Genomic DNA, 102,614 nt, shown 5'->3' on the forward strand with positions numbered 1-102,614 from the left:
TATATTCCTTTCCGTTTTCCGACTGATAGAAAGGTTCGAAGATATGCTGCAGGGCGTTAGCCTCTATTCCGCTGCCCGTGTCGCAGACGTCGAGATAGAACATGTTGTCGGCACACCATGTGATGACGCTCACCTTGCCCGACTTGGGAGTGAACTTCATGGCGTTTGACAGCAGGTTGTTCATCACCTTGCTTATGTAGTCGGGTATGAAGTCCATTGCCATCTGGTTTTTCTCCACATACTGCAATGCGATTCCTTTGTTTGTGGCATACGGCTTGTATCCCTCCACTATCATTTCCACGTAGGCACACACGTTTCCGTTTGTCCATTCCGGATTGCCGATGTTCGACTTTATCTTCGAAATGTCGAGAATCTGGTTGATGAGCATGAGCAGGTTGCGTCCCTGCTTCTCTATCGTCATCATCTTCTTCCGGCTGTCGTCGTCCAGGTTCTTCTTGTCCTTCGCCATGTCGTGGCTCAGACCGAGGATCAGCGTCAGCGGTGTGCGGAATTCGTGGGTGATGTTGGTGAAGAAGTTCTCCTTCATCTTCATGTATCGTTGCTGCATGGCAAACGATTTTCGTCTTGCCTTCAGTGTGTATGCCATCATCAGCGTGATGCCGAGCAGCAGTATGGCGGCGGCGGCAAGCATCCTTTTCTGCATCCTCTGCTCGTTCAGGTGCTGCTCGTTCAGCATCCTGTCCTTCTCCTTCTGCCTCTGGTTCAGGTCGCTGTGCAGCTTTTCGATTTCAAAGAGGTTTCTGGCGTTCATCGTGCTGTCCTCTATGCTCTTTGCCCTGGCGTAGCAGTCGAGTGCCTTCTGGTAGTTGCCGTTGCTCTTGTATAGTTCCGACAGTATCTTCAGTATTCTCGGGTCATATTCCCTTGTGCCGATTTCGTTGGATTGCATTCTGACAGTCTCCAGATATTTCCATGCGCTGTCCGGCTTGTTTGCAGCCACATACGCCTCGGCGAGCGCCGAACAAGGTTGCAGCCAAAGCCATGCGTCGCGGTCGCGGTTTATCGTTCCCATTGATTTTCTGAACAGTTCTATGGCGTTCTCATACCTGTTTTTTTTCATCTCCAGACTTCCAAGATGCATGTAGCAGTATGCCACTCCGGTCCGCGAGTTGCATTTCTTGCTGTGATACATGGCACGGTTGTAGTATATCCGTGCGGAGTCTATCATTCCCCTTTTCTCAAACACCATTCCCAGGTTAGAGCAGTCCACGTTCATTCCCAGGTCGCTGCCCAGCCTCGTCTCTATGGCGAGCGCTCTTCTCAGCATCTCGTCAGCCTTCTGGTAGTGGCCCACGGCCATATACGAGTTTCCGCATCCGTTGTATCCGATAGCCATACACTTCAGATATTTGTATCTCGCCTCCTGTATTGACAGAGAGCTCACCTCCACGGCAGCGAGATGGTTTGACAGGGCATCGTAGTATAGTCCCATTCTGCGGTAGTTCACTCCCAGGTCGTTCAGAGCACTAGCCCTCATCAGCGTGTCGTCGAGTTCTGTGGCGATTTCGAGCTGCTGCTGGTGTGCCGCTATCGCACTGGTGTAGCGGTTGGCGTTCAGGAAGCAGTGACCCAGTTCGGCGTATGCCGCCATCTCCTTGTCGCGCTCTTCCGATTTCTTGTATCTGTTCACGAGTGCAGTCAGCGAGTCGATGTTCTTGCTGCGTATCGCTGAAGTGTCGAGCTGCAGCCGCTGGCTTTCGGTGTATGATTCAGACGCATTGTTTCGCCGTTGGCATGCCGTAAGGTTTAGCATAGCCAACAGTATAGCGAAGAGGTATCGTAGTTGGTCTTTTTTCATAGCTTGACTTACCCTAAAAAAACTTGACACTTTTGGATGCCTAAAACAAAAGTGTATGAGAACAAAAGTAAAACGTGAAAGAGATCGTGTCCTAAATGAAGCGACAGGTCAGTATGAATGGGTATGGGTAGAATCCACTCGCTACATTCATGATGAAGAAGATCGAGTACTTGCTGCACTTGATTTCCTTAAAGGCGAGAATACGCCTGAGGAATTAGTTGAGAAACATCATATTTCCAACATTCAGGTGCTGTTTTCTTGGGTAGGTCGTTATCTTTCTGAAAATCGTTTAGTATCTTTGCAGGAGAACAACGATGACACTATGGCAAACAAAAGTAAAGACGAGCAGATCAGAGAATTGAAAGCAGAGCTCAAGAAAGCAAGAAAAGAGGCAGAACTAGAGAAACTACGTGCCCATGCCTACGACACAATGATTAACCTTGCAGAAGAACGATTCAATATTCCAATAAGAAAAAAATCTGGCACCAAACAGTAAGTCTGCTCCGCGAAGAGTCTTCACCAGCATCGATGAATACCCTTTGCAGGCTGTTTGGTTATAGCAGACAGTCGTTCTACAACCGTGAAGATCCAGACAATGACTTTGTCGATAATGCCTTAGAAACCATGATAGTGGAGAAGGCCAGAGAATACCGTAAGGATAACCCTGGACTTGGTTGTGCCAAACTATACCTCATCGTCAAACGCTTGTTTGAATCCACTGATCGTATGCCTGGACGAGATGCGTTCATAGAATTGCTCCGTGCCAATGGATTGATGGTGCAGTTGAAAAGACGTCGTCACTACAAGACAACTGACTCCAGTCATCATTACCACAAGTATGACAACTTGATAAAGGATGTGGTTCCCATGCGACCTAACGAAATATGGGTCAGTGACATAACGTACATAGAAACAACTGAGGGTGTGTGTTACTTGTCGCTTATCACGGATGCCTATTCTCATAAGATTGTGGGATGGGCAGTAGGACCGACCTTGGAAACCATATACCCATTGGAGGCACTGCGTATGGCACTGGCAACAATTGACGATGAAACAGCATCCCGTCTCATCCATCATTCTGATAGAGGAAGCCAGTACTGTAGTGCTGCATACGTTAAGGAGCTAAAGGCACATAATATAATGATAAGCATGACCCAAAGCGGTGATCCTCTCGAAAATGCCATTGCAGAACGCGCCAATGGCATCATCAAAACAGAATGGCTCTACAAGATGAGCATACCGTCAATAGAGAATTGTAAGGAAGAACTGACTCGTATCATACGTTTCTATAATACAGAACGTCCGCATATGAGCATTGGATACAAGACTCCCGAAACGGTACATACAGAAGTTGGAGAACAAAAAAGGTGTTGGTGCAATCCATGGAACAGACCTGCTGCCACAGGCAGCTGATAGGTTTTTCTTAGCCATACAGCATCTCCTAAAATAATGGGCGCTGCCCCGAAAGACAACGCCCATACCACTATTTCAGTGTGATGCAGAAACCTATTGCTGGCGAGTTGCTCCTCAGCAGAGCTCGCTTCCTCTTCGGCTTCTGACAGCAAAATTACGAAATATTTTTATTTCTTGCACTAATCAAAGGAATAATCATTAACTTTGCAATTGGAATGCGAGAAGGTAGTAAAGCAAATCAGTTTACTGATGAAATCTTGTAAAACAAATCAGTTCAACTAACAGAACTTGTAAAGTAAAACAGAGAACTGAATAAAAGTTGTAAACCTAATTAGTTAATCGCATCCAATTCTGTCAACTAATTTTAGGAATAGTCATTATGTGTCGAAAAGTGTAGCTTTGTATTGATATTATGTGTCAGAAATTGTAAGTTTTCGCCATCGTCATGTATCGAAAAGTGTATTGATCTGGCTGTTTTATGTGTCTGAAAGTGTAATAGTCAGGATTGTTATTGTGCTTTTCCAATGAATTTCTTATATTTGCAGAAGAGTAGGGTAGTCTGCCGCACTCATTGATGAAAAACGAGATTGATGGTCTGCCGGCCATTTGTGACATTAGATATTAACCGATAACAAAAACGAAAGAATTATGAAAAGATGCGCATTGTTACTGATGATTTTTGCATTCCTGCAAACCTGTGTGGCTCTTTCAGCCGAACCGTTCACCAAGAAGCAATATGAAGAGATGGTGAGACTGTTCAACGACCACCAGCAATCCAACGTCAAGCAACCATTTGACAAGTGGACCACGCTGCCGCTGATAAACAAGCCGGAGGGGCTCAAAGTGGTTTTCCTTGCTTCGGAGAATGAGGCAACGGGAGGCTTTTTCTTCGTGGACAGTACCGACGGCAAGGTGAAGACAATCACGACATACACCTCACCAATGAAGTTCGCTTTCTATTCCATGTCGATAGAGGGCGGCAAGATAGGACTGACGGCGTTGGCTGGAGGACCGTGTGTCTCTTATTGGACATATTCCGTGTTCCCCGACAAGGCAGATTATTATGTCTTCGTGAATGAATGCTACGGAGAAGTGACGGAGGCCACAAGTACTACTACCGACAAGCTCGATTCGGAGATTGCCAGGATTACAGTGAAGCAATTCATGATGGAGCATGACCCGGTGGGGGAGTGGCATAAGCTGCGCCGCTGATGATACAGTAGATATCCAATCCCCAAACGGCATAATGACCAATTCGGGATATAAGACAAAATCCAAGCAAACCCTAATGACCGATATCCAAGCAAACCCTAATGACCGGTGTCGGATAAAAAACCGCCCCATCGTCGTTGGTCTCCCAACGAGTGACGGGGCGGTTGACAATTCATTAGCGAGTTGTTCAGGATAATCCTGTATGCGCTATATATATAATGTGCGACAAGATTTCAGAACCTCACTTTCTAAGAACATGATTTATGTTTGAAAATATGTTGCTTCTTGTGAGTTGGATTACAGGTTGTTTGAGACTTCAAGTATGTTCTTGATGCACGTTGTGTTGCGGTTGTCTTCCAACCATACCCTACCGTTCTTCTTGTCAAACTTCTTCACTGTAAACTTATCCTCATAAGAATCTACGTATACACCGAACACCTTGTCTCCAGGTTTGAACGAAGGTTTCAGACTGATGAGCTTACAGTCGCTGCGCTTGGCAACGTAGATGTGGCCTGCAAAACCAGAGATGAGCACCTTGTCGTCTGTAAGCGAGATGATGTATCCCGCCTTCTTCTGTCCTTCCTCTTCGTATGCCACCTGCATGCCAGGAGCCCATTCGCCTTCTTTCAGCACTCTGAATGTGCCGGGCTTAATCTTCTCGTCCTCTTTGAATTTCTTCACCTCTCCGTTCTTTATAGACCAAGACAAGTCGAGGTAAGACACCGTAGGAGCCTTAGGGTCAGAGGCATCGGTCACGATGGCACGCTTCAGGCCAGATCCTGACTGCCACCATGTGAGCAGGATGTCGCCCACCTTTGCCGTGGCGTCTGATGGCAGAGGTATAATCAGGGCATTAGGCACATCATATTCTTTGCCGATGTGATCCACCTTTGTGCTGCCCACTCCAGGTTCCGTCACTTCAGCACTATAGAATACGTAGGTCCTTTTAGACAGATCCTTGTCTTCTTGCAGATACTCTTGATAGTAAGACGGCGTAAGAACGGTCTGTCCCTTCTCCACGTCCACCTTCACGTCTCTCGGGAAGTCCCATGGCCATGGGTCCACGTTGCCAGCCTTTGCCTTGTCACCTTCATTCACTTCTGTAGAGTCAGCGTCAGGATTCGGTCCGTCCACTTTTTTGTTTCCACAGCTCATTGTCGTCAGAAACGCTCCCGCAAAAAGCGAAGCAATAATGATATTCTTCTTCATAGTCTTATTGTTTTAAGTTGTTGTTATAGTTTTCTTGGTCACTTCCAGGGGTCTTTGTCTGCCGGAGTGCGTATGTCGGTGAGGGCAATCATCACGTTGGTTACAAACCATCTGCCCGTAGACTCCTTGTATCTCATCGTGATAGGAGCCGGCGAGTCAGCGCCTCCGCTGTGCAGATACACCTTTGCCCATTTGTAGCCGCCGTCCTCGCTGAACGAGTTCTTGTCAGAAGTCACCTTGATGGTGTACGGCATTGTCGGCGTGTAGCTGTTGGCAGGTGTCGCACCGTCGAAGAAGGCGTAAGTGATATAACTCTTGTTGTCCTTCGATTTCAGCAGCCTCCTGTTCACGAGCTCCTTCTGCGACTGCGACCACTGTGTCGGACCGTTCAGGTATTCCAGCATCTCCCATGTGGCGTTGAGGTCGTTGTTGATGTTACACAGGGCAGCCACACACAGGGCAGCCGTCTTGTGAGGAGTGTTGAGCGACGCCTCGGGCAGAGCTTTCATTTCCGCCAGGTTCTTTGGCAGGGCGTTGAAAGTGAAGGTCTCTGTGCGCGGTGTGGTGTCCACTTCTCCCGGTGTGCCGTCGAGGTTCGCTCCCGGGTCATTTGCCGATGAACCGCCATTGTTCGTTCCGCCCGTGTTTGTTCCGCCCGTGTTTGTTCCGCTGTTAGGCTTGTCAGTGCCGTCATCATCCTTTGAGCATGATGTGAGGCTGAGCGATAGTAAGGCTAATGCCATCAAAAAGAACTTTCTCATAATTGTCAATTCGTTTTTAGTTATCATGTTGAGCATGTAGTGGGAGCAAGGATCCGTGGGAGTCTTAATGTCAAACTTATATACTATATTTATTCCTAAACCTTTTATCCTTTACTCTTTTCTTCTTTGATCCCATGGATCCCTGCTCCTTTATGCATGCGTTATTATTAATTTTTAGTATTGGTTCCTTTTTATCCCATCCTATATCAGCCAGCCGATGGGCTTCGCTGCATTAGTTGCGTTTTGTATTCAATTTCTCTGCAATCAGCTTTTTGCCCTTCGCAGAGAAGGCGAAGATCACGGCTCCCACTACAGCCAGGAGCAGGATTCCTGTGAGCGGACGATAGAACAGCCATGCCAGTGCGATGATTGTTACAGACCATGCAAAGCCCAATACGCCGCAGATGAGCGATACTCCTAATGCGAAGATGTTTGCCACGAAAGGTATCACCTTCAGCAGAGTCTCTGCGATGCCCAGTATGCCGCGCAGACCGGAGATTACGAGCAGCACGCCGATTACGCGGAGCACCCAAGTCAGCATGCTGTTGCCCTCGTGCTGCTCGGTGAACATCTGGTCGGCAGTCTGCACACCCTGTCTGATTACCGACAGCTGCTTGCCGTTCTTTGCCGTATAGTTAGAGAATGTGTTGCCGTTCACCACTGCGATGACCGACACGTCGCCCGGATCACACTGCTTGTAAGTCACTCTCACGTCGCCGATTTCAGGAGTAGCCGAGTTCATGCCCATATATATCGTGTTGCCCTGAACATGAATGCATTCAGCATTATAGGCGTTAGCAGACTTCTGTTCCACGGAGTCGTTAGCGTTCTGGGTCTCCTTGTTTTCAGCCGTCTCGTTGCTCTTGCTGCCGTGTTTCGACTTGTAGATCTTCACTATCTGCTTGTCCAGTTCGCGCAGCTTGTCGTCGGTTAGAGTCACCTTTGTCTCCGTATTTGTAGAGAGCGACGTCACTTGACTTTCGTTCAGCTTGTAGGCACCGAAGGTCACTTCCTTAGCGTCCCATCTCTCCCTCTTCAGGTCGGCAAGCACGAAGTTGCTGTTCTTATACTGAGGGTCGTGGAATTCGCTGGAGTTCACCGGTTCGCTCTTCCACCCCTTTTCATAAGTATATGTGGTTACAGTCTCTTCGCTGCCGCCGAGCTTGTCTTTCTTCGTCTTCTTGGCAACCTCCACCCACTGATAGTATTCCACACTGCGCTGCAGGGCAATTGCGCCAACTTTGATTCCGAACACATCGTCGGTCAGTGTGTCTTTTGTCGTGGCGAGTCCTGTGGCATGTACGAGTTTGCCGTTTAGTGACGGGCTGATGTTTGTGATGTCTTTCATCTCCACATAGTTGCCCTGTGCCTCTTCAAGCATTCTGGTGGTTTTCACCGCTCTGCCTTCGTTCCACCATAATAGACAGGTTCCGATGATGAACATGAGGATTCCGGAGAATACACCGCCTACTGAATTTTTCAGTCTGCTACCGTAGCTGGTAGTTGTTGTTTCTGTGTATGCCATAATAGTTATGTTTATTGGTTAATATTTCTTGTTTGGTTTCATCAGGTGAGGAGTTCCTTTCCCCTTTGCTCCCCTTGGCCTGTTGTTCTGTCAATTTATCAGGATTTATCCTTTGTCAGTTTCTGTGAGGAAATTTCCCGACACGCTTTGTTTTTTGTCTGGGGCAAAGTTACGGATGAAACCGGATATCCCACATTGCAAATCTTCTCAAAAAACTTGCAATTCCTACTTATTTCATTTTTCCTCCCGTCTTCGGCGGCGTTTCCCTGATGACAAAACCGGCAGTTTTGCCAACTCCAGTAAATAAAACCTTTTACTTTGAACGAACTCGACATTTTCAAAACTTACACTGCTAAAGTGTTGATACATAATGTGTTAAATAACGATTCTGACAGGATTTGCCAATTTTGATGTTGCCTATAAGAGCCTTGAGGCAATAATTCTTGATTTTTCCTTCAAAAACATCATTTTCCAGTCTTCAGATTCAATTTTCCTTCAATCTTTCAGTGCTTTCCTAAGTTATCGCCAATGATGCTAATAATCATCTCTGTGTATACAGTAATATCCTGTTAGCATTCATTATATCGGCTATCCCCCTTCTTGTATGCCTCAAATCTTTGTATATTCCTGCGTCTGTTCCGATTTCATTAAGTTATTTTACCAAAATGTCAATTTGAGAAGATTTGCAATTTTTTTGGAAGAAAATGCAAGCTGATTTCCTTTGTTTCATCCTTACCTTTGCACCAGCAAGAGCGATGAACAGCCAGGCTGCATCGCTACCATCACAAAAATACGATATATATGATATTGCGCTCCGTGTGAAAGTGGGCGTCGGGAGGTTGCCGAAAGGCAGACATCATGGTTGATGGGGATCAACGGAGGCATACCGTTTGCCTCGGGAGCCGGATAAACAATACCGGCTCCAATCCCCGCCAGCATGGATAGGATGAGAAAGACCATTGATGCAATGGTATACATATTATATATGCATTGACTCAAGACGGAAAATAGATGACGGAAAACAGACGTAAGGCGAAAAGACGAAACCATAATTAAAAACTGATAATATAAAGAGTGAGGCAATAACATTCATCAACCATAAACTATAAGATTATGAAAATGACAAAGACTATCGTTGCCCTCGCACTCCTGTTTGGATGCAGCGCAACAACAAACGCACAGATTGGCGGACTCCTGAATAAAGCAAAGAAAGCCGCCAAGGAAAAAGTGGAAAATAAAGTGAAAAAGGCAAAGAACGACGCTCGGAACAAGGCAGAAGACGCAGCCATGGAGAAGACTGGTATGAAGAAGGCCGACTACGACCCCAACCGCAAGTATAAGCCAAGCAAGGAAGCTCTCGCTGCCGACCCGCAGGCTAACGACCAGACAATAGAGAAGGGCTTCACCAAGAGCATCGGCGACATCCATGCCTGCTATGAGCAGATTCAAGACGTTACACTCTACTCACCTTATTACACCGACGACGCCAAGCGCTTCTACGGCATAGGAGCTGAAGAGGGCACGTTCTACAACATCTTCTTCGGAATGTTTTCAGAAACATTGAAGTATGACGGTATTCACAAGGCATACCATTATCCTAACTTCACTCCTGTGAATCTGGCTAACGACCAGATACAGGTGCCTTGCGACGAGTTCGTTCTCAACTTCTGGACTTGCCGTTTTATGGCTGACCCTAAGTCGGAGAAAGCTCTAAAGGAGTTTGTCTATGCCTACACTTGGCTCAATTCTATGAATGTGAAAGCTATCCGCCACTATGCCATGAAGGACGAGACGGCAGGCGTGATCGGCGACAACGCAATACTGCCTTCTAATTTCCGGCAAATGCGCTACGACCGCGACAACATGGCTTATGGTCTGGCAGTCACCGTCACTCCATACGAGAATCTGCTGAAGCTTGCCAACGAATGTGCTGCAGGCATCACGGCAAAGGACGGCAGCGGTTTCTCAAGACTGCTCTATCACCTCGTGCTCAAAGTGCTCGTTGACGACTTCCTGCCAAGACACAAGGATGCGAAGAACGATGATTCGTTGAGGCTCTTGAGTCTGAAGCTCGATACTCCGCGCATCGGAGAGCTCCTCGACGCTTATCAGAATGACTTCGTTGATGCTGTTTCAGAGCCTAAGGGCGTCACCGTGGATGCCAAGACCCGCAATGCCGGTATCGCTGCAGCGAAGAAATTCGCAGGTGCAAACTTCGAGAAGGCTGTGTTCACAAAGAGCTCATGGCAGACGTTCAAGGAGTCTAAGTATCCTTACCGCATAACAGCCTACGCTCTTCCTATCGCTATCATCACCAAGGAAGGCGGCAAGCGCTTCGTGCAGTATTGCACTCTCACCAAGTCTGCCAACGGTTCGAACTACTTCGTGCAGGCTGGTAGCGACACACGCAAGCATCCGATCAAGTAGACAAGATAACGGGTAGGCAAGGAGATTTGCATCACTTGTTTATAAACTTAAACAATGATTGTCAAGGAAAGCAAATCCCCTTGTCTACTTGTCAACTCGTCAACTCGTTTACTAACCAATAAAAAAACTACAATTATGAAGAAGATTTTACTTACCATCGCCTCCTTCGCACTGGCAATTGCAGTCAATGCACAGGTGAGCGTAACGCAGCAGAATATCAGCGTGATAGAGAATAATCCGAACATGACTCAACGTCAGCACAGTCAGGTAGTGGCAAAAGCACCGAAGAAGATAGCAAGCAACCAGCGCTGGGTGGGCTATTACTCTTCGGATGCTCTCGCAGACCCTGACGATGGCATGGGAGTTCCGTCATATCCAGGCGAGAACAAGGTTGGCATATACCTTACGGAGTCGATTCTTGAACCTTATATCGGTATGAAGATTGTAGGCATCCGCTTCGGACTCTGTGAGGATATCGGTCAGTCTGGCGTATACCTTCACCGAATTGTTGATGGTATTCCAGGTCAGGTAGTTACCTCTAACTACGTTCAGTATGGCAAAACCGGCTGGAATCAGGAGGATTTTCCTAAGCCTTACGTCATAAAGGAAGGCGAAGAACTTGCAGCAGTTTTCGAATACACACAGTATGGTGATCAAGAAGACCACTCGTTTCCGCTCTCGTTTGTAAAAGAAGGAGATGGCAGCATTCCTATATGGTACTGGTGTTTGTATAACGGTACGAACTATTCATGGAACCAGTTCGACGCAGGCGGAAAAAACCTTAGTATCCAAGTGCTTGTAGAGGGCGACTTTCCCGTAGGTTCATCGGTTGAGAGCGTCACTGCAAGTGGCAATGCCGTTGAGGTGGCACGCTACAACGCTGCCGGACAACTCATCAACGGCAAGCAGAAGGGGCTGAACATCGTGAAACTCAGCGACGGAACGACACGCAAGGTGATGGTGAGATGATTCCCGGTTTTACGTGGAGTCAAACAGCCAAATCACAATCATTGGAAAGGATAGCAATTCTCCAGGAAATGGGCACCACCGTTGCCACAAGTGGGCACGGTGGTGCCCAAAACTGTGTCCAAAATATTCACAAATCGTTTTTTTTGTTTTCTCTTTTCTTGGTCATAAAAAAGGACTGCACGGTTTCACAACCAGGCAGCCCCAAACTTAAACAACCAATAAAAGAAATAGATTGTACATATAAATATGTGTAGTCATATCAGAGGGACCAATCTAAAATCCCCATGACGTCTTTTCAAAATCTTTTTCTGTTAGCCGTCGTTATCTGATGAACAGCAGTTCGCGATACTTAGGCAGAGTCCACAGCTCGTCGCTCACCGTGAGCTCCAGCTTGTCGATGTGGTAGCGAATCTGCTCCATCTTAGGAGCCACCGTGTCGTGGTATGCCACAGCCTTGGCACGCTCGTCGGTAAGCTTGTTTGCCACCTTGCGCGCGTTGACCAGTTCCTCCACACCCTTCTCGATAATCTGTGTGCGCTCGGCGATGTCCTCGATAATCTTGATGTTTCTCGAGCTCAGCTTTTCAGCCTTTTCCTCCGGGAACACCATACGCATGTTCTGCACGTTTTTCAGCAGCATGCTCTGATAGTGGGTGGCAACAGGAATGATGTGGTTCATCGTGAGGTCGCCCATCACGCGTGCCTCTATCTGAATCTTCTTGGTGTAGGTCTCCCATTTCACCTCGTTGCGCGCCTCAAGCTCCTTCTTCGTCATAACGCCCAGCTTTGTGAACATCTCTACGGAAGAGTCGCTCAGATAGTTGTCGAAGATCACCGGACAGCTTGTCTCGCAGTCCAGTCCGCGCTTCTTTGCCTCCTCTACCCATTCGTCAGAATAGCCGTTGCCGTCGAAGCGTATAGGCTTGCAGGTCTTGATATCCTGGCGCAGAACGTCGATGATAGCTTTTACCTTGTCCTCGCCCTTCTCGATGAGAGCGTCAACACGAGTCTTGAAGTCAACCAGAGCCTCTGCCACGGCAGAGTTCAGAGCGATCATCGCTGCTGCACAGTTAGCCTCAGAACCCACGGCACGGAACTCGAAGCGGTTTCCGGTGAATGCGAAAGGCGATGTGCGGTTGCGGTCGGTGTTGTCGATGAGCAGTTCTGGAATTTCCGGAATGTCCATCTTCATTCCCTGTTTGCCCGCCATGTTGAACACATCCTCGCTGTCACTGTTTTCTATCTTGTCGAGCAGAGTTGAGAGCTGAGTGCCGAGGAATGACGATATGATTGCTGGAGGAGCCTCGTTGGCACCCAGACGGTGAGCGTTTGTGGCGCTCATGATAGACGCCTTGAGCAGTCCGTTGTGGCGGTATACACCCATCAGTGTTTCCACGATGAATGTCACGAAGCGCAGGTTTGCCTCCGGAGTCTTGCCGGGAGCATGGAGCAGCACGCCGGTGTCGGTAGACAAGCTCCAGTTGTTGTGCTTTCCGCTGCCGTTGATGCCGGCGAACGGTTTCTCGTGAAGCAATACTATGAATCCATGTTTGCGAGCCACCTTCTTCATGAGCGACATGAGCAGCATGTTGTGGTCTACGGCGAGGTTTGTCTCCTCAAAGATAGGAGCTATCTCAAACTGGTTTGGCGCCACCTCGTTGTGGCGTGTCTTGCATGGGATAGATAGTTCGAGAGCCTGTATCTCAAGATCCTTCATGAACGCCTGCACACGGTCAGGAATCGTTCCGAAGTAGTGGTCGTCCATTTGTTGGTTCTTTGCAGAGTCGTGTCCCATGAGTGTGCGGCCGGTGAGCATGAGGTCAGGGCGGGCACTGTATAGGTCGGCATCCACGAGGAAGTATTCCTGCTCCCATCCCAGGTTGGAAGTCACCTTTGACACCTTAGGGTCGAAATAATGGCATACGTTCGTTGCAGCCACGTTTACGGCGTGCAGCGCGCGGAGCAGCGGAGCCTTGTAGTCGAGCGCCTCTCCGGTGTATGATATGAATACGGTAGGGATACAGAGAGTGTCGTCGATGATGAAGACAGGCGATGTAGGGTCCCATGCCGAATATCCGCGCGCCTCGAAGGTGTTGCGGATTCCGCCGCTTGGGAACGAGCTGGCATCAGGCTCTTGCTGCACGAGCAACTTGCCGGAGAATTCCTCAATCATTCCTCCCTTGCCGTCGTGCTCGATGAAGGCATCGTGCTTCTCTGCTGTTCCGCCGGTGAGCGGCTGGAACCAGTGTGTGTAGTGTGTCACGCCATTCTCCTCAGCCCATTGCTTCATGCCGTTAGCCACGGCGTTGGCGATGCTGCGGTCGAGTGTGGCGCCATTGTCAATTACGTCTATGAGTTTGTCGTAGACGTCGGCTGGCAGGTATTTGTACATTTTGGCACGGTTGAAAACGTATTTTCCGAAATACTCTGACGGACGTTCCACCGGTGCTATAACTTCTTCAGGGCGTTTCTTGAACGCCTCTTCTACAACCTGGAATCTTAAATTAGCCATTGTTTTTTAAGTCGATTTTATTGATGTTCTGTTTTCAGTTTGCAAAGGTAATGCTTTTTCTTGTTTCCGTATACCTTTTTGTAATAATATTTGTGACGTTTAATATCTTTTTGTAGTCTATTGTTGATAAATGTTATGAATATTGTTCTTTGCGCCTGCTGTATTTTATGCTTTCATCCATTTGGCAAGGCGCTGCATCGCCTCCTCGCAGTCTTCGCGCTCGCCGAAGGAAGTGAATCTGACGAAGCCCTCTCCGCTCGGTCCGAAGCCGACACCGGGAGTGCATACTATCTGTGCTCCGTAGAGCAGCTGCTCAAAGAATTTCCAGCTGTCCACACCGTCGGGAGTCTTCACCCACAGGTATGGAGCGTTCACTCCGCCATATACTCTGAAGCCGAGCTTCTTCAGTGCGTCGTACATCAGTCTGGCGTTGCCCATATAATAGTCAATCACCGCCTTGGTCTGCTCCTTTCCCTCAGGAGAGTATATCGCCTCGGCAGCCCGTTGGCTGATATAGCTTGTGCCGTTGAACTTGGTGCATTGTCTGCGGAACCAGAGCGTGTTCAGGGCGATGCGCTCCTTGCCGTCGATGGTCACGGCGGTGAGTTCCTTCGGTATCACGGTGTATCCGCAGCGCACTCCGGTGAAGCCGGCCGTCTTTGAATAGCTGTGGAATTCTATCGCCACCTTGCGCGCTCCCTTTATCTCATAGATGGAGTGGGGGATGTGAGGTTCCGTGATGTATGCCTCGTATGCGGCATCGTAGAGAATCAGTGTGTCGTTCTTCAGAGCGTAGTTCACCCATTTCTTGAGTTCCTCCTTTGTTATCACCGTGCCCGTAGGGTTGTTGGGATAGCAGAGGTATATCATGTCTACGCGATGGTCGGGAATCTGCGGCACGAAGTCGTTGGTCTCCAGGCATGGCATATAGGTGACGTTGCTCCACTTGCCGTTTTCGAGCACTCCCGCCCTGCCGCACATCACGTTGGAGTCGATGTATACCGGATATATAGGGTCGGTCACTCCCAGACTGTTGTCCCATCTCACCAGTTCGCCGATGTTTCCAGTGTCGCTCTTCGCTCCGTCGTTTACGAACACCTCGCTCGGGTCGAGACGGATGCCTCGCGGCAGGAAGTCGTTTTTCACTATCGCCTCGCGGAGCCACAGATAGCCCTGCTCCGGTCCGTATCCATGGAATGTCTCCTTGTGGGCCATGTCGTCAACTGCCTTGTGCATGGCGTCGATGACGGCAGGCACAAGCGGACGCGTCACGTCGCCGATGCCGAGGCTGATGACTCTGGCCTTGGGATTAGCCACCTTGTAGGCATTCACCTTCTTGGCGATGTCGGCAAAAAGGTAGTTCTTCTGAAGTTTCAGGTAATGTTCGTTTACTAATGCCATATTGAAATTCTTTTTATTTGTTGTAAGTGTCGTTGTTGTTTGTTATGTGAGCGTTGTCGCTTGTTGTAAGTGTCGTTGTCGTTTCCTCTTTCATCTGTGTCTCTGTCTGCCGGCAGGTCATTCTCCGATTTCCCCGTCGAAGACGATTTCCGCCGGTCCGGTCATATATACATGGTTGTCAGTTGTTCGCCATTCAATCTGCAGCGTGCCGCCGTCCATGCGGATTTCGCTCCGGCGCGATGCCCGTCCGGTGAGTGCCGCCGCCACCGCCGTGGCACAAGCCCCTGTGCCGCAAGCCATCGTTATGCCGCTGCCGCGTTCCCACACACGGGTGCGGATGGCTCCGTCGGACAATATCTGTGCGAACTCGATGTTGCAGCGCTCAGGGAAATTGCTGTCGCGCTCCATCACGGCACCGTATCTTGCGATGTCTATCGTGTCGATGTCGTTGAGGAAAGTCACGAAGTGTGGATTTCCCATACATACGAAAGTTCCCTCAAACCGTCTGCCCTCAGCCAAGAGTATGCCCCCGCTGAGATCGGCATACTGCCGGTGGTTCTCCGTCAGCGGTTCGAGCATGTCAACGGTGACGCTCTCCACAGTCTTTCCCTCGCTGTCGAGATGCAGCATCAGCGTCTTTATGCCGGAGAGGTTTTCCAGTTTTATCTCCGTCTTGTCGGTGAGTCCACGCTCATAGAGATATTTCCCGATGCAGCGCGATGCGTTTCCGCACATCATCGCCTCAGACCCGTCGGCATTGAAAATCCTCATTCTGTAGTCGGCAGCGTCGGTGGTGGGTCGGCAGATGAGCACCAGTCCGTCGCCTCCGATACCCTTGTGGCGGTCGCTCCATCTTACGGAAGCCGAATTGGGGTCGTTTACATCATATAATAATGTGTTGACGTATATGTAGTCATTGCCAGCACCGTGCATCTTGGTGAAATGAATCTTCTTGTCTGACATCTTGCGTTTTGTTTGTTGTTAGGTTTAATCCCCCAATCGGTCATTATACCGTTTTGGTATCTCTAATGACCGATTTAGGCTTAATTTGTTTGCTTCGGCTGCAAATGTACAACAAATTGATTTATGTTGCTGCAAATACCGATACATTTTTGCGTATTTTTTTAATCTAAATAACGAATTGTAAGAGTTTGAGGACAGAAAAATGCTTTCCGTTATTGTAATGATGTTTTTCACTTATAGGTTTTCCGGATGTCGCCACGTAGATAATAGCCTGTTGGCGGAATTTATTTAATTTGGTCGATATGAGTAAAAGTTGCCCATATCGCTGATTTTCAGTAAAACCAAGAATTGTCGAAAAACTGTCAGATTGTCTGGTTTTTGGTTGTAACATTCTGACAAACAGATAGTTGACTGCCTGGCGATTATCAGCCGATTGTCTGGATGGTTTGCTGATGAAAGGAATTGTCAGGTGTGAGGAATTATCAGGTGTGAGGAATTGTCAGATGAAAGGAATGTCAGCTGTGAGTAATTCAGACTGCAGGAATGGCATGCGCTGGCAGAATCCTGAAATCAGGAATATGAGTATTACAACATCAGCTTATTGGGCAGACGCCTGACATCAAATCTGCCCAACAGGGGCAAGCACGTTGCCCATGATGGGCAAGCACGTTACCCCAGTTGGGCAAGCAGCGTGCCCAATTTTAGCCCGAATCCGTCATTAGAATTAAGAAATTAGTTCCGCCAACGGGTAGATAATACGATAGTCGCAATGCCGACCGGTAAGGTGCAACATTGCGACTATATCTTCTCCAATTATGAGATGACGTTTCTCAGGTTTCCTTGTCAATACGGCTGCTTCTTGAAATTCATATCAGAGGAGTCATAAAAGCAGGCAACATTAATACATTGCCATCCTTATGCAGGTCTTTTGTGTATAACAGGTATGGTTGGCTGATTCTGTCGGAGTATTTCTTGCAGAAGGCATCCAGGGAAGCGTGAGTCTTATAGCCCGATGACTTCACTTCTATAGGACAGAGTTTGTTGCCTCTCGACAAGAGGAAATCCACTTCGTATGAATGAGTCTCGTCTTTAGGGAATGTATAGTAGAACAATTTGTTGCCTGACGCCCTGAGCATCTGGGCTATCAGGTTCTCATATACATATCCAAGATTGGCGGTGAGTTTGTCGTTGAGCAATTTCTGGTATATTATGTTCTCCGTAAAATCCTTGTCCCAGAATGCCAGTGTTATGAACAGTCCTGTGTCACCGATATATAGTTTGTATTTGCCGAAATCAGCAGTTAGCGGCATACCGACATTAGGGTCGTCGGCATGATATGCCACGTTTACAGTCTTGCTGTCTTCCAGACAAAGAATCATTTCGTCGATCTTGCTGCTTCCCACATTGCCTACCACCGTAGTGGGTTGGTAACGCAGCAGATTGCGGCTTAGTTGGGAAGGAATCGCCATGAATAACTTGGATATTCTACCTGTGGCGTCGATTTTGCGGAAATCATCCGCATATAGCTGGATGATTTGGCGTTTTACCATGTCAACCTGCTGCAGGTTGTTGGACTCTATGTATGCGTTGATGGCCTGTGGCATACCTCCCACCAGCATATACAGTCTCAAGTCGCGCATCATCTGGCGGTTCAGACTGTCGCCTAATACCATCTTCTTTTCCAGAAATTTCTGTGTCATAGGCATCGTGGTGTCATCGCCCATCGCCCATCTGAATTCTTCATAATCCATGGGGAACATTTCGAGTCTGTGTTCCTCGCTGGGGATGCTGATGTCTTTTGTGTTCTTTCTGATGCTGATGAGCGACCCGGTTTCTATATAGTCATACCTGCCGTCTTTGACAAGGTATTTTATTGCTTGGCGAGCTTTGGGGCATTGCTGGACTTCATCGAAGATGATAACAGACTCCCTCTCATACAGTGTGGTTTTGTAGACATTCTGGAGATACAGAAAGATATAGTCCATATCCATCAAGTCGTCAAACAGGTCTTTGACTCCTTTTGAGGCTTCGTTGAAATCAATAAGAATATAAGAACGGTATTCCTTCTGTCCGAACTCTTCAACGACGGTTGATTTGCCGATACGTCTTGCTCCCTCTAACAGCAATGCGCTCTTGCCATTTGAGTTCTCCTTCCATTCTTTAAGTTTGCTGTAGATCTTGCGCTTGAATATTCTTTCCGACATATACTTGTTTTTGATGCAAATATACAGGAAAATCGCCTGATACCAAAATTTATTTCTCGATTTTATAGCCTGACACCGAAATCTTTTTCGTATTTTTATAGCCTGATACCGAAATCTTTTCTTTGATTTTATAGCCTAATACCAAAATCTTTTTCGTGTTTTTATAGCTTGACACCGAAATCTTTTTCTTTGATTTTATGGTCTGACACTATATAGGTATGTTACATTCTTCACTCAAATTGCACCAAGTTGTTATCTTACCGCCACTAAATTCATGAAATGCTTGAAGAATACAAAAATAATGACTACATTAGCGGTCTGTTATTTAAATAAAATCAGAAATGCAAGACTTCAAGTATTATGCACCAACCGAAGTGGTGTTCGGAAAGGATGCCGAAGAGCATCTCGTGGAAATGATAAACAAGTATGGCGGCAAGAAAGTGCTCGTACACTACGGCGGCCATAGCGCTGAGCGGTCAGGACTGCTCGCCTCAGTGCGCGAAAAGCTCAATGCCGCAGGAATAGCGTTCGTGGAACTGGGCGGCGTGAAGCCCAACCCGCGCCTCACACTCGTTCACGAAGGAATAGAACTCTGCCGCAAGGAGAATGTTGACTTCATACTCGCCGTAGGCGGCGGTAGCGTGATAGACTCGTCGAAGGCTATCGGATACGGAGTGAAATACGACGGTGACGTGTGGGACATCTACGCAAGGAAATATGTACCCACGGAGATGCTCCCCGTGGGAGTGATTCTGACCATACCGGCAGCAGGAAGCGAGATGAGTGACTCGAGCGTGATAACGAAAGAAGACGGCGACCTGAAGATTGGATACTCCAATAATATCTGCCGACCGAAATTCGCAATCATGAACCCGGTGCGCACATTCACACTGCCTCCATATCAGACAGCATGCGGAGCCACCGACATCATGATGCACACCATGGAGAGATACTTCGGAAAGGTGGATGACATGACACTGATAGACAATATCGCCGAGGCGCTCATGAGAACGGTGAAAGACAGCGTGTTCCATGTGCTCAAGAATCCGGAAGACTACCGTAACCGCGCTTGCATAATGTGGGCGTCGAGTCTGGGACACAACGACCTGACAGGCGACCGCTCTTATGCTGACTTCGCGACACACCAGATAGAGCACGAGCTGAGCGCCATGTTCGACGTGGCACACGGAGCCGGACTTGCCGCAGTATGGCCGTCGTGGGCGAGATACGTGATGGACGAGAATGTGTCGAGATTCGCACGCTTCGCAGTGAACGTGATGGGAGTGCCCAACGATTTCACCGACACCAAGGCTACGGCAATGGCTGGAGTTGAGGCTGTGGAGAAATTCTACAGGGCCATCGGTATGCCTACAAACATCCATGAACTGATAGGAAGAGAAATCACCGACGACGAGATAAAGGAGCTGGCGCGTAAATGCAGCCACGACGACGGACGCACCATCGGAGGATTCAAGAAACTCGACCGTCACGACATGGAGGAAATCTACAAGATGGCGAGATAAGCGCCAATCCTGTGGAGATGACGGATGATAGAAAGACGAAAACTATGCTTCCCTTCCCCCACGCCGCCACAACCGGCGTGGGGAAGGAGTCACATACTATATATTATAATAATAAGGTGTCTGTTGCTATAGACAGATATGATGCTGCAGGCAGATATGATATTACAGACAAATAAATACTATAGACAAATATATTATTGCAGGTAAATGTAAAACTATAGACTGATATAATGAAAAACAACAATTCCATTTTTGGCAAAGACGGCGTGAGCTATGTCTTGCCATTCGTGCTGATAACGTCGTGTTTCGCCCTATGGGGATTCGCTAACGACATCACGAACCCGATGGTGAAGGCTTTCTCGAAGATATTCCGCATGTCGGCAACAGACGGCGCGCTGGTGCAGGTGGCTTTCTATGGAGGATACTTCGCGATGGCATTCCCGGCAGCGATGTTCATACGGCGCTTTTCGTATAAGGCAGGAGTGATGCTCGGTCTCGCGCTCTATGCCCTGGGAGCCTTTCTCTTCTTCCCGGCAAAGATGACCGGGGAGTATGCCATGTTCCTGATGGCGTATTTCATACTCACTTGCGGACTGTCGTTTCTTGAGACATCATGCAGTCCGTATATCCTGACGATGGGACCGCAGGGGTCGGCTACGCGACGCCTGAACCTGGCGCAGTCGTTTAACCCTATGGGATCGCTGCTCGGCATGTATGTGGCGATGAACTTCATCCAGGCTAAGCTCAACCCGATGAGCACGGCAGAGAGGGCACGGCTCTCCGACCAGCAGTTTGAGGTGCTGAAGGATCACGACCTCTCAGTGCTCATAATGCCATATCTCGCCATCGGAGCGGTGATATTGGCGATGCTTCTCATAATAAGCATGGTGAAGATGCCGAAGAACGGAGACAACGACAAGTCGCTCAACGTCATCCCCACGCTGAAGCGCATCCTCCACATCCCGCACTACAGAGAGGGAGTGGTGGCACAGTTCTTCTACGTGGGAGTGCAGATAATGTGCTGGACCTTCATCATACAATACGGCACGCGGGTGTTTATGAACGAGGGGATGACGGAGATAGATGCAGAGGTGCTGTCGCAGCAGTATAATATCGTGGCGATGGTCATTTTCTGCTGTTCGCGGTTCGTGTGTACCTTCCTGCTGCGCTATCTCAATGCCGGACAGCTGCTTATGATACTTGCCATCGTGGGCGGATGCCTCGTGGCGGGAGTGATAATGCTGCAGAATGTGTGGGGAGTATACTGTCTCGTTGCAGTCAGCGCATGTATGTCGCTGATGTTCCCTACTATCTATGGCATAGCCCTCGAAGGACTCGGTGACGACGCCAAGTTCGGAGCGGCCGGTCTGATAATGGCAATCCTCGGAGGCAGCGTGATGCCGGCAATGCAGGCAAGCATCATCGACATGCACGAGGTGATGGGAATGCCGGCGGTGAATGTGTCGTTCGTGTTGCCTCTCGTTTGCTTTGTCGTGATATCCGTATACGGCTATCGCACGATGAGGAGGTCGAAATGAATTTCTTAACCCCAAAGCGGTCATCAAGACTTTGATTTGAATTAAACCCAAATCGGTCGTTAGGGCTTGCTTGGATTTTGTTTTTTAGAAGGATGGATTTTGTTTGGCTTTTAATGAGTAATAGCGGGCTATTGCGAATTAAAAACGGACAAAAGACGCCTTATAAAAAGCAAAGAACTGCAAGCAGTATTAAAATACTACATTGAACGGCCTAATGACCGTATTGGGTTAAAATAGTTTGATAACTGCTGAATTATTTGGCAGTTACGGGAATAATGACTACCTTTGCACCGCTTTTCGGCGTAATCGCTGGCAGGAAGAAGAGTGGCCTGTTATGTTGCGTTGGAACGATAAACAATTTTAAACAGTTAAATTACAATGGATTTAATTAAAGTTGCTGAGGAAGCATTTGCAATCGAGAAGCAGTATCCTGAGTTCAAGGCTGGTGACACCGTTACTGTAGCCTACAAAATTATCGAGGGTTCTAAGGAGCGTATCCAGCTCTACCGTGGTGTTGTTATCAAGATCAACGGTGAGGGTACAAAGAAGCGTTTCACTGTACGCAAGATGTCTGGAACTGTTGGTGTAGAGCGTATCTTCCCAATGGAGTCTCCAAACATCGCAAGCATCGAGCTTAACAAGGTTGGTAAGGTGCGTCGCGCTAAGCTGTACTACCTGCGCAAGCTCACTGGTAAGAAGGCTCGTATCGCTGAGAAGAGAGTTATCCTCAAGAAGTAATGACTCTTTGCTTGGTTCTAAAGAACAACGAAAAGTTATAAATGTGGCAGTCCGTTCAGATTGAATTGGCTGCCCATTTTTGTTTTGTTACCCCAATCTACCATTAAGACTTGCTTGGATTTCTGTATTTTACCGTCACTTGGAAGAGAGGGTTGGGATTAAACGGCATAATTGCCGTTTCGCATTTAATAATATGTCAATTGAAAAGGAAAGCATAACTACAGATATGAGAAACAAGAAAGAACTGTTGGAATATTATACGGACAGAATGACAGGACTGGATGAAGTCCTTCAGAGCCGCAAGGCAAAGGTGAAATATATCATAACGGCAGAGATTCTGTTGTTTGTCGTGGCTGTTGCCGTGGCGGTGGTATATCTGTGTGGATATGTATCAGTGGCAGTGTTCATTCCGGCTTTCTGTATCGCACTGGCTTCGTTTGTGGGCGTGAAGGTATTCGACAGACAGAATTCTGTAGCCATTGACAGGATGGAGGCGAGGATTGATGTCTACAGACAGAACATCCGCTATATGGAAGGCGACTTCTCACAATTTGACGATGGCAAGAGATATGAGAATCCATCCCATCAATATTCCTTCGATATGGACATATTCGGCAAGGGATCTTTGTATAACCGCCTTTGTCGTATTGTCACTACGGGTGGGGCAGACAGGCTTGCCGGGATTCTGGATAGTGCTGCATGCCGTACTGCTGCCGCAGACCGTTCTGTTGCTTCTCAAGACAAACCGTCGTCGCGTTGCGGAACATTTGTTCCTGCTCTTCCTTCAGAAATAGACAGAAGGCAGAAAGCTATATCGGAATTAGCAGAGATGGAGGAGTGGCGAACAGATTTCCTTTCAGCCGCCTATAAAGGAAATATCGACACCGGGGCTATACTAAAGGCGCTGCATGAGGCGAAAGAGGCAGGAATCCCTGAAGCGGCGTTGTCTCGGAAAGGGCTGACAATGGTGGCTTCTTCGATAGCGATATTCGTCGTGTTACTTATCCTCACGGTGTTCACGCCGCTCCCGGCCGACTTCGTTTGTCTGTGGACTGTTGCTCAGCTTGCCGTCAGCATCGGAGCATCGGCGAAGGCGATAAAGATGATTAGCAAAAGTGTGGAGAAAATAAGTGTCAGCACAAAACGGTTTGTCTCGTTGCTGCATATAATCACCGAGGCGCAATTCCGGGAGGAAGACAACAAGCTGGTGGCATCTGTCCTTAAAGGCAACAATGGGGCAGAGGCTCTCAATTCATTGAAGGAACTGAAGGCTATCCTCGATGCTCTCGACAGACGGGCAAATGTGCTTGGCCTTGTCATCTTCAATGCTTTGGGATATAGTGACTTCTTTCTCGTAAGGCGTTATCTGCGTTGGCAGCGGGATAATGTGGCTTCGTTTGAGAGGTGGGTTGATGCCGTGAGCCTGATGGATGCCATGGTGTCGATGGCGACAATGCGCTGTAACGAACCGCAGGCTGTCATGCCGGTGGTTACAGATTCTGAGGAGGTCGTTTTTGAGGCTAAAGGACTGTATCATCCTTTCCTCGGAGAGAAAGCGGTGAAAAATGATTTTACTATACAGGATAGTAATTATTATATCGTGACGGGTGCCAATATGGCGGGCAAAAGTACGTTCTTGAGGTCTATAGGAGTGAACTATATCCTCGCGATGTGTGGTATGCCGGTATTTGCAGAGAGCTTGCGTGTTTCGGTCTTCAATCTTTTCAGCAGTATGCGCACCAGTGATGACCTGACGCATGGCATCAGCTATTTCAATGCAGAACTGCTTCGTCTTCGTCAGCTTCTTGACAATGTGCGGCAGGCATCGCATACTCTCATCATTCTCGACGAGATACTGAAGGGCACAAACTCTCTTGACAAGCTCAACGGGTCACGTATGTTTCTTGAGGCGATTGCCAAACTGCCTGTCAGCGGCATCATTGCCACCCACGACCTGGAACTGTCGAAGATGGCAGATGAATATCCTGCCCGCTTCCATAACTTCTGTTTCGAGATAAAACTCTCCGATGCCATCACTTATACTTACAAGATTTCTCCCGGCGTGGCAAGAAACCAGAATGCCACATATCTCTTGAAGGGAATATTGAAAGAGAAATGATGAGTGGGGCTTCTGGTTCTTTTCTATTTATATAGGTTTTTCTAGACTATCTAGTTTTTCTAGACTTTCTAGACTATCTAGACCTTCTAGACTATCTAGATTTTCTAGTATTTCTAGCTGAAATAGACTGTTATTCCTTTTTCATCTCTTCGATTAGTGCTTTCAGCCTGCTGATTTCTTCTTGTTGTTTATAGTAGGATTTGAGGGCACGTTGACGGAGGTCTTCATACGATGATTTCCATTTCATCATTTCGGCGTTAGCCTTGGAAAGTTCGCTTTCAAGTTCAGGAAGGCGGGTTTCAAGCTCTTTAAGTCGTGTGTCTTGTTGTTGGCGGTAGCCGGTACGTGCTTTGTGCATTCGCTCCTTGATGCCGCCTTCGGTGATGAACTCTTGTTCGAGGCGCTTCATAAAAGACATCATCATCTTGTCTATCATGTGGCATAGAGTGAGTCCATAGTTGCACATCTGTTCATCATTCCATTTGTCAAAGAATGGTTCGTAGTCAGGAAGTCTGTTGTGATGGCGACAGTAGTCGAGCATCACGTTATACCGTTCTTCGCCGGCGATGTAATACTGTAGATGCCGTGATTTGAGATAGTCTTCGAAATCTTCACGTAATTCTTTTAGGGAGGCGCGTGCCACGTTGAGCAGTTTCATCTGCATCTCAGATGACGTTACACCGTCGGCAAGACCTTCTACAATGTTTTGCTTGCATGACCGTGCAGCCTGTATTATCTGGTCGCGAGTGCGGTCTTTATAAGGATGTATGAATCTGTTGCAAAAGGCAAATGACATCTGGTATACGATGTCTGCCTTCTGATAGAAGTACAGATCTTCCCAGTTCGTTTGTTTGCCAAGCACGTTGATTTTGTCATTTCCGGTGTCTGTCATAATATTCTGTTTTTTTACATTCAGTGAACAAAAACATTCCATTTTGCATTCAGTGAACAAAATTACCTAATATTTTTAATAATTCATAGCAAAAAGTTTGTTTATATTGAAATAGTGAATATCTTTGTTGCGAAATATTTATAAAAAGGAACGCTTTTTCAATTATTATTAACACATAAAAACAAAAAACTATGGGATTTACAGAATCAGTTAAGACAGTGTTTAGTAAGTTTGCCACATTCAGTGGCCGTGCATCACGATCAGAATTTTGGTGGTTCTATTTGTTTAATAGTCTGGCATGGCTTGTGTTCGGGATTATAGGTTCAGTACTCGGTAGCATTTTCGGCGGCGGTGATGCAGGAAGTGTATTGGCAGGATCGGGAATTGGACTTGTGTTGTCTTTAATTTACAGCTTGGTTGCCATTGTTCCGACTATTTCGGTTCTGGTGCGCCGTCTTCATGATACCGGCCGTTCAGGTTGGCACTATTGGTGGTGTCTGATTCCTATTGCCGGTCCCATCATCCTTCTGGTTTTCTTGGCATCACCAAGTGTGCCGATGGACAACCTTTACGGACCATGCCCTACAGATTGATTTAATTGCATATAAGACTATTGGTGATTTCAGTAAAGTGAAACAGAAAAGCATAATGACTGATACAGCTTTGATGGCAAATATGATATAAAAAATACCCGGAGCATCATATAGAATGTTCCGGGTATTTATTTAGATTTTTTCCTTTATTCAATTTTCCAGTCTCTATTCGGATTTCCTGTCTTTGTTTAGGTTTCCTGTATAGATTTCCTGTCTTTCTCAGGATTTCTTATTTTTTCTTCAGATTCTCAGTCTTTGTATATCAGCACCGTGGCATACGCACTTATGCCCTCTTCTCTGCCAGTGAAACCGAGTTTCTCTGTTGTTGTAGCTTTGATGGAGATGTCGTCAACATCGGCATTCATCACTGTGGCGAGACATTCCTTCATCTTTTCAACATGCGGATTTATCTTAGGGCGCTCGGCACAAACCGTGGCGTCAATGTTTCCGAGTCTGTATCCCTTTGTGGCAATCAGGTCGATGGTCTTCTTCAACAGTATCTTACTGTCTATGTCGAGAGTGTCAGCCGATGTGTCGGGAAAGTGATAACCGATGTCTCTCATGTTTGCCGCTCCGAGCAATGCGTCACAGATAGCATGTATCAGCACATCAGCATCGCTATGGCCAAGCAGACCGAGAGAGTGTGGAATCTTTATTCCGCCCAACCACAAATCACGTCCTTCAACGAGCTTGTGAACGTCAAAACCGAAGCCTACGCGTACCTTCATAACTTTTTACCATTTTAATTATCTTCTCTTGAACAAATCCTTCAGTCCGTCCATATCGAAGCCCAGAGTGAAGCGGAGAGTCTGGTCGAGAGGGTTGCTCTTTGCCGTAGCGATGACATAACCGCAGTCGAGAGTAAAGGCGCTCATGCGGAAGCCCGCACCGACAGTGAAGTATTTTCTGTTACCCTTGTTCTCTGACTCATGGTGGTAACCGGCGCGAACGCTGAACTTGTCGTTGTATACATATTCAGCACCGACACTCCAGTTTATCTCCTCAAGTTCCTCCTTGAAACCTCCAGGAGCGTCGCCGAAACTCTTGAACATACCGGAGATACTGCTCGTGTTGTAGTATTCATCCTCCACACGCTGCTGGTAGTCCTCTGTCGTTTCCCCCTCTTCCTGCTGAGGATAAGAAGGCACGAGCAGCTTGTTTGCGTCGGCAGATATCGTGAAGCGGTTAAATTCGTCGATCGGTACCATCAGGGCAGCACCCAATCTCATGTTTGTTGGAATAAACTCACTGTAGTCACTGCCGCCGAATGTTATCTTACTACCGATGTTGCTGATGTTCAGACCGATGCCGAGCTGACATTCGCGAGAACCGATGTTGATATAGTCGTTATAGTAGCAGGCGAGGTCGGCAGCGAAGGCGTTAGAAGCAGAGCGCTCCTCTGTAGAACTGTACTGCATGTCGGACATGAGAAAACGCACGCCGGCAGCGAGAGAGAATTTCTCGCTCAGCATCAGAGAATAAGCCACATCAAACGACATCTCGTATGGGTTGATGGTCTGTGCGTTTGATATGTCGCCCGTACCGTCGTAGTTCGTGTAAACCTCACCGAGAGAGAAATATCTCAATGATGCCGAAACGGCGCTATAGTCACCGATGCGGTAGTATCCGGCGAGATATGCGATGTCCATGTCGCTTACCAGTGAGCGCAGCCAAGGCGTGTAGTTCAGGGCAAGACCTGCACGGCTGATACAGAAAGGATATTTTGCCGGGTTCCAGTATTGGGAGTTCACGTCAGGGTCGGTGGCGGCACCCACGTCACCCATACCGGCAGCGCGTGCATCCGGTGCGATGGTCTGTGAAACGAGAGCCGTATGAATAGGGTTGAACATCTCGCGCTTGTCTTGAGCCTTGACGTTAGTTGCTATTACGGTGAGCAATACTGCCGCAATGATTCTTATTCTGTTCTTCATTTATATCTTGTCTTTTGTTTTTATTCTCGTTATGATGTATTGCGTGATGGTCCTCCATTCTTCAATGCCAGTCTGTCATTTCTGCCTGCATTACATGAAAACTTCGTTCACGCCTCTATATAACTCTTTTTGTGTTATATTATTGTGTGACGACAGTCAAAGAGTTACATTCTCAGTTGAGTACTATCAGTTTCTTGGCTTTAGTTGCCTCGTTCTTTCCCTCGCTTGTCAGGCGCACACGATACAGATATACTCCAGACTGCAACCTGCCGCCGCTGTCGGTGGTGAGATCCCAGTCGTATGTGAATGTTGCCGACTCAGCCAGAGTGTTCTCCGTATGATTCCACAGCAGTCTGCCGCTGATGTCAAACACTTCGATGGTCATCTCCACGTTGCTGCCGCTTCTGTCGTGGCTGACGATGAACGTAGTGTTCGTCTTTGCCGGATTGTTGGAGCAATAGACGTTGGTGATGTTCGGAGTCAGACCTTTCACCACGTTGAATTTCAGCGTCGTTGTCGAAGGGTTGTTGAGGATATCCCATGCGGTGAATTTCAGCTTGTGCGGTCCGTTCTCCAGTTCCGGGATGTTATACCATGTCGTTCCCTCGGTATACGAACCGAAGTTGAACGAGAAGTTGTCGTTCAGAGTGAATGTCATCATCGGGTCGTCGTCGACTACCAGTGTCAGGTCATGGCCGATGCCGCTGCCCGAAGTGTTCAGTCCGTCCTTGTCAGATATCTCCGCCACGAAGTAAGGCGTAGAGTTCACGTTGCCTCCGTTGCTGAAGCTTGGAGAGTTAAGATAGCAGTATATCGACGGACCGTTGGAGTCGTTGGATACGATTTCCGTTCCACCCACGATGAAGTTCTCCGTATATCCGTTCATCGTCCTGTTGTCGGTACTGCTCACTGCAAAGGCATTTATCCTTCCGTTCTCGTCAGTATAGTTGATGTCTTTCGTCACGGCAAAGGTGATGTCGAACTTTCCTGAGCGTATGCTGTCGTTGCCGTTGAATATCGTCTTGGTGTAGTCGAAGAAGGTGTATGCATATCCCGTATCCTTGCTGTTCAACTTGCCCACACGTTTCTCCTTGGAGTCCTTAACGTCGATGTTCACCGTTCCTGTGAAAGATTCGTCGGTGGTGCCGTCGGCATTCTTGATATGTCCCTTCACGTTCACCTTCGCTCCTGCCTTTATCTGTGGCAGTTCTGTGGCTTCAGCCAGACAGATGCCGTTGATGCTGTCTATCACTACGTTGCTCTCCGCTATCTTCAGACTTATCGCCGGATCGCCGAGCAGGGCATAGTGCAGCTTGTTCACCGTTCTGTCGGTGCCATCGCTGATGATTCTGTTCTTTGCCACTCTCTGAGCCTCGCCAACGGAATTGAACTTGCCGTTTGTCTTGGTGAACAGCGCCTTCACGTATTCGGCATTGAGATATTGGTTCTGTGTGATATACACAGTGCGTGCCGTGCCGTAGAAGGCGAAGGTGCCCCCGTTAGGATTAAGCACGGAGTTCACTCCGATGTTGCTCACCGTTCCGTCGTAAGGCATGATGTCGCATGATGCCGTAATCCACAGAGGCAGCACCTTGTTCTTGAATGCGGCAAAGTCGGCAGACGACAATACAAGCTCGTGAGACAGCATGTCTGGGCGTCCGTGTCCGGCATAGTCGAAGAGCAGCGCACCTTCAGCTTGCTGCTTTTTCAACAGACTCGTCACCTCAGGGTATGTGTTTCCCGTTGCCGACGATACCCTTGTATACATGTCCCAGAACACACGCTTTGCCTGTATTGCCGGAACGAGTTGCTCCACAGCCTTGGCGGTGTTGTCCACCGACGTCACGTGAGCGTTGTTGTTACCGTCGTCACCGAGGAAGAGAGCCACGTTCTGCCATGCCCCCGCCATCTTGTTCTCCATATAGCTGATGCTCTTGTCCACCATTATCTTCGCTTCGTCAGCAGTCTTCACCGGAAATCTTCCCACAGCGATGTCGTATTTGTCCGATTTGGTGGAATAAGCCGATGCGTTTGCACCCTCACCGTCGTCGAGAGCGGTGAAGTAGCAGTCGTCGATGAAACTGTTCACGTAACTGAAAGAGTTGTCGCTCTCGAAACAGAGCAGGAAGTCGTCAGGGCTATAGTTCCTCAGAGCGCTGACCTTCATTCTGTTGTCCCATTTGCAGTCGCCGAAGAGCAGCAGATATTTCGGCATCGACGCCTCGTCTTCCGCCCTGTCATACATCATCTTCATATACAGACGATAGGCATCAGCCTCCGGCGTACCGCTCGAGAACTCGTTATACAGTTCATCGGCAGGCACGATACGAACGCTCATCTTGTCGTGTTCCTCATGATAAGCCTTCAGACGCTCAGCCTGTTTCAGCAGTTTCTGACTTGCCGGGATTATCATCACCATATCGTAATTCTTATCCCCGTGCAGGTTCTGGTTTGTTATGTTGTACACATATTCCGGTGTGGCGAACGTTGCCTTTGAGAGTTGTGGCTCCGGTCGCGGATCATTGAAGGTAAGGGTGATGTAGTCGAGTCTCACCGTGTTGCTCGACTTGTTTGTTATTTTCACCTTGTTTGTCTTTGCCGAACTGCTTGCGAGCATGTCCTTCAGATAGAACGAACCTTCAGCCAATACGCCAGTGTCGTATTCGCCGCCATTCTTCGTCGTTATCGTTCCCACCACCGAGTCGTTGATGGCAATCTCGCTCGTAGATGCAGCCGATGAGGTGAGCCTTACGAACAGAGTCCCTTCGCCGGTCTTCTGTGCCGGAGTGGTCAATTCGTATGTCAGACTTGCCCCTGGGTTTATCGGAGTGGTGTCAAACAAGTTCCTTCCTCCCTGGAACCAGGCGTAGTCATCCACCTCGTATAGCGTGTGGTAGTCGTCGTTGGCAGGATAGAAAGATGACACGAAGGCAGCCGAGTCAACGCTCAGCGGTTCGCCCTCGCTTTGTGTGATGAAATAATATCCGTAGTCAGAATAAGGGTTGCGTATGCGTGAAGTCTTTGTAGCGCTGTCCCACGACACCGGACCTATGGCACGGAAAAGCTTCTTGCCATTCACGGTGACTGTCGGAACCTCTTTCAGGTCGTCATATTCTGCGATTTTCTTGTCGAGCAGCTGTTCCGAATGTAGCGCTCCGCCATATCCATATACCTTCACCTTGCTCAGGTCGTTGAATCCCGCCTGACGTATCAGGGCGTCAGTAATCTGGTAAACACCCGTTGACGGCACACGTATCTTGGCCCAGTTGCCCGTTGCCAGCACCGAGTTCTTAGCCCAGCGCTCGCTCTTCGTCTTGTCAGCCCTGGCATTTGCCTTTCTTGTTGATTTCGATTTAGGCTTGGCCGTGATGCGCAGCATGAAGCTTACGAGCTTCTGGTATTTTCCGTCGCGCATCACGATAGGTGAGAAATATACTTCCAGTCTGCCTTTCTTCCTTTCCACCACTGTCTTTGTCGTTATCTCCGGCAGGGCAGGGTAGGTGACGTTGCTGATTTTCTTCAGTTTCTCCACGTCGCCCTTCTGCATGTCGATGAATTCAGGATATTCAATTGTCACGGTGTATATGGAGTCAGCATAGGCAGGTCCCAGGTCTTTGGAATATCCGAACGTAGGTATGACGGAGTCTATTCTGACTTCGTCGGCAGTCAGATTGAAGAACTTCTGTGCCTTGGCGGTCATGCCGGCAAGAAGTACTGCTATGGTGAGGAGTATATTTCTTATCATTTATTTTATATTAAATTCAAGCACTTTCCTGTCTTCTATATATCCAGTGAGGTGGTCGTTGATGTTCACCGGTCCCACGCCCACAGGAGTACCAGTATAGATGATGTCGCCGGTTTTCAGCGTGAAGTACTTGCTGATGTATTCAATAATCTCGTCAATCTTGAAGAGCATGTCGCTTGTGCGGCCCTCCTGCACGGTCTTGCCATTGATGTCGAGATGGAACTGCAGAGCCTGCACGTCTCTGAATTTCTCCACGCTCACCCATTCACCAATTGCAGCAGCACCGTCGAATCCCTTACACATCTCCCACGGCAGACCTTTTTTTCTCAGTTCCGCCTGCAGTTCGCGAGCTGTGAAGTCGATACCTACAGTCACGGCATCATAATACCTATGTGCGAAGCGTGCAGGTATAGCCTTTCCCAGTCGGCAGATGCGCACTACGATTTCCGTTTCATAGTCAATGCGTCCCATGTCGTCAGGAACGAAGAACGGTTTTCCGTCCTTCAGCAGCGACGAGTCCGCCTTGGTGAAAATCACGGGGACTTCTCCCTTGTATAACGTTTCGTTAAGCTCTTTATTGTGTTGAGGATAGTTCAATCCTACTGCGAAAATCTTCATTGTATAATTGTTTTGTTTAATGTTCTGTTATTTTATCCTTTGCATGCCCTTTATAGTAGTTGTGAGCCAGTCGTCTGCCGCCACTATGCCTTCAGGTCTTTCAAAAGGTGAAAGTTTGAGTTTCTTGTCCGCTTTCATTTCTTCCTTAGAGGCATAGTCGATGCCAAGGATATACATTTCCGTAACCATGTCCACGTAACCCATTGTCTTTGTCTGGTAGACGCGGTATCTGTCTGTCATGTTTATCAGATTGTATAATCGCGGAGTACCCAATTCCGTGCTGTATGTCTCGCTGTTGTATATGTTACTGAATGCGAATCCGAAGAGTGGAACCTTGAAGGGCTTGTCAGAAAACAAACTGTCTCTTACTATTTCGCAGCGTTTGTTTATGGAGTCTTCGTTCATATAATATATTCCTCCAGCCCTTTTCCAACTGGTTCCCATTCTCCTCGAGCCTTTCAATGTGTTATAGTGTTTGTATCCGTCGAAGAATGCTAAAGCTGTAGGATTGCTGAAGTCTGCTAGTGATTTCAGCATCTTGCTTTCACCCTCATAAGCCTTTTCGTCCTTGAACTTGTCTTCCGACAGTATTTTGTATGAATTCGGTTTGCCGTCGTCATTGTTTTCTTTGAAATACAGATAGGCTATGCTCTCGCTTACTGCTGCAGGCTTGCTGTTCAGAACTGTCATGTGTCTGATATATACTTTCATCCTGAGCATTGCATCCTTCTGCTTCGAGATTTTCACTTCAGGAAGCTTGTGTGTGCGGGGCGTCAGGAGAATCGTAGAGTCTTTCAGCGACTGCAGGTTTATGTTTGCCGGCATGTAGTTTATGTGTTGGATGTGTATGCTTTGTAGCTGTTCTGCAGTTTTGGGTAGTTTCCCGTCGTAGTCGGTAATGCCTATAACGTCTGTTCCGTTGCCGTTATATATGCTTGCCGAGATGACAGGCAGCTTGTCGTTTGCGTCAACCACAGTGATTTGGCTGTATGCACATTGGCATATCACTGAAACAATTGCCGGCAGCAGTGATTTTATGATATTATTCAGATTTTTCATACGAAGTATAATGTTATTGGTTACAGGCAGATAAAAAACAGTAAAAGCCAAGCAAACGATTTCTTGAATCCCTTGCCTGGCTGATATATTTAAGTTTGTGATTAATCCTCAGGATTAGTCAGCGCTCAGAGAGAAGCGCTTGTAGTCAACTACTGTGAGGTCCTTGTCGGCAGCCTTCAGGTAGTCAGCAACAGAGAGCTTGCTGTCCTGGATGAACTCCTGGTTGAGCAGACAGTTCTCCTTGTAGATGCGGTTGATACGACCCTTCACGATGTTCTCGATCATCTGAGCAGGGAGGTTTGCAGCCTTCTCTGCAGATACAGTAGCGATGATCTCCTTAGCCTTGGCAACATCCTCAGCTGTGATCCATCCCTTGCCCATATTAGACTCCATGTGCTCCTCAGAGTCAACGTGTGCAGGGTTGATGCCAGCCTTCTTCAGGGCAGCGTCAACAGCCTTCTGTACCAGCTCCTGCTTTGTCTTCTCTGCAGCAACCTTCTTCTCCTCCTCGATGAACTCCTGAGAAACAGAAGCCTCGTCAAGGAACATAGGCTTCATGGCAGCCACCTGCATTGCTATAGCGTGAGCCTGCTCCTCAGCTGCCTTGTTGGTCTGAACCATTGTGCAGAGAGTGTGCTTGCCCATGTGGTCGTATGTAGAAATGTTCTCACCCTCGATGAAGTTGTAGCCGTCGAGCTCCATCTTCTCGCCGGTGATACCAGAGCGAGCGACAACAGCGTCGAGAACCTTTGTTCCGTCAGCCAATGTCAGTTCCTTAACCTCGTCGAGGCTCTTAGCCTTTGCAGCTACAGCAGCGTCGAGGATATCCTGTGTCAGTTTGATATAGTCAGCTCCGTTAGCCACGAAGTCAGTCTCACACTTCAATGCTACGATAGCGCCGAAGTTGTCAGCGTATTTAACGAGAACACAACCGTTAGAAGTCTCGCGGTCAGAACGCTTAGCAGCGATAGCCTGTCCCTTCTCACGGATAATCTCTACTGCCTTGTCGAAATTGCCCTCTGTTTCAGTGAGAGCCTTCTTGCAATCAGAAAGACCGGCGCCAGTCATCTTGCGCAGCTTCTGAATATCAGCTATTGATACAGCCATAGTCTTAAATATTGAATTAGGTTTTGGATTAATATTGAAAAAGGAACATTGAATTAAGTATTCTGTAAGTCATTAATTCAACGTTCCTAATCTCTTTATACTGTCATTGATTAAGCCTCTGCTGGTGCCTCCTCTGCGGCAGCCTCTGCAGGTGCGTCCTTGCGTGCAGCCTTACGTGCGCGCTTTGGCTTGTCCTCAGCTGTCTCAGCCTGCTCCTTTGCAGCCTTCTCGTCAGCCTTCTCTACCTTGCGCTCCTCAAGACCCTCGTTGATAGCCTCGCAGCAAGCAGACAGGATAACGTCGATGCTGTCCTTTGCGTCGTCATTGGCTGGGATCATGAAGTCTACGTCCTTAGGGTTAGAGTTAGTATCCACGATAGCGAATACAGGAATACCAAGACGCTTAGCTTCCTTAACGGCGATGGCCTCTTTCATAACATCAACAACGAAGAGTGCAGATGGCAGACGGGTCAGGTCGGCGATAGAACCGAGGTTCTTCTCCAGCTTGGCGCGCTGACGTGTGATCTGCAGGATCTCACGCTTAGAGAGGTTAGAGTATGTTCCGTCGTTCATCAGCTTATCGATGTTAGCCATCTTCTTCACAGCCTTGCGGATTGTTGGGAAGTTGGTGAGCATACCACCTGGCCAGCGCTCGATAACGTATGGCATGTTTACAGAAGCTGCCTTGTCAGCAACAACGTCCTTAGCCTGTTTTTTAGTAGCAACGAACAGAATCTTCTTGCCTGACTTTGCGATCTGCTTAAGAGCCTCTGCAGCCTCGTCGATCTTGGCTGCGGTCTTATACAGGTCGATGATATGAATACCGTTACGCTCCATGAAGATATAAGGAGCCATTGCAGGATTCCACTTGCGTGTGAGGTGACCGAAATGACATCCGGCCTTCAGAAGCATATCAAAATTTGTTCTTGACATTTCTTTTTCTTTTTAAAATTGTTTGTTTACTTTCTTTTTTATTCTTTTGTTAGAATCAGCCGGCGAGTAATCGCAATTCGAGTCTTGCCGGTTTAGATGCTAAACATTGTCCAGCTATCCAGAGGATTAACGCTTGCTGAACTGGAAACGACGACGAGCCTTTGGCTGACCTGGCTTCTTACGCTCAACGGCACGAGAGTCGCGAGTCATGAATCCGTGATCCTTCAAAGTCTTCTTGTCCTCAGCGTTCACCTTAACGAGTGCGCGTGCGATAGCGAGGCGGAGAGCCTGGCTCTGGCCTGTGAAGCCACCACCGTCGAGGTTAGCCTTGATGTCATACTTCTCAACAGCGTCGAGAGCCAACAGAGGCTGCTTTACAACATACTGTACGATTGCTGATGGGAAATACTCAGTAATATCTTTCTTGTTAATGGTTATCTTGCCGGTACCCTCGCTCATGTAAACACGTGCAACAGCACTCTTGCGGCGACCAATTGCGTTAATTACTTCCATTATCGTGTGAATTATTTATACTGGTTAATATCGATTGCTTTAGGTTTCTGAGCCTCGTGGTTGTGCTCTGTTCCCTCATATACATAAAGGTTGTCCATGATGTGGCGTCCGAGAGGACCCTTTGGAAGCATACCCTTCACAGCATGACGGATAATCTTGTCAACACCGCCCTTGCGAGTGCGAAGCTCGGCTGGAGTGTTGAAGCGCTGTCCGCCTGGATAGCCAGTATAACGTGTGTAGACCTTGTCGGTCTCCTTCTTGCCAGTGAAATATGCCTTGCTGGCGTTGATGATGATTACGTTGTCTCCGCAATCTACGTGAGGAGTGAAGTTTGGCTTGTACTTACCGCGCAACAATTTTGCTACCTTAGAGCAAAGACGACCTACTACCTGGTCTGTGGCGTCGATAACAACCCACTCTTTGTTGACTGTTTCCTTGTTTGCGGAAATAGTCTTGTAACTTAAAGTGTTCATTCTGATGTTTTAATTTTACTACTAAAAAACGTTTTTTTTTATTACTTTCTTCACGCTTTTCATATTCCGCCTGTCCTATTTATAATATAAGGTGTAGAGGTTTATGAAAACCGTTTGAACGTCGATTCACTAACCGTCGCACTCGGCCAAAAGTACAACTATTAACACTACGTTCGTGGGGTTCTAAGTCTTTCCCCGTTTAATAATCGGATTGCAAAGGTATGAATTTTTCCTTTATATTTATAATACAAGACTCGTTAGAATTTTATTTTTATGAATATTTAACTGTAATTTGCAGGAATGCCATATTGCAGGATTGTCTGTATGGCAGTATGACATTTGAGGTGAATTGGGTTGAGATTTCTACTGGCTGTTGGCGGTTAGAGTTTAACCCCGCCGTTTGGGGATGATCCTTGCCGGGTTTCCCACTGCCGTGCAGTTGTCCGGCACATCGGTGAACACCACCGCTCCGGCACCTATCGTCACGTTGTTGCCAATCCTCACGCCGCCGAACACCGTGGCGCCGGTATATATTTCCACATCGTCGCCAATCGTGGGGCGACCGCCTTTGCCATTACCCAGCGTCACCATCTGCAGGCAATAGAACCGTTCGCCTATCCCCTCGGCATTCAGATACGTGGCATAGGCATGCTCCAGATGCGCTCCCTTGCCGATGCTCGGACACCAGATGTTCAGAGTCCTCTCTCCAGGCAGCATCCAGCGGATGGGAGCCGAAAGGTATTCCCCGATGCGATAGTAGAATAGATTCCTGAACGTGCGCTCCCTGGTACACGCCTTGATGAAGTTCAATACCCCAGCCCGGCGGTCCTGCACCTGGGTCAGGTCGGCATCGATATCCTTCCGGTGGAGCAGATAAATGGCTATGTGCGGCAGCATCCTCAATGTGGATGCCGACAATATTATGGTTTGAGTGACGGGATTCATATTCCTACATTAATTTATGTATTACCTGTATTATTTAGATGATGCGCCTATTGTTACATCAAGATGCTTAATTTTCGTTTTCTTTCTGCAAATCTAATGAAGAGTTATGAAAGAAGGATAAATATATCCAACTTTTTTTGATTTATCCTTACAACATTAAATTTTTTTATGTAGATTTGCAACATCTATTGGAAAACATCCGCAAGGAAAGTAATTTGACTAACAAAATAACGATACTATAAAAAACATAGCAATGGCAAAGAAAAAGCAGATTGTTGAGTGCGTGCCCAATTTCAGCGAGGGGCGCGACATGAGCGTTATCAAGCAGATAACCAGTGAGATTGAGAAGACATCGGGAGTAAAGCTCCTCGACGTGGATCCGGGCGAAGCCACCAACCGTACGGTTGTAACCTTCGTAGGAGAGCCGGAGGCCGTTGTAGACGCAGCTTTCCGTGCTGTGGCAAAGGCAGGCGAACTCATCGATATGCGCAAGCATCACGGAGCACACCCACGTATCGGTGCTACCGATGTGTTGCCAATCGTACCTGTAAGCGGCATCACACTCGAAGAATGCGCCGAACTGGCACAGAAACTCGCTGAGCGCATCGCCAGCGAACTGCAGATTCCTACATATTGCTATGAGGCAGCAGCCCGCACACCAAAGCGCCGCAACCTTGCCGTTGTGCGCAGAGGTGAGTATGAGGGTATCGCTGAGCGCATTATGGATGAGAACGAGAAGCCTGACTTCGGTGCAAGGCCATACGACGAGAAGGTGGCACGCACCGGTTGCACGGTAGTGGGAGCCCGCGACTTCCTCATCGCCGTGAACTTCAACCTCAACTCCACTTCTACACGCCGCGCCAACGCCATCGCGTTCGACGTGAGAGAGAAGGGCCGCCCGGTTCGTGAGGGCAATCCTATCACCGGAAAGAAAAAGCTCGACGAGAACGGAAAGGTCGTGATGCAGCCGGGTACGCTCAAGGGAACAAAGGCAATCGGATGGTTCATCGACGAATACGGCATCGCCCAGGTGTCAATGAACATCACCAATATCAACGAGACACCGCTGCATAAAGCCTTCGACGAGGTGTGTCGCTGTGCCCAGAACCGCGGACTGCGCGTTACCGGAACGGAGATCGTAGGACTCATCCCAGAGTGTGCGCTCCTCGACGCCGGCAAGTATTTCCTCGCCAAGCAGCAGCGCTCGGCAGGTATTCCTAAGGAAGACATACTGAAGATTGCCATCAAGTCGATGGGACTCGAAGACCTGCGTCCGTTCAACCCCGAGGAGAAGGTTATAGAATACCTGCTCGCAGCAGGCGAGAGGGGCGGCAACAAGCTCGTAGACCTCACGGTGAAGGGATTTGCCGAGGAGACAAGCCGCGAGAGCCCGGCTCCTGGAGGCGGTTCCGTGTCTGCATATATGGGAGCACTGGGAGCTTCGCTCGCCACTATGGTGGCAAACCTCTCAAGCCACAAACCGGGATGGGACGAGCGTTGGAGCGAGTTCGCCCAATGGGCGGAGCGTGGCATGGAGCTGCAGGAAGAGCTTCTGCATCTCGTTGACGAAGACACCGAGGCGTTCAACCGCATCATGGCTGCCTTCGGAATGCCTAAGAACACCGATGAGGAGAAACAGCTGCGCACTGATGCCATACAGGCAGCAACGCTCTTCGCCACGGAGGTGCCGCTGGAGACCATGAAGACATCATACAAGGTGTTTGAGGTATGCCGCCAGATGGTGACCACAGGAAATCCTAACAGCGTGTCGGATGCAGGAGTGGGTGCGCTCGCAGCAAGAGCTGCCGTAATCGGAGCAGGCATGAACGTGAAGATCAACGCAGCATCGCTGAAAGACCGTGAGAAGGCAGAAGCGCTCATCACCGAGGCCGACGCTCTCGTGGAGAAGGCAAATGCTGAGGAGAAGGAAATCACGCAGACTGTCGAAGAGATGATAAGAAAATAAAATGACGAAAGGTGAGGGTGAAGAATTTACGTTTTTCTCCCTCACCTTTTTCGGTCATATATCATATAAAAATGTCTAAATCGAAACAACTATGACAAAAGAACAATTCCAAGAGGAGATACGCATCGGAATCCCCGACACTCTGCCGGAACCGAAGGCATACGATAAAGAGATAAACCATGCGCCCAAGCGCAAGGAGATTCTCACCGACGAAGAGAAGAAACTCGCCCTGCGCAATGCGTTGCGCTATTTCCCGAAACATCTTCACGCGAAACTCGCACCTGAGTTCCTCGAAGAACTTCACGAATACGGTAGAATATACATGTATCGCTACCGTCCTGACTACGAGATGTATGCCCGTTCGATAAGCGACTATCCACACCGCTCTGAGCAGGCAGCCGCCATCATGCTGATGATTCAGAACAACCTTGACCCGGCAGTGGCACAGCATCCTCACGAACTGATAACATACGGAGGCAATGGTGCCGTGTTCCAGAACTGGGCACAGTATCGACTTGTGATGAAATACCTCAGCGAGATGACAGACGAGCAGACGCTCGTGATGTATTCCGGTCATCCGCTCGGTCTCTTCCCGTCTCACAAGAATGCGCCACGTGTAGTGGTGACAAACGGTATGGTGATTCCAAACTACTCCAAGCCAGACGACTGGGAGCGCATGAACGCACTCGGAGTGAGCCAGTATGGACAGATGACCGCCGGATCATATATGTATATCGGTCCGCAGGGAATCGTACACGGCACTACCATCACCGTGCTCAACGCTGCCCGCAAGCAGATGAAGAAACCTGGCGGTCCTACTGACATCCACGGAATGCTCTTCGTATCCTCTGGTCTCGGAGGCATGTCGGGAGCTCAGCCAAAGGCAGGCAACATTGCCGGAGTGGTGAGCATCGTTGCTGAAATCAATCCGCTGGCTGCCGAGAAACGTCATGCACAGGGATGGGTAGACGAGCTGCACTACAGTCTCGACGAACTGATTCCTGCCGTTCGCAAGGCGATGGAAGAGAAACGCACGGTGAGTATGGCTTATGTGGGCAACGTCGTTGACCTGTGGGAACGCCTCGCTGACGAGAATATGCATGTGGATCTGGGTTCCGACCAGACATCGCTCCACAACCCATGGGCAGGCGGCTACTATCCGGTAGGCGTATCGCTTGAGGAGTCGAAACGGCTGATGGCAGAGGAACCGGAAAAATTCCGCGACCTCGTGCAGGAGTCGCTGCGCCGTCAGGTGGCAGCCATCAACAAGCTCACCGCAAAGGGCATGTACTTCTTCGACTACGGCAATGCCTTCCTGCTGCAGGCCAAGCGTGCCGGAGCCGATATCGTGATGCCCGACGGAAAGTTCCGCTATCCGTCTTACGTGCAGGACATAATGGGACCGATGTTCTTCGATTATGGTTTCGGACCTTTCCGCTGGGTTTGTACATCCGGCGATCCGAAAGACCTCGCCACAACAGACCGCATCGCTGCCGAAGTGATGGAGCAGATCAAGGCAGAGGCGCCAGAGGAGATACAGGGACAGATGGACGACAATATCCACTGGATCAAGGAGGCCGGCAAGAACCACCTCGTTGTGGGTTCCCAGGCACGTATTCTCTATGCCGACTGCGAGGGACGCACCAAGATAGCCCTCGCCTTCAACGAGGCGATAAAGAAGGGCGAGATTTCAAAGCCTGTAGTGTTGGGCAGAGACCATCACGACGTGTCGGGTACCGACTCTCCATTCCGTGAGACAAGCAATATCTATGACGGTTCGCAGTTCTGTGCCGACATGGCGGTACAGAATGTCATCGGCGACTCATTCCGCGGTGCTACATGGGTGTCTATCCACAACGGCGGCGGAGTAGGCTGGGGAGAGGTCATCAACGGTGGCTTCGGTATGGTGATCAACGGTGATGCCGACTCAGACCGTCATATTCGCGAGATGCTCCTGTGGGATGTGAACAACGGTATCGCCCGCCGAAGCTGGGCACGCAACTCTGGTTCGATGACGAGCATCGAGCGCGAGATGCTGCGCACTCCAGGTCTACAGGTTACGATGCCGAGCATCGTTGACGACGAGATAATCAATAACATTTTATAATACACAATATAGTCGGAAAGTCCTGAGTGAACTCTGTTAGCCTCAACGGAGGCGTATTATATTCATAGGTCTTTTGGGTCCTCAGGGCTTTTCCGATTTTTAAAATTAATTATACACTACTATGATACACAAAATTTCAGCAGAACATCTTACGATTGAGCGTATCGGCGAAATCATTGAGAAAGGTTACAAACTCGAACTTAGCGACGACGCACGTCGGCGCATAATCAAATGTAGAGAATACCTCGACAGGAAGATTGCCGAGACCACAGCTCCCGTTTATGGAGTGACCACAGGATTCGGTTCTCTTTGTAACGTATCCGTTGGCGCCGACCAACTGGCACAGCTGCAGATCAACCTCATGATGTCGCATGCCTGCGGTGTCGGCGACCGTGTGCCAAACGAAATCGTGAAGATTATGCTGCTGCTCAAGATACAGTCGCTGAGCTACGGATATTCAGGTTCGAAGCTCGACACCGTGGAGCGCCTCGTCGACTTCTTCAACAACGACATCTATCCTATAGTATATATGCAGGGCTCGCTCGGAGCTTCCGGCGACCTCGTGCCGCTGGCACACCTCACATTGCCTCTCGTCGGACTCGGCGAAGTGGAATATAAAGGCAAGGTGATGACAGGTGCTGAAGTACTGAAGGAGATGAACTGGCAGCCTATACAGTTGGGTTCTAAAGAGGGTCTCGCTCTGCTCAACGGTACTCAGAACATGAGTGCTTTCGCCGTTTGGTCTCTGCTTCAGAGCGAGCGGTTGAGCGACTGGGCAGACAGGATTGCCGCAATGTCTCTCGACGCTTACTACGGACTGCTCTCTCCATTCACCAAGGCCGTTCATGTGGTGCGTCCTCACAAGGGACAGCTCGACACCGCAGCAAGAATGCTCGAACTGCTTCAGGGCAGCGAGATAGCAGCCAGACCGAAACCTTATGTCCAGGACCCATACTCTTTCAGATGCATCCCACAGGTGCATGGAGCTGCCAAGGACACACTCGCATACGTGAAGTCTGTTATCGACACCGAGATAAACTCAGCAACCGACAATCCTACTGTTTGTCCAGATGAAGACCTCATCATCTCTGCCGGCAACTTCCATGGCGAGCCTATAGCATTGCCAATGGACTTCCTCGCTATCGGAATGAGCGAGCTCGCCAATATCTCCGAGCGCAGAACATACAAGCTCGTGTCAGGCACAAGAGACCTGCCAAGCTTCCTCGTTGCCACACCTGGCGTTAACAGCGGATTCATGATCACCCAGTATACCGCCGCTTCAGTAGTAAGCTTGAACAAGAGCCTCTGCACACCGGCGTCTGTAGACAGCATACCTTCAAGCCAGGGACAGGAAGACCATGTGAGCATGGGAGCCAACGCTGCCATCAAGCTCTATAAGGTGGTGCTCAATGTGGAGCGCGTGCTCGCCATCGAGCTTTTCAATGCGGCACAGGCATTGGAGTTCCGTCGTCCGTTGAAGTCTTCTCCTGCAGTGGAGAAACTGTTCGAGGACTATCGCAAGGTGGTTCCGTTCATCGTGAACGACGAGGTGATGTATCCCCACATACAGCACTCTATAGAGTTTCTTAGAAAATAATCCATACCACATATCCGACTGACAGATGAGAGTATTGATAGAAAACATCGGGATTCTCGCTGGCATCGATTCTCATGGCAAGCAGAGGCTCTGTGGCAAAGAGATGCAGAGCCTCGGCATATTGAATGACGCATGGCTCCTCGTTGAGGACGGGCGCTTTGCGGCATGGGGCACGAGAGCTGAGATGCCGGCAGAGGGAATAGCAGCCGACGAGCATGTGGATGCTGAGGGAGGTGCGGTGTTGCCATCTTGGTGCGACTCGCATACCCATATCGTTTTTGCCGGAAGCCGTGAGGCGGAATTCGTTGACAAAATCCGCGGTCTCAGCTATGCCGAGATTGCCAAGCGCGGAGGCGGTATCCTCAATTCCGCCGACTTGCTGCATACGCTTTCTGAAGACGAGCTTTACCGGCAGGCCATGGTGCGCATGGAAGAAGTGATGCGCAAGGGAACCGGCTGTGTGGAGATAAAGAGCGGCTACGGACTCAACACCGCCGACGAGCTGAAGATGCTCCACGTGATAAAGAGAATAAAGGAGAATTCACCGCTGCGCGTGAAGTCCACCTTCCTCGGCGCCCATGCTGTGGGCAGGGGAATGACGCAGCCTGACTATGTTGACCTGGTGGTCAACGAGATGATACCGGAGGTGGGCAAGGAGAAACTTGCCGATTTCGTTGACGTGTTCTGCGATGAAGGATTCTTCACTCCTGCAGAGACGGCACGCATCCTGGAGGCTGCCGACAAATGGGGTATGAAACCGAAGATTCATGCCGATGAACTGGCATCGTCGGGTGGAGTAGAAGTGGGTGTGGCCCATGGCGCACTCTCTGTAGACCATCTCGAAAGCATGACGGTGGAGGAGATAGAGATTCTCAGAGACACCGTTACCATGCCTACCGTGCTGCCAGGCACATCGTTCTTCCTCAACCTGCCTTATGGCAAGGCGCGCCAGATGGTAGACGCCGGACTCCCGGTTGCCGTGGCGAGTGATTATAACCCCGGTTCCACACCGTCGGGCGACATGAAGTTCGTGGTGTCGTTGGCATGCATCAAGTTGAGGCTCCTGCCTGAGGAAGCTATCAATGCCGCAACGCTCAACGGTGCTTGCGCCATGGGCGAAAGCCAGCAGTATGGTTCCATTGCCAAGGGCAAGGTGGCGAACTTCTTCATCACCCGTCCTATACCGTCGGTCAGCTTCGTGCCATACGCCTACACCACACCTATCGTAGAGCGTGTGTTCCTGGGCGGAAAAGAGTGTTGATGACTTCTCAATAGTAATACCTTTTCATGAAGCGCTGCCTTTGCATATTGTTGCGGGGCAGCGCTTTAGTTTTTTTCTTTAGTGACGGTGAAAAAATAACTTACCAATATTTTCACATGCCTTCATTGATTAGTGGGAAAAATGCCGTATTTTTGCAATATGTTATAGTATGGCGTATGTAATCAGGCATGCCCTGGCATATATGCATAACTAAAGAAAAAGGGAAATATCATGAAAAGAGTATTCCATATAATATCCAAATTTGACCTTGGCGGTGCGGAACGCGTTGCCGCCAACATCGCCAAGTCAGGAAACGACGACTTTGAATATCATGTGGTGGAGGTGTTGCGTGGCGATTCCTCATTCACCCATGGGTTCCTCGATGAACTGCAGTCTGTCGGCGTTACCTGTCACCGGTCTGTCATGCCCGCTTTCCATTTTCATTTCATCGCCGAACGTATCGCCGCCATGCTCTTTCCTTTTCGCTTTCTGGTGCTCTGGCTCAGATACAGACCCGATGTGGTGCATGCCCATACCGAAGTGCCGGATATGTGCGTGTGGGCAATCTCGCGCGTCTTTCCATGGATGCTGCGTCGCGTAAAGCTCGTGCGCACCATCCATAACACCTGTCTCTGGACCGGACTGAAAAGGTTTGGCAGAAAGGTGGAGCGCTTCTATCAGCGCCATGATGCCAATGTCGCCATTTCGCAGTCGGTGCTCGATTGCTATACGAGGGAATACGGCAGTCAGCCGCCGATAATATACAATGGTGTGCCGGAGGTGGAACAAAAAGCGTATGACGGGTTGAAAGCCGGAAAGACGAACATCCTCTTTGCCGGACGGTTTGATGACCAGAAGGGCATCGTGCATCTCGTTGCCGTGATAAAAGGTCTGCAGGATATGCCGCAGTATCATTTCCATGTCATCGGCGGCGGCAGACTACAGGAAATGGTGGACAGAGAGCTCGGCGGACTGCCAAACGTCACCGTCCGTCCGCCCCTGTATGGCATCTCCGGCTATCTCGCCTCCTTTGATTATATGTTTATGCCTTCCGAATTCGAAGGCCTTCCGCTGATGTCGGTAGAAGCGGCGTTTGCCGGTCTGCCTGTGGTATGCAGCGACTGCAAGGGACTCAATGAGACCGTCCCCAAAGACTGGCCTCTTGTTGCTCACGACAACAGCCACGAACAATATTTCCATATCTTCCGCAGCGTTATCCCCAATGCCGACCGCACGATGTTGTCGCAGCAAGCCCGCCAGTTCGTTGCAGTCCGCTTCGGCGTGGAACAGATGCAGCGGAAATATGAGAAGCTTTATCTTGGGTAGTCGTTGAGGCATTTAATTTGCCTTCTCCATTTCCTCCCGTATCGTGGTCTGCAGCTTCTGCTGCCAGTCGCCGGCAAGGGGTTTCCATCCCAAAGCCTCCAGCTTGTCGGTGGCAAACACGGCATAGGAAATCTTCGTGAAAACCTTCTTCTCGGCATCTTCAGGGATGGCGAACACCACCTTCCTGCCAGCCTGGTGAGCCAGCGTCTCTGCCATCTCCCTGATGGAGAACACCGATGATGTGTCGGCGATGTTGTAGGCATTTCCCCGTTCGCCATTCAGTAGCACGTATAGCATCGCCAGGGCACAGTCAGCCACATAACACCACGACCGCATCTGACTGCCGTCGCTCTTCATCACTATGTCCTCACCGCGCAGCACGTTGCGGATGAACTGACAGAATACACGGTTGTCGCTGCCTGTGAAATGCGGACCGTAGGTGTGCGACGGTCTCACTATCACCGCATCCACACCATACTCCTCGGCATACGCCACACAGAGAGTCTCTGCCGCACGCTTCGACGACGGGTAACAAGCCCTCGGCGTGGCACAGTCCACATATCCGCTGTCTGTCTCGGTAAACGCCTTTTCGCCGGTGCCCTGACCGTAGATTTCGCCCGACGAGACATAAAGGAATCTCTCCATGCCGTGGTTCCTGCCGTAGTCTATCAGATTGGCGGTGCCATAAACATTAGACTTTATTATCTCCACCGGACTCTTGGCGAAGAACACCGGACTGGCGTTGCTCGCGGCGTGGATGATATAGTGGAACACAGCGTCACCGGCAAGCGGTTCGCTGACATCGAATTTTATGAAGTGGAACCGCTCGTCGTGCCAGTAGCGGGCAAAGCGTGCATGCGCCCTCTTCTCGTCGCGTCCGGCGGCAAATACATGGTATGAGCGCTCCCGGTGAGCCATCAGTATTTCAACAAGACACCCCCCGATGAGGCCCGTGGCCCCCGTCACGAGGATGTTCCTGTCTTCCAGTTTCTCCCAGGGCAGCGCAGCGGCAGCGGCGTTGATAATGTCCTTTCTGTATTCTGTCATGATAGATGTCGTTATTTCAGCCAAGACTCCTTGTGCACATGCATGAGAGCCTTCAGAATTTCCAGATCCTCCACAGTCGTCACCTTGATGTTCTTCTCCGATCCCGGCACGATATGCATCTCCCTGCCGCCCAGTTCCGCCATCAGCGTACAAGAAGCCACGGAGTTGGTGATGCCCTTCTCCTTAGCCTCCTCATGGGCAGCCACGAGGTTCTTCAGTCTGAAAGTCTGTGGCGTCTGCGTGCGTATCAGCTTGTCGCGCGGAATGCTGGTGCGTGTACTGAATCCGTCCTCGCTCTCAAGTATCGCCTCGCGGCATTTTATTCCCGTTATGGCATATCCGTATTTCTTGCATGTGGCGATGTTGGATGATATGATGTCCTGCGACAGCAGAGGTCTCACGGCATCGTGGACCAACACGAGGTCATCATCATTCACACCGTTCTCCTTCAGTCCATACACACCGTTGCGTATCGAATGCTGTCCGTTGTCTCCGCCCATGAAGATCCATTTCAGCTTAGTCACCGAGAACTGGTTGGCATACGACTGCAATACCGTCTGCCATCCGTCGAGACACACCACGGCGATGCCGTCGATGTCGGGATGACGCTGGAAGGCGAGCAGCGTGTGGATGATTATCGGACAGTTGTCCACGTGCATGAATTGCTTTGGGATGTCTTGTCCCATTCTGTTGCCGGAACCACCGGCTATTATGAGTGCATAGTTCATAGTATCTGTATTTATTCTTGTCTTTATTGTTATGGAATTTTTGTCTCGAAGAGGATTGTTGTCTCGATGAGATCGTTTATCCCAGCTTTTTCTTCACTTCCTCTATCGGTTCTCTGGCGTTCATGTTCAGATAAGCCCTGTTGTGCTTCTCTATCCGCTGCTCCACTGGCGGCAGCTGCATGTAGTCGCCGAAGAAATGCCGCAGATATTCGTCGTATCTCTCGGGCAGCAACACTGTGGTGTCTTCAAAGGGGAACGTCTTTCCCTTGCCGAGCCATTCCTTGGGGAACACCTCGCGGTAGCCGTAAGACCCGGTATACACCTGCACGTTCTTCGCCTTCTCATAGTCGTAGAGATGGCTCATCCCGTCCATCTGTCGTATCAGTCTGCGGCGGATCGCCGACCGGCAGAAGAATGCCAGAGTCTTTATGGCGAAGCGTCCCCACGTTTTAGTGCTTGTCAGCAGCTGCATGTATTCGCCGAAGGTGTTGCGTGTGGATATGGCATTGAGACGGTTGATGATCTTCGTGTATCTGTCTTTCAGCCTGTGCGCCTTGTCTATGTCATCGTCGGTGGCGTCGAGGGGGAAGATGTCCACGAACAGACCGATTACACACGGGCGCTCGCGCTCCTCCACGAGAGTCGTCGTCTTGTCAGACAACTTTGAGAAATACAGAGGGTACGCCTCATTGTCGTAGGGCGTCACAAGTTCATACTTCCCGAAATCCTCCTTCTTGGCTATCTCCAGCAGACGGTCGTAGTCGGGGCGCGGCATTATCACGTCGATGTCGTCGTCCCAAGGGATGATGCCATGATGTCTCACCGCACCGATTGCCGTTCCTGCACAGCAGTAGAAGGTAAGTCCGTGATCCTCGCAGATGCGTGTCAACGCCTTCAGAATATCCAGAATCTTGGCGTTCCACTCTTTTTTTATATCTTTTATGTCCATACCATCTACAAAGGTAGTTAAAAAAAAGCGAAAGAGACAAGGAAAGAAAACATTTAGTTGTATTTTTGCATAATCTTAAGACCGCCACATGCGAAACCCCGTGCAGACTTTAGTGGCGGTCGCATTATGAAACAACGAAAAGAAACAGCGAAACGATGACGGAATCATTGAAGGAGAAGACAGCCAAGGGGCTCTTTTGGGGAGCGGTAAACAGTGGTACGATACAGATGCTTAACCTCGTGTTCGGCATCGTGCTTGCCAAGCAGCTCTCGCCTGGCGACTACGGCGTGGTGGGCGTGCTCACCATCTTCACTCTCATTGCCGGCAATCTGCAGAGCAGCGGTTTCACCCAGGGGCTCACGAATATCAAAAATCCAACGGCAAACGACTACAATGCCGTGTTCTGGTTCAATATCATCGCCAGTTCCATCCTCTACGTCATCCTCTTCTTCTCGGCACCGCTCATAGCCTGGTATTTCCATTCGCCGGTGCTCACCAAGCTGTCGCGCTTCGTGTTTCTCGCCTTCTTCCTGTCGTCGTTCGGCATCGCCCACCACGCCTATATGTTCAAGAACATCATGGCAAAGGAGCGCACCATGACAGGACTCATCGCCCTCTCCCTCTCAGGCATCTGCGGAGTGGTGATGGCATGCAATGGCATGGCATACTGGAGCCTTGCATGGCAGTCGGTGCTCTTCGTCTTCATACAGAACATCTGCCGCTACTACTACACCTTCCGCAAATGGCACCCCACATTCCATATCGACTTCAGTCCGATAAGGCGGATGTTCTCGTTCAGCGTCAAGATTCTCATCACCTCTATCGTAAACACCATCAACGGCAATGTCCTCACCTTCATCATCGGACATAAGTTCCCGATGGCGGCAGTGGGAAACTTCACCCAGGCAAATAAATGGAATACCATGGCATACAGCACGATATCCGGAACCATAGACCAGGTGGCACAGCCCGTGCTGGCGCAGATTGCCGACGACAGCGAGAGGGAGAAACGGGTGTTCCGCAAGCTGATGCGCTTCACGGCGTTCCTGTCTTTCCCTGCCATGTTCGGACTGTCGCTCGTCTCCAATGAGTTCATATTGCTCACGATAGGGGAGAAATGGACCGACTGCATTCCGTTGCTCCAGGTGCTGTGTGTGGGTGGTGCCTTCTTCTCGTTCAACACCATGTACCAGCAGCTCGCCATCAGTGGCGGACGGTCAGACATATACATGTGGTGCAACATCGCACAGATTGTGATGCAGATATTGTTGATACTGCTCACTTGCAGCTATGGCATATATGTCATGGTGGTGGCATACACCATCTTCACCGTGTTGTGGCTTGCCGTGTGGCAGTGGCAGGCGCATCGCCTTATCGGCATCCGCATCGCTGAAGTACTTGCCGACACCATGCCGTTCATGCTTTCGGCAGCGGCGGTGATGGTGGTGACCCATTTCGCCACACGCTGTATTCCTAACCTTGCCCTCCTCCTTCTCTCCCGCATCGTCATCGCCTCGCTTCTCTATCTCGCCATAATGAAGATTGCAAAGGTGGAGATTCTCAACGAGTGTCTGCGGTTTGTAAGGAAGAAGAAATAAGCTCCCCGACGAAGTCCGCACAAGTTCTGATGACCGATGAAAAAAAACGAGAGGCTGACATCCTCACGGATGCCAACCTCCAGAAAAAAACCAACACTTATTCTATATAAAATCGCTTGTTCTTATTGCTTTATTTTACCCCGAAGACGGTCATTAGGCCGTTCACCCCCAAACGGTCATTAGGCCGTTGTAAACTTGCTGTCATCTCCTTTTGCCGTGGTTTGCCCTGCGGCGCTCGCTCAGTCTCTTCATCATCTTGCGCTCCTTCTCATACATCTGCTCTATCTGCTTCTGAGTGAGGAATTTGCTGAACTCCTGATAGTATTTGTTCCTGATGTCGAGCACCTTCTGGCTTCTCTCGAAGCGCTTGCGCATTTTCTCGGCAGCCTGCTCTTCAGTCTCGCTGTTGCGGCAGTTCTTCTTGCGGCACTTGGGTACGGTCTGCCATAACTCCTTCTTGTAGTTCTCGTATGTCTCCACAAAGCGGTCGTAGGTCTTGCCCGTGAGGTTCAGGTCGGCAGCGATGTGCTTGGCCTGCGTTTCCGCCATCTGCTCTCTCGACATACGCTGCTTTGCATTCTGTGCCTGTGTGCCGAAGGCTGTGAACACCAGCATCAGCGTCAGGATTATCGTTCTTGTTGTCTTCATATTTTTTTCCTTTCTTTTAGATTTTGAAGTTCCTTCTTGTCATTTGTCGATTCGTCTGCCGGCAACATTCGTAGACATCCGGAACTTCGGTTTGTTATTTTTTATGTTATAGCGCTATCTATAGGTTTGAATTATATGTGTCCGACAGGAATACGTCGTTGTCGTAGGCGTCGATCATGAGCTGCTGGTCATCGTAGCTCAGATTGTCGAACGCCTGGTCCAGATCAGAATATACATTCATGTTTCTGGGCTGTAGTGCGCTGTGGCATACTATGAAGAGTGTTGCCACTGCTGCCGCTGCCACCATGCTGCGGAACAGATTGTAGATGCGGCACTTGCCTCTTGAGGCGGTCTTCGCCTCCAAGCTCTCCATCACCCTGTTTTCCATATCCGCAAGGAATCCTTCCGGCATGACGTAGGGCATTCTCTTTCCTACGGTCTTGAAATCAAAGTTCTTTTCCATATCTCAAATTCCTTTTAGAGTTCTTGTTGCATATATCTTATTATCTTTTCCTTAGCCAGATGGTAGTTCACTCTCGCCGTCGTGGCAGTCGTCTCCGCCACTTGGGCTATCTGGTCGTAGTCCATCTCGTCGTAGTATCTCAGGTTGAATGCCAGCTGCTGCTTGCGTGGCAGCGAGAGTATCGCCTTTTGCAGCCTTACGGCCTCGAGGTCGGAGAAGTCAACGTAGCTGTCGGCAGTCATATCTGCCATGGCATCCTGTTCGCCGAGCGCTTCGCTCATCAGTGTTGTCTTCTTGTTCCGTTCCAGCAATGTCAGTGCCTGACGCGTGGCGATGCGGTATATCCATGCCGTCAGGGCATCCTTGTTGTCGAGTCTGTCGATGGAACGGTATGCTTTGATAAACGTCTCCTGTTCGACGTCCTGTGCATCATCATGACTCACCACCAGACGGCGGATGTGCCAGTATAGCGGCTCACTGAATTTCGCCATCAGCAGTCGGAACCCCTTTTCCTTGTCTTGGGCTATGGTCCTCGTTATTTCGTTGTTGTCGATATTCATCTTGCCTTGTTGCCTGTAGTGATGTTTTGTTGTTATAAACTATATGATGCTTGTCTGCCGTATTGTTTGTCGGCTTTCTGTTTATAGGACGCACAGACTTGTGGAATGTTTAATCCCGAATGGTAATTAAATTATTACTGTTTGCGTTTTTTTACCCGTTGGCGGAAGGTGATCGATATGAGTAAAAGCTGCTAATGTCGCTGATTCTTAGTAAAAACGAGAATTGCTCAAAAACTGTCAGATTGTCTGGTTTTTTGTTGTAGTCTTCTGATAAACAGACGGTTGACTGTCTTGCAATTGTCAGCCAATTGTCTGGATGGTTTGCTCGGATGAAAGGAATTGTCAGGCGTGAGGAATCGTCAGGTCAAAGTAATTGTCAGATGTGAGGAATTCAGACTACAGGAATTGCATGCGTTGGCAGGATCCAGAAAACAGGAATATGGGTATTACAACATTCACTTTTGGGGCATCATTCTGACAGCAAATCTGCCCAACAGGGGCAAGCACGTTGCCCATGATGGGTAAGCACGTTGCCCCAGTTGGGCAAGCAGCGTGCCCAATTCCTGAACTTTTGTTGTCCTTGCCAATGTTGTTTTTTAGGAGGTGGAGTCCTCTTGGGCTCCGGGAGTATATCGGTGCGTATTCTATATACCTTCGTATATTGTATACAAAGGTAAATATAAAAGATGTGTGTCCGCGGAGTATATATTCTGCAGGAGGTGGTTTGGGGTGTCAGATTCCCGTGTTCTGGTGAAGCATCTGCACGTTTTCGTCCCAGATGTCCTTCAGACTTTCCGTGTCGCCGTCGTCGGCATAGTCTGTAATCGCCAGGATACAGTCGTTGGTAATCTCGCCAACCTCAATCCTCAGTTCGCAGTAGGCGTCGGGATTGGTGTCGTCGTCCCATTTGAAGCGGATGAACTTCTCTGCCTTTTCCTTCACTATGGTTGCCGTCTTCGTGTCTTTGTTCATATACGATGTCCCCCATGTGAATGTCAGCTTGTCGCCTTCCCGCTCCACCTCGTCAGCCATCCATCGTTCCAGTCCGGTAGCTTCGCTGATAATGGGCCATACCGCACTTGGTGATGTAGCGTTGAGTTCATACTCCAGATAGATTCTTTTCATGTCGTCCATAGATAAATAGATATTCTGTGCCAGTGTGTTGACCCCGTCGGTCGTAGATTCTGATGCCTTGACAACAGTTAGTAGCGTCCGATTGGGGCATATCTTCAGTTTTATGTTCTATTTTGGGGCAAAAATACAAAAAAACATTGTATTGAAAGATTTTCTTGAAAATATTTTGGTGGTTTAAATAAAAAGTCTTACCTTTGCACTCGCAAAAAAGAAATGATGGCGGGATAGCTCAGCTGGTTAGAGCGCATGATTCATAATCATGAGGTCCCCAGTTCAATCCTGGGTCCCGCTACAAGTCTTAAGGATGTATCTGAACTTGATGTTTGGTACATCCTTTTTTATTTTTCGGCGGTCGAAGATGCCGCTGACTGAACCATCCAGATGGTTTCTTATAATTTCAGATGCTTAACAGTCAGAGACTCAGGTCGTTACGTGTGAAAACCAGATGGTCTGATGATTTTTTTGTTTTTCCTCTTTTCAATACTTTTTACGGTGATATTAGCGAGTGTGTCCCCAGCTTCCGGTGGGGATACAAGCAGTTATAAAACATATTAAACCCAAAACGGTCATTAGGCCGTTAAATGTGATATTTTATAACTGCTTGCAGTCTTTTGCTTTTTATAAGGCGTCTTTTGTCCGTTTTTAATTCGCAATAGCTTGCTATTACTCATTAAAAGCCAACCAAAATCCACTCTTCTAAAAATCAAAATCCAAGCAAGCCCTAACGACCGATTTGGGTTAAACCCAAAACGGTCATTAGGCCGTTAAATGTGATATTTTATAACTGCTTGCAGTCTTTTGCTTTTTATAAGGCGTCTTTTGTCCGTTTTTAATTCGCAATAGCTTGCTATTACTCATTAAAAGCCAACCAAAATCCACTCTTCTAAAAATCAAAATCCAAGCAAGCCCTAACGACCGATTTGGGTTAAACCCCAAACGGTCATTAGACTGTTTGGGGTTAAGTTGATTTTTACAGCGGACGGTCGCTTGTTGAGACTTGACTCTTTATGTGCGTTTCGCCGTTGCGGTCCACATATTTCGCCTTTCCTGTGTATTCGCCTCCAGAGTCGGCCATCCTCATGATGCGAGCATGACAGCCAGGAGTCTTGCCGTGGTTAGGGAATACACCGTCGGCGTCGGATTCCTCGAAAGTGAAGTAGGCAGAAAGACCCTCCGGCACCTCTTTGTCGGTGAACCCCCTCATGCATCGCAACACCTCCTCGGCGGTCAGCGCTCTGTTCCATATCTGCACATCGTCGATGGCACCGTTGAGGCCTGCCTTATATACACCGCTTCCGCCGATGCGGATGTCAGCCACGGCGTTGTGGTCTATCCTCTTGTTGTCGGCAGGCATCAGTTCGCGACGTGTCGATTCCGGCATCTGCAGCGGACCGGCCACGAGCCTTCCGTTTATATACACCCTCTGCACCTTCTCCTTGTCTTGCGTCACCATGATGTGTGTCCACACGCCTGCCGGGATGCTGTATCCGTCTGTCGTCATGTCGCCGTGACCTTCGATGTCGCCGCCGCAGCCCATCGTGCGATACATAATTTCGTTGGCAGGATGGTTCTTGCCGCTCTTCTCGTCGGTCCATGGCGGACAAACCTGCACCCACAGGTCGCCCCAGTTGTTGAACGGCCATTTGTCGGCTATTGAATTCTTCGACACGATGTTTGTTCCCTGCTTGTCATGCGTCCAGTCGTCAGCCTTCACCCATAGAGCCACCGAATATTCCAGTCCAGGCAACGCCTCGGCAGGAATTGTCAGCATATACGGGTCGTTGAGCTTGAGCGCCTTCGATGTGGAGGAGAGAGGCGACACCTTCACCAGTCCTCGTGTCATCGTCTGCGATCCGTCGCCGTTGATAGTCATCAAGTCGTAGATTCCATCCTTGTCTATACTCGTGGTGATGGTAGTGGAGTTCTCCGCCTTCGCTATCACCTTGTCCGTCAGAGCGTCGATGATTCTCCATTCCTTTGCCGGCGGCATCATGTTGTCCTTATAATATATGGTGAACGCCTCTCCCGGCTTTATCCTGTCGCGGTCGATGGCCGGTGTGCTGTTCAGGGCGTTGTATTCAATCACCCTGTAGTTGCTCCATGCTATGTCAGAGCCCTGCTGTCCGTCCGGCGACACGGCACGCACGCCGAATCGGCATTCCCTCTTGCATCCTTCAGCCAGCGGAGCGCCGATCACGTATGCCGCCCATGATTCCGTGGCGGTGAGCAGCTGCTGCGGTCTGCCTTTCTGCTGGAAGTATATCTCGTAATACCAGGTGTCCACCTCGTCGTTGTATGTCTTCTCGTCGCCCTTTTCCTCCTTGGAGGCATAGCGCATCTTGAAGTCCACGGTGTGGTTCCATCCCCGCATCACCTCTATTTCCTTTATCCATGGCTTCACGGTGTTGAACCGCTGTCTGGGGTTGCGGACAGCCATCTCGCCGATGTTCATCACATAGTCGTCGCCCGTGCCTTCCACCACGATGCCCATCATGGCTACCTCGTCGCCGGCTTTCAGTCCCAGCTTTTTCAGAGGCGTCTTGAATGTGGTCCATGTGTTCTCCCTTTTTGCTGCAGGCAGCGCTATCTCCTTGTATTCCGACGTGTTGCCTTTGAGCGCCACGAAGAGTCTGGCGTGTGTGTCCTTGCCTTTCGGCATCTTGTATGTCAGCGACAGTTCATAAGAAGGCTGCGTCAGCAGCTTTGTCTTGAAGAGTTTTATGCGTGAGAACTTCGTCGCTCCATGCAGCTGCAGACACGAGCCTCCGGTGTAGCTGTCGTCCCACGACAGTTCGGCATTTACAAACGAGCCGATGTTCTCTGCCGTAGTCCGGTCATTCTCGTCGGTTATCCAGAAGCGCCATGTCGGCAGGTAGTCCTGTGTGTTGAGGTTATACCATTTGGAGTCGAAAGCCACCTTTCCGTCCTTGTAGTAGTGCAGTCCGTTGCCCAGATTGAAACGGGTGACAAACGGCACCTGCTGTATCGTTGACTTTGCCGTCAGCAGACGGGCAAGTCCGTGGAAGGTTCTGAGGTCAGCGTTAGACAGTGAGCAGTCTGTACGTACCTCCGGCAGCAGGGCAGGGTTGCGGTAGCCGCCGGAGAACGACAGTTCCTGTTTCAGTAGATACGCCTTCTGGATGATGACGTCAGCCGTGCCGTCGTCGGTAGCGCTCTGGTGAAGTAGGTTCTGCGAGTGTGCTCCCCATACGCCCACCGATATGTCGTTGTTCACGAGGTCCTGCCAATGCTTGTTGTTCCAGGCACGTCCCTGAATGTCGAATCCTGCATAATAGTCGTAAGGACTTCTGCCCAGCGACCGAGCGTATTTTGCCGACGCCTTCAGAATGTCGTCCGTCCAGTTGTAGTTGGCAAAAAGGCGGTCTGTGGCGATGCTGTCTTTCGTGCCGAACATCCTCTTGTTCTGTTCGCCGAGTCCGCAGTCGAGCGACAGTTCTCCATTGTCGTCGGTCACATCATACCATTGCAGTTCGAATGTCCATCCAATGTCCTTCGCCTTGCGGTGGACGTCGATGAAGAAATCCTGCAGCCGCATCATCGTTGCCTTGTCGGTATTGAATTCCGAGTTCACTCCCAGGGCGTTGATGCCGTAGTATTTCATCAGACGGGCAAGTTTCAGCGAGTTTCTGAACGAACCGTCGGTGTTTCTCTCCGCCAGTTTCATCAGCGTCTGCGAATAGTCCGCCTTCACGGTGTCGCCTACTTCGGCATCCCAAGGCACCGAGAGCACGCATCCCACCGTGACACCATTCTTAGCCGCCGCATCGCTGATGCCAGCCGACACTCTCAGCCATGGTGCAGACCAGTTGCCGTGGGTGTCGATATACTGCCACATAGAGAAGTTGTCGCCCTCAAAACAGTAGCGGGGCAGAGCCTTCCATTTCGTCGTGGGGTCGTCGAGCGGTGTCCACAGGAACATTCTGCGCTCAGCCTCCACATCGTTTCTAACCTGATAGTCGCCGTCGGTGATGCGCTTGAGCGGACGCTGGCGCGAGATGAAGAACTCGTCATCGATTCTTGACAGACCGCAGGGTGGGGTGCCCGGCTGCCAGGAGTCGAAGAATCTGTAAAGGTCCTTCCAGTTTATCTCTTTCTTCTCTCCTCCCACAGTCACCTTCTCAAAGTCGAAGTCGTGTTTTGGAGTGCGTTGTGCCGTTGCCGTCATACATGTTATGAGGGCAACGGCGATAGTGGTGATGGTGTTCTTCATGTGTAAATAAATTATTGCCGTTTCACAAGTTTACAGACTTGTCACTTCTTCTTCATGTCGATGACCAGTTTGCCCACGTAGATGCCGCTCTTGCCGTTCTGGTCGTTGCCGATGCTCTTGCCGTCGAGGTTCTTGGCATATCTCAGCTCTTTGAACATGGAGTGAGAGTGTCCGCCGAGCACGAGGTCGATGTTGCGTGTCTTTGCCATCATCACCTTGTCGTTCATGGCGTCTTCGTTCCATCCCAGATGCGAGAGACATATCACGATGTCGCATTTCTCCTTCAGCTTCAGATAGTCGGCAGTCTGCTGCGCCTTCTCCACAGGGTCGAGGTATTTCACTCCCGGACAGTTCTTTGCCGACACCAGTCCGTAGAGTTCCGGCGCCAGGCCGAACACTCCGATTTTCATTCCGCCTCTCTTTATGATGGTGTAAGGCTTCACGATACCCTCCAGACAAGTGCCGCTGAAGTCATAGTTGGCACATACGATGGGGAATTCCGCCATCTTGAAGATGCGCGCCATGTTTTCGATGCCGAAGTCGAATTCGTGGTTTCCGATGGTAGCGGCATCATAGCCCATCATGTTCATGAGACCAATCTCCACATCGCCGCGGAACATGGAATAGTATGGCGAACCCTGTGAAAAGTCACCGCTGTCGAACAGCAGCAGCTGCGGATTGGCAGCCCTTTGCTCCTTTACCATCTCCAGACGGCGCAGGAATCCGCCGCGTCCTGCCACGAGAGTGTCTTTAAGAGTGGTCTTCAGAGGCATTACACAACTGTGGGTGTCGTTTGTGTGGAGAATCACCAGCTTCTTTATCTTCGCCGATGCGCAACTGATCGTGGCGCACATCAAGGCGATAAGGAATATCTTCTTGTAGTTCATAGTGTCGTGGTTATTTGTTTCTTACGAATCTTCCCTCTACATTGGCGTCGATTACGATGCCCTTTGCCGAGGCTTCCTTGAAATATCTGATGATGAGGTCGCGCACGTTGTTCTTTTTGCCGCCAGGATTCTTCACGTCGGTCTTGCTCTTGAAAGCTACCATCCTGTCGTTGCCCTCAGCCACATAGTCGAGAGTGGCGATGCGGTATACACGTTTAGGGTCCACCTCCTCGCCGTTTATCTTCAGGCTCAGCAGATGCAGGTCCTTGTCCATTACTGCCGCCACACCTTGGCTCACGCCCTGGCCGCCCCATCCAGCCATCTGCTGGAAGAGTTCCGTTACCTTCTCGCCAGTCAGCGAACAGAAGCAGAGCTTGTTTTCAAACGGTGCCACATCGAGCACATCGCCATACGTGATGTTTCCTTTTGGGAAAGCCGCACGTATTCCGCCAACGTTGTATACTGCGAAGTCTGGCTTCTCGCCGAAGTCCTTTCCGCTCCAGAGCAGTATGTCGGAAAGGAGGTTAGACAACGGACTCTCCGGCTGGTAGCTCTCAAGAGCCTTTGCCGTCTTGCCTACCACCGGACCCATCACGCTGTCCACTTGAGCTCTGAATGGAGCTATGAAGGCTTCCGACTTGGCGTCAGCCTTGTCGTATCTGCTGTCGATCAGGATGCGGCTCCTGTCCACGTTCTGCATCTCATAATGGGAGACGCAAGAGGCAGAAAGCATCGTAGCCGCCGCGACAAATATAATTGATAACTGTTTGTTCATACTTATATATTTTTGTGTCTTCTTTGTCTTATGCTGAGGTGCAGCATATCTTATCTTTGCAAAGATAAAAATATAAAATGGCATTTCCAACCGAAATGCCATTAATTAGTATTATCTTTTGCTTATCGTGCCGTCGTTGGCAATAGTGAGCTTCGGATTGCTGAAGTCAGCATTCGTCAGACTCCGTATCTCTTTCGCCACAAGGTTCAGAGGGTCGTGACGCGGACCCTTGCCGCGTTGCTGGATGAAAGAGTTTATCTTTCCGCCGACGAAAGTGCCGTCGGCTGCGTTGACGGTGAGCTGCAGCACCGGAGCATAACCCGATATGCCGCTGATGTTCACGCCGTATGGAGTGCAGAAATTGCCAAGACTGTATGCTATGAAATGATTCTTGTATAGTTCCACAGCCCTCACCACATGCGGTCCGTGGCCATACACCACGTCAGCACCGTTGTCTATGCAGAAGTGGGCGAAGTTTCTCAGGTCGCCGCGGTTCTCTCCGAGGAACATCTCCTTGCCCTGTGGCAAGTGTTTGTGTGCCGTACCCTCCGCTCCGCCGTGGAACGACACTATCACGATGTCGGCTTTCTCTCTGAGATTGCCGATAATCCTCTTCACGTTCTCCTGGTCGGCATGCTTCAGTGTGTAAGAGTTGTGGCCGAAGGCGCAGAATCCGTATCTGATGCCGTTGCGTTCCACTATCGCACTTTCCTTTCTTCCGCCGATGCCCGAATATGCTATGCCGTTGGAATGGAGAGTGGCCTCGGTGGATTTCACGCCGTCGAGACCGAAATCGAAGGCATGGTTGTTCGCCATGCTCATGAAGTCGAAACCGGCATCGGCAATCAGTTTGCCGTAGCGGGTTGGCACACGGAAGGAGTAGCTGAATTTGCCACCCTTCTTCGTCGTCTCCCCCTCATCGGCGAGGGCGCCCTCCATATTTCCTGCCGCCACGTCGGCAGCTGTCAGGATGCTGTCCACATCCTTGAAGAGCGTGGCGCCGTCTTTCTCCGGCAGACGGCTGTCGGGGAATGTAGTGCCCGGCATTATGTCGCCCACGAAGGCAAGGTTCAGTGTGCCGCCCTTGGCTCTTCTGTCAGATGTCATACTTGCCGCAGGTGCCTGCTTTCCCTTGTCGGCAGGAGCCTTGGCTGCTATAGTGTCGGAAACGCCAACGGGCACAGAGCCTTTGCGCTCGGTGCCCGTTGAAGTGCAGGCGATGGATATCCCTGCAATTATCATCAATGAAGCTAATGCTTTCATAAGAGATTTTTATAGTATACGTGTGTTATTGAGTAATCCTTCTTGCGCCCACATAGCGGCGAGAGTAGTAAGGCTCTGTGCTCTGGCTCACCTTCACGCCCTTTATGCTGGCGTGGATGAAACTGAAGTTGCCGTTCATCGGGTCGTAGTCAACCACGATTCCCACGTGGCCGATACCCTTGCCGGAACGGGGACTGGTGAAGAACACGAGGTCTCCGGTCTGCAGATTGCTGCTTGCCACAGCCTCGCCCTGGGTGTATTGTCCGCGAGAAGAACGGTTGAGCTCTATTCCCATCTGCTTGTAGAGATAGCTTGTGAATCCCGAGCAGTCGAAGCCGCCGGGACCCGATGCTCCTGAGCGATAGCGTGTGCCGATGAGCGAGAATGCCTCGTCCATGAGGTTTTCCATTGAAGCAACGTCGTAGTTGTCCACATTGCCGTCTTCCGAATACAGGAAGTCATAGTTGTCGATTTCGTCTGTCTGGTCGTTATCGTTGTCTGGCAGCTGTGCGAATGTCGGTGTGACAGCCACGAACAATGCTGCGAGAGCAATCTTGATGCTTTTTTTAATGTTCATATTCCGTTTCCGTTTTTTTATGCGCCGTCATCTTGCCTGTTTCCAGGCAGACACAAAAGAAGACCATACCCATACATGTTTCATGTGGGTTCACTCTTGGGTGTGACGATGGTTCATTAAGCGCATTAGGTTCTGGCCTGCCGGGCTTGGAATCGGGATGACAATAAACGACATTATCCTTCTCCCTGTTGACTTTCGGCAGCCATTTTAATTAGTTTGCGGTACAAAGATAATAAAAAAAAGCGACTTCACAATGCCTTTTACATCTTTTCAAGCCCATGCCTTCAAGGGGTCGCAATGTTGTGAAAATTTCTTAGCCACTGATTTTTAGCGATTTAGCTTTATGTCGTGCAGTTTTTACTTTAAGTTTTTCTTTTAATATTCGTTAACAACGATTGATTAACAAATATTGCAGCGGCGGTAAAGGTTTCTTTGATTTTCGTGGTTAAATCAGAGTGCATCAACGCTTATACACATTGTATTTTCAGTTTATGATTGGCGGGCAGAAGTGTTTATGTAAAAGGCCGTTTGAGAACTTTTGCCGTTCCGAGTTCCGCTTTTGCCAGTATTATATAAAAAAGACAAGAGGTAGAACCGCGGAGTCCGCAGGTCCAACCTCTTGCCGGTATTTTTTTCAGTCTGTTGTCCCGTTGTGGGCAGTCAGTATTATTTCACCTGGATTACGAGATACTTGCTTGTGCTCCAGAATATGTCAGGGTTCGTGATGCGCAAAACATACTGGTCTTTGGCATCTGTGGTGAGCGAGTAGCTGCTCGATGGGTGCATGGTGAGGATTTTTGCCGATTTGGAATACAGTTTGATTTCCTTCTCCACGCGGATATCTATCTTGGTGAAGTAGCTCTTGTTGAAGTTGCCCTGCAGCACCTTGCCCTTCACGAGGATGTTCTGCGCCTTGAGTTCCTTCTTCGTACCGAAGGCAAACCATGCCGTGTTGAGCTGCTTGTCCTGCGAATTGATGGTCTGGGTCTTCTGTTCGCTCTCCGTCTTGAGATCGCTCATGTTCGTGTTCAGGTCGCTGATGGTCTGGTCAAGCTCGGCGATGTGTATGTCTTTGGCGGCAAGTTCGGCACGCAGCTGCTTCAGCTGTTCGTCCTTTTCCTCCATCTGCTTTATGAGATTGTCAACGGTGCGTTTCAGTTCGCTACTCTTGAAAGAGCTCTCTCTCATCTGCTGCTGCAGTTTGGCGATGAGCTCGCGGTTCTGCTGCATGCGCTGCTGTATGAACTGGATGTTTTCTTTTATCTGCTCCTGCTTGTTCTGTCCCTCGCCCTCTTTGGCTATGGTGACACGCTCTTCAGCCTTGTTGATGGCGCGGAATCCCTCTTCAACGTCGTTGAGCATTCCCACCATGTCGTTTATCTCCTGGTCGCGCTGGGCGATGATTTTCTGAAGTGAGTCGTTCTGTACTATGTTAGACAGTTCGCCCGTTGCCTTCTCGTTCTTGCAGGCAACTATCGTCGCCAGGCAGAACACGATAAATAGAATCTTTTTCATGAGTATCTTATTTTCCGTTCTTTTACTTTTCTTGTTGTTTAACTTTTTCTAAAGTTATATTGGGGTTACCTTTTATTCTCCTTGTTCTTCGTCTTCGGCAGGGGCAGGTCGGTTGCCTCTCCTTTCCTTCTTCTGCCTGTTCTCCTTCTTGTCCTTCTTCTCCTCCGGCCTTCCGGCGAGCACGATTACGAATTCGCCCTTCGGCGGAATCTCCTCGAAATGTGCTATCACCTCGTCGAGGGTGCCTCTGACGCTCTCTTCGTGTATCTTTGAAATCTCGCGGCAGGCGCTCACCTGTCGGTCACCGCCGAAATATTCGGCAAACTGCTTGAGCGTCTTCACCACACGGTATGGCGACTCATAGAAAATCATCGTGCGCGACTCCTCGGTGAGGCTCTCCAGACGAGTGGCGCGTCCCTTCTTCTGAGGCAGGAAACCCTCGAAGCAGAAACGGTCGCAGGGAAGTCCCGATGCCACTATCGCCGGCACGAATGCCGTTGCGCCAGGCAGACACTGCACCGTGATGCCGGCAGCCACAGCCTCTCTGGCGAGATAGAAGCCAGGGTCGCTGATGCCGGGAGTGCCGGCGTCGCTGATGAGGGCTACAGTCTGTCCACCCTTCAACCGCTCCACGATGCCGGCAGATGTGCCGTGTTCGTTGAACTTGTGGTGTGCCATAAGCTGGTTCTTTATCTCAAAATGCTTCAGCAGGATGCCCGATGTGCGGGTATCCTCGGCAAGCACCAGGTCGGCCTCCTTCAGGATGCGGATGGCGCGAAGCGTCATGTCCTCCATATTGCCGACAGGCGTCGGCACGATATACAATGTTCCCATATGAGCCACAAATATAAGGATATTAATCAGGAGGAGCAAAAAAACTGATAGTTTCTTTGCAATTTTTAAAACGTCTTTGTACTTTTGTGCTCAAATGAACAATAATTTAGCAGGGGAGACACACCGCCCCGGAAGGATAGAAGTGGTGTGCGGCTCTATGTTTTCCGGAAAGACAGAGGAGCTGATAAGGAGAATGAAAAGGGCCAAGTTTGCCAAGCAGAAAGTGGAGATTTTCAAGCCGTCGCTCGACACCCGCTATTCCGATGTGGATGTGGTGAGCCATGACCAGCATTCGATACCGAGCACACCGATAGACTCATCGTCTACAATCGCCTTGCTCTCGTCGGACATCGATGTGGTGGGTATCGACGAGGCACAGTTTCTCGACGATGGAGTGGTGGACGTGTGCAACGACCTTGCCAACCGTGGCGTGAGAGTCATCGTGGCAGGGCTCGACATGGACTTCCAGGGCAAGCCTTTCGGTCCGATGCCCGCCCTTTGTGCCATTGCCGACGAGGTGACCAAGGTGCATGCCATCTGTGTGAAATGCGGAGCGTTGGCATATATCAGCCATCGGCTCGTGGCAAACGATAAGCGTGTGCTCCTGGGCGAGCAGATGGAATATGAACCGCTTTGCAGGGAGTGTTACCAGCGCATCGTGAATGACAACGAGCTGCAGGGACGCTGATTTTGGGCAGGACGCATGGTGGTGTCGGGCCAGTTGCATAAATTAAGGTGTAGCTCGCCGGATATAAAACAATGGTGTGACTTGTAATAATAAAAAAAAGTATAAAAGCTTATGTTGGAGAAAGAGATTACTTTCGACCGCTTTGTGCGAATACTCGGTATCGTGCTTCTTGTGGGCGGCGTGTTATATACGATGAATTTCCTGAGCAGCGTGCTCCTGCCATTCTTCGTGGCTTGGCTGCTGGCATATCTGATGTATCCGATAGTGAAGTTCGTGCAGTATAAGCTGCATGTGCCCACCCGAGCCCTGTCCATTATCGTGGCGCTGGTGTTCGTGCTTGCCGTCATCGGTGGAGTGTTCTATCTCATCATTCCGCCGATGATAGACCAGTTTGAGAAACTCGGCGACATCGTGATGCAATATGTCAAGCAGGGTACCAACGGCGAGAGTTTCCAGGCTGTGGTGCAGCAGTGGTTGCATGACAACAGACAGGCGATAGAACAGGTGTTCAAACGCAAAGACGTGTCAGACGCCATCAAGTCGGCGATGCCGAAACTTTTCAGCGTGCTCGGCCAGACGGCAAACGTGATATTGAGCATCGTGGCGTCGCTGATAACGCTACTTTATATGTTCTTCATCCTGCTCGACTATGAGTACCTCTCATCGAGCTGGATAAAGATATTCCCCAAGAAGGTGCGCCCGTTCTGGCAGTCGCTGATGAAAGACGTGGAGCGCGAGCTGAACAGCTATATCCGTGGACAGTCGCTCGTGGCACTGATAATGGGAATACTCTTCTGCATAGGTTTCACGATAATCGACTTCCCGATGGCTATCGGTCTGGGAATACTTATAGGCATCATGGACCTCGTGCCATATCTGCATACCTTTGCCCTGATTCCAACGGCATTCCTCGCATTGCTCAAGGCTGCCGACACAGGACAGAACTTCTGGGTGATACTGGTGAGTGCCGTGGCGGTGTTCTGCATCGTGCAGGTGATAATAGACATGGTGGTGACGCCGAAGGTGATGGGAAAGGCGATGGGACTGAATCCCGCCATCCTGCTCCTCGCCCTCTCTGTGTGGGGCACGCTGCTCGGATTCATCGGACTTATCATAGCCCTGCCGCTGACAACGATATTGATAGCCTACTATCAGCGATATGTCACAAAAGACAAGGCGGCAGAACATGCCGATGCCGAATCCACAGAAGTCGCGGATGGCGCAGCCACTGCTGCTGCAACCCCCAAAGATAATTAAAATACCTTTGTCATAATACAACGGTATTAAAGAAACGACAGAAGCCTGCATGCAGTCGATGAAATACTGCTTGCAGGCTTTTGTCGTTTCTGGGGACCAATGATATCAGATGATTGTCAGACGAATATCAGGGTGTATGGGATTATCATGCGAATATCAAGGTATATCCCATATACACCAGGTGGGCGCAGACGGCTGCCACCAAACCGCCGATGGTGTGGGCGATGATAGCCTTTGGAGTCAAGTCGCGATAGCCCAGAGAGTCGAGCATCGCAGTGTGGGTGCTCAAGAATCCGCTCCAGCACATACCGATTGCCGTGAATACCGCAATGGCGTTGCCATCTACCCATCCGTGCTCAATGAAACCTGGCACCAGGCTCAATGCAGCGCCTACAGCTCCGAGAGCGGTGATAGGGAATGCCACGAGATGTGGGTCGTTGAATCCGAAGAGCCATTCAAACACGAAGTTTATCTTATAGGCAAGGGCTGGAAGCAGTTCCACACCCTGATATGCCGAACCGTCGTATCCGTTGGCACCTTCGCCGAAGGTGAACATCATCACGAACGTAGAGATGATGAGCACACCGGGGATGATGGCAATACCCACATCCACTCCGCTTCGTCCACCGTCGAGCAGACCGTCGAGCAGACGGATGAAGACAGACTTCTTCGGTTTGTCGCTCTCTTCGGCAGTCATTTCCTCCTCTTCTATTTCAACGGCATTCTCATGGGCATACTGAGGGAAAGCCTTCAGTATGAAACGCTGCATGAGACGGGTGGAGCAGACACATCCGCAGCAGGCTCCGAAGAGACCGATGAATGGTGCAGCATAGAATCCGTTGCCCACCATGAACACCATCACCAGAAGACCCATACCGAATGCCGTTCCAAAGTTGGTTAGGGAAATATACTGGTATTTCTTGAAGAACGAGCCGAATCTCTTGTCGTTGGCAAGTGATATGATGGCGGGGTTGTCAGAGAGGAACGTCATCACGGCTCCCAGCGATGACACACCGGGGAGATTGAACACCGGTTTCATCAGCGGGCGCAATAGCTTCTCAAGCAGGCTCACCACGCCGAACTCCACGAATACCCTGCCCAAGGCTCCCGTTATCACGCAGATGCTCATGAGATAGAACACTGTGTTGATCAGCAGGTCGTGGGCGGTCTTCATTATAGTGTTGAGCATGTTGGGAACTCCCATCACATAGCCCAGATATCCGAACAGCGCCACTACGATGAGGACGCACAAGCAGCCATTTGGCAGCAGACTTCTTTTCTTGGTTTTGTTTTCCATATTCCTTTTTGTTGATGTCTTAGGTATTGGATTTATTCTGAATAGGTTTTCTTGGTTTTTTGTCGTCCGGGCATTGCATCATCTGCCATTGTTGGCAGATGCGCTGTTGCCATGACATTATCAATAACCCATTTTGAACAGGTCGATCTTTGCCGATACGCCAGCCTGAATAGTCAGTCTGTCGTTGAGCATCGTGCCGTCAGGGTTTGTGTTCTTTCCGCTGGTGTGTGCCACACCGAGGTTCACTCTGAAGTTCTTCTTGTTCTTTACAGGGAAGAACTCCAGTCCGCCGCTCACCGTGGTCAGCTCCGAGCCGGCCATCACGTATTTGTCGGCATCGGTGTCAGTCTTGTTCACGTCGTAGGTCACTTTGCCGTAGATGTTCAGCATGGGATTCACGCCGTATATCAGGTTTGCCATCACAGAGCAGTCTTTGAAGAAATATGTCTGATGGCTGGCAGCACGGTTCATCAAATCCAGTTCCAGCGTCACTGGTCCCATATTGAATCGGTTGCCCAATGCTATGTATGAAATGAATTTGCTCGGTTCGTATTCCATCATGTTGAGAGAATAGGTGGTGCTCCAGATGCCGTGAGTGCCGGTCCAATAGAGGTTGTAGGCAAACATGTCGTGTCTGTCGGCGGTGGCAAAAGAGCTCTCGCAGAACTGTGCGAAGAAGGTGTCTTTGCCACTGTTAGAGGTATATGCAGCGTTTACACCGAATTTGAAGCAAGTCACGTTGTTCCAGAATTCAGATGCCGTATAGATGTCGATAGGAGCTTTCTCATATTCGTATCCACCTATCCATACTATCTCCTTACCGGCAGAAACTCCCCAGTTCTTGTTCGCCTGATAGGTTACATACATCCAGTCTGTTGCCTGGAAAATGTCGTTTCTTTCGATTTTCTTGTTCAGTCGCTGTCTGAAGGCGAAAGAAACCTTTTCGTTGATTTGTCCGTCAACGAAGACGTTCAGCTGGTCGCCTTTGAATCCAGAGTGGTCATGCCTCAGTTCGCCGCCAACCCTGTCGTTGTAGAAGCCCACCTTTGTCTCGGCTCCGATTTTCAGTTTCGGTGCAGTTTCCTGCGCCTGTGTTGGCAATGCGCATAGGGCAGCGATTGCCAATAAAGGAAAATGTCTCATATTTTAATTTATAGTTTTATCATGGTGTGTTTCCCGCAAGAAAATATTGTGTTCCTGTCACAAGAACATCGTATTTTCCTTCTAAGAATATTGTGTCTTTCTCGTAAGAACATTGTGTTTCTCCCGTATGAAGTTGCAAATGTATAATAAAAGGAAAAATATTCCAAACGATATAGCAAGAAAATACGTCAGAATAAAAAAATCATTAAAATATTTGGTTGTTTGACAGAAAAGTCATACCTTTGCACTCGCTTTTGATAATAAAGCAAATACGGAGATCCGCTAGCTCAGTTGGTAGAGCACAACACTTTTAATGTTGGGGTCTTGGGTTCGAACCCCAAGCGGATCACACAAAGGGAGGTCTTCAGAACCTCCTTTTTTTGTGCCCTGTAGTATCGTAGTATTTGTAGTATCATAGTTTTTTTATTTATAGCATCATGATGTCTTGTGATGCTGATGAAAGAAGGAAGACACATGGAAACAACAAGAGATATTAATGTTTCGGTTGCAGGCAACGACAGCAACAGGCTGGCAAACGGGAAAGAGTATATGGAAAAAGAAAACAGAATAATCATGCTCGGCACGGGTAGCGCCACGGTGTCTCGCTGCTACAACACCTGTTTCGTGGTGGAGTCGGGGAGCGACAGGCTGATGGTTGATGCCGGTGGCGGAAACGGTATCCTGGGACAGTTGTCCAAGGCTGGAGTCGCCATCGATGATATCCATCACCTCTTCGTTACACATGCCCATACCGACCACGTGCTCGGAGTGGTATGGGTGGTGAGAGTGATAATGCAGCATGTGCTTGAAAAGCGCTACGACGGGGTGCTCCACGTGTATGGCAACGGCAAGGTGGTGGATGTGATAACCGCCATCTGCGGAATGACCCTGCACAAGAAATACAACGCTCTCATAGGTTCGGAGATATTGTTCCACCGCCTTGCCGACGGAGACGGATTCCAGGTGGGCACGATGGATGTGAAATGTTTCGACATCCACTCCAAGAAGGAACCGCAATATGGATTCTCCCTGCGCTTCGGCAATGGCGAAAGACTGGTGTGTATGGGCGACGAACCTTGTTCGGAGCAGACGCTGCAACATGCCGCCGGTGCCGACTGGATGATGTGTGAGGCTTTCTGTCTGTATGCCGACAGGGAGCGCTTCCGTCCATACGAGAAATTCCACAGTACCGCACTCGATGCCGGAACAATGGCAGAGAAGACCGGTGTCAGGAATCTTATTGTATATCACACTGAAGACACCGACCTCGCTCATCGTAAGGAACGCTATACCGAAGAAGTGAAAGAGAATTTCTCTGGCAACGTGTTCGTTCCCGACGATCTTGAAGTGATAAAGCTCTAAAGGATTGTCTTTTACGACATGAAGGATAGATTTACGACATAAATTATATATTTACGACATGCCCCGCCGCGACATAGAGATTGTCATGGCGGGGCATGTTGGTATTTTTTAGGGAGGATAATTCAGACCGTGTTGCCGATTTGTATTTACAGGAAAGCAATCGTCAGTCCTGCCATCACGATGCTGACCATCGACATCAGTTTGATGAGGATGTTGAGCGACGGACCGGAAGTGTCTTTGAATGGGTCGCCCACGGTGTCGCCAACGATGGTGGACTTGTGGTTCTCGCTGCCTTTGCCGCCGAAGTGTCCTTCCTCAATCATCTTCTTGGCATTGTCCCATGCTCCGCCCGAATTCGACATGAACACGGCGAGAGTGAAACCTGCTGCCAGTCCGCCGGTCAGCAATCCGAGCACACCGGCAACTCCTAACACCAAGCCAACCACTATCGGTATCACTATGGCGAGCAGCGACGGGATTATCATCTCCCGCTGTGCGCTCCTCGTGCTTATCTCCACGCAGCGTCCGTAGTCTGGTGTAGCCTTGCCTTCAAGTATTCCCTTTATCTCGCGGAACTGTCGGCGCACCTCCTGTACCATCGATTCTGCAGCACGTCCCACGGCACCCATCGTGAGTCCGCAGAAGAGGAATGCCGCCATGGCTCCGAGAAATGCTCCCACGAGCACTCTCGGGTTGATGAGGTTCACCTGGAAGAAGTTTATGAAGTCTATCGTAGAAGCGTTTGTAGGGTCGAAGATGTTTCCTGCCGCATCCACATATTGCTTGCCGCCCTCGAAGGCTCTCACCATGGCAATCTTTATCTCCTCTATATAGGAGGCAAGCAATGCAAGCGCCGTTAGCGCCGCCGAACCGATGGCGAATCCCTTTCCCGTTGCCGCTGTGGTGTTGCCGAGAGCGTCGAGAGCGTCGGTGCGCTCACGCACAGCCTCGCCCAGTCCGCTCATCTCGGCGTTGCCGCCGGCATTGTCGGCGATAGGGCCGTAGGCATCGGTAGCCAATGTGATGCCGAGTGTGGAGAGCATTCCCACGGCAGCGATGCCGATGCCATAGAGACCGGTGCTGAGACTCTTGGCTGATAGCGACATGTCGAAACCGTTGGCACACAGGTAGCTGAGCATGATAGCCACGGAGATGGTCACCACTGGCACCATCGTTGATATCATTCCCGTACCGATGCCCTTGATGATTACCGTGGCAGGTCCTGTCTGCGATGCCTCTGCAATTTTCTGTGTAGGCTTGTAGCTCTGTGATGTGTAATATTCTGTAGCCTGTCCGATGATTACTCCCGCTGCCAGACCGCTGATTACCGAGAACGACAGTCCGAGCCAGTTTTCAATTCCCAGCAGATAGAGGATGAAGAATGTGGCGATGGCGATGAGCACGGCACTGACGTTAGTGCCGAGACCGAGCGAATGAAGCAGGTCTTTCATCGATGCGCCCTCTTTGGTGCGCACCAGGAAGATTCCGATCAGCGAGAGGAAGATGCCTATCGCCGCGATTATCATCGGAGCTATGACAGCCTTCAGCTGCATGTCGCCGTTCATGGCGAATGCCGTGGCGCCGAGAGCAGCAGTGGAGAGTATAGATCCGCAATAGCTCTCATAGAGGTCGGCTCCCATTCCAGCCACGTCGCCCACGTTGTCGCCCACGTTGTCGGCGATGGTGGCAGGGTTGCGGGGGTCATCCTCCGGTATGTTGGCTTCCACTTTTCCCACGAGGTCGGCTCCCACGTCGGCTGCCTTGGTGTAAATTCCGCCGCCCACACGTGCGAAGAGCGCCTGTGTTGAGGCTCCCATTCCGAATGTGAGCATTGTGGTGGTAATGGTTATCAGGGCAGTCTTCTCATCGGCATATACAGCGTTGAGAACCAGAAACCAGATGGCGATGTCGAGGAGTCCGAGGCCCACGACTACGAGTCCCATCACGGCGCCGCTGCGGAATGCAGTCTTCAGTCCCTTGTCCAGTCCTGTGCGTGCTCCGTTGGCTGTGCGTGCAGAGGCGTATGTGGCGGTCTTCATGCCGAAGAATCCGGAGAGTCCGGAGAACAGTCCGCCGGTAAGGAATGCGAACGGCACCCATGGGTTCTGCACTTCGAGCACGTATGCCATGAATGAGAATATTATGGCAAGCACTATGAATACTATGCCCACCACCTTGTATTGCTGTTTGAGATATGCCATCGCACCCTTTCTCACGTGTGCTGCAATCTCCTTCATACGGTCGGTTCCCTCTTCCTCTTTCATCATGGTGCGGAAGAAATACCATGCCATTCCCAATGCCACGATGCTTGCTACGGGAATCAGCCAGAAAACTAATGGAATGTTGTTCATAAGCATTTGATATTTAAGTTTGACTGCTTGAAAAATCAAAGCCCAAGTAAGCCCTGAAGACTGATTTGGGTTTATGGTTGCAAATATATGAAAATATCAAATAAGTTGAACTTCTGAATTACTTTTTTTCTGTTTTCTCTTTGATTAATGTCACTTTTGTCTCTTTTTGCAATATCTTGATTGCATTTAGACGGTATTGTGATGACGTCAGTCCGCTTGGAGTTTATTGATGATTGCATATAACTGAACTTCCCTTTGTGATTGCCTTGTCATGTCTGGTAATCACAAAGGGAAGTCTGTTCATGATATTTGTTCGTTTCCGTTTATTCAAAGTAGAATGTCAGGGCGATGATTTTGCTCCGGCATTCTTTCACTGAATTTGCATACATGAAGCGGTCTGCCATGCTCGGGTCTTTGAACCGTTTCGGGTGGTCTGTGTCGAGACAGTTGGTCAGTCCGTAGCAGAATTTCAGTTCAGGTCGCAGCTTGAAGAAGGGCAGGTAGAGATCGCAGCCCAGTCCCACTTCCAGAAACACGTCGTAGCGTTTCAGCTTGATATAGTCGCTGTCGCTGCCTGAGAGGTTCAGCATAGGGTTCACTCCCGCCATGAGATACGGGCGGTGGTTGTTGAAGCGTGGTGCGCTGAAGATGAGGTCCATGGCAGAAGAGATATAGATGGTCTTCAGCTCCTGGTTCTGCATCACGTTCTTTCCTTCGCCGGTCTTGTCCGTCAGGTTCATGAATTTGATGTTCCTTGTTCCGAAATACATTGCCGGAGCGAGGCGGAAGGCGAAGTGTGTGCCAAGGCGCAGCTCACCGAGCACACCTACTGTGAATCCGGCGTCCCACTTGTCCTGGTCGGTGGTGATTATCTTCTCCACCGTGCCGTCGTCTGTCGTTATCGTCTGCGGTCCCATGCCCACGAACTCCAGATCCTGCAGGTGTGTTCCCACCATCACACCGAAGTGGAACGGTCGCAAATCGGTATACGGACGATTCTGCACCTGTGTGTCTTGCGCTTTCATAGCCGTGCAGCCCATCAGCAAGGCGAACAGAATCAGTATATGTCTTGTAATTGTCTTCATCGGTTATCGTTTTTATTTACTGATAACGTAGAATTTGGCGTCTTATTGCATTTCGGGAGGCATCAATGTTTGGTTATGGCTTAAAAATACTTTATATGCCATAATCCTGTTCCTTACTGATTTTTTCATTTCCTGATTTCTCCCTTCTTCTTTGCAATACCCACAAATGATTATCTCCCTGGTTCATTATATACTTAATAATATGTGAAACAGGAGTTGAGGAACGTCGAAACTGATATTTTTTACTCGAAAGCAAAAAAAACCGTACCAAATATTAGGTATTTAAAATAAAATATCTAACTTTGCATCGTACGAGAAAAACAGTACAAGAACATTATTAACTTTAAAATATAAATTATTATGGCTTACGTAATTGGTGACGATTGTATCGCATGCGGTACATGTATTGACGAGTGCCCAGTAGGTGCTATCTCTGAGGGCGACAAGTATTCTATCGACGCAGATGCATGCACAGAGTGCGGTACATGTGCTTCTGTTTGCCCATCTGAGGCTATCAGCCTTGGTGAGTAATACGGAGTTCCTTCAGAACTTATGGGATGACAATCTCATATATTATTAAGTTTTAGAAAATCAGAGCTTTCCTTCGGGGAGGCTCTTTTTTTATTGCGTTTACTGTTCATTCCTCTTTGGAATGATATATACTTTACATATATCCGATTCCTTTTCCACCAATATCATTTAGGCAAATAAACTGGTCACCTGTCGTATTGTTGTAATACGTAGCTTTACACCACTTGTCTATACATTTTGCACCTATACTTCGGCTTGTGTAGTCTTTTGTTGTAGCGTATCGCTATGCTGGTGTATATGGTTTTTCCTCAGAAATAGTGTCATAGTATCATTCCGGACTCTAATGAATACCCTAAGATGCTGTAGACCAACGACTTGGTTAAATGATACTTTTCTGAATGTTTTACAGAAAAGTGTCATTTAAGTATCATTTAAGTATCATGCCTTTTCAACGCAAAGGCGGAGATTTTTATCGGTTCAAAAGCATTGATTTATCATTGAAGTATCATGCCTTTTCAACCGAAAGGAGTCTGTTATGACGCTAATTGTTTCACTCCTTTACTTAAGTATTCATTCCATAAATCATTTGGGCACTGTTCAGGCAATGTTTGTGCCCATTAGGGGCAAGCAGCGTGCCCCACTTGGGCAAGCACAGTGCCCCACATGGGCAAGCACCTTGCCCCATTTGAGCAAGCGTACTTCTCATTTTTTTTGAATAGATAAAGAAAATTAAACCCCAAACGATATAATTACCGTCTGGGGTTTAATCATTAGATTTTATTTATGAGAAATCCGTTTCTTAGTATGTAGCGAGAACCTGCTTTGCTGTCGGGTTCTCCGGGTCGATCTGGATCAGCTTCTCGAAGAATGGCTTGGCAGCAGCGCTGTCGTTCTTGATCTTGTAGAAGTAGATGCCGAGGTATGTGTAAGCCTCAGTTATGCGAGCCTTGTCAGAATCGTCCTTCACACCCTTCTCCTCAATCAGCTTGGCGAGCTTGTCGTAGTAAGGTCTTGCCAGACCCTTTGTCTGATTAGCGTCGATAAGACCGAGAGTACGTGCTGCCATGAAGTTGCAGAAGTCAGCATTGCTTGGATATTTCTCGCTCATCTGGTTGTAGATCTCAACAGCCTTCTTCACAGATGCCTCCTGGGCAGCTCCAGTCTGGCTGGCAGCCTGGTTGCGGTAGATGTTGGCAAGACCGTTGTAGTCGTTGATGCCTACATTTGGGTTAAGAGTGAGATACTGCTCATAGAGTTCCAAAGACTTTGCGAAGTCACCCTTTGCCTTGTAAGCGTCAGAGAGGTCCTTGATGACTGCTGCCTTCTGAGCGTTTTCTTTGCATTCAGCAAGCTGCTTGTTGTAGTATTCGATGGCTGTGTCATACTGCTTCAGAGCGCTGTATGTCAGTCCGGCGTATTTGTAGTCGTTTGCTGTGAGGTCTACAGAGTCGCTCTTGTTGAACAGGGCGTCAACATACTTTGCAGCCTCGTCATACTGCTTCAGCTCGAAAGAGTTGTAGAGAGCCAGACGGTTGTAGCCGGAGTTGCGTGGGTTCTTTGAAAGACCGTAAACGGCGAGTTCCTTTGAAACATCATTCTTCTGGTTTGCGAATGCAGCTAGTGCATACTCTGTAAGGTAGCTTGGCTCGTGGTCGTAGAGCTTGGCAGGTGTCACCTTGCTATAGTAGTCGAGCACCTTCTGCATATACTTGCCGTTCTTCTTTGCAGCCTCATAGTAGATGTGGGCTGCTTCAGCGTCAACAGGGAAGTTCGCATCGAGTGTGCGAACCTTCTCCAGCTGCTCTACAGCCATGTCTGGAGACACACCACGCATAACGCGGGCATATTTCACGTAAGCGCTGATGTTGTTTGGCTCAGCATAGTAAGCGTTCTGATACATGGCAGCAGCAGCGCCTGGGTCATCGTTGAAGTAAGCCAAGTCGCCGAGGAGCACGAAACCGTCGCCCACCTTGCCGGTCTTTGCCTTGTTTGTCAACTCAACAGCCATCTCGCCGTATTTGCGGGTGTTGGCTGTGTCCTTTACGTCGAGATAAGCACGACCGATGGCTGCAAGAGCCTTGGCGTCTTTCTTGTTCTCTTTCACCGCTGCCTTCACGATAGATGCCACAGCAGCCTTGTCCTTGTTGGTCTTGATGGCGTTAACAGCGTCCTTGACGCTTGTCTGTGCCATAGCAGAGCCGCTGAATACTGTCATCAGCGCTCCCATGAATAGATATTTTATTGCTTTCATAATTCTCTTGTTTTTAAGATAGTGATTGATGATCGTTCTTTTCTATTAGTCTCTTTTTTTTGCGTATGCAAAGATACTTATTTTTATTTATCTAACACTTATCCGCTTGATAAATTGCATTGTAAGAGAAAATATTCTTGTTCTTTTAATCATCATTAACTTGAACGCTGCGCCATTCCAGGTCTCCGCGATAGGGGAGGAGAGCAGATTTCAGGATAATCTTCTGCCCCTGTGGCGACTGCATGAAGTTTGCCACGCCAACGGGCAGTCCATGGAACGGGTCGGCAAGCAGTGCGTAAATCGTTCTTGCGAACGGATATCTGCCATCGAGCAGGTATAGCTGGTATGGTTTCCAACTGTTCATCTCCGTAGCCTTCTCCATCTGGCATACCGACATAACCGTGATGTTCTTCTTGAATGTCACGTTTGTAGTGTCTCGCTTGTCGTTGAGCCAGTTGCTGCCGATGATGCCGATGGCGTTAGGAGTCTTCTCAACATATTTGATGACCTCAGCACTTGTGTTCACGGCCGAGATGTTAGGACTGTTGATAGGTTTGCCGCCAAGGATAGAATCTACTGCCCATCTCACGGCTGCCGACTGCTTGTTGTCGAACACCACGTCGATGGTTCCGAATTTCGAACCCTTGTTTATCTGGTTCCACTTTGTTGCCTGTCCGGAGAGGATTCTCTTGATGTCCTTCACCGTTATGCAGGAGTCAACATTGTTCTTGTTTATGATGAACGCCAGTCCGTCGTAGCCAAGCGGGAAATAACGTGGCTGTATCTTCATGCTCTTGAAATATTCGAGCTGTTTCTTAGACAGGTTCCTTGCCGTTATGATGAGATGCACGTCCTGTTTCATCAGTGCGTTGAAGGCATCAATCTCATTTGTGTATTTCGCTGTGACATGAGCGTCAGGATACATGGCATGGAATACGGCAAGCTCTTCCTCCACGATAGGGCTGAAGCTCTCATCGCACATCAATGTCATTTTGCCTGACGAGTAGGTGTCAGTTCTTGCATTCTTGGACTTTTGCCCTGAACATGCGCAGAAAACCAATAATGCAACCATCATTGTAAGAAATGTGTAAGTCGTTCGCTTCATGATAATTCTTGTTTTGTGACAGCCCCGTTGTTCTTGGAGCCACTTGTTTTATAAATTATTCTGTTAGGATATTTCTCTGTATGTCAGAGAAAAAAAAGAAGAGCAGAAGCCACCTTCTATAAGGCAATTCCTCTACTCTTCTTGTTAGATATCTCGTCTATGTGAGATTACTGAAGGCGGAATGTTACAGGTACGGTAAATCTTGAACGTACCGCCTGGCCATTCTGCTTACCAGGAATCCACTTAGGCATGCTGCTGATTACGCGCTGTGCCTCCTTGTCGAGTGATGGGTCAACACCACGAACGACCCTAACCTGTGATACAGAACCGTCTCTCTCTACGACGAACTGTACAACTACACGACCCGAAATACCATTCTCAGCAGCAACTACTGGATACTTGATATGATCAGCGAGCCATCCGTTTACAGATCCGCCAGGGAATTGAGGCTGCTGCTCTACCACCTCGAAGATCTTGTTCTGCTCCTCCTCATGCTTTGGAGGTTCTGGAGCTGCAATCTCCTCAACGGCCTTGAGCACTGTACCACCTGCCTCGTCGTTACCCTTAACGTCGAAAGCACCGATAGCAGTCTTGGTTTCCTTCAACTCATCCTGAGTCTTCATTTCCTCCTCAGGTTTAACCTCAGAGTCCTTCTTGATGACAGGAGGTGTAAAGGCGATAGAAGACTTAACCTTCTCTACCTTCTGCACCTGCTCCACCTTAGGAGTCTCGGTCTTCTTCTCAACCTTGGCCTCCTTCTTTGCCTCAAGGAGAGATGCCTCCATTTCAGCCTCGAACTTAGCCTTCTGAGCTTCCTGATATGAGTTATAAGCTGCAAGTCCTAAATATGCAACCGCTGCGACGGCAGCAACGAATATCATTGAAACGATATTACGCTTGCTTGTACCTCTACGCAGTTGGTAAGCACCATAGACCTTATTACGACCTTGGAAGACTATGTCAGCCCATTCATTTGATATAAGATCAATTTTTGCCATTTTCTTTAAAATGTTTAATTTTAGAAAACTATCAACATCGTTTACTTAACGCCGGCTGCCTTCAGAAGGCGCATGTCGTCGTCGTTTACTTTGTCGATAACGTACTTACCTATTGCACAAATCTGCATTTCATCGAGAGCATCTACAAGGTTCTTATAGGATGCAGTATCCAAAGCCTTGATGATGATTGTCAGTGCAGGAACCTTACCTGTTTCCAGTTCACCCTTCTTGATCTTGTCAAGTTTGGCGTTGTAAACAGAGTCGCTCATGCTCTTGTCTTTTGCACGCTCTGAATCGAGAAGTTTCTTTGCTGCCATGATGTTCTTGACAGGTGTGTAACCCCCCTCAGTCCTGTGGTTGATCAAGACGCTGCGGATACCGTCAGCACCCCATGTTGTCTTCTTCAGACATGCAGGGTTGTCATACTGTGGAATACCGTCTACGTGATAGATCTGGTCGTTGCCTGCAAGGTACAGAGTCAGAGTCTGTGACGCCTTGGTAGCAGAACGGTCCTGCTCGTTCACGTTCTTATCATTACTTGGCATGGTGAGCTGCATTGACTGAGGCTTGCTCAGAGAAGTACAGAGCATGAAGAAGGTGATAAGAAGCATCATCATATCCACCATAGGGGTGAAGTCGACGCGGGTCTCGGCTTTTTTCTGTCTTGAACCTTTTTTCTTTGCCATATTATTCAGCCTCCTCCTTCTTTAATGTAGTGATAAGATAATAACGGTTCTCACTCATGTCCTGAAGCTCAGACATCATCTTCTTTACAACCTTGTATGGAGTTGCGGCGTCAGCCTTGATAGCAACCTTCATCTTGTCGCCAAAAGAAGAGTTGCGTGCGGCGTCTACCCAGCACTGGAATTCACTCATGCCTCCGTTGATGGAGTCAGTAGGAATACCCATTTCCTTCTGAAGATTGTTGACGTCTCCTGCTTCATGCTTGAGAACATCAGACATTTTATTCATAGGCATACCGAAGGAAGCGAGTCCAACGAAGTTCTTCTCCTGCATAGCAGAGAGAGAGAGTCCTGAGAACTTGCTCTTGAATCCTTCGAGCATCTCCTGCATATATCCTGGCTTGTCAAGTCCGATAAAGATCTTACCATCCTTGTCAACGATAATCTGCAGAACTTCTGTTTCTGGAACCTTGATCTCTGACACTGAGCCCGGCGCATTTACCTTCACTGCCTCATTCTTCACGAACGTTGACGTCAACATGAAGAAGGTAAGCAGAAGGACCATAACGTCAGACATAGGGGTCATATCTATCCAGACGTCGGCTTTCTTAATCTTTATCTTACCCATAATGAATAAAGTTTTAAAGGGTTAGTAATAAAGATTAAGCCTCTTCTGTATGGTTAGCTTCGTATGTCTTTGCGATAGTGTAACCAACCTCGTCAAGAGCGTAAGTGAGCTTATCGATCTTGTTTGAGTAGTAGTTATAAGCAACAACGGCGCACCATGAAGTCAAAATACCAGAAGCAGTGTTGACGAGGGCCTCAGAAATACCGGTAGAGAGCTCGAGAGAGTCACCACCACCACCGGCTGCAAGAGCGGCGAACGACTTGATCATACCCACAACGGTACCGAACAGAGCGGTAAGAGTACCAAGTGTTACGAGAGTTGCCAGGATCGGCATGTTCATCTGAAGAGTAGGCATCTCAAGCTGAACAGCCTCCTCGTGAGCCTGCTGGATCTTAGAAACCTTCTGCTCCTTCTTCAAACCTGGAGTATTCTCCATCTCTGAGTAAGCCTTCAAAGAAGCTGTAACAACGTTACCTACAACACCCTGCTGCTTGTCGCAAAGCTGCTGAGCCTTAGCCATATCGCCGGCTGAAACTGCTGCCTTAACGTTAGCAACGAACTTAACGAGGCTGCTCTTGCCGTTTGCAGTGCGGAGAGCCAGACCACGCTCTACTGAAAGTGCGATCACAGTGAAGAGAAGTGTGATGATGACAGGAACGACGATACCTCCCTTGTAGATAGTACCGAGCAAGTTGCCTGGAAGTGGAGCGTTTGCGTTGTCGCCACCCTGGAAGTTACCTGGGTTACCGAGAACGAACTCGTAGAAGCATACACCTGCGATGAAGCAGAGTACGATGATCCAAAACGCTGCGCGAACGCCCTGAAAGCCCTGCTTCTTAGCCTTGGCTGGGGCTTTTGTCTGTGAATTTGCCATAATTTTGTTGAATTTGATTTTTAAGTTATTAATAAATTTAAGTTATATTCTCGATTAGCGCCTTTTGAAGGCTGATTTAAAGTTTGTCTCGAAGGTCAACATAGTGATTTATGCACTTCTTATCCGTGCAAAGATAGTAATTTAATATTGACTTTGATAAAAAGTTAAATCATTTTAACTACCTTGATGCGATTTTTTTCCTTTCAGAGTGCTTTTCTATATGCTTCGAGTGTTTTTATCCGCAATATTTTCCATCAGCGCATCATAAAGACACGCTGTTCGTCTGTCATGCCAGCAGCGCCAATGTGTCCTTGATGCGTTTCATCGCCTCGCGGATATTGTCGTCGCTTGTGGCATAGCTCATGCGGAAGCAGTATGGGTCGCCGAATGCGTCGCCGCCCACTGTTGCCACGTGGCCCACTTCGAGCAGGAACATGGCGAGATCCGTTGAGTTTTCTATCTTCTTCCCGTTGTAGCTCTTGCCGAAGAAGCTGCTGCATTTAGGGAACAGGTAGAAGGCGCCTTCCGGTTTGTTCACTTCCAGTCCCGGTATGTCCTTGGCGAGTTCCACGATAAGGTCGCGGCGTCTTTCAAACGCTTTCCTCATTGTCTCCACGCATTCCTGCGATGTGGTATAGGCAGCCTCTGCCGCTTTCTGGCTCACTGAGCAAGGGCCGCTCGTATACTGTCCCTGCAGCTTGTTGCATCCTTTCACTATCCATTCCGGAGCTGCTATGAATCCTATTCTCCATCCTGTCATGGCGTATGCCTTAGACACTCCGTTCACGATTATCGTTCGCTCTCTCATTCCCTCTATGTGGGCGATGCTGCTGTGCTTGCCCACGTAGTTGATGTGTTCGTAGATCTCGTCGGCGAGCACATACAGTCCTTCATGTCTTTTTATCACCTCAGCAAGCCCTCTGAGTTCTTCTTCAGAGTACACGCTGCCTGTAGGGTTGCTTGGCGAGCACAGGATGAGCATCCTTGTCTTTGGCGTTATGGCAGCTTCGAACTGCTCCGGTGTCATCTTGAAGTTCTGTTCGAATCCGGCTTCAACGATAACCGGTTCTCCTCCGGCAAGTTTCACCATCTGCGGATAGCTCACCCAGTATGGAGCAGGGATTATCACCTCTTCTCCATCATTTACGAGTGCCATCACCGTGTTGCACACACTCTGCTTGGCACCGTTAGACACGAGAATCTCGTTTGTTGAGTATTCCAGTCCGTTTTCCTTCTTCAGCTTTTCGACGATAGCCTTTCTCAGTTCGATATATCCCGGCACTGGCGAGTATCTCGAGTAGTTCTCGTCGATAGCTTTCTTGGCCGCCTCCTTGATATGGTCAGGTGTGTTGAAGTCCGGTTCTCCCACGCTCATGTTGATAACGTCGATACCTTGCGCTTTCATTTCTCCGCTTTTCTGCGACATCGCTAATGTAGCCGAAGGAGCGAGCCTGTTCAGGCGGTCTGATAATTTTGTCATATAAGATGTGTTATGTGTTTATATTTGTTGCAAAAGTATATTATTTTCTTCTCTTTAACGAATAATTCTCACTTTTATTTTGTAATATGTGTTAAGTAATAGCAACAAGGGCTGTTTCATAGAACAATATGTCTAAGAAACAGCCCTTTGCCGTGTATGTAATGTCTTGTTATTTCATTCTCCGGTCTATATATATATATTATAGGTGAAGGTTGTGTCCCATGCGCAGCTTTTTGGTCTGGAGATATTTGTAGTCGTATTCGTTAGGTGCGATTTCGATTGGTATGTTTTCCACGATTTCCAGTCCGTAAGCCTCAAGTCCCACTCTCTTTGTAGGGTTGTTGGTGAGGAGTCTCATCTTGCTCACTCCGAGCTGTCTGAGAATCTGTGCTCCGCATCCGTAGTCTCTCTCGTCCGGCTTGAATCCCAGGTGTATGTTTGCCTCTACTGTGTCGAGACCTTTCTCCTGCAGTTTGTATGCGGCAATCTTGTTCATCAGTCCGATGCCTCTACCTTCCTGCTGCATGTATACCACTACGCCCTTTCCTTCTTTTTCTATCATCTCCATCGACTTGTGGAGCTGTTCTCCGCAGTCGCATCTCTTGCTTCCGAAGATGTCGCCGGTAGAGCATGAGGAGTGAACTCTGACGAGGATCGGTTCGTTTGGCTCCCAGCTTCCCTTGATGAGTGCCATGTGTTCCATTCCGTTGCTTGTCTGGCGGAACGGCACGAGTCTGAAGTGTCCGTATGCCGTCGGCATGTCCACTTCTTCTCCTTTTTCCACGAGCACCTCATTCTTGAGTCTGTATGCTATCATGTCTTTGATGGAAATCGTCTTCAGACCGTATTCCTTGCCGAACTCCAGCAGCTGTGGCAGTCTTGCCATCGTGCCGTCTTCGTTCATAATCTCCATCAGTGCACCGGCAGGGTAGAGTCCTGCCATGCGGCAGAGGTCGATGGCGGCTTCGGTGTGGCCGCTTCTTCTGAGCACTCCGTTGTCCTGTGCATAGAGCGGGTTCACGTGTCCTGGTCTGCCGAAGGTTGTCGGTTTGGAACTTGGGTCGGCGAGAGCCTTTATAGTCTCTGCTCTGTCGTGTGCGGATACTCCTGTGGAGCATCCTTCCAGCTTGTCCACCGTCACTGTGAACGGCGTGCCGAGCATAGAGGTGTTGTCAGACACCTGGTGTGGCAGGTCGAGTTCCTTGCATCTCGACATAGTGATGGGCACGCAGAGCACGCCTCTGGCATGCTTGAGCATGAAGTTCACTTTCTCGGCGTCGATCTTCTCGGCTGCGATGATGAGGTCGCCCTCGTTTTCGCGGTCCTCGTCATCCACTACGATAACGAATTTGCCTTCTTTGATGTCTTCGATGGCCTCTTCTACGGTATTGAGCTTTAAATTCTCCATTGTGATTGTTACCTTATTATATAATATATAAATTTCTTTGTATGTAAATTCTCCTGTTTGTCATCTTGCCGTCGGCTCCTCTTTCATTTCAGTGAGCCTGTCTGTCATCAATTTGTTGGTCTCGCTGATTTTCTTGAGGTCTCTCATCAGTCTCAGTCTGAATCTCCACATCCTGAAGAAGAAGAACAGACCTGCCGGCACGATTATGGCGGCGGTGATGTTCAGCCATTTCCTCTCGAACGGTCTTGTGTGTGATTTCACCATTATCACGGGATATTCGTTCAGACAGTTTATCACCTTTCTGTCTTTTGAGTTCGAAAGGTCGGCAATGGTGCTTTCGAGCAGTTCGCCGATGCGCTCCATCTCGTGGTCCGGCTGATATTTGAAGAACACGTTGATGAAGTTTGGCGGAGATTTCAGCTTGTGTGTCGTGGCATACTGCTTTATCTCCTTGGTTATCTGTTCGATGTTCTGCCGGTCTTTCTCATAGTCGGGAGTCTCTATTATCACCGTCTTTCTCGTTATGCTCCTCTTCGTTCTCAGTCCGAGCAGCTTTGCCGCCACCTTCTTGTATGCGTCGATGTTGAACACCACGGAGTCATTGTTAGCCTTATAGGTGAAGAATATGGCGAGCGGTGTCAGTACGGATGTCGCGATGCTCTTTCCGAACCATACCGCCCACATGCCGCCACGCGCCATTCTGTATCCGGTATTGTCGAAGATATAATATACGATGAATACGAGCACCGAGATGATTACCGGCACTCCGAGTCCGCCCTTTCTGATGATTGCTCCCAACGGGGCACCGATGAAGAAGAATATGATGCACGAAAGGGCGAGCGTGAATTTGTTTATCGCCTCTATCTTGTGCTGGCGCAGCAGCTTGTCGCCGTCGCCCGTCACCATTGCCTTGAACTGCAGTTCGTTCATGTTGTTCTGCACCGTCGACATGGCGTTGTTCACGGCCCTCAGCTTGTTGTCAGCCGTTAGCGATTCAAATTTCTTCTTCACGTTGAACTTTCCGCTCTCCACTTCTTTCTTTATCCTCATGGAGTCGCTTCTCGAAATCTTCTGGCTGCCCAGGAGCATGAATCGGGCGTCTTTGTAGAATGCACGTCCGATGCTGTCATATTCATGACTTATCGAGTCCATATCGTGGCTTATCTGGGATATGCTCTTTGCCTTGGCATTGTTGGAAAGCGAACTTGCGTCGGCAAGGTTGAATCCGTTGTCGAAGTCGAGTACGATTTTCTTGGAGATGAACGTCTCCCGTCTGTATGGCACGTTGGCGCTGCCCGTGACGTCAGACGACTTCATGTTTTCAAACCACTCTCCGCTATGCAGCGTCAGCACGAGGTGCTTCTTCTCTGCCGTAGACTGCAGCATGCCCGAGTCGGCGAGTATTATCGCTGCATCCTCGAAACTGTCTGTCATGCGGTAAATCATTATGCCATAGAGCATTCCGGAGTTAAGGTCCTTCTTCTGCACATACAGGTTGCAGTTCGGTATTCCGTCGTAGAACACGCCTTCCGGTATTTCCAGTTCCGGACTTTTCTGCTTCATCGACATCAGCAACTGAGCGAACTGCATGTTGGCGCTTGGTGCCACCACATCCTGGAAGTAGAACGACACTCCGGATATTATCAGTGTTATGGCTATCAGCGACCTGAAAGCCTGCATCAGCGATATTCCGGCAGCCTTGATGGCAGTAAGCTCACTGCTCTCGCCGAGGTTTCCGAAGGTTATCAGCGACGACAGCAGGATGGCCAGCGGCAAAGCCTGCGGCACGAGAATCAGACTCATATACCAGAAGAACTGCGCCATAACCTCCACCGACAATCCCTTGCCGATGAGTTCATCGACATATCTCCATAGAAACTGCATCATCAGCACGAACTGGCAGATGAAGAATGTTCCGATGAAGAGCATTCCGAATTGTCTGGATATGAAGATGTCTAATTTCTTTATTCTAAGCATTGTCTTGTGGTATCATAGGGCGTCATTGCCCAATAACGGTGCAAAAATACTACAAAAAATCGGAAGTCAGAAAATATTTCCTTCTATTTACCAAGTTTTGAGTATTTCAACATTTCCCGATGCGTTATTTGTGTTATAATCAGTGGATAAGTCATGTAGCAGCGGATATGTCATATATCAGCGGATTTCATTTCCGGTGTCAGCGGTTTTCATTGGCGTTTTGTTTTTTTTCGTTGTGCCAATAATTCCCAGACTGTCTGATGGCCGATTAGAGGGATATACAGTCAGATACGAAAAAACTCCCCTGAAATCCGTTGTTTGGTTTCAGGGGAGTAGCTTTCCAGGTCGGATCGTTCAAGTGCCGACGTTATTTCCTTTTTCTGTTGGCTCTTTGCTGGCGGTATTTCGCTTTCTGCATGGCTGAGCCACTACCGTGGGCACCAGTTATGTATGCCTTTTTCTTGGCTTTCGTCTTCACCTTGCCGTTGGATTCGTCGCTCTTTCTGGCCGGTCTGAATGTCATGCCGCCTTCGATGATCTGATCTATGTCCATAGTCGTGATATTAATGGTGGAAGAGTCTTACGCCGGTGAATGCCATCGTGATGCCATATTTGTCGCAGGTGTCGATGACATGGTCGTCACGTACCGAACCACCTGCCTGTGCGATATATTCCACACCGCTCTTGTGGGCGCGTTCGATGTTGTCGCCGAATGGGAAGAAGGCATCGCTGCCCAGTGCCACCTTGGTGTTCTTGGCAATCCACTCCTTTTTCTCCTCCATCGTCAGCACCTCCGGCTTCTCTGTGAAGAACTGCTGCCATGTGCCGTCGGCGAGCACGTCGTCGTGGTCCTCGCTGATATACACGTCGATTGTGTTGTCGCGGTCAGCGCGGCGGATACCCGGCACGAAAGGAAGGTTCATCACCTTCGGGTGCTGGCGCAGCCACCAGATGTCAGCCTTGTTGCCGGCCAGACGCGTGCAGTGGATGCGGCTCTGCTGTCCGGCGCCGATGCCGATAGCCTGTCCCTCCTTCACGTAGCAAACAGAGTTGCTCTGTGTGTATTTCAGTGTGATGAGACTTATGATGAGGTCGCGCTTGGCCTCCTCTGTGAATTCCTTGCTCTTGGTAGGGATATTCTCGAAGAGCTTCGGGTCGTCGAGCTTCACCTCGTTGCGTCCCTGCTCGAATGTGATTCCGAACACCTGCTTGTGTTCAATCGGTGCTGGTTTGTAAGTAGGGTCTATCTTAATCACATTGTATGTACCCTTGCGCTTGTCGTGGAGGATTTCCAGAGCCTCAGGCGTAAAGTCCGGGGCAATAACTCCGTCGCTCACTTCCCTCTTGAGCAGCGTTGCCGTAGCGGCGTCGCAAGTGTCGCTCAATGCCACGAAGTCGCCGTATGAACTCATGCGGTCGGCGCCGCGTGCCCTTGCGTATGCACAGGCGATGGGTGAGAGTTCCATCTTCAGGTCGTCAACGAAGTATATCTTCTTCAGTGTGTCGCTCAGTGGCAGTCCCACAGCGGCGCCTGCCGGTGATACATGCTTGAAGCTGGCTGCTGCAGGCAGTCCTGTAGCTTCTTTCAGCTCCTTCACGAGCTGCCAGCTGTTCAGGGCATCAAGGAAGTTGATGTAGCCCGGACGGCCGTTTAATACTTCGATTGGGAGTTCGCCCTCTTCCATGTAAATTCGTGAGGGCTTCTGATTCGGATTGCATCCGTACTTTAACTGTAACTCTTTCATTATAATGTCTCTTTACCTATTTTGCTGCAAAATTACTTCTTTTTTGTCAGATGTCAAAGCGTTGTGGCGAAAAGTGTATATGACGTGCGGAAGAAGGCATTGAAAGAAGCCGGTCTCCGCATAGACAGGAGACCGGCAATAATTTGTCTTTATAGAGAAAATGACCCGTTGGCGGAATAAGTTTAGCTCACACTTAATCCTAATAACCGATTTGGGTTAAAATGGGCACGGTGCTTGCCCAACTGGGGCACGGTGCTTGCCCATCATGGGTAACGTGCTTGCCCCTGTTGGGCAGATTTGCTGTCAGACGTCTGCCCAATAAGTGACTGTTGTAACACCCATATTTCCATATTACAGGATTCTGCCAACGCAAACGATTCCTGTCGTCTGAATTCCTCTCATTTGACAATTCCTTCCATCTGACAATTCCTTTCATCAGCAAACTATCCAGACAATTGCCTGACAATCGCAAGATAGTCAACTATCTGTTTGTCAGAACGTTACGGTGAAAAACCAGATGGTCTGACAGTTTTTTTGAAATTCTCTGTCATACAGTAAATCAGCGTTATTTCTTCCATAGCTTCGTCATGTCTTCGAGAGTCTTGCCTTTAGTTTCAGGAACCAGTTTCCAGACGAATAGTGCGGCAAGCACACAGATGACGCCATACATCACATAGGTGAACCAATGTCCGAAGTCGTCGCCTTCGGTGAGATGCATGTTGAATAGCGGTACGAAGGTGGAACTCACGATGAAATTGAATATCCACTGGAAGGCTACTGCAATGGCAACCGCTGCACCACGGATGGTGTTTGGGAAGAGCTCGGCGATGAGAACCCAGGCGATAGGGCCCCACGAGAACATGAAGCTCGCACTGTATACCATGATGCTCAGCATCGTCACCGTGCCAAGACTCGGGTTGCCGAAGGTGAGTGCCACGCCGAGCGCACCTATTGCCATGCCGATAGAACCCCAGATGAGCAGAGGCTTGCGTCCGAGTTTCTCTACCGTGAACACTGCAACGAGCGTGAACGATATGTTTACGATACCCATGATAACGGTCTGCACCATAGGGTCTTTCATTCCCATGTCTTCATAGATGCGGGGAGCGTAATAGAGCACGGCGTTGATACCCACTGCCTGTTGGAATACCGAGAGCATCACTCCCACGAAGATGCAGAGGAAACCATAGGTCATCAGAGGTTCCGTCCTCACGGTAATAGTCTCCTTTATATCTCTGATTATCTCCTTCGCCTTGTTCGAACCGTTGATGCGGGCGAGGATACCCTCAGCTTTCTTGTCCTGTCCTATCATCACGAGATAGCGAGGGGTTTCGGGCACGAAACATATCAGCAGAGTGAAGAGTGCTGCCGGCACGCATTCGCTGCCGAACATATACCTCCATCCCGTTTCCACCGTCCATTGGCAGTCTGCCCAGTTGGCAATCTTGCCTACAGCATCGTATATAGGGTTGGCGTGAGATCCGAGGATGATGAAGTTGACGAAATACACCACGAGCTGTCCGAAGATGATCGCAAACTGGTTCCAGCTGACGAGCATTCCGCGGATATTGCTCGGTGCCACCTCGCCGATATACATCGGACAGATGGCAGACGCCATTCCTACACCGAAGCCGCCAAGCACACGGTAGGCATTGAACACATATAGCAACTCCAGGCTTGCCCTGCCCTGTGGCATAATATACGATTCGGGTTCCATCGAACCCCATGCCGACAGGAAAAAGCAGATGCCGGCGAATATCAGCGAACGCTTGCGGCCGAAGCGGCTTGCGAAGAATCCTGATACGGCGCTGCCGAAGATGCAGCCGATGAGAGCACTCGAACTGGTGAAGCCGTGCATGAAGTCGGAGTACTCAAAGTCGGCAGCCCCTTTGAAGAACGCCTGTAGTCCCTTCTCTGCACCCGAAATCACAGCCGTGTCGTAGCCGAAGAGCAGTCCGCCCAACACCGCCACCATGACGATAGAGATTAGATATGACCTGCTGCCGTTTTCCTGCCAGGCCACATTCTGTTGTGTCTGTTTCATTTTGTTTTTTGTTTTACGTAGGTTAGTTCGTTATTATGAGGCAAAGGTAATGTTTATTGTTCGAAAAACATAATGTATTGAGCAGAATAATTATGAAAAACGTTTCCGTAGCATCGATAATCCACTTGTTTTGGCATTTTTTACACCATAAAACAAACTGTCATGTTCCTTTTTGCCGATGTTTTAAAAATAAGTCGATAATTTTGCGTAAATTTGCATCCACGGAAAAGCCGACGTTTCCATACACGGTGGTGTGGTAGCGCAGACAGGCTTTCCGTTATATAGGCAAGATGAAATTCAGAGACGTTATAGGACAGGAAGAAGCCAAGCGGCAGCTGCTGCAGCTCGTCGCCGAAGGCCGTGTGCCCCATGCCATGCTATTCTGTGGCCCGTTGGGATGCGGCAAGATGGCGCTTGCCATGGCTTTTGCCTCATTCCTGCTCGGAGAGCGTGACGGCGATGATGCCGACCAGCATGCCGTCGCAGCAGCCATGCCGCCGCTAACCGCCGACAAGCGCCGCAGCGCAGAGGCGATGCTTGCCAAATGGGGACATCCCGACCTGTTCTTCTCATATCCCGTGATAAAACCTGCCGGCACTTCGTCAGAACACAAGATGGAAAGTGATGATTTTGCCCGGCAATGGAACGAGATGATATGCAAGTCGCCGTATTTCTCAATGGCCAACTGGCTCACTGCCATGGGTGCCGCCAACCAACAGCCGATTATCGGAGTGGGAGAGAGCAATGCGCTCGTACGTAAACTCAGCATGAAGTCGAGTCAGGGCGGATACAAGGTGTGCATAATATGGTTGCCGGAGAGGATGAACGGTGAATGCGCCAACAGTATGCTGAAGCTGATAGAGGAGCCGCCACACCAGACCGTGTTCATAATGGTTTGTGAGGAACCGGAGAAACTCCTTGAAACTATCCGCAGCCGTACTCAGCGGTTCGACTTCAAGCGCATAGACACTCCGTCGATGGAGCAGACGCTCATAGACAAACGATATGTGGCGCCCGATATGGCCCACCGCATAGCGAGAGTGGCAAACGGCAACTGGCTTGCCGCAGAGGCAGAACTTGATGCAGGCAACGAGAACAGACTCTTTCTCGACATGTTCATAATGCTCATGCGACTGGCATATATGCGCAAGATAAAAGACCTGAAGAAATGGAGCGAAGCGGTGGCGGGATACGGAAGAGAACGACAGAAGAGTATGCTCGCATATTTCGGAAGACTCATAAGAGAGAATTTCATGTATAACTTCCATAAACCCGAACTCAACTACATGACTGCCGAAGAGGAGAACTTCTCGAAGAATTTCGCCCGTTTCATCAACGAGGCGAATGTGGTGGAGCTGTCGGAACTCTACGAGCGTGGAATACGCGACATAGGACAGAACGCAAATGCCAAGATCGTGTTCTTCGACATCGCGCTGAAGACAATCGTGCTGCTCATACAGAAATGACATTCCGGATGGGAAGCACGGACAATATATATACACACACAATATTTTATTAATAAAGAAAAGAGAATTACGATATGGACTTCAAGAATATGAAATTCACCGTTGGCGACGGTTGTTCTCGCGGACTCTGCCGAAGAGGCTGCGGAAGGCAGGACCGCCAGCTGAATACATACGACTGGCTTGCTGATGTGCCGGGAAATGCCGAGAGCACAGACCTTGTTGAGGTGCAGTTCAAGAACACCCGAAAGGGATATTACCATAATGTCAATGCCCTCGATCTGAAGAAGGGCGATGTGGTGGCTGTGGAGGCAAGTCCGGGTCATGATATCGGAGTGGTGACGCTCACGGGAAAGCTCGTGAAACTGCAGGTCAAGAAGGCGAACCTCAAGTCTATGGACGACATCAAGCGCATATATCGCATAGCGAAACCAGTGGATATCGACAAATGGCGCGAGGCGAAGAGCCGCGAACACGGCACCATGATTCAGAGCCGACAGATAGCCAAAGACCTCAACCTGCAGATGAAAATCGGTGATGTGGAGTATCAGGGCGACGGCAACAAGGCGATTTTCTATTATATCGCCGATGAGCGAGTGGACTTCCGCCAGCTTATCAAGGTGCTTGCCGAGACTTTCCATGTGCGTATCGAGATGAAACAGATCGGAGCCAGACAGGAAGCAGGACGCATCGGCGGAACAGGACCTTGCGGCAGAGAACTATGTTGCGCCACATGGATGAAGAACTTCGTGTCGGTGAGCACAGGAGCAGCCCGATATCAGGACATCTCGCTCAATCCGCAGAAGCTCGCAGGAATGTGTGCCAAACTGAAATGCTGTCTCAACTATGAGGTGGACAGCTACATAGAGGCAGGCCGCAAATTGCCGAGCCGCGAAGTGGTGCTGCAGACTATGGATGGCGACCACTTCCTCTTCAAGACAGATATCCTGGCAGGTCTTGTGACATATTCCACCGACAAGCGCCTCGCAGCAAACCTCGTGACAATCACCGCTCAGCGCGCACTCGAGATTGTGGAGATGAACAGGCGGGGAGAAAAGCCTGACTCGCTCAGCGACAGCGATGAGCCTATGACGGAGAACCATCAGGTGGACCTTCTGGCAGGCGAGAGTCTCACGAGATTTGACAAGGCAAAGAAAAAGAAGAAACAGAAGTCGCGTGGCAACAAAGCTCAGGACAACAAGGATGCTAAGGCTGCAAACGCCAACAACCAACAGCCTGCAAACAACCAGCAAGGAGGCAACCAGCAGGCTTCAGCCGAGAACAGGAAGCAGCGCCGAGCAGAAGGCAAGCAGCAACGTCAGGAGGACAAGCCACAGCAGCAACGTCAGGAGGGCAAGCCGCAACAACGCCAAGAGGGTAAACAACAGCAGCGCCCTGATAACAAGCCACAGCGTGACGCCAAACCTCAACGCCCTGATGCTAATGGCGACCAGCAGAAACCGCAGGACGACCGTCAGAGGCAGCGCGGACCTAAGCAGCAGAGGAATGGTGGAAACGGAAACGGCGGACAGCGTCGTCGTCAGGGAAAACCTAACACTCCCCAACAGCCGAAGCAGGAGAAAGCCAATGACGGCGGCAACCAGTAAAAATAACGACAACGCAGATATGCACTTCAGACACACCATATTATATATAATGACATTCGCCGCAGTAATAGTGGCGAATGTCTTTGCATCATGCACTACCGACACCGTGTATAACACCTACGACCATACGCCGCTATCAGGCTGGGAGAAGAACGACACCCTGTCTTTCGACGTTCCCAAGATGAAGCAGGCTGGTGTATATTCTCAGTCTCTGGGCGTCAGGATGACGGAGATATTCCCGTTCACGAGCGTCAGTCTGATAGTGCAGCAGACGGTATATCCTTCCGGCAAGGTGGTTACCGACACCATCAAGTGTCCTATCACCGACAGCAGAGGAAATTTTCTCGGCGATGGTGTCAGTGCATACCAATACTCTTTCCCCATCCGTGAGATATCTCTCAACAAAGGCGACTCGCTGCATATCTGTGTGCGCCACAACATGAAGAGGGAGATACTTCCCGGTGTGTCAGACATCGGCGTGAAGATAGTGAAGAGATGATGGAGAATCTGATATGGAATTTCAGGATAAACAAAATCCTCTCTTCTAAAATAATCCAATTAAGCCCTAATGAACGTTTAGGGTTAAAACATAATGACCGATTCTGGTTAAACCCAAAACGGTCATTAGTCCGTTCAATGTATAATTTTAATAACTGCTTGCAGTCTTTTGCTTTTTATAAGGCGTCTTTTGCTTGTTTTTAATTCGCAATAGCTCGCTATTACTCATTAAAAGCCAAACAAAATCCACTCTTCTAAAAAAGCAAAATACAAGCAAGCCCTAATGACCGATTTGGGTTAAAAAATATAATGACCGATTGTGCACTAAGCTGCAATCGGTCATTTTTTTTCTTATGTCATTGAATATTATTTCGGCATATTCCTTGCCGCATCGATTCTCAGGAAGATGAAAAGGAGAATCGTGAATCCCCATAGCGATGATCCTCCGTAGCTGAAGAACGGCAGCGGAATACCGATTACAGGTGTCAGTCCCAACACCATTCCCACGTTGATGAAAACATGGAAGAGGAAAACGCTCAATACGCAATAGCCATACACCCTGCCGAAACGGAACGGTTGTCGCTCCGCCATCTTTATCAGTCTGATGATGAGGGCGAGGAACAATAGCAATACTCCTGCCGACCCTACGAATCCCTCCTCTTCGCCAACGGTGCAGAAGATAAAGTCGGTGTCCTGCTCCGGCACGAATTTCAATTTCGTCTGTGTTCCGTTCAGAAATCCCTTGCCCTTCAGACCGCCAGAACCGATGGCTATCTCGCTCTGGTGAACATTGTAGCCGGCACCCTTCAGGTCTTCATCGAGACCAAGCAGCACGTTGATGCGCACTCGCTGATGAGGCTCCATCACATTGTTCAATACGTAGCTTGCAGAATAGAAGAATGCCACCGAACCGACGGTGAACAACAGGATAAGGAAATAGTTGCGCATCCTCGTATACAACGCCTGGTATAGCAGATAGCCGATGAGAATCAGCGTAACTGCGAGCTGTACGTAAACGATATTGAAAGGCAACACGAATTCTGCGAACAGTACCGACAGCACCGTGGCACCCACTGAATAAGCTATGATGAGCCACGACTTGTGTTTGTCTTTGCAGTATGTGCGCACCATGCCGGCTGTGAATATCTGTACCAGCAGCAACACGACGAACGGTCCGATAGGAGTGGGCGAGGGTTCGATGAGAGTCTCGCCGTATCTGATTCCTACAACGAAATACACCACCATCGCTACTCCTGTGAACAATACGCTGCCCGGCATTCCCTCACGATAGAACATCAGGAAGAAAGACAGGTATACCAATGCAGAACCCGTTTCCTTCTGTGCCACGATGAAGAGCATCGGCAGCAATACGATGCCGCAGGCAGTGGCGAAGTCGCGCCAGCGGTGTATGTCGAAACCATAGGCGCTCATGAATTTCGCCACGGCAAGGGCAGTGGCAAACTTGGCAAACTCTGCCGGTTGCAGTCGTAGCGGACCGAGCACGAGCCACGACCTCGAGCCTTTGATTTCGTGTGGGTTGAATATCGTTGCAAAGAGCAGCAGGAGCAACACCATATATATCACGTAGGCGAAGGTGTCGTAGAACTTGCTGTCGAGCATCAGCAACACGAAGCCCAGTGCTATCGAAGTGCCTATCCATACTATCTGCATGCCGGAGCGGGCACCCAGTGAGAATATGTCGTTGTCGCCATAGGTGTAGCTCGCTCCGCATACGCTGATCCATCCGAAGCAGAGCAGCGCCACATAGATTATTATCGTCCACCAGTCCAGAGAGCGAAGCACGCTCGGTTGTTTATCTGTCACTTGAGCCATAAGCTATACGTCTGTGTTGGAATGCCTCTGCCTCTTTCTCAGAAGAAGGCGACAGCTTTCCGTTAATATACTGTTCCATCATCAGTCCGCCGATAGGTACACCGTAGTCGGCTCCCCATCCTCCGTTCTCTACGTAGACGGCGATGGCTATCTTTGGTTTGTTCATCGGGGCGAAGCCCATGAATACGGAGTGGTCGTGGCCGCGGTTCTGGGCTGTACCGGTCTTTCCGCAGGCTTCTATCGGCAGTCGGGAGAGCATTTTGCAGGTGCCGTCCATTGCCGACTTCCTCATTCCCGCCACGATATATTCGTACGACCGGTGGTTTGCCTTGGTGTAATGGCGCTCTCTGAATTCCGGTTTGAGATACTCGCCCTTCACCTTCTTCACCACGTGTGGCGTATAGAAGAATCCTCTGTTGGCGATTGTCGCTCCCAGATTGGCAATCTGGAGCGGGGTGAGGTTCACCTCGCCCTGTCCGATGCTGATACTGATTACCGTCAGTCCGTTCCACGATCCCTTGTATGCCTTGTCGTAGAACTGTGCGTTTGGAATCAGTCCGCGTTTCTCTCCCGGCAGGTCTATGCCCAGTTTATATCCGAATCCCATGCTCACCATGTAGTCGCGCCATGTGTTCATGGCATCCTGCACGGTTTTGTATCTCTTTCTGTTGCCCAGCATATAATACAGTCCCCAGCAGAAATATCCGTTACATGAAGTGCCTATTGCCGGCACTATGGATAACGGTGAGGCGTGTCCGTGGCATCCCACATGGAGTCCGCGGAACGAGAATCCGTGATGGCATGGGAAAGCCGTGGATGGCGACACGATGCCTTCGGTCAGAAACGTCAGACCCTGTGAAGTCTTGAAGGTGGAGCCCGGAGGATACTGTCCCATGATTGAGCGGTTGAGCAACGGACGGTAGGGGTCTTTCATCAAGTAGTGGTGCATCTTGCCTCTCATCCTTCCCGTCATCAGGCGCGGGTCGTAGCTTGGCGACGACACCATGCAAAGCACCTCTCCCGTGGCAGGCTCGATGGCAACGATACTTCCTATCTTGCCCTGCATAAGTCTTTCGCCGAGCGCCTGCAGCTGCAGGTCGATGCCGAGCGTGAGGTCTTTGCCGGCAATGGGCTTGGTGTCGAACTTGCCGTTCTGGTAGCTGCCCTGTATTCTGCCGTGTGCGTCGCGCAGCAGGATATGCACTCCCTTGGTGCCGCGCAGCTCTTTCTCGTAGTATTTCTCTATGCCGAGCTTTCCGATATAGTCGCCTGCCTGGTAGTAGTCGTCGTCTTCGATGTCGGCGAGTGAAACCTCGCTCACATCGCCAAGCACGTGTGCGGCATAAGGATACATATATTGTCGGATGCTGCGCTTCTGTATGTAGAAACCGGGAAACCGGTATATCTTTTCCTGGAACACGGAGTTTTCCTCTGATGTCAGCTGGCTCATGAAGAGCTGCTGGGTGAATCTGGAGTAGCCGGGATTCTTTGAACGGTCTTTTATATCGTTCATCCTTTTTATGAAGAATTCCTTGGTAATGCCCAAGGCGTTGCAGAAAGCCATGGTGTCGAGGCGTCCGCTCTCCTCGTTCATTATCACCATTATGTCGTAGGCATGCTGGTTGTATACGAGGAGTTTGCCGTGGCGGTCGGTGATGGCGCCACGGGCGGGGAATTCTATTTTTTTCAGGAATGCGTTACTGTCGGCATTCTTCTTGTAGTCCTCACTCATGATCTGCAACACGAAGAGTCGTATGATGTAGATGATGATGATGACCATGGCAACGCCGCCAATCACGTATTTCCTGTTTTCTAATCCGAAATCTTTGCTCATTTCTTGAAATTGTTGTTTCCTGCTCTTGTCAGTCTCTTCTCACGTTTTCCACCACGAGCACGAGCAATACTGTTATTATTGTGCTTCCCACGATGTTGTATATCCACTGCAGCCAGTTGAAGAAGTTGAAGGTCTCGAGTGTGAAGAATGTGATACATAATATGAACACGAGTATTGATGTGTAGCTGATATACTTCACCGGACCGAGCGTGCGGAACGACGGTTTCAGGTCGTCCTGGTTGTCGTGTGCCACGAAGATGTTGAGCACGTATGGCTGTAGCAGCGACATGAGAGTCATTGAGGCTGCCGCCAGTCCAGGGGTGTTAGAGAAGATGTCTACACACAGTCCGATGACAAATCCCCAAAGTAGGTTTGCCCATTGCGGACAGAAGCGGTTGATGCGCAGCACGAGATATACGTAGAGTAGCGGAGTGGCGCATCCCAGCAGGTGTATGTTGTTGAGTACCAGCACTTGTGCCAGTACGAGTATTGTCAATAGGAGGATTCTTTTTATGATGTCGATGCTCATTATTTGTTCCTTTCCCTTTATTGGTGATAAAGTTGTCGTGGCGGTACCGCCTTGTTATTTCTTGCTGGTGTCTCTCGGTTTCAGCGAGTCTTGAGCCGCTTTCAGCAACAGAGCCTTGTCTTTCAGCGCGCTGTTGTCTATCACGCACACGTGGCGCAGTTTGCCGAAGTCTGTTGAGAGTCTTAGCTGCACTCGGTATGAGAGTCCGTCGGAGGAGTTGAACACGTGGAGAATCTTGCCCACCATTATTCCTGGCGGGAATATCGACGAGTATCCGTTTGTCACCACGTAGTCGCCGAGAGCGAATCTGGCGTGGCGCGGCACATCGTCAACATAGGCAATGTCGCTCGGTGTTCCCTTCCAGTGCAGGAAACCGAAGTATCCCCTCTTGCGTATCATGACGCTGATGTTCGAGTTCACGTTTATCACCGGCAATACTATAGAGTAGTGATCAGATGCCATATACACCACTCCCACTACTCCCGTGCCGCATGCCACTCCCATGTCCTCGTGTATTCCGTCAGCTTTACCTTTGTCTATGGTGATGAGGTTGTCTTCACGGTTTATGGTGCTCTGTATCACCTTCGCCGGAATGAGCTTGAAGCCGGCAAGCGCCTGTTTCTGACACTGTTCCATGGCGAGGGAGTCGCCGTGGTGGGTGGCGATGTATTGAGTGAGGGCTCTTACTTGCTGTTCGAGAATGAGGTTGCGCTCGCTGAGTTTTTTGTTGCTCTGCGACATGTTGAAGAATGTCGTTACTGAGGAGTTGTATTCATATACCTTTCCTGCCACGGCGTTTGCCGAGGAGAAGTATACGCTGCCCTGAAAATTGTTGAACCTGAACAGCAGCACGAAGCATATCACTTCGAGAAGGATGAATACGAACCAGTGGTTGTATTTCGCCAAGAAGGCAAGAAGATTGCGCATTGTGTATCAAAAGAAAAAAGGCAAGGCTGTAAAAAAGTAAAAGGACTCTCGCTAGTCAGCGCTGACTTTTTACTTTTCTACGGCACTATACCTTTTCGCTGTTAAATTGTATTTTGTATTTCTTTGTTATCTCATGAGGAATGAGAAGCGGTCAACGTTCTTCAACGCAATGCCGGCTCCCTTGGCAACACTGTGCAATGGATCCTCGGCGATGTGGAACTTGATGTTGATCTTGTCGGTCAGACGCTTGTCCAGACCGCGCAGCAGAGCGCCACCTCCCGTCAGGTATATGCCGTTCTTCACGATGTCGGCATAGAGCTCCGGCGGTGTGTTCTCAAGTGCTGAAAGCACGGCGTTCTCTATCTTTGCGATTGTCTTGTCGATGCAGTGGGCAATTTCCTGATAGCATACAGGTACCTCCATTGGCAGGGCGGTGATGCGGTTCGGACCATGTACCACATAGTCTTCTGGTCCTTCCTCGCCAAGGTCGGTGAGTGCGGAACCAACGTGTATCTTGATTCGCTCAGCCATACGCTCGCTCACCTTCACGTTGTGCTGACGGCTCATGTAGTCCTGAATATCGGCTGTCAGGTCGTCGCCGGCGGTGCGGATGGAGTTGTTGGATACGATGCCGCCCAATGAAATCACGGCAATCTCGGTGCTGCCGCCACCGATGTCAACAATCATGTTACCCTCCGGAGCCTCCACGTCGATTCCGATACCGATGGCAGCTGCCATAGGCTCGAAAATCAGATATACGTCGCGGCCGTCGGCATGTTCTGCAGAGTCGCGCACGGCTCTCAGCTCAACCTCAGTAGAGCCTGAAGGCACGCCGATCACCATTCGCAGTGACGGCGAGAAGAGGCGGCTTCCTGTGTGTACCATCTTTATCAGTCCGCGCATCATCTGCTCACAGGCAGTGAAGTCGGCAATCACGCCGTCGCGTAGCGGACGGATGGTGCGTATGTTGTCGTGAGTTTTCTCATACATCATCTTGGCTTTTTCGCCAACGGCAATCATCTTGTCGGTGCGGCGGTCGAGAGCCACTACCGATGGCTCGTCAACTACTATCTTGTCATCACTGATGATGATAGTGTTGGCGGTACCCAAGTCCATTGCTATCTCTTGTATAAATGAAAAGAATCCCATATTCGTTCTTTTGCTTTTACCTTATTATATATATATTAAGTTCTTGCAAGCTTTCCCGCTTGTCCTGTCTGTTGACTGGCAGACTCTTTTTTTTTCTCTCTCTTGACAGGTTGCCGCCTGTTGTTGCCGGCTCTTCATGTCTCCTTCCCGTCAGTTTCCGTTAGTCTTCTCGTCAACTTTTCTTTCTTTTGCTCCTCGCTTATTTCTCAAACCATGCGTGGATAGCCGTGTCGTAGTGGCTGCTCACTCCGAAAGCTCTTGTGGCGAACATGCGACGGTCTTCGATGTCGGTCTGGGCGCCCTTCTTGTTCAGTATGTCGAGCAGCACACCATATTCAGCCTTGCTTGGCACGATGACAACGTCTTTGAAGTTCTTTGCTCCGGCACGGATTAGCGAGATGCCGCCGATGTCGATCTTCTCGATGATGTCGGTCTCAGAAGCTCCGCTTGCCACGGTGTCCTCGAATGGATAGAGGTCTACGATGACCAAATCAATCTCTGGTATCTCGAATTCCTGCATCTGGTCGCGGTCGCCTTCGTTGTCGCGGCGGGCCAGGATGCCTCCGAATATTTTCGGATGGAGCGTCTTCACTCTTCCGCCAAGGATAGAGGGATATGTCGTTACGTCCTCCACTGCCTGGCATTCATAGCCAAGCGACTCGATGAATTTCTGTGTACCTCCTGTAGAAAGGAATTTCACACCCTCAGCATTCAGTTTTGCGAGAAGCTCATCCAGCCCGTCTTTGTGAAACACTGATACCAATGCGGTCTTGATTTGTCTTGTTCCAGCCATCTTCTGTTTCTTTATATGTCGTGTAAAAATATGTATTTGGTTGCAAAGTTACAAAATATCGTTATATTTCCCATTCTATTGCGGCGAAAAAATAGAGGATAGTAGCTATTTTTTGACTTTCGATAAACAAAGGGCGCTTATGGAGCAATTTATATTCCTTTTCAATCCAAATCGGGCTTTGGAACTTGTCGTATCAAACGGCTTCATGACCGTTTCGGAATCTGCCGGAATCCGTTGCCAAGCGCCTTGTTGTCATACTATGCTGAAATAGAGCCGCCTGTAGGCGAGATATATGAAATCAGCGGTTTTCACCCATCGTCTCTTCTTCAGCATCGAGATGCACAGTCGGCAAATCGTGTCGCCGGGTTCGTATGTCATCGTCTCGTCGGCGATGGCAGCGTCAAGATTGCTGTCGGCAAGACATCTGAAGGCGTTGGCGATGCCGATGTCCACTGCCTTGCGGTATTTGCTGCCGTCGGCTACGGTCATGAAGAAATCCGCCACGAGCTGGCATGCCCTCAGGTGGGAGCGTAGATGCTTCTCTGATATGGTATGCGTATACGAAGTGTTGTTGTCCATGCGGTAGTAATACACGTTCTTGTCTACGGTCGCTATCCGTGAGTGATACACAGCCCTCGGCACCACGGCATAGTCTTCGCTGAAGTCGATGCCCTCCACACTGTATATTCCGTTCCCCGTCAGTGTCTCCCTGCGGTATAGCCTGCCCCATATCCTGTTTTTCACTATGTTCTGGCATAGCAGTGCCTTCAGGTATTTCTCCTTTCCCATCTGTGGCGGTCCCGCATATCTTGTGACCTTGCCGTCTCTCCATTCTGAATATCCGCCGGTTACGATGTCGGCACCGCTTTCCTCGGCCTTCGCCATCAGCAGGGCTATGGCGTCGAGGGGCAGGATGTCGTCGCTGTCCACGTGGGTCACGTATTCTCCCGTTGCCTTCTGCAGGGCGGTGAGTCTTGCTCCGCCAAGTCCTCTGTTGTGGTCATGGCGGATTATTCTTGTCTGACTTTTCCTCTGGGGATATTCTTCGGCAACCCTTTCAAGTATGGCGATACTGCCGTCCTTCGAACAGTCGTCTACGAACACATATTCTATGTTACCGTAAGTCTGTTCGAACAGTGATCTCGCACATTCTTCTATATATTTCTCCACGCCATATACCGGCACGAGTACTGACACTTTCTTCATATCTTACAAAAGTAACACTATTTTCTCTTTCTCTCGTTCCGCCTCTCCGGTTTTGTGTTAATTTAACCTTTTCGCATTCGTTGCTTTCTGATAATCCCCAACCGGTCATCGGTGCTTGTTTGGTTTTTCTCCAGGCAGAAAAGAGATGATTGTTTCATGGCAAAGGAGAACGGAGGTTGTGGCTTTGATATTCAAGATTTTATCCCAAATCGGTCATTAGGGCTTGCCTGGATTTTGTTCTTTTAGAAGAGTGGATTTTGTTTGGCTTTTAATGAGTAATAGCGAGCTATTACGAATTAAAAACAAGCAAAAGACGCCTTATAAAAAACAAAAGACTGCAAGCAGTAAATATAAAATACAATAAACGGCCTAATGACCGTTTTGGGTTTATTTGTATGGCGTGGCTTTATATTGACAAGCCCCGACGGGTAGTGCTTACCGGTCGGGGCTTGTTGTAGATATGGGGCTTATGCGCTTATTCTATGGTGATTTTCCATAATATAGCGTCGGGCTCGATGTCTGACAGGGTGACAGGAATCAATCTCTCCGTGTCTTTCATCTTTGCCAACTTGTTATGGCCGCGTTGGGTTAGGTCTCTGATGAACGGTTCGCAATATACCTTTTCCGAACCGAGGTTGAGTCTGAGTTCACCTAAGTTTAACACCCACTTTATCTTGGTAGGCACGGCCTTCATCAGTGTGTGGTATTTTGTGTCTGCAGTCACTTTGATGCCCATCAGAGAGAGTTCTATTCCTGAACCCATGGCTATGCTGACGGAATTGATGGTTCCGGCATCGTCGGTGGTTACAGAAAACACTTCTTCTTCTTCGTTTTTCAGATAGCTATACAGATATGTGCCATCTCCGAAGTCGGTCTTGTCGACTTTTGAATATAGCCCAGGACAGGAGTTCGGGATGTCTTTGACGTTGGCACCGATTCTTGCCTTCCAGAATCCAGTGGCGTCACCAGTCCATTGCGCATTGATGTTCTGTACGCATACTGCCGTGCTGGTCGTTTCCGTTCCGATCGCGTTCGCATTTAGTGCTGCAGCTAAAGCGATGCAGCAAGTAGCTAATTTTTTTATTGTATTCATGTCGTAATTAATTAGACGTCTGTTCCTTCTTATTTTCTTGAAGCGAAGTACATTCCATCGTTGACAGCCATTCTCACCTGGTAGATGCCGGCCTGGTCTTGCGATACTTTCATCTTCTTGCCGTTGGGCAGAGTTGCCATGATGGTGCCGTCGTCGTTGAAACGGAACAGTTCCTTGATGGCGCCTTTGTCCTCGTAGCTCCAGCTCTTCTCCTTCTTGTTATATACAAGGTGTGACACCTCGCCGTCGGGAGAGGTTATCTCATAACCGTTCTTCAGTGTCTTCACGGCATACATGCGGCCGTCTTTGCCCATCACATTTTGGGTCTCACCCACCTTGGCCATCACTTTGCTGCCGCTCCAGAACTCGATGGTGTTGAGGATGAACAGGTCTGCCACGCCACACACGGCATAGGCAGGGCTTATCAGAAGGAACACAAGTTCGTTGAGGAACTTGCAGCTGCTAAGGCTCTTGTTCCAGTCTAACACCTTGTTGGTCAATCCGAAAGAACCGATACATGAACTCAGAGTCACCGCACCTGCTAACAATGCAATAATGGATTTTGTCGTGAATTTTCTCATTTGCTATAGATTTTATTGTTATCAGATTATATATGTCTCTGCAAATATATGTTTTTTTCGCTTCCTGAACAATAATTACAGGGAATAAGTTGGATGAGAAGATTGTAAAAGTTGTTAACACCTTATGTCGTCAGAGAATATCACAGTCGTAATCCCACTTTAGCTCCCAGTGTCATGATGTGCATATACTCCCTGCTGCCATGGCTCGCCGGGGTCTGGATGTTGTAGTCCAGAAATATCATGGCGGAGAGGAATTTGCGCACGTAATACTTCAGCGACAGACCTGTGCCGCAGCAGTAACCGTGGTTGTTGCCGACGGGGATTCCGTTTATCTTTGTCTTTGGATACCACACGCCGCCTCCCACGAGTTTGCTGCCGAATGAAAAGCGGCGTGTTATCGGAAGTGAGAAATACGGACCTGCCATGGCGGTGAAATAGTTGAAGGTCTTGTCGGGAGCATCTGTCTTGTTCACGATATATTGCAGGTTCGAGAACGTGGTCCTGCCGCCAAAGCCTATATTCCTGTTTATGAACCACGCTCCCTCCAGACCTATCGTCGTTCCGGTGGAGGTCTGGAACACGTTTTCTTCGTCAAGGTCGTATTTGCTCAACGGCAGGTTGAATCCCATATACAGACTGAGAAACGAGTTGCGGTCGGTGTCGAATTCCTCGTATGCCTCTTGCTTTTCCTTGATATTCAGTCCTTTGTCCCCGCATCAGGCACTTGCCACTCCTCTCCGTTTACAGTAGCTTTAAGTCTTATTTTGTCCCGTTTTTGGGCACGCACCTTGCCCAAGTGGGGCAAGCACGTTGCCCAACATGGGTAAGCACGTTGCCCCACCTGGGCACATTTCCTTTTCCTTTCGTGCCCAAAATCTTCCATTTTCCATGACCGTGTGTTACATATCCTTTTGTCAGAAATCAGAACCAGAGTAACCTGCATCTCCCCTTCGGGGGAGACCGAGAGGGGGCTGAAGTCAGCAGGAAAGATCATCAACAAGTGGCTTGTTTCATCAGCTTAGAACTCAGCAAGGAATGGGGAGTGCCCCCAGCACCCGCAAATCCCAGTAAATACAAAGATAAATCCAATAACCCATTCACCACCTGAAAAATCAGTGAAAAAGTCAAATCCGTGTTTAATTTTTGTCCATCGCCGCAGGCAGATGGACACCAAATGCTCACATATATAACCCTTCCTTGTTATTGCGTAGAGTCCCCATGTCATATATCAGCCACAATAAAGCATCACCAACGGAAATCCCGCTCCCTAACATAACAGGGATCATTGATAATTTCCCATCGCGCGCGCATATATAAATATAATGTGAACCCTACACCTTTCCCTTCAATTCTGTCAAATTAAAGGAAAACCGTCACTTTTTTCTCGTTTTCTTTTGAAAACATTTGGATGGTATGAGAAAAAACCATACCTTTGCATCCGCTTTTGAGAACGAACGCTGTTACAAAACAGTTACTAAGTCAGAAAGAGCAGAGAAAAGAAAGAGTTCTTTGAAAAGATTACAATAAACAGAGAAGTAGTAGTACAAGAAGCAGGCTTCTTTTCCACCTTATATTATATAGGGGTCAT

The 102,614-nt window shown here is 49.3% G+C and carries 82 protein-coding genes and 2 tRNA genes; 25 read left to right on the plus strand and 59 right to left on the minus strand.

Annotated elements, in window-relative coordinates; translation table 11 throughout:
• Positions 1–1,819, minus strand: a 1,819-nt coding sequence (locus tag CCC32_RS02455; RefSeq protein ID WP_287072067.1) for a tetratricopeptide repeat-containing sensor histidine kinase, incomplete at its 3' end; no start/stop codon positions are given.
• A 55-nt stretch (positions 1,820–1,874) separates the two neighbouring features.
• On the opposite strand from CCC32_RS02455, the gene CCC32_RS02460 reads away from it, so the two are divergent.
• From CCC32_RS02460 to CCC32_RS02470, 3 genes are all read left to right on the plus strand, one after another.
• Positions 1,875–2,315: a hypothetical protein gene (locus CCC32_RS02460; RefSeq protein ID WP_052484576.1), complete on the plus strand. Its 441-nt coding sequence runs from the start codon at positions 1,875–1,877 to the stop codon at positions 2,313–2,315.
• A gap of 32 nt (positions 2,316–2,347) precedes the next feature.
• A complete protein-coding gene (locus CCC32_RS02465; protein WP_042517742.1) occupies positions 2,348–3,232 on the plus strand; it encodes an IS3 family transposase in 885 nt (294 codons plus the stop codon).
• A gap of 648 nt (positions 3,233–3,880) precedes the next feature.
• Complete coding sequence (locus CCC32_RS02470; RefSeq protein WP_287072071.1) at positions 3,881–4,444, plus strand: hypothetical protein; 564 nt, start codon at positions 3,881–3,883, stop codon at positions 4,442–4,444.
• Between the two features lie 297 nt (positions 4,445–4,741).
• Here CCC32_RS02470 and CCC32_RS02475 read toward each other — a convergent pair whose 3' ends face one another.
• From CCC32_RS02475 to CCC32_RS02485, 3 genes are all read right to left on the minus strand, one after another.
• Positions 4,742–5,653 (minus strand): hypothetical protein, encoded by a 912-nt coding sequence (locus CCC32_RS02475; protein ID WP_022316649.1) that lies wholly within the window; start codon positions 5,651–5,653, stop codon positions 4,742–4,744.
• A gap of 38 nt (positions 5,654–5,691) precedes the next feature.
• Positions 5,692–6,414, minus strand: coding sequence for a DUF6935 domain-containing protein (locus CCC32_RS02480; protein WP_022316648.1), 723 nt, complete (start codon positions 6,412–6,414; stop codon positions 5,692–5,694).
• 232 nt (positions 6,415–6,646) lie between these two features.
• Positions 6,647–7,939 carry a TMEM43 family protein gene (locus CCC32_RS02485; RefSeq protein ID WP_287072073.1) on the minus strand — a complete coding sequence of 431 codons (1,293 nt, stop codon included), beginning with the start codon at positions 7,937–7,939 and terminating at the stop codon, positions 6,647–6,649.
• A 1,113-nt stretch (positions 7,940–9,052) separates the two neighbouring features.
• Between CCC32_RS02485 and CCC32_RS02490 the strand changes: the two genes are divergently transcribed.
• Positions 9,053–10,366, plus strand: a complete 1,314-nt coding sequence (locus CCC32_RS02490) for a hypothetical protein (protein ID WP_278841987.1) — start codon at positions 9,053–9,055, stop codon at positions 10,364–10,366.
• 135 nt (positions 10,367–10,501) lie between these two features.
• Positions 10,502–11,335: a hypothetical protein gene (locus CCC32_RS02495; protein WP_022316645.1), complete on the plus strand. Its 834-nt coding sequence runs from the start codon at positions 10,502–10,504 to the stop codon at positions 11,333–11,335.
• 321 nt (positions 11,336–11,656) lie between these two features.
• On the opposite strand, the gene CCC32_RS02500 is transcribed toward CCC32_RS02495, so the two are convergent.
• From CCC32_RS02500 to CCC32_RS02515, 4 genes are all read right to left on the minus strand, one after another.
• Positions 11,657–13,846, minus strand: coding sequence for a glutamine synthetase III family protein (locus CCC32_RS02500; protein ID WP_287072083.1), 2,190 nt, complete (start codon positions 13,844–13,846; stop codon positions 11,657–11,659).
• A gap of 165 nt (positions 13,847–14,011) precedes the next feature.
• Positions 14,012–15,247, minus strand: coding sequence for an LL-diaminopimelate aminotransferase (locus CCC32_RS02505; RefSeq protein ID WP_022316643.1), 1,236 nt, complete (start codon positions 15,245–15,247; stop codon positions 14,012–14,014).
• 117 nt (positions 15,248–15,364) lie between these two features.
• Positions 15,365–16,210 (minus strand): diaminopimelate epimerase, encoded by an 846-nt coding sequence (gene dapF, locus CCC32_RS02510; RefSeq protein ID WP_287072085.1) that lies wholly within the window; start codon positions 16,208–16,210, stop codon positions 15,365–15,367.
• An 866-nt stretch (positions 16,211–17,076) separates the two neighbouring features.
• Positions 17,077–18,414, minus strand: a complete 1,338-nt coding sequence (locus CCC32_RS02515) for an ATP-binding protein (RefSeq protein ID WP_287072087.1) — start codon at positions 18,412–18,414, stop codon at positions 17,077–17,079.
• Between the two features lie 341 nt (positions 18,415–18,755).
• On the opposite strand from CCC32_RS02515, the gene CCC32_RS02520 reads away from it, so the two are divergent.
• From CCC32_RS02520 to CCC32_RS02535, 4 genes are all read left to right on the plus strand, one after another.
• Positions 18,756–19,937: an iron-containing alcohol dehydrogenase gene (locus CCC32_RS02520; protein WP_044073039.1), complete on the plus strand. Its 1,182-nt coding sequence runs from the start codon at positions 18,756–18,758 to the stop codon at positions 19,935–19,937.
• A gap of 230 nt (positions 19,938–20,167) precedes the next feature.
• The gene (fucP, locus tag CCC32_RS02525) at positions 20,168–21,475 is read left to right on the plus strand and encodes an L-fucose:H+ symporter permease (protein WP_287072090.1); all 1,308 of its coding nucleotides are present in this window, start codon (positions 20,168–20,170) and stop codon (positions 21,473–21,475) included.
• Positions 21,476–21,853: 378 nt separating this feature from the next.
• Complete coding sequence (rplS, locus tag CCC32_RS02530; protein WP_042520167.1) at positions 21,854–22,213, plus strand: 50S ribosomal protein L19; 360 nt, start codon at positions 21,854–21,856, stop codon at positions 22,211–22,213.
• A gap of 226 nt (positions 22,214–22,439) precedes the next feature.
• Complete coding sequence (locus CCC32_RS02535) at positions 22,440–24,332, plus strand: MutS-related protein (protein WP_287072096.1); 1,893 nt, start codon at positions 22,440–22,442, stop codon at positions 24,330–24,332.
• Positions 24,333–24,462: 130 nt separating this feature from the next.
• Here the strand turns inward: CCC32_RS02535 and CCC32_RS02540 are convergent, their stop codons facing one another.
• Positions 24,463–25,224, minus strand: coding sequence for a four helix bundle suffix domain-containing protein (locus CCC32_RS02540; protein WP_287072099.1), 762 nt, complete (start codon positions 25,222–25,224; stop codon positions 24,463–24,465).
• A 191-nt stretch (positions 25,225–25,415) separates the two neighbouring features.
• Between CCC32_RS02540 and CCC32_RS02545 the strand changes: the two genes are divergently transcribed.
• Positions 25,416–25,817, plus strand: coding sequence for a DUF805 domain-containing protein (locus tag CCC32_RS02545; protein ID WP_287072102.1), 402 nt, complete (start codon positions 25,416–25,418; stop codon positions 25,815–25,817).
• A gap of 248 nt (positions 25,818–26,065) precedes the next feature.
• On the opposite strand, the gene ispF is transcribed toward CCC32_RS02545, so the two are convergent.
• The 10 genes from ispF to CCC32_RS02595 all read right to left on the minus strand — a co-directional run bounded on the left by ispF (position 26,066) and on the right by CCC32_RS02595 (position 37,140).
• A complete protein-coding gene (gene ispF / locus CCC32_RS02550; protein WP_044080734.1) occupies positions 26,066–26,545 on the minus strand; it encodes a 2-C-methyl-D-erythritol 2,4-cyclodiphosphate synthase in 480 nt (159 codons plus the stop codon).
• Positions 26,546–26,563: 18 nt separating this feature from the next.
• Complete coding sequence (gene porV / locus CCC32_RS02555; RefSeq protein WP_022316632.1) at positions 26,564–27,748, minus strand: type IX secretion system outer membrane channel protein PorV; 1,185 nt, start codon at positions 27,746–27,748, stop codon at positions 26,564–26,566.
• Between the two features lie 172 nt (positions 27,749–27,920).
• The gene (gene porU / locus CCC32_RS02560; RefSeq protein ID WP_287072110.1) at positions 27,921–31,493 is read right to left on the minus strand and encodes a type IX secretion system sortase PorU; all 3,573 of its coding nucleotides are present in this window, start codon (positions 31,491–31,493) and stop codon (positions 27,921–27,923) included.
• Complete coding sequence (locus CCC32_RS02565; protein WP_022316630.1) at positions 31,494–32,111, minus strand: fumarylacetoacetate hydrolase family protein; 618 nt, start codon at positions 32,109–32,111, stop codon at positions 31,494–31,496.
• Positions 32,112–32,138: 27 nt separating this feature from the next.
• A complete protein-coding gene (locus CCC32_RS02570; protein ID WP_287072111.1) occupies positions 32,139–33,170 on the minus strand; it encodes a hypothetical protein in 1,032 nt (343 codons plus the stop codon).
• Between the two features lie 114 nt (positions 33,171–33,284).
• Positions 33,285–34,277 carry a translation elongation factor Ts gene (tsf, locus tag CCC32_RS02575; protein ID WP_022316628.1) on the minus strand — a complete coding sequence of 331 codons (993 nt, stop codon included), beginning with the start codon at positions 34,275–34,277 and terminating at the stop codon, positions 33,285–33,287.
• A 110-nt stretch (positions 34,278–34,387) separates the two neighbouring features.
• Entirely contained in the window at positions 34,388–35,209 is an 822-nt protein-coding gene (gene rpsB / locus CCC32_RS02580) for a 30S ribosomal protein S2 (RefSeq protein WP_022316627.1), read from the minus strand.
• A 126-nt stretch (positions 35,210–35,335) separates the two neighbouring features.
• On the minus strand, positions 35,336–35,722 hold the full coding sequence (gene rpsI, locus CCC32_RS02585) for a 30S ribosomal protein S9 (protein ID WP_042520160.1): 387 nt from the start codon (positions 35,720–35,722) through the stop codon (positions 35,336–35,338).
• 11 nt (positions 35,723–35,733) lie between these two features.
• Positions 35,734–36,195, minus strand: a complete 462-nt coding sequence (gene rplM, locus CCC32_RS02590) for a 50S ribosomal protein L13 (RefSeq protein WP_022316625.1) — start codon at positions 36,193–36,195, stop codon at positions 35,734–35,736.
• 387 nt (positions 36,196–36,582) lie between these two features.
• Complete coding sequence (locus CCC32_RS02595; RefSeq protein ID WP_287072115.1) at positions 36,583–37,140, minus strand: LbetaH domain-containing protein; 558 nt, start codon at positions 37,138–37,140, stop codon at positions 36,583–36,585.
• 253 nt (positions 37,141–37,393) lie between these two features.
• Between CCC32_RS02595 and ftcD the strand changes: the two genes are divergently transcribed.
• The 5 genes from ftcD (at position 37,394) to CCC32_RS02620 (ending at position 45,397) form a co-directional block, all read left to right on the plus strand.
• Entirely contained in the window at positions 37,394–39,106 is a 1,713-nt protein-coding gene (gene ftcD / locus CCC32_RS02600) for a glutamate formimidoyltransferase (RefSeq protein WP_287072117.1), read from the plus strand.
• A 91-nt stretch (positions 39,107–39,197) separates the two neighbouring features.
• Positions 39,198–41,213: a urocanate hydratase gene (hutU, locus tag CCC32_RS02605; protein WP_022316621.1), complete on the plus strand. Its 2,016-nt coding sequence runs from the start codon at positions 39,198–39,200 to the stop codon at positions 41,211–41,213.
• A gap of 121 nt (positions 41,214–41,334) precedes the next feature.
• Positions 41,335–42,810 (plus strand): histidine ammonia-lyase, encoded by a 1,476-nt coding sequence (gene hutH, locus CCC32_RS02610; protein WP_022316620.1) that lies wholly within the window; start codon positions 41,335–41,337, stop codon positions 42,808–42,810.
• Between the two features lie 25 nt (positions 42,811–42,835).
• On the plus strand, positions 42,836–44,071 hold the full coding sequence (gene hutI, locus CCC32_RS02615) for an imidazolonepropionase (protein WP_042520158.1): 1,236 nt from the start codon (positions 42,836–42,838) through the stop codon (positions 44,069–44,071).
• 231 nt (positions 44,072–44,302) lie between these two features.
• On the plus strand, positions 44,303–45,397 hold the full coding sequence (locus tag CCC32_RS02620; protein ID WP_287072119.1) for a glycosyltransferase family 4 protein: 1,095 nt from the start codon (positions 44,303–44,305) through the stop codon (positions 45,395–45,397).
• A 12-nt stretch (positions 45,398–45,409) separates the two neighbouring features.
• On the opposite strand, the gene CCC32_RS02625 is transcribed toward CCC32_RS02620, so the two are convergent.
• The 3 genes from CCC32_RS02625 to CCC32_RS02635 form a co-directional block, all read right to left on the minus strand.
• Positions 45,410–46,444: an NAD-dependent epimerase/dehydratase family protein gene (locus tag CCC32_RS02625; protein ID WP_022316617.1), complete on the minus strand. Its 1,035-nt coding sequence runs from the start codon at positions 46,442–46,444 to the stop codon at positions 45,410–45,412.
• An 11-nt stretch (positions 46,445–46,455) separates the two neighbouring features.
• Complete coding sequence (locus tag CCC32_RS02630; RefSeq protein WP_022316616.1) at positions 46,456–47,172, minus strand: IspD/TarI family cytidylyltransferase; 717 nt, start codon at positions 47,170–47,172, stop codon at positions 46,456–46,458.
• Positions 47,173–47,248: 76 nt separating this feature from the next.
• Positions 47,249–48,121: a LicD family protein gene (locus tag CCC32_RS02635; protein WP_022316615.1), complete on the minus strand. Its 873-nt coding sequence runs from the start codon at positions 48,119–48,121 to the stop codon at positions 47,249–47,251.
• Between the two features lie 155 nt (positions 48,122–48,276).
• Here CCC32_RS02635 and CCC32_RS02640 point away from each other — a divergent pair, with 155 nt between their 5' ends.
• Positions 48,277–49,719: a lipopolysaccharide biosynthesis protein gene (locus tag CCC32_RS02640; protein WP_287072124.1), complete on the plus strand. Its 1,443-nt coding sequence runs from the start codon at positions 48,277–48,279 to the stop codon at positions 49,717–49,719.
• Between the two features lie 201 nt (positions 49,720–49,920).
• On the opposite strand, the gene CCC32_RS02645 is transcribed toward CCC32_RS02640, so the two are convergent.
• The 4 genes from CCC32_RS02645 to CCC32_RS02660 form a co-directional block, all read right to left on the minus strand.
• The gene (locus tag CCC32_RS02645; RefSeq protein WP_044075428.1) at positions 49,921–50,367 is read right to left on the minus strand and encodes a hypothetical protein; all 447 of its coding nucleotides are present in this window, start codon (positions 50,365–50,367) and stop codon (positions 49,921–49,923) included.
• A gap of 118 nt (positions 50,368–50,485) precedes the next feature.
• A complete protein-coding gene (locus CCC32_RS02650) occupies positions 50,486–50,830 on the minus strand; it encodes a hypothetical protein (protein WP_287072127.1) in 345 nt (114 codons plus the stop codon).
• Between the two features lie 14 nt (positions 50,831–50,844).
• Complete coding sequence (locus CCC32_RS02655; protein WP_044066191.1) at positions 50,845–51,390, minus strand: RNA polymerase sigma factor; 546 nt, start codon at positions 51,388–51,390, stop codon at positions 50,845–50,847.
• Positions 51,391–52,122: 732 nt separating this feature from the next.
• Entirely contained in the window at positions 52,123–52,524 is a 402-nt protein-coding gene (locus CCC32_RS02660; RefSeq protein WP_022316290.1) for an START-like domain-containing protein, read from the minus strand.
• 218 nt (positions 52,525–52,742) lie between these two features.
• Between CCC32_RS02660 and CCC32_RS02665 the strand changes: the two genes are divergently transcribed.
• Positions 52,743–52,816: transfer RNA gene (locus CCC32_RS02665), tRNA-Met, on the plus strand.
• 678 nt (positions 52,817–53,494) lie between these two features.
• On the opposite strand, the gene CCC32_RS02670 is transcribed toward CCC32_RS02665, so the two are convergent.
• The 7 genes from CCC32_RS02670 to rsmI all read right to left on the minus strand — a co-directional run bounded on the left by CCC32_RS02670 (position 53,495) and on the right by rsmI (position 62,606).
• Complete coding sequence (locus CCC32_RS02670; RefSeq protein WP_287072132.1) at positions 53,495–56,755, minus strand: endo-beta-N-acetylglucosaminidase; 3,261 nt, start codon at positions 56,753–56,755, stop codon at positions 53,495–53,497.
• A 41-nt stretch (positions 56,756–56,796) separates the two neighbouring features.
• A complete protein-coding gene (locus CCC32_RS02675; RefSeq protein ID WP_287072182.1) occupies positions 56,797–57,609 on the minus strand; it encodes a bifunctional metallophosphatase/5'-nucleotidase in 813 nt (270 codons plus the stop codon).
• A gap of 43 nt (positions 57,610–57,652) precedes the next feature.
• Entirely contained in the window at positions 57,653–58,417 is a 765-nt protein-coding gene (locus CCC32_RS02680) for a 5'-nucleotidase C-terminal domain-containing protein (RefSeq protein WP_287072134.1), read from the minus strand.
• A gap of 111 nt (positions 58,418–58,528) precedes the next feature.
• Positions 58,529–59,680: a CapA family protein gene (locus CCC32_RS02685; protein WP_287072136.1), complete on the minus strand. Its 1,152-nt coding sequence runs from the start codon at positions 59,678–59,680 to the stop codon at positions 58,529–58,531.
• 25 nt (positions 59,681–59,705) lie between these two features.
• On the minus strand, positions 59,706–60,257 hold the full coding sequence (locus CCC32_RS02690; RefSeq protein ID WP_022316295.1) for a C40 family peptidase: 552 nt from the start codon (positions 60,255–60,257) through the stop codon (positions 59,706–59,708).
• Positions 60,258–60,923: 666 nt separating this feature from the next.
• On the minus strand, positions 60,924–61,772 hold the full coding sequence (locus CCC32_RS02695) for a Cbp1 family collagen-binding glycoprotein adhesin (RefSeq protein ID WP_022316296.1): 849 nt from the start codon (positions 61,770–61,772) through the stop codon (positions 60,924–60,926).
• 72 nt (positions 61,773–61,844) lie between these two features.
• Positions 61,845–62,606: a 16S rRNA (cytidine(1402)-2'-O)-methyltransferase gene (rsmI, locus tag CCC32_RS02700; RefSeq protein WP_044065766.1), complete on the minus strand. Its 762-nt coding sequence runs from the start codon at positions 62,604–62,606 to the stop codon at positions 61,845–61,847.
• A gap of 94 nt (positions 62,607–62,700) precedes the next feature.
• Here rsmI and CCC32_RS02705 point away from each other — a divergent pair, with 94 nt between their 5' ends.
• Together CCC32_RS02705 and CCC32_RS02710 are read left to right on the plus strand one after the other, a co-directional pair.
• Positions 62,701–63,294: a thymidine kinase gene (locus tag CCC32_RS02705; protein ID WP_042520147.1), complete on the plus strand. Its 594-nt coding sequence runs from the start codon at positions 62,701–62,703 to the stop codon at positions 63,292–63,294.
• Between the two features lie 111 nt (positions 63,295–63,405).
• Entirely contained in the window at positions 63,406–64,551 is a 1,146-nt protein-coding gene (locus CCC32_RS02710; protein ID WP_287072143.1) for an AI-2E family transporter, read from the plus strand.
• A gap of 145 nt (positions 64,552–64,696) precedes the next feature.
• On the opposite strand, the gene CCC32_RS02715 is transcribed toward CCC32_RS02710, so the two are convergent.
• Entirely contained in the window at positions 64,697–65,848 is a 1,152-nt protein-coding gene (locus CCC32_RS02715; protein WP_287072145.1) for a CD0519/CD1768 family membrane protein, read from the minus strand.
• A 120-nt stretch (positions 65,849–65,968) separates the two neighbouring features.
• Positions 65,969–66,991, minus strand: a complete 1,023-nt coding sequence (locus CCC32_RS02720) for a porin (protein WP_287072148.1) — start codon at positions 66,989–66,991, stop codon at positions 65,969–65,971.
• Between the two features lie 276 nt (positions 66,992–67,267).
• On the opposite strand from CCC32_RS02720, the gene CCC32_RS02725 reads away from it, so the two are divergent.
• Together CCC32_RS02725 and CCC32_RS02730 are read left to right on the plus strand one after the other, a co-directional pair.
• Positions 67,268–67,340: transfer RNA gene (locus CCC32_RS02725), tRNA-Lys, on the plus strand.
• Positions 67,341–67,540: 200 nt separating this feature from the next.
• A complete protein-coding gene (locus CCC32_RS02730; protein WP_287072184.1) occupies positions 67,541–68,353 on the plus strand; it encodes an MBL fold metallo-hydrolase in 813 nt (270 codons plus the stop codon).
• 146 nt (positions 68,354–68,499) lie between these two features.
• Here CCC32_RS02730 and CCC32_RS02735 read toward each other — a convergent pair whose 3' ends face one another.
• Both CCC32_RS02735 and porT read right to left on the minus strand, forming a co-directional pair.
• Complete coding sequence (locus CCC32_RS02735) at positions 68,500–70,704, minus strand: sodium-translocating pyrophosphatase (protein WP_022316303.1); 2,205 nt, start codon at positions 70,702–70,704, stop codon at positions 68,500–68,502.
• Positions 70,705–71,027: 323 nt separating this feature from the next.
• A complete protein-coding gene (gene porT, locus CCC32_RS02740; protein WP_082026279.1) occupies positions 71,028–71,789 on the minus strand; it encodes a type IX secretion/gliding motility protein PorT/SprT in 762 nt (253 codons plus the stop codon).
• Between the two features lie 360 nt (positions 71,790–72,149).
• On the opposite strand from porT, the gene fdxA reads away from it, so the two are divergent.
• A complete protein-coding gene (gene fdxA / locus CCC32_RS02745) occupies positions 72,150–72,320 on the plus strand; it encodes a 4Fe-4S ferredoxin (protein WP_022316305.1) in 171 nt (56 codons plus the stop codon).
• Positions 72,321–73,119: 799 nt separating this feature from the next.
• Here fdxA and CCC32_RS02750 read toward each other — a convergent pair.
• The 12 genes from CCC32_RS02750 to xylE all read right to left on the minus strand — a co-directional run bounded on the left by CCC32_RS02750 (position 73,120) and on the right by xylE (position 87,513).
• Positions 73,120–74,571 (minus strand): tetratricopeptide repeat protein, encoded by a 1,452-nt coding sequence (locus tag CCC32_RS02750; RefSeq protein WP_287072152.1) that lies wholly within the window; start codon positions 74,569–74,571, stop codon positions 73,120–73,122.
• Between the two features lie 145 nt (positions 74,572–74,716).
• Entirely contained in the window at positions 74,717–75,676 is a 960-nt protein-coding gene (locus CCC32_RS02755; protein ID WP_044065745.1) for a PstS family phosphate ABC transporter substrate-binding protein, read from the minus strand.
• A gap of 167 nt (positions 75,677–75,843) precedes the next feature.
• Positions 75,844–76,674 carry an energy transducer TonB gene (locus tag CCC32_RS02760; RefSeq protein ID WP_022316308.1) on the minus strand — a complete coding sequence of 277 codons (831 nt, stop codon included), beginning with the start codon at positions 76,672–76,674 and terminating at the stop codon, positions 75,844–75,846.
• Positions 76,675–76,715: 41 nt separating this feature from the next.
• Entirely contained in the window at positions 76,716–77,360 is a 645-nt protein-coding gene (locus CCC32_RS02765) for an ExbD/TolR family protein (RefSeq protein WP_042520135.1), read from the minus strand.
• Position 77,361: 1 nt separating this feature from the next.
• On the minus strand, positions 77,362–77,985 hold the full coding sequence (locus CCC32_RS02770; protein ID WP_022316310.1) for an ExbD/TolR family protein: 624 nt from the start codon (positions 77,983–77,985) through the stop codon (positions 77,362–77,364).
• Positions 77,986–78,019: 34 nt separating this feature from the next.
• A complete protein-coding gene (locus tag CCC32_RS02775; protein WP_022316311.1) occupies positions 78,020–78,859 on the minus strand; it encodes a MotA/TolQ/ExbB proton channel family protein in 840 nt (279 codons plus the stop codon).
• Between the two features lie 286 nt (positions 78,860–79,145).
• A complete protein-coding gene (locus CCC32_RS02780; protein WP_022316312.1) occupies positions 79,146–80,339 on the minus strand; it encodes a pyridoxal phosphate-dependent aminotransferase in 1,194 nt (397 codons plus the stop codon).
• Between the two features lie 199 nt (positions 80,340–80,538).
• Positions 80,539–81,747: a bifunctional 3,4-dihydroxy-2-butanone-4-phosphate synthase/GTP cyclohydrolase II gene (locus CCC32_RS02785; RefSeq protein ID WP_022316313.1), complete on the minus strand. Its 1,209-nt coding sequence runs from the start codon at positions 81,745–81,747 to the stop codon at positions 80,539–80,541.
• Between the two features lie 60 nt (positions 81,748–81,807).
• A complete protein-coding gene (locus tag CCC32_RS02790; protein WP_042520133.1) occupies positions 81,808–83,724 on the minus strand; it encodes an LptF/LptG family permease in 1,917 nt (638 codons plus the stop codon).
• A gap of 367 nt (positions 83,725–84,091) precedes the next feature.
• The gene (locus tag CCC32_RS02795) at positions 84,092–84,277 is read right to left on the minus strand and encodes a hypothetical protein (RefSeq protein WP_287072159.1); all 186 of its coding nucleotides are present in this window, start codon (positions 84,275–84,277) and stop codon (positions 84,092–84,094) included.
• Positions 84,278–84,287: 10 nt separating this feature from the next.
• On the minus strand, positions 84,288–85,469 hold the full coding sequence (locus CCC32_RS02800) for a phosphoribosylaminoimidazolecarboxamide formyltransferase (RefSeq protein ID WP_287072162.1): 1,182 nt from the start codon (positions 85,467–85,469) through the stop codon (positions 84,288–84,290).
• A gap of 565 nt (positions 85,470–86,034) precedes the next feature.
• Positions 86,035–87,513 carry a D-xylose transporter XylE gene (gene xylE / locus CCC32_RS02805; RefSeq protein ID WP_278841911.1) on the minus strand — a complete coding sequence of 493 codons (1,479 nt, stop codon included), beginning with the start codon at positions 87,511–87,513 and terminating at the stop codon, positions 86,035–86,037.
• A gap of 290 nt (positions 87,514–87,803) precedes the next feature.
• Here xylE and CCC32_RS02810 point away from each other — a divergent pair, with 290 nt between their 5' ends.
• From CCC32_RS02810 to CCC32_RS02820, 3 genes are all read left to right on the plus strand, one after another.
• On the plus strand, positions 87,804–88,979 hold the full coding sequence (locus CCC32_RS02810) for a DNA polymerase III subunit (RefSeq protein ID WP_287072168.1): 1,176 nt from the start codon (positions 87,804–87,806) through the stop codon (positions 88,977–88,979).
• Positions 88,980–89,053: 74 nt separating this feature from the next.
• Positions 89,054–90,583: a regulatory iron-sulfur-containing complex subunit RicT gene (ricT, locus tag CCC32_RS02815; RefSeq protein WP_278841907.1), complete on the plus strand. Its 1,530-nt coding sequence runs from the start codon at positions 89,054–89,056 to the stop codon at positions 90,581–90,583.
• Positions 90,584–90,602: 19 nt separating this feature from the next.
• On the plus strand, positions 90,603–91,082 hold the full coding sequence (locus tag CCC32_RS02820; RefSeq protein WP_278841905.1) for a gliding motility lipoprotein GldH: 480 nt from the start codon (positions 90,603–90,605) through the stop codon (positions 91,080–91,082).
• A gap of 365 nt (positions 91,083–91,447) precedes the next feature.
• Here CCC32_RS02820 and rodA read toward each other — a convergent pair whose 3' ends face one another.
• The 10 genes from rodA to CCC32_RS02870 all read right to left on the minus strand — a co-directional run bounded on the left by rodA (position 91,448) and on the right by CCC32_RS02870 (position 101,655).
• Complete coding sequence (gene rodA, locus CCC32_RS02825; protein ID WP_042520132.1) at positions 91,448–92,914, minus strand: rod shape-determining protein RodA; 1,467 nt, start codon at positions 92,912–92,914, stop codon at positions 91,448–91,450.
• Entirely contained in the window at positions 92,895–94,748 is a 1,854-nt protein-coding gene (locus CCC32_RS02830) for a penicillin-binding transpeptidase domain-containing protein (RefSeq protein ID WP_022316232.1), read from the minus strand. Before CCC32_RS02830 ends, rodA begins: the two co-directional genes overlap by 20 nt.
• Positions 94,749–94,776: 28 nt before the next feature.
• Positions 94,777–95,277 carry a rod shape-determining protein MreD gene (gene mreD / locus CCC32_RS02835; protein ID WP_287072173.1) on the minus strand — a complete coding sequence of 167 codons (501 nt, stop codon included), beginning with the start codon at positions 95,275–95,277 and terminating at the stop codon, positions 94,777–94,779.
• Between the two features lie 54 nt (positions 95,278–95,331).
• Complete coding sequence (gene mreC / locus CCC32_RS02840) at positions 95,332–96,204, minus strand: rod shape-determining protein MreC (RefSeq protein WP_022316230.1); 873 nt, start codon at positions 96,202–96,204, stop codon at positions 95,332–95,334.
• Positions 96,205–96,330: 126 nt separating this feature from the next.
• Positions 96,331–97,353, minus strand: coding sequence for a rod shape-determining protein (locus CCC32_RS02845; protein WP_022316229.1), 1,023 nt, complete (start codon positions 97,351–97,353; stop codon positions 96,331–96,333).
• A gap of 199 nt (positions 97,354–97,552) precedes the next feature.
• Entirely contained in the window at positions 97,553–98,146 is a 594-nt protein-coding gene (locus CCC32_RS02850) for an IMP cyclohydrolase (protein WP_022316228.1), read from the minus strand.
• A 252-nt stretch (positions 98,147–98,398) separates the two neighbouring features.
• Positions 98,399–99,352 (minus strand): glycosyltransferase family 2 protein, encoded by a 954-nt coding sequence (locus CCC32_RS02855; protein WP_287072177.1) that lies wholly within the window; start codon positions 99,350–99,352, stop codon positions 98,399–98,401.
• A 475-nt stretch (positions 99,353–99,827) separates the two neighbouring features.
• Entirely contained in the window at positions 99,828–100,445 is a 618-nt protein-coding gene (locus CCC32_RS02860; RefSeq protein WP_044071871.1) for a hypothetical protein, read from the minus strand.
• Between the two features lie 29 nt (positions 100,446–100,474).
• A complete protein-coding gene (locus CCC32_RS02865; protein WP_022316225.1) occupies positions 100,475–101,026 on the minus strand; it encodes a DUF3332 domain-containing protein in 552 nt (183 codons plus the stop codon).
• Positions 101,027–101,166: 140 nt separating this feature from the next.
• Positions 101,167–101,655, minus strand: coding sequence for a hypothetical protein (locus CCC32_RS02870; RefSeq protein WP_287072181.1), 489 nt, complete (start codon positions 101,653–101,655; stop codon positions 101,167–101,169).
• Positions 101,656–102,614 lie beyond the last annotated feature (959 nt).

This window comes from Prevotella sp. LMAG:51, from assembly GCF_008680225.1.
Taxonomy (GTDB): Bacteria; Bacteroidota; Bacteroidia; order Bacteroidales; family Bacteroidaceae; genus Prevotella; species Prevotella pectinovora.

Excerpts from the sequence above, each read along its gene's own strand:
- CCC32_RS02460 (WP_052484576.1), top strand. The coding sequence starts at position 1,875 with ATGAGAACAAAAGTAAAACGTGAAAGAGATCGTGTCCTAAATGAAGCG.
- CCC32_RS02465 (WP_042517742.1), top strand. The coding sequence starts at position 2,348 with ATGAATACCCTTTGCAGGCTGTTTGGTTATAGCAGACAGTCGTTCTAC.
- CCC32_RS02470 (WP_287072071.1), top strand. The coding sequence starts at position 3,881 with ATGAAAAGATGCGCATTGTTACTGATGATTTTTGCATTCCTGCAAACC.
- CCC32_RS02475 (WP_022316649.1), bottom strand. The coding sequence starts at position 5,653 with ATGAAGAAGAATATCATTATTGCTTCGCTTTTTGCGGGAGCGTTTCTG.
- CCC32_RS02480 (WP_022316648.1), bottom strand. The coding sequence starts at position 6,414 with ATGAGAAAGTTCTTTTTGATGGCATTAGCCTTACTATCGCTCAGCCTC.
- CCC32_RS02485 (WP_287072073.1), bottom strand. The coding sequence starts at position 7,939 with ATGGCATACACAGAAACAACAACTACCAGCTACGGTAGCAGACTGAAA.
- CCC32_RS02490 (WP_278841987.1), top strand. The coding sequence starts at position 9,053 with ATGAAAATGACAAAGACTATCGTTGCCCTCGCACTCCTGTTTGGATGC.
- CCC32_RS02495 (WP_022316645.1), top strand. The coding sequence starts at position 10,502 with ATGAAGAAGATTTTACTTACCATCGCCTCCTTCGCACTGGCAATTGCA.
- CCC32_RS02500 (WP_287072083.1), bottom strand. The coding sequence starts at position 13,846 with ATGGCTAATTTAAGATTCCAGGTTGTAGAAGAGGCGTTCAAGAAACGC.
- CCC32_RS02505 (WP_022316643.1), bottom strand. The coding sequence starts at position 15,247 with ATGGCATTAGTAAACGAACATTACCTGAAACTTCAGAAGAACTACCTT.
- dapF (WP_287072085.1), bottom strand. The coding sequence starts at position 16,210 with ATGTCAGACAAGAAGATTCATTTCACCAAGATGCACGGTGCTGGCAAT.
- CCC32_RS02515 (WP_287072087.1), bottom strand. The coding sequence starts at position 18,414 with ATGTCGGAAAGAATATTCAAGCGCAAGATCTACAGCAAACTTAAAGAA.
- CCC32_RS02520 (WP_044073039.1), top strand. The coding sequence starts at position 18,756 with ATGCAAGACTTCAAGTATTATGCACCAACCGAAGTGGTGTTCGGAAAG.
- fucP (WP_287072090.1), top strand. The coding sequence starts at position 20,168 with ATGAAAAACAACAATTCCATTTTTGGCAAAGACGGCGTGAGCTATGTC.
- rplS (WP_042520167.1), top strand. The coding sequence starts at position 21,854 with ATGGATTTAATTAAAGTTGCTGAGGAAGCATTTGCAATCGAGAAGCAG.
- CCC32_RS02535 (WP_287072096.1), top strand. The coding sequence starts at position 22,440 with ATGAGAAACAAGAAAGAACTGTTGGAATATTATACGGACAGAATGACA.
- CCC32_RS02540 (WP_287072099.1), bottom strand. The coding sequence starts at position 25,224 with ATGACAGACACCGGAAATGACAAAATCAACGTGCTTGGCAAACAAACG.
- CCC32_RS02545 (WP_287072102.1), top strand. The coding sequence starts at position 25,416 with ATGGGATTTACAGAATCAGTTAAGACAGTGTTTAGTAAGTTTGCCACA.
- ispF (WP_044080734.1), bottom strand. The coding sequence starts at position 26,545 with ATGAAGGTACGCGTAGGCTTCGGTTTTGACGTTCACAAGCTCGTTGAA.
- porV (WP_022316632.1), bottom strand. The coding sequence starts at position 27,748 with ATGAAGAACAGAATAAGAATCATTGCGGCAGTATTGCTCACCGTAATA.
- porU (WP_287072110.1), bottom strand. The coding sequence starts at position 31,493 with ATGATAAGAAATATACTCCTCACCATAGCAGTACTTCTTGCCGGCATG.
- CCC32_RS02565 (WP_022316630.1), bottom strand. The coding sequence starts at position 32,111 with ATGAAGATTTTCGCAGTAGGATTGAACTATCCTCAACACAATAAAGAG.
- CCC32_RS02570 (WP_287072111.1), bottom strand. The coding sequence starts at position 33,170 with ATGAAAAATCTGAATAATATCATAAAATCACTGCTGCCGGCAATTGTT.
- tsf (WP_022316628.1), bottom strand. The coding sequence starts at position 34,277 with ATGGCTGTATCAATAGCTGATATTCAGAAGCTGCGCAAGATGACTGGC.
- rpsB (WP_022316627.1), bottom strand. The coding sequence starts at position 35,209 with ATGTCAAGAACAAATTTTGATATGCTTCTGAAGGCCGGATGTCATTTC.
- rpsI (WP_042520160.1), bottom strand. The coding sequence starts at position 35,722 with ATGGAAGTAATTAACGCAATTGGTCGCCGCAAGAGTGCTGTTGCACGT.
- rplM (WP_022316625.1), bottom strand. The coding sequence starts at position 36,195 with ATGAACACTTTAAGTTACAAGACTATTTCCGCAAACAAGGAAACAGTC.
- CCC32_RS02595 (WP_287072115.1), bottom strand. The coding sequence starts at position 37,140 with ATGAATCCCGTCACTCAAACCATAATATTGTCGGCATCCACATTGAGG.
- ftcD (WP_287072117.1), top strand. The coding sequence starts at position 37,394 with ATGGCAAAGAAAAAGCAGATTGTTGAGTGCGTGCCCAATTTCAGCGAG.
- hutU (WP_022316621.1), top strand. The coding sequence starts at position 39,198 with ATGACAAAAGAACAATTCCAAGAGGAGATACGCATCGGAATCCCCGAC.
- hutH (WP_022316620.1), top strand. The coding sequence starts at position 41,335 with ATGATACACAAAATTTCAGCAGAACATCTTACGATTGAGCGTATCGGC.
- hutI (WP_042520158.1), top strand. The coding sequence starts at position 42,836 with ATGAGAGTATTGATAGAAAACATCGGGATTCTCGCTGGCATCGATTCT.
- CCC32_RS02620 (WP_287072119.1), top strand. The coding sequence starts at position 44,303 with ATGAAAAGAGTATTCCATATAATATCCAAATTTGACCTTGGCGGTGCG.
- CCC32_RS02625 (WP_022316617.1), bottom strand. The coding sequence starts at position 46,444 with ATGACAGAATACAGAAAGGACATTATCAACGCCGCTGCCGCTGCGCTG.
- CCC32_RS02630 (WP_022316616.1), bottom strand. The coding sequence starts at position 47,172 with ATGAACTATGCACTCATAATAGCCGGTGGTTCCGGCAACAGAATGGGA.
- CCC32_RS02635 (WP_022316615.1), bottom strand. The coding sequence starts at position 48,121 with ATGGACATAAAAGATATAAAAAAAGAGTGGAACGCCAAGATTCTGGAT.
- CCC32_RS02640 (WP_287072124.1), top strand. The coding sequence starts at position 48,277 with ATGACGGAATCATTGAAGGAGAAGACAGCCAAGGGGCTCTTTTGGGGA.
- CCC32_RS02645 (WP_044075428.1), bottom strand. The coding sequence starts at position 50,367 with ATGAAGACAACAAGAACGATAATCCTGACGCTGATGCTGGTGTTCACA.
- CCC32_RS02650 (WP_287072127.1), bottom strand. The coding sequence starts at position 50,830 with ATGGAAAAGAACTTTGATTTCAAGACCGTAGGAAAGAGAATGCCCTAC.
- CCC32_RS02655 (WP_044066191.1), bottom strand. The coding sequence starts at position 51,390 with ATGAATATCGACAACAACGAAATAACGAGGACCATAGCCCAAGACAAG.
- CCC32_RS02660 (WP_022316290.1), bottom strand. The coding sequence starts at position 52,524 with ATGGACGACATGAAAAGAATCTATCTGGAGTATGAACTCAACGCTACA.
- CCC32_RS02670 (WP_287072132.1), bottom strand. The coding sequence starts at position 56,755 with ATGAAGAACACCATCACCACTATCGCCGTTGCCCTCATAACATGTATG.
- CCC32_RS02675 (WP_287072182.1), bottom strand. The coding sequence starts at position 57,609 with ATGTGCGCCACGATCAGTTGCGCATCGGCGAAGATAAAGAAGCTGGTG.
- CCC32_RS02680 (WP_287072134.1), bottom strand. The coding sequence starts at position 58,417 with ATGAACAAACAGTTATCAATTATATTTGTCGCGGCGGCTACGATGCTT.
- CCC32_RS02685 (WP_287072136.1), bottom strand. The coding sequence starts at position 59,680 with ATGAAAGCATTAGCTTCATTGATGATAATTGCAGGGATATCCATCGCC.
- CCC32_RS02690 (WP_022316295.1), bottom strand. The coding sequence starts at position 60,257 with ATGAACATTAAAAAAAGCATCAAGATTGCTCTCGCAGCATTGTTCGTG.
- CCC32_RS02695 (WP_022316296.1), bottom strand. The coding sequence starts at position 61,772 with ATGAAAAAGATTCTATTTATCGTGTTCTGCCTGGCGACGATAGTTGCC.
- rsmI (WP_044065766.1), bottom strand. The coding sequence starts at position 62,606 with ATGGGAACATTGTATATCGTGCCGACGCCTGTCGGCAATATGGAGGAC.
- CCC32_RS02705 (WP_042520147.1), top strand. The coding sequence starts at position 62,701 with ATGAACAATAATTTAGCAGGGGAGACACACCGCCCCGGAAGGATAGAA.
- CCC32_RS02710 (WP_287072143.1), top strand. The coding sequence starts at position 63,406 with ATGTTGGAGAAAGAGATTACTTTCGACCGCTTTGTGCGAATACTCGGT.
- CCC32_RS02715 (WP_287072145.1), bottom strand. The coding sequence starts at position 65,848 with ATGGAAAACAAAACCAAGAAAAGAAGTCTGCTGCCAAATGGCTGCTTG.
- CCC32_RS02720 (WP_287072148.1), bottom strand. The coding sequence starts at position 66,991 with ATGAGACATTTTCCTTTATTGGCAATCGCTGCCCTATGCGCATTGCCA.
- CCC32_RS02730 (WP_287072184.1), top strand. The coding sequence starts at position 67,541 with ATGGAAAAAGAAAACAGAATAATCATGCTCGGCACGGGTAGCGCCACG.
- CCC32_RS02735 (WP_022316303.1), bottom strand. The coding sequence starts at position 70,704 with ATGAACAACATTCCATTAGTTTTCTGGCTGATTCCCGTAGCAAGCATC.
- porT (WP_082026279.1), bottom strand. The coding sequence starts at position 71,789 with ATGAAGACAATTACAAGACATATACTGATTCTGTTCGCCTTGCTGATG.
- fdxA (WP_022316305.1), top strand. The coding sequence starts at position 72,150 with ATGGCTTACGTAATTGGTGACGATTGTATCGCATGCGGTACATGTATT.
- CCC32_RS02750 (WP_287072152.1), bottom strand. The coding sequence starts at position 74,571 with ATGAAAGCAATAAAATATCTATTCATGGGAGCGCTGATGACAGTATTC.
- CCC32_RS02755 (WP_044065745.1), bottom strand. The coding sequence starts at position 75,676 with ATGAAGCGAACGACTTACACATTTCTTACAATGATGGTTGCATTATTG.
- CCC32_RS02760 (WP_022316308.1), bottom strand. The coding sequence starts at position 76,674 with ATGGCAAAAATTGATCTTATATCAAATGAATGGGCTGACATAGTCTTC.
- CCC32_RS02765 (WP_042520135.1), bottom strand. The coding sequence starts at position 77,360 with ATGGCAAAGAAAAAAGGTTCAAGACAGAAAAAAGCCGAGACCCGCGTC.
- CCC32_RS02770 (WP_022316310.1), bottom strand. The coding sequence starts at position 77,985 with ATGGGTAAGATAAAGATTAAGAAAGCCGACGTCTGGATAGATATGACC.
- CCC32_RS02775 (WP_022316311.1), bottom strand. The coding sequence starts at position 78,859 with ATGGCAAATTCACAGACAAAAGCCCCAGCCAAGGCTAAGAAGCAGGGC.
- CCC32_RS02780 (WP_022316312.1), bottom strand. The coding sequence starts at position 80,339 with ATGACAAAATTATCAGACCGCCTGAACAGGCTCGCTCCTTCGGCTACA.
- CCC32_RS02785 (WP_022316313.1), bottom strand. The coding sequence starts at position 81,747 with ATGGAGAATTTAAAGCTCAATACCGTAGAAGAGGCCATCGAAGACATC.
- CCC32_RS02790 (WP_042520133.1), bottom strand. The coding sequence starts at position 83,724 with ATGCTTAGAATAAAGAAATTAGACATCTTCATATCCAGACAATTCGGA.
- CCC32_RS02795 (WP_287072159.1), bottom strand. The coding sequence starts at position 84,277 with ATGGACATAGATCAGATCATCGAAGGCGGCATGACATTCAGACCGGCC.
- CCC32_RS02800 (WP_287072162.1), bottom strand. The coding sequence starts at position 85,469 with ATGAAAGAGTTACAGTTAAAGTACGGATGCAATCCGAATCAGAAGCCC.
- xylE (WP_278841911.1), bottom strand. The coding sequence starts at position 87,513 with ATGAAACAGACACAACAGAATGTGGCCTGGCAGGAAAACGGCAGCAGG.
- CCC32_RS02810 (WP_287072168.1), top strand. The coding sequence starts at position 87,804 with ATGAAATTCAGAGACGTTATAGGACAGGAAGAAGCCAAGCGGCAGCTG.
- ricT (WP_278841907.1), top strand. The coding sequence starts at position 89,054 with ATGGACTTCAAGAATATGAAATTCACCGTTGGCGACGGTTGTTCTCGC.
- CCC32_RS02820 (WP_278841905.1), top strand. The coding sequence starts at position 90,603 with ATGCACTTCAGACACACCATATTATATATAATGACATTCGCCGCAGTA.
- rodA (WP_042520132.1), bottom strand. The coding sequence starts at position 92,914 with ATGGCTCAAGTGACAGATAAACAACCGAGCGTGCTTCGCTCTCTGGAC.
- CCC32_RS02830 (WP_022316232.1), bottom strand. The coding sequence starts at position 94,748 with ATGAGCAAAGATTTCGGATTAGAAAACAGGAAATACGTGATTGGCGGC.
- mreD (WP_287072173.1), bottom strand. The coding sequence starts at position 95,277 with ATGAGCATCGACATCATAAAAAGAATCCTCCTATTGACAATACTCGTA.
- mreC (WP_022316230.1), bottom strand. The coding sequence starts at position 96,204 with ATGCGCAATCTTCTTGCCTTCTTGGCGAAATACAACCACTGGTTCGTA.
- CCC32_RS02845 (WP_022316229.1), bottom strand. The coding sequence starts at position 97,353 with ATGGGATTCTTTTCATTTATACAAGAGATAGCAATGGACTTGGGTACC.
- CCC32_RS02850 (WP_022316228.1), bottom strand. The coding sequence starts at position 98,146 with ATGGCTGGAACAAGACAAATCAAGACCGCATTGGTATCAGTGTTTCAC.
- CCC32_RS02855 (WP_287072177.1), bottom strand. The coding sequence starts at position 99,352 with ATGAAGAAAGTGTCAGTACTCGTGCCGGTATATGGCGTGGAGAAATAT.
- CCC32_RS02860 (WP_044071871.1), bottom strand. The coding sequence starts at position 100,445 with ATGAATACAATAAAAAAATTAGCTACTTGCTGCATCGCTTTAGCTGCA.
- CCC32_RS02865 (WP_022316225.1), bottom strand. The coding sequence starts at position 101,026 with ATGAGAAAATTCACGACAAAATCCATTATTGCATTGTTAGCAGGTGCG.
- CCC32_RS02870 (WP_287072181.1), bottom strand. The coding sequence starts at position 101,655 with ATGGGATTCAACCTGCCGTTGAGCAAATACGACCTTGACGAAGAAAAC.